This window comes from Stenotrophomonas sp. AR029 (assembly GCF_047520695.2).
Lineage (GTDB): Bacteria > Pseudomonadota > Gammaproteobacteria > Xanthomonadales > Xanthomonadaceae > Stenotrophomonas > Stenotrophomonas sepilia.
Map to the genome: position 1 here is coordinate 9,171 of NZ_JAXBQQ020000007.1, position 113,263 is coordinate 122,433.

The window sequence follows — 113,263 nt, forward strand, 5'->3', positions numbered from 1 at the left end:
GCCGGCCGCTGGCCGGCAACCCCGTGATCTCCGGAAGCACCGTGCAGATGCCGGCCAGCGGCCGGCACTACCAGGCATCGCTTTGACCGGTGCCGACCAACGCCGGCATCCACCGATGGCGGCTTTGCTATCCTTTCACCCCACGCCAGGGAGCCGTCCCGATGCCATCGCTGTCGCCCCGCCGCCCACTGGTGCTGCTGGTCCTGATCGTTGTGATGGCGGCGATCTTCCTGATCGACACCGTCACCGATTACGCGGTTGCCGCCGCCTGCTTCTACGCGGCGGTCATCCTGGCCGCATCGCGCGTGCTGGGCGCACGCGGGTTGATCACGCTTGCCCTGGCCTGCATCGCGCTGACCGGGCTGAGCTTCTTCCTGACCCGCTTCGGCACCTACCGCATCGGCCTGGTCAATTCGGTCATTGGCATGCTGGTGATCGGCATCACCACCTACCTTGCCCTGAACATGGAAGCGGCCAAGGCCGCCGTGCAGGAAGCACAGGGCCGCCTGCTGCGCGTGGCGCGCGCCTCCACCGTGGGCGAGCTCACCACCTCCATCGCGCATGAAGTGAACCAGCCGCTGGCGGCCATCGCCAGCAGCGCCGAAGCCTGCCAGCGTTGGCTCGCGCAGGACCCACCGAACGTGGACAAGGCCCGGCAGACCGTGGCCCGCATCCTGGCCGATGCACATCGTGCCGGTGACGTGATCGCCCGCATCCGCGGCCTGACCCAGGGCGCGGCACCGCAGCGACGCGCCTTCGATCTGAACCAGGCGGTGGAGGAAATGCTGGCGCTGTCGCGCAGCGAGCTGGACCGGCATGGCGTGGCCGTGGCGCTGCTGCTGGACGCCGAACTGCCACCGGTGCAGGCCGACCGCGTGCAGGTGCAGCAGGTGATCGGCAACCTGATCCTCAATGCGGTGGACGCGATGGAGACCGTGCCCACCGCCGACCGGCGCTTGTCCCTGCTGACCCGGCGCGACGGCCAGCGGGTCAGCCTCAGCGTCCGTGATCGCGGTGTCGGCCTGCCCGCCGACCATCCCGAACGCGTCTTCGATGCCTTCTGGACCACCAAGTCGCACGGTCTGGGGCTGGGTCTCAGCCTGAGCCGCTCGATGATCGAAGCCAACGACGGCCAGATCCGTGCCGAACGACCGGCAGGCGGCGGTGCCTGCTTTGTGTTCGACCTGCCCATTGCCACGGACGCCCACCATGCGTAAGCCCACTGCCGCCAACCCCGATCCGGCACCCATCGTCTATGTGGTCGACGACGATCCGTCGGTGCGCGCGGCACTGGAAGACCTGCTGGCCTCGATGGGCCTGCAGGTGCGGGCCTTCGCCTCCACCCAGGCCTTCCTCGAACACGCGCTGGAAGACGCACCGGCATGTCTCGTGCTGGACGTGCGCATGCCCGGCCAGAGCGGTCTTGAATTCCATCGCACGATGGGCAGCCACGGCCTGCAGCTGCCGGTGGTGTTCATCACCGGCCACGGCGACATCGCGATGGGCGTCAACGCGATCAAGGACGGCGCCATCGAATTCCTCACCAAGCCCTTCCGTGATCAGGAACTGCTCGATGCCATCCACAAGGGCATCGAGATCGACCGCCAGCGCCGCCGCGAGGGCGAGGCACTCGGCGCGCTGCAGCTGCGCTGGGACACCCTCAATGCCGGCGAGCGCGAGGTGGTCGATGGCGTGGTGCGCGGCCGCCTCAACAAGCAGATCGCCGGCGACCTGGGCGTCAGCGAGATCACGGTGAAGGTGCGCCGTGCGCAGGTGATGCGCAAGATGGGCGCACGCACCCTGGTTGACCTGGTGCGCATGTACGACCGCCTGCAGGCGGGTACGCCATGAACGTCCACGTCGCGCTGCTGCGCGCGGTCAACGTCGGCGGCACCGGCAAGCTGCCGATGCGCGAACTGGTGGCGATGTGCGAGGACGCAGGCTTCGCCGATGTCCGCACCTACATCGCCAGCGGCAATGTGGTGTTCCGCAGCGGGCTTGATGAATCCACCGTACGGGAGGCCCTCGCCCAACGGCTGCAGGCGTACGCCGGCAAGCCGGTGGGCGTGCTGGTGCGCTCGGCCAACGAGATCGCCGGCGTGGTGGCACGCAACCCGTTTGCGCAGGCCGCCGGCAACCGTGTGGTCGCGCTGTTCCTCGACGGCAGCCTGCCTGCCGATCCGCTGGACGGCGTGACCGGCCGGCGCGATGAACAGCTCGCACTCGGCACGCGCGAGATCTTCATCCACTACGGTGCCGGCATGGCCGACTCGCGCTTGCGGGTGCCCTATGCCCAGCACGGCACCGCCCGCAATATGAACACAATCGGCAAGCTTGCAGTGATGGCCGCAGCGCTTACCTCGCCTGCCAGCAATCCGCGTGCTGGCCGGAGGCGGTAGCGTCGACCTTCAGGCACTGCGCCGCGCTCGCGCTCCGTGAAGGCTGAAGCAGTGGGCGGACCCAACGGATCACGCCCGCTGCAAGCGGCGCTTCAATCGCGTATCCAGCAGCCCCACGCCCAGCAGCACCAGGCTGGTCAGCCATCCGGCGGCCAGCAGATGCACGTGCGGTAGCATCAGCCCCAGCACAAGCAGCGCCACCGCGCCCAGCAGATGCGAGCGCGGCGCGTGCCCATAGACCACGCGTTTGTACAGGGCACTGCCCAGCAGATAGATCAGCGGGCCTGCCACCATCACGGTGGCGTAAACCGGGGTGACGGCCACCCCCGGATGGTCCATGACCAGATCATTGCCCACCGCCGTGGCGATGATGCCGGCGATCAGCAATGCATGCACGTAGTGGAAGTTGGCGCCCATCCGCCCGGGGTCTTCGGCGTGGGTGATGGCCTCTGTGGCATCGCGGCTGGAGATGCCGAAGTACAGCCACCACATGGCAATCGTGCCGGCGAAGGTGGCCAACACCGCTGAAACCACTTCCAGGCTCCAATGCTCGACGTCGCTGAGCACGCCCCCGGTTGCCAGCAACGTCTCGCCCAGTGCGACGATGACGAACAGCTGGCAGCGTTCGGCCAGGTGTCCGCCCTCGATGGTCCAGTCGCGGGTGTGCGAACGGCCCATGCCCGGGAACGCGAAGCCGAACATCGGCGAGATGTATTCGCAGGCCACCGCCACCGCCCACAATGCCAGGCGGAGGTTGCCCTCGGCCGCCGCGCCGGCCAGCCAGAAGCAGGCCGACACGCTGACCCAGGCCAGCATGCGGCGGAAGTTCGGTGCCAACGGATGGCTCCGGCCGACCTCCAGCAGCACGAACGCGGTGCGTCCGACCTGCATCGTGGCGTACGCCCCGGCGAAGATCCACGCACGATCGGCAAACGCCTCGGGAATGGACGAGGACATCAACAACGCCAGCAGCATGGTGGCGAAGAGCAGGCCGCGGATGCGCGGCGCCTCCGGGTCGAACCAGTTGCTGACCCAGCACGCGTACTGCCAGCCGAGCCAGACCGCGAACCACAGCACCAGCGTCTGCAGTACACCGGCCAGGTCCAGGTGGTGCAGCAGATGGTGGCTGAGCTGGGTGACCGCGAATACGTAGACCAGATCGAAGAACAGTTCTTCGTAGGTCACGCGGGCATGGTGGCCGTCGCGGTGGCGCAGCGCGGGCAAGCGCAGTCGGGTACGCATGGAACTCCTTCAGCGCGCCAGGCGCCAGTACAGGAAACCGGCCAGCAACGCCGGCGCGGCAAACACCAGCAACAGGATCGGCAACTCCTCGCGTACCGCGTAACCGGCCTTGCTGACCCCCACCCACATGTTGGCCACGGCCACCAGCAGCCAGGTAGCGATGAAGGCGATCAGCGCCGTGGGCAGCTGCGAGGTGCCCACGCTCCAGAGACGGCCAAACAGCAGGAACACCCCCAGCAGGAGCACGCCGCCGAGCATCACCATGAGCACATGCATGGTCCACCTCCTTGAGCCTGGGAACAGGCTAGCCCCGGCCGATTGTGCGCAACAGCCCGTGGAGATGGATTCATAGTCCAGAGCAAGCGAACAATCCCGGCATCGGATGCGGCGAACCTTATGGCAGCCATGAGTTATTCGCGAAACGGGCCGTCCAGGGTACGTGCTAGCTTCATCCGACCCTATCCAGACCCCTCTCCGCCATGCGCCGTTGCCTGACGACCCTTGCCCTGACTGCCACACTTGCCTTTGATGTCACTGCCGCCGACACACCGCTGCCACAGCTGCAGGCCTACACCGTAGACCCATCCTGGCTGCAGCCGATGGCGCCGCTGCAGATCGCCGACCATACCTGGCAGATCGGCACTGAGGACCTGACCGCGCTACTGGTGCAGACCGCCGACGGCGCGGTGCTGCTCGACGGCGGCATGCCGCAGATGGCCAGCCACCTCATCAGCAACATGAAGGTGCGCGACGTGGCGCCGCAGGACCTGCGCTTGATCCTGCTCAGCCATGCGCATGCCGACCATGCGGGCCCGGTGGCAGAACTGAAGCGCCGTACCGGTGCGATGGTGGTAGCCAACGCCGAATCAGCGGTGCTGCTGGCGCGCGGCGGCAGCAACGACCTGCACTTTGGCGACAGCATCACCTTTCCGCCGGCCAGCACCGACCGCATCATCATGGATGGCGAAGTGGTCACGGTGGGTGGCATCGCGTTCACTGCACACTTCATGCCGGGGCACACCCCGGGCAGCACCGCCTGGACCTGGACCGATACCCGCGATGGCAAGCCGGTGCGCATCGCCTACGCCGACAGCCTGAGTGCGCCGGGCTACCAGCTGCAGGGCAACGCCCGCTATCCCCACCTGGTCGAGGACTACCGGCGCAGCTTCGCTACGGTGCGCGGCCTGCCCTGCGACCTGTTGCTGACCCCGCATCCGGGCGCCAGCAACTGGAACTATGCCGCTGGCAGCAAGGCCAGCGACAAGGCACTGAACTGCAAGGCCTACGCGGATGCGGCCGAGAAGAAGTTCGACGCGCAGTTGGAAGGAAACGGCCGCAGCACGCTGATCCCGTAGAGCCGAGCCCATGCTCGGCTTGCCGGCCAAACACAGCCGAGCGTGGGCTCGGCTCTACACAGGATGCGTCGAAGAGTGCCGGTCAGAACGACCGGCACCCGCCGTCCATCAGCCACCCTGTCCGTGCTGGGCGAACGGCTCGGTGCTGCCGTCGGTGCGCACCAGCTCGACGGTGTACGGCTGCACGTAGCCATCCGGCATTTCCATGCCCGGCGAACCGGCCGGCATGCCGGGCAGCACCAGCCCGCGCGCGGCCGGGCGTTCGGCCAGCAGGCGCTTGATGTCCTCGGCCGGAACGTGGCCCTCGACCACATACCCGCCGATCTCGGCGGTATGGCAGGACGCCTTGCCGACCGGCACGCCCAAGCGAACCTTGATCGGGTTCATGTCGTCGGTGTCATGCACCTCCACCTGGAAGCCGGCAGCCTTCAGGTGGTCGACCCAGATGCCACAGCAGCCGCAGCTGGCGGTCTTGTGCACGATGGCCACCGGCAAGGCCGGATCGACCTTGGACGGGCTGGCCTGGATCGGTGCCACCGGTGCTGCGCTGGCGATCGGTGCGGCGGCGGATTCTTCGGCGGCACGTGCACAGGCGGTCGTGGCCAACACGGTACCCAGCAGCAGGCCGAGGGAGAGAGTACGGTTCATTGCGTGATTCCTTTGCAGAGGCGGGCAACGCGGCCCGTCGCCCGCGCATCGAAGGCACAGGCAGAGTCGAGAAAAGTCGAGCAACTACGGCAGGCGCTTGAGGCCTGCAGGGAATCACGCGATAGGGGGCCGCAACGGGTCCGGCATCGGCGGCGGTGCGCGTTGCCGGGTACTGGCGGCTACCGGCGCCTCGCGCCACGGCGAGGCGGGCATACCGCTCGACATGGCCAGCATGCCAAGGCAGGCCGGCGGGCATTCACACTCACCACTCTGGCAGGCCGCCGGGGCCGCATCATCGCAGCAGCCGGCTGCCGCCATCGCGGCCGAGTGCGGTGCAGCGCAGTGATCCTGGTTGGCCGACCCGCTGTACGAAGATGAGGCAAGCGCGAGCGCCGGTGCATTCAGCACCAGGGCGACAAGCAGCATCCATCGCAGCAGCAGGCCAGGCAGGTTCACCTGCCGATGATAGCCGATGCGCGTGTCACGCAGTCGCCGCCGCCATTGCACTCATCCGCACCGGAATCGACTTGGCAGCGGGCGTGCCGCTGATGCGGTCGTAGTAGTCCAGTGGCAACAACGGGTTCAGTTCCGGGTAGTACCCGGCCAGCGCGCCGCGCGGCATCGGGTAGTCCAGTACGGTCAGGCCCTCGACGCGCCGCTGCACGCCATCGCGGCTGATCGTCTCCAGGCTGACCAGCGCCTCCTTCTCCAGACCGCGCGCCAGCCGGTCCTCGATGTTCATGAACAGCACCATGCGATCGTTGTACACGCCGCGATAGCGATCATTGTAGCTGTAGATGGTGGTGTTGTACTGATCATGCGAGCGCACGGTGGCCAACCGCAACATGTCCGGATCGTGCACCGGATCGTCCACGTCCAGGCCGGGCATCACCAGGATGTTGGCCTTGCCATTGGGCGTGGGCCACACGCGGCGGCGCGGCGGAATGTCCAGATGGAAACCGTGCGGCTGCTGGATGCGCGCGTTGAAGCCGGTGTAGATCTCCGGGTACACGGCAGCGATGAGTTCGCGAATAGGTGCATAGTCGTGCATGCAGCGCGCCCAGTCGACCTTGCTGTGCGGCAGCGCAGCCATCGCCATGCGGCAGACGATCTCGACCTCGGGCAGCACCTCCGTGCTGACCGGTTCGAGCACGCCGCGCGAGGCGGTCACGTTCGACATCGCGTCTTCGATGGTGACGAACTGCTCGCCGGCCGGCGTGACGATGCGCTCCGAGCGCGCCACTACCGGCAGGATCAGCGCATCGCGGCCATGAACCAGATGACCTCGATTGAGCTTGGTGGCGATGCCCACGGTCAGGTCCAGCCCACGCATCGCTTCATACGCGCGAGGCGTATCGGGCACCGCATGGATGAAGTTGCCCCCCAGGCCGATGAACACCTTGGCGCTGCCGTCCAGCATCGCCTCGATGGACTCGACCACATGGTGGCCATGCTCACGCGGCGGATCGAAGCCGAACACCTGCTGCACGCGGTCCAGGTAGGCCGGCTTGGGCTTCTCGTCGATGCCGACGGTGCGGTCGCCCTGCACATTGGAATGACCACGGATCGGCCCTATGCCAGCACCGGGCTTGCCGAAGTTGCCACGCAGCATCAGCAGGTTGGCGACCTGCTGCAGCAGGCGCGAGCCGTACTGATGCTGGGTCAGGCCCATGCCGTAGCAGATCACGGTGGCCTTGGAGCGGATGTAGATCTCCGCACAGCGGTGTATCTGCGCCTGCGAGATGCCGGATACCTGCACGATCTGGTCCCAGTCCTGCGCCAACACATCCTCGCGCAGCGCCTCCAGGCCCACTGTGTGTTCTGACAGGAAATCATGGTCGAGCACGCGCTCGCCCTGCGCCTCGCGCTCGAACATCACCTTCATCATGCCCTTGATCAGGGCCAGGTCGCCGCCGATGCGGATGTGCACGAACTCGCTGGTGATCTCGGTCGAACCGAACGTGGCCATCTGCACCACGTCCTGCGGCTCGGCAAAGCGGATCAGCGCGCGCTCGGGCATCGGATTGACCGCCACAATCGGGATGCCGCGTTTGCGCGCATCGACCAGGTTGCTCATCATCCGCGGTGAATTGGTGCCGGTGTTCTGGCCGATCACGAAGATCGCCTCGGCGTGCTCGAAATCCTGCAGCACGATGGTGCCCTTGCCCACCCCGATGGCCGGCGGCAGCCCGCGGCTGGTCGGCTCGTGGCACATGTTCGAGCAGTCCGGGAAGTTGTTGGTACCAAACTCGCGCACGAAGATCGAATACAGGAACGCCGCTTCGTTGGGCGTGCGCCCGGAGGTGTAGAACTCGGCCTGGTGTGGGCTGTCCAGCGCCTGCAGGTGGCGACCGATCAGTGCAAAGGCATCGTCCCAGCTGCACGGCACGTAGTGGTCGGTGGCTGCGTCGTAGCGCATCGGCTCGGTCAGCCGGCCCTGCATCTCCAACCAGTAGTCGGTCTGCGCCATCAGCTCCGTGACGGTGTGGCGGGCGAACAACTCGCGGCCGGCCCGGAACTCCGTAGCCTCCCAGGCCAGTGCCTTCGCGCCGTTCTCGCAGAACTCCAGCTTCCTGCGTTCGTCGGCATCGGGGAACGCGCAGCTGGGGCACTTGAAGCCACCGGGCTGGTTCATCGCCAGCAGCGCCTTCGACCCCTTGCCGATCACACTCTGCTGCAGCAGCACCTTGGCGGTGGCACCGGCGGCACCCCAGCCGCCGGCAGGCTGGTTGTAGGGCTTGTAACGCGGCGGTTTCTGCTCGGACATGTTCGGGAACCTTACGGAAGGAACGCAGCAACAATCGGCACAACGCGGTCCGGCGGCGCAGTCAATGGCACGACCAGCCGCACAGTCAAGCACGGCCTGCGCGGCTTCGCCAGAGGGTACAGGCGGTTTTCAGCACAACCTGCCATGGCAACGGTTACAGCCGCGTCTGCGCGCGACCACTGCGCTATCCTCGAAACCGCAGGCGGTGGCCCGCCCGCGTTTCTCCCTTGTCCGGACGCGCTGCATGCCTGATTCGATCCCGCCGCACACCCCACCTGCCGGCACCGCCCAACGCCCGCTGCAGCGCTGGCGCAACGAGGGGCAACAGCAGCAGGTCGATGTGGTGGCCGAAGAAGTGCCGGTGGCGCTGCGCTACAACGGCGCCGCCTTTGCGGTGATGATGGCCACACCGTGCGACCTGGAAGACTTCGCGCTCGGCTTCTCGCTCAGCGAAGGCCTGATCGACACCCCCTCGCAGCTGCTGTCGATCGAGATCCGCCCGCAGCTGGAAGGCATCGAGTTACAGATGACCGTGGCTGAGGAGGCACCCGGTGCCGACCTGGACCCGTCCAATGGACGCCTGCTGCCCGGTCGTGGTGGCTGTGGCCTGTGCGGCACGCGCCAGCTGGAAGAAGTGCTGCGCCCACTGCCGCAGATCCGCGAGCGACGCAGCTACTCGCCCGCCGCTCTGCAGCGCGTGCTGGCCACGCTGACGCAGCACCAGCCGATGAATGCGGCAAGCGGCTCCACCCACGCCGCGGCCTGGGCCGATGCCAGTGGACGCATCGGCTGGGTGCGGGAGGATGTCGGACGCCACAATGCACTGGACAAGCTGATCGGTGCGCTGCACCACAACGAACACGCCATCGAAGGCGGCCTGCTGGTGATTTCCAGCCGGGCCAGCTACGAAATGGTCAGCAAGGCGGTGCGCGCCGGTGCCAGCGTACTGGCTGCAGTCTCGGCACCGACCGCGCTGGCGATCGACCTGGCCCGCAGTGCCGGCCTGTGCCTGGTCGGGTTCGCGCGGGAGAGCGGGTTCAATGTGTATACCCATCCGGACCGGTTGCAGGCGGACGACCGGTAATCTCCGCTGCGTAGGGTCGACTATCACTCGTGGCGCGAGGTTTCCGGGCACCTGAAGGACGAGCAGTCGATTAACTGTCGACTCTACCGCAACGGCTTCCGGGCCCCTCGCCCAGCCAAGGCGAAATCGTCGTAGTTCGATAGCCAGCAATCGGCGCGCCACGCACCATCGAGGACACTCATCATGGTCCTTTCTGGAGTTCCCATGTCGGCTGCCCGGCAACCACGTTCACTGCTGTCGGTTTCCCTTGATGTTTCCGTGCACCGTACGTTGGCAGGTGCGCCGGCTTCCGGAAGCCGCGGAACCAAGGTAACGGATGCCCTGCCTCCCCCCACGATCCGTGCAGAAGGTCCGGCGCTCTGGCAGGCAAGGCGTGAAGAGGCCCACCTGTGGATCCTGCCCGTCCCCACCGCGCTACCCGGATCGATGCGATGCGTGACGGGCGAAGCAGGACGCATTGCCGCGGTTGCGCACACCATTCTGGGCCGGCCGAAGGTGGACATCACCGGCAGATGGGAGGGCTCGGGACTGAGCGCGTTGTTCACACTGGCCCGTGCGGTGTCTGAAGCCGAAACCATCCACCACAATCCCGACAACCTGACCCTGAAGGATGTTCTGCCGGCGGACGTCCATGCAGAATGGCAAGCGGCATTGAATGAGTGCGGAATCGATCCAATCGAGCTGGAACGCCTGCGTCCCCACTTCGCGGCCAGAGCGCTGCGCAAGGCCGTCATGGCCAGGCATCAGCTGGAGTCGCCGAAGGCATTCTGCAAGGAGCTGCGCAGGATAGGACGCGCGGGTGGAGCCCGCTACTTCGTGCCGCGCACTGAACTGGCTATCGACATCGCGGCAGCTGACGACTGCGGTAAACCGCATCCTGCACTGGATGACACGACACGGTTTGCGGTGCAGGTCGAGCGACTCCGTCGCCTTCACGATACCGCCCGTGTTCAGTCCAAGGCCTGGGCGCATGGCGATGCCCTTGGCATGGGTGGGCATGACGTGCCTATGGATATGCACGTGACAGCGACTGGCAGCAACGAGCTGGACACGCTTCGACGCGAGGCCTGGCTCAGCGCAGTGGAAGCCGTAACTGCGGGAAGATCAACCACGCTTGCGATGCTCGATATTGCAGATGCGTTCGACGGGAACGGCTACATCAGAGCGCTGCGCGAACGCGGTTTCAGCTTCCAGCCGGCGTAGCCACTGAGCTGCGGGCCTGAGTCCGGGCAGCACTCTGCTGCCCGGAGCAATTGCACTCAGCGCAGCGCGACCTTCGGGAAGTCCACCGGCACGTCGAACGCCACGTTGACGTAGTTGGTGAACAGGTTGAGCGCCACATGCGCGAGGATCTCCACGATCTGCTCATCATCGAAGCCAGCCGCGCGCAGCGCCTGCACGTCGCCGTCGGCGATCTGCGCACGCTGCTCGACCACCTTCAACGCGAAGTCGAGCGCCGCCGCAGTGGCCGGGTCGCTGGACTGGCCGATCTGCGCGGCGGTCATCTGCTCGCTGCTGGCGCCGGCCTCGCGGCCCAATGCCGTGTGCGCGGCCAGGCAGTACTCGCAGGCGTTGCGGTTGGCGATGGCCACGGCGATCTGCTCGCCCAGCAGCGGCGACAGGCGACCGCCGCCCAGCGCGCCGAACGAACCCCACATGCTCTGCAGGGCGGCTGGCGAGTTGGCCACGGCGCGGAACATGGCCGGGGTGGCGCCGAAAGCGGCGTGGACCTGACCCAGCAGGGCCTGGCGGTCGGCGGTGGTGTTGGCGGCATCGATCAGGGGGACACGGGACATGGTGGATCTCCTTGGGAAAGCGCCCGGGATTGGACGACCCGCTCATCCTAGGTAGACTCGCTGGACGCTTCAGGCGCAATCAGCCACACATGTTGTCCATTCATCCATGAGCACGCCCACCGACACCTCCCCACCCGACCGTCTCTCCTCCCTGCTGGAGCGCTTCCGGGTGCAGGCCGCGCTGTTCCACAGTGGTCCGCTGTGCGGGCGCCATGTCTTCGAGCCGCAGCCCGGTCGTGCCTTCCTGCACATCCTGCGCCAGGGTGAAATGGAGGTCCGTCATCCCGACGGCGATATCGCGCTGCCCCGGTTGAAGATCGACACACCCAGCCTGCTGCTGTATCCGCAACCGCTGCACCATGTGTTCTTCAATGCACCGCTGGAAGGCCCGGATTTCACCTGCGCCACGCTGGATTTCGATGGCGGCGCGCGTAATCCGATCGTGCAGTCGCTGCCGCCGGTGATGGTGGTGCCACTGGCCGCGATCGGCGAACTGGATGACACCCTGCAGCTGCTGTTTGCCGAGGCCGATCGCCAGCGCTGTGGTTCACGGCTGCTGACCAATCGCCTGTTCGAGGTGGCGCTGATCCAGATCCTGCGCTGGGTGGTCGACCACCCGGATGCAGCGGGTGTCAGTCATGGACTGATGCGCGGGCTGTCCGACGCGAGGCTGGCACGCACGCTGGTGGCGATGCACCAGGCACCGCAGGACGAATGGACGCTGCCCCGTATGGCCGCGATCGCCGGCATGTCGCGCAGCGCATTCGCGGCAGTGTTCAAGGAGGTGATGCAGGCGACGCCGGCCGCCTATCTGCTGGACTGGCGGCTGAGCCTGGCCTGCGCGCAGCTGCGGGCCGGCGTGGCAGTCAAGCAGGTGGCGGTCGAGGTGGGGTTTGCCGATACCGCGTCGTTGTCGAAGGCGTTCCGCAAGCGGTTGGGGGCGTCGCCCAGGGCCTGGTTGGCCGCGAGCGCCGCCCAGGCTGGGTAAAGGGTGAGGGGGTAGAGTCGGCCGCTGGTCGCCTATCGCGCGACGCGCGGGATGTTCGTTGTCCGACCGAAGGACAGTCGACTAACGATCGACTCTACCGATGTGGCATTTTCGTGATCTGACCGAAGAGCAGCCGACCAGCGGTCGGCTCTACCACGGACGATCGAAGCGGCATTTTCATGGCCTGACCGAAGGGCAGCCGACCAGCGGTCGGCTCTACCACGTGCGATGTCTGCGCGCCGACCGGCCGCTCAACGGGACGTGCCGTCAGACTTCGCCAGCAGCCCGGCGATGCGCTCGGCCACCTGGGCGCGCACGCCTTCATCCAGCTGCCCTTCGTACATCGCCTCGTAGATCCACAGGCCGTCGGCGGCCAGCCGTGCTACGAAATTGTCGAGCGCGGCCGGGTCATTCAGCCCGGCCGACGGCGGCAACGGCGCCCAGCGGCGTACCGCCGGGCCCCACGGGCGCTCATCGGCGTCCGGGTCGGCCGATTCGAGCATGAACATCAGCTCGGCACGGGTAGCGCTCTGCGCCGAGACGCGCACGAAGGTCTGGTAACGCTCCAGCGCCGAGGCTTCGTCCGCACGCTTGCCCAGCAGCGTTTCCATCGACGACTCCCAGGCCTGCACCAGGTGCTCGTCGATGCCGCGCAGCAGTGCCTCGCGCGACGGGAAGTGGTACAGCAGGCCGCCGCGGGTCAGCTTGGCCTCGGCCGCCACCGACTCGAAGGTCACCGCTCGCACGCCATCACGATTGATCACGTTGACGGCGGCGTCGAGGATGCGGTCGCGTTTGCTGGTTCTCATCGTTTCATTTTACGCGATCGGCCGCGCCCTCGCGGCCGCCGATGCGGCCGCGCAGCAGGCGCGCGATGATCGCCGCGCCCACTGCCAATACCGTCGTGATCACCAGCAGCACGATCTGGTAGCCACGGTCATACGCGGCCGCAGCCAGTGCGAACCACTCACCCTGCCCGCTCTCGCGCGCGACATGCAGCGCCTGGGTGAAACCCTCGCGGGCAAGCACCGGCATATCGGCCGAGACCGGCAGGAACGCGCTGTACATCGCCGCGCTCAAGCTGCCGAGCATCGCCACCGCCAGCAGGCCACCGAATTCGTAGGACACCTCTTCGACCGACGAGGCCATGCCTGCGCGGTGTGCCGGCACATTGTTGAGGATGGCGGTGGATGCCACCGAGATGGCCGAGCCCATGCCGAAGCCGGTGATGGCCATACCAGCCACCACCCAGCCAAGGCCGTGCGGGAAGCCGAACGCCACCATGCCGACGCCCAGCGCACCTGCGGCCAGGCCACCACAGATCAGCGGGCGCAGGCCCACCCGGTGCAGGATGCTGCCGCCCAGAAGCGCGCTCGGAAGGCTGCCCATTGCCGCCACCGAGACCAGCAGACCCGCCTGCAGCGGCGTGAAGCCTGCCACCAGCTGGAAGCGCTGGGTGGTGACCAGCTGCAGGCCGGCCATCGCGAACAGGGTGAACACTGCCGACAGCGTGCCGGCCAGGAACGCAGGATTGCGGAAAATCGCAAAGTCCAGCAGCGGGTACGGCAGCTGTTGCTGGCGGCGCGCGAACGCCGCACCGCTGATGACGGCCAACAGCAGCGCGCCTGCGCCCAGCGCGTACGACGGCGGCGTAGCGATCAGCGACTTGATCGCCAGCACCACGCCGGACAGTGCGGCCAATGCCAGCACCGAGGACACAAGGTCCCATGGCCGCGAGGTGTCACGCTGTCCTTCCGGCGCCAGCAGCAGCGTGGCCACGAACGCGACCACCACCACCGGCACGTTGATCAGGAACACCGAGCCCCACCAGAAGTGCTGCAGCAGCCAGCCGCCGATGATCGGCCCGAGCGCCGCACCGACGATGGCCACCGAACCCCAAATGGCGATGGCGATGTTGCGTTCGCGCTCTTCGTGGAAGCTCAGGCCGATCAGCGCCAACGTGGCTGGCATCATCGCTGCGGCACCGACTGCCAGGAGGGCTCGTGCGGCAATCAGCTGAGCTGCGGTGTCGGCGAACGCCGCGGCCAGCGAGGCGACGCCGAACACCACCAGGCCGATCAGGAACATGCGGCGATGACCGATGCGGTCGCCCAGCGTGCCCGCACCCAGCAGCAGGCCGGCCATCACCAGCGGATAGGCGTTGACGATCCACAGCGCCTGGCCGGCACTGGCCGAGAGTTCCTCGGTCAGCGTAGGCAGTGCGGTGTAGAGCACGGAGTTGTCGAGCGTGACCAGCAGCAGGCCGGCGGCGACGGTAAACAACAGCGCCCAGCGACGGGCACGCGACAGGGCCGGAGCACCGGCCAGGGGCTGGGACAAAGCCATGGGGAAACCTGATGGGGAGCGGAAAACGGCCCTAACTATACAGGATGTCCTGTATAGTTATGAAAACAGCGCCGCCGATTCAGATTGGGGCCCGGGCAATGTTCATGTTGTCGTGCCCTCATGCCGGGTCGTGCCCGGTGTCAGGGATCATCACCGACAGTCTTCCGGCAGCGCGGCAACCGCCGATACCACCGCCGCCTGCATGCCCTTCCCCACAGCCATGTCCAGTTCCCCGCTAGTTCCGCCATGCTGGCGCCGCAGTTCGTCCTCGCACAGCCCGCGCACCCGCGCACGGGCCTGTGCGCGCAGGCTGCTGCACCGCCAATCGGTGCCGCCCAAAGGCAACACCGAGTACACCACGCTGTTGCAGGCATTGCCGGCGCGCTGCTGCAACGACAGCCCGCCGAAATCCCGCGGTTCGCTGCTGCGTTGCGGGTCGAAGTAGCTGTCCGGGAACGTGCGCGCGTACTGTTCGATGTCCACGGCCATGCGGCGTCCACCGGCCAACGGCATCTGCAGCGTCTGCCCGCACGGCGTCGCGTCGGCGCGATGCTGGATGTACTGGTAGATCGGCCGGTCCAGCGATGGATCCTGCTGGGTCACCGCGCTGACTGCCGCCAGCACAGGCAGCGATGCACGATTGGCCATGCGCGCCAACACTCCCGCCTGCGCCGGCTGGCAGCGGTCGCGCAATGTTGCCGCGAGCAGGAACAGCACGTCGTTGCGGAATGCGTGGTCGTCACCCAGGCGCTGTTCGATGCGCTGGCTGGCATTGGACGTCGGCGCCGGAAACGCGACCGCAGGCGGCGCGATGGGTGCGCGCTGCCGCTGCCACCACAGCAGCACCCCCGCGCCCAGCAGCACCCCGGCAGCCATGATCCATCGCCTGCGCATCAGTTGCGGATCGCCGTCAGCGTGGCCGCCGCGGCATCGTAGGACGCGCTGGCGATGTCCGCGTCGAAACGCTTCACCTGCAGGCGGCCGGCAAGCCGGTACGGATCCCACAGATCGCCCAGCGCGATCGGCGTGGCCAGGGTCACGTGGATGATCTGGTTCGGTGGCGGCGGCGGCACGTGGATGCACGCGCCGTAGAACGGCACGAACAGCAGTTCATCCACCAATCCTGCATCGTTGGTGCCGAGCGGCACCACGTAGCCATCCAGATCCACCGCGCGACCATCGACAGCATCGACCACCCGCGAAGAGCCGAACTGCTTGGCGCGATCCGGGCTGGAATGGTCGATCTCCTGCCCCGGCGGCGTGCCCGAGCCGGTGTCGTCGATCAGGCCACCCACGCCCTCCATCCCATTGCGTGACAGGCCGATCTGAGGGGGCGGTCGCTGGTAGGTCACTTCGTCGGGCCGCAACGCGTCCCAACGGTCGATGGGGGCTTCGCCCGTGGCCGAGGGTGCCGCTCTGTCCTGCGGCGTGACCACCACGGCGTCGCTGCCCGGCGCCGTACAGCCCGCCAGCCACAGGCATCCCAGCATGAGCAGCAGGTGGCTACGGTTCATAGGGCCTCAGCTGTGCATCACGCATGGTGTAGGCCGAACCGGCCAGATCGTCATCCAACCGTTCGGCACGCAGTGTGCCGGCCAGGAAGAACGGCGAGTACATGTCGGGCATGTCGATCGGGCGTGGCAGCACCACGTGCACGATCTGGTTCGGCGGCGGGGGTGGCACGTGGATGCAGGCGCCGTAGTACGGCACGAACAGGAATTCAGTCAGCCGCCCGTCCTGCGCGTTGGCCAGCGGTACCACGTAACCCGGCAGGCGAACCGGTCGCTGCAGCACCGTATCCACCGTACGGAACGTACCGAACTGCGGCATGCGCCGGTTGCCGTTGTGCTCGACCTCCGGGCCCTCGCCCCGCTCCAGCGCGGCCAGCTCGTCCTTCGGCATCATCTGCAACCAGTCCAGTTCCTGCTCTGCCGCATCCGCAGCGTCAGCGCGGTCGACAACCGGCGAGGGTGGCAAGGCCTGCACACCGGTATCCACCGGCCGCTCGCAGGCGGCCAGGGCCAACACCATCGGCAGCGACAGCATCCAGCGCATGCTCAGCCTCCCGGCGACAGGCCATCGGCCAGCGTGCGCCGGTAGGCCAGCAACGCCGGCACCAGCCCGGCCACAGCGCTGATCGCCAGCACGCCTGCCACCCAGGCCAGCTCGCGGCCGTCCGGCCAGACATGGGTGATCGACAGGCCAAAGTTGGCCAGCGCCCAGCCGCGCCCGGCAATGCTGGCGGCAACCAGAAGCACCAGCGCCAGCGCGCAGGCCACCGCGCTGGTCGCCACCGCCTCCACCACCAGCAGGGCAGCGATGTAACCCGGCCGTGCTCCGGTGGCACGCAGGATCGCCATCTCGCGCCGCCGCTCCTGCAGGGTCGAGACCAGCAGCGCCACCAGCGAGACCATGCCCAGTGCCACCACCATCGCGCTGATCAGCTGCAGCGCCCGTTCGGCCATGCCCAGCGACTGCCACAACTGCTGCAGCGTGACGCCGGGCAGGATCGCCAGCATCGCCTCGTCGGGATACTCGTTGATCCTGCGCTGCACCGAAAACGTGGCAATGCGCGAGTTCAGGCCGAGCATGAAGGCGGTGATGCTGGTCGGGGTCAGATCCAGATGACGCGCCTGCTCGGCGCTGACGCGCTGGCTGCGCAGCTGCACGCCCGATCGCCAGTCGACATGGATCGCTTCGATCGCCGGCAGCGAAACCAGCAGCGACGAATCCACCGGCGTGCCGGTGCGCTGCAGGATGCCGGCAACACGGAATGGCTTGTCGGCATGCGTGGCCAGCGTGACCGCGCCCGTGCCGTGCGCCAGCACGATCTCATCGCCGAGGCCGACCTTCTGCGCGCGTGCCACCTCCGCGCCGATCACCGCGTCGTACAGATCATCGAACGGCCGTCCGTCCGCGAACGCAAGCGCGTGCCCGGCGCCGTAGCGGTAGTGCTCGAAATAGCCATCGCTGGTACCGACCACGCGGTAGCCGCGCCAGGAATCGCCCAGCGAAAGCGGCACCGCCCACTTCACCTGCGGCAAGGCGGACAGCTCCTGGTAGGACTGCCAGGACACGTTGTTGGTCGGGTCGCCGATATGGAACACCGAATACAGCAGCAGGTTCACCGGCCCCGAACGCGCACCGACGATCAGGTCGGTGCCCGATACGGTGCTGGCGAACCCCTCGTGCGCCTGCGTGCGTACACGCTCGACGCCCAACAGCAACACCACGCTGAGGGTGATGACCAGCACGGTCAGTCCCACACTCAACGCACGGCTGCGCAGGCTGGCCCAGGCAAGCTCAAGCATGGCCGGCACCTGCCTGGTTGATCTCGGACAGTGAAATCGTGCGGTCGAACAAGGGCTGCAGGCTGTCGTCATGGCTGACCACCAGCACCGTGGTGCCGGCCGCCTGGCACTGCGCGGACATCAGCTTCAGGAACGCGGTTGCCGCGTCGCGGTCAAGCGCCGAGGTGGGCTCATCGGCCAGCAGCAATGCCGGACGACCGATCAGGGCGCGTGCTGCCGCCACGCGTTGTTGCTGGCCGACACTGAGCGTGCCTGCGCGCCGCTGCATCAGCGCCGGGTCCAGCTGCAGGGCCTGCAGCAGGCGGGCGATCTCGGCATCCAACGGGCCACTGATGCGTGCGCTGCGCAGGCGCGAGAAGCGCAGGCCCAGCGCGATGTTGTCGCGCACGGTGAGGAACGGCAGCAGGTTGAACTGCTGGAAGATCACACCCAGGTGGTCGGCGCGGAAGCGGTCCCGCGCGGCACCACGCATCGCCTGCAGCGCGTGACCGGCGACCTCGATGCTGCCCTTGCAGGGCAGCAGCACGCCCGCGAGCAGGCCCAGCAGCGTGCTCTTGCCGCCGCCACTGATCCCGCGCAGCAGCACGCTGCTGCCCTGCTCGATCCACAGCCGCGGCACGTCCAGCACCAGCTGCCGGCCGTAGCCGAACTGCACGCCATCCAGCGCGATCACCGGTCGCATGCTCACGGAGCCAGCACCACGCGCAGGTTGTCCGGGGTCAGCACGCTGCGGTTCTGGCCATGGGCGGTGGCACTGTTGACGATTACTTCGTGCAGGCCCGGGAACAATGCGGGCAGGCGCACGACAATGGCCCGCAGCTCGGCAGGCTTGGCGCAGTGGTACTGCAGCGTTGCGCTGAACCCCGCGTGCCGATGCTGACCTGATGGCGGTGCGGCAGCCGTCGCATCGAATCCCTCGGCCTTGGCATCGTTGCCTGAAAGGCGGCAGCCCGCGGCGGTAGGCAAGGTGACCCAGCTGCCGCCCTGCAGCAGCGCAGTCGCACGCGCCAGCGCGGACTGCTCGGCCGCATTGGCCGGCGGCCGCTCGAAATCAAGGATGCCGATGCCGGGGGCCTTCAGGGCGAATTCCAGCGTCTGCTGGTCAAGCGCAACATCGACGCTGGCCTGGCCGTGCACGTGCGGTGCGTGCTGGCGGATATCGTGGGCCTGCGCGGCGCTGGCGGCCAGCAGCAGGAAAAGAGCAGCAGAAAGCTTCATGGGGGACACTCCAATTGTTACTATGTAACATTATGGACCACATCCCCACGACGCCCGCAAGGGCCCTGGCCCAGCCGCCAACTTCGGCACGCTGGCACCCCCGCTTCGATCTTGCCGGTGCCTGGCTGTCCCTGGCCTGCGCCGCCCATTGCATCGCCCTGCCCCTGCTGCTGGCCTTCGTGCCGGCAGCGATGATGGCGCTGCGTTCGTTCCAGCACCCCGGCCATGGCGCGATGACCGTGCTGCTGATGATGTCGCGCTGGGAATGGCTGTTCGCGCTGCTGGCCTCGTCGCTGGCCTTGGCGAGCACCTCGGCCGGGCTGCACCGGCACGGGCGCGGGCGGCCTCTGCGGCTGGCGTGCGTCGGCGCGATCCTTCTACTGTCAGCCTCGCTGTACCTGCCGCTGAAGGAATCACTGCTCTGGCATGGCGTCACCACCGCGTGCGGCGGCATGATGCTGGCGGCAGCACACATCGGCAATCGGCGGGCGCTGCACAACCGCTAACACCGGCTGCGGGTCGGTTGGAACACGCCATCCACGCATGGCGTGGATCTACTGAAACATGCAACACAGCCAACGGTAGTGCCGGCCGCTGGCCGGACGGAAAACACCATCCACGCATGGCGTGGATCTACTGATGCACTCCCGGCAGCCGGCCAGCGGCCGGCTCTACCCCTCCTTATTCGTCAAACGGACGCTGCCCCAGCGTCTGCGTCACATGGTCGACGAAGCAGGTGATGCGCGCAGCCAGCGCGGTGTTGCGGTAGTACACCGCGTTGATTGGCTGCCGCACCTCCTGCGTATGCCTGGCCAACAGCTGCACCAGGCGGCCATCACGCCGGTCCTGACGGGTCAGGAAGTCGGACAGGCAGGCGATGCCCAACCCGGCCACCGCCATCTGCCGCAGCGTCTCGCCGCTGGATGAAGCGATCGCCGGCTCGATCACGAAAGGCCCGCCATCGGCATCGTGTAGTGGCCATTCGTTCAACGAACTGGGCTGGGTAAAACCCAGCAGGTCGTGCTCGCGCAACTGCTCCACGCGCGTCGGCGTGCCGTGCCGTCGCAGGTACTCGGGGCTGGCCACCACGCGGATGCGGCTGTGACCGATCGGTCGCGCATGCAGGGTGGAATCGCGCAGCACGCCGATGCGGAACGCCACATCGGTGCGCTTTTCGATCAGGTCGGTGATGCCCTCGTTGGAATTCAACTCCAGCTCCACCTGCGGGTAGCGATCACGGAAGCCCTCCAGCAGCGGCACGATCACGTGCAGCATGAACGGCGTGGCCGCGTCCACGCGCAGGCGCCCGACCGGCTGCAGCCGCCGCGCCGCCATCTGTTCCTCGGCCTCGTCCACCGTGGCCAGGATCGTGCGCGCGTACTCCAGGAACGCCGCGCCCTCCTCGGTCAGTTCCAGCCGCCGCGTGGTCCGCCGCAGCAGGGTGGTCTGCAGCTTGTCTTCCAGCCGCGCCAGGGTGCGGCTGGTGGCCGAGATGGTCAGCTCCAGCGCCTCGGCCGCCGCCGTGATGGAGCCACCATCGACCACCGCCACGAAGGCCTTCAGCTCATCCAAGGTGGTTTTCATTATTTACCTCGCCGCAAAAGCATTTCCCATATACACGGCTTAATCAACAAATGTAAAGCGCCCACACTTCGCCCTGTCCCGAGCCGCCGGCTCGCAACGAAATCCCTGGAGTCCATCATGAGCGTTCCTTCCTTTGGCGTCGGCACCTTCCGCCTGAGCGGCCAGACCGTCATCGACTCGGTACGCAACGCGCTTGACGTCGGCTACCGTGCCGTCGACACGGCGCAGATCTACGGCAACGAAGCCGAGGTCGGCCAGGCCATCGCCGAATCCGGCGTGCCACGCGACCAGCTGTTCCTGACCACCAAGATCTGGGTCGACAACTACGCTGCCGACAAACTGATCCCGAGCCTGCGCGACAGCCTGGCCAAGCTGCGCACCGAGTACGTCGACCTGCTGCTGATCCACTGGCCGGCGCCGGGCAATGGCGTTGAGCTGCGCGAATACATGACCGCACTGGCTGAAGCCAAGACGCTGGGCCTGACCCGCCAGATCGGTGTGTCCAACTTCAACATCGAACTGACACGGCAGGCCATCGAGGTGGTCGGCACCGGCGAGATCGCCACCAACCAGATCGAACTGAGCCCCTACCTGCAGAACCCGGCGCTGACCGCCTTCCTGCAGGAGCAGGGAATCGCGGTCACCTCCTACATGACCCTGGCCTACGGCAAGGTGCTGAAGGACCCGGTGCTGGCCGGCATCGCCGACAAGCACCAGGCCACCGTGGCCCAGGTCGCGCTGGCGTGGGCCCTGCAGCGGGGTTACTCGGTCATTCCGTCCTCGACAAAGCGCGAGAACCTGGCCAGCAATCTGCTCGCCCAGGACCTGCACCTGGATGCCGATGACATGGCCGCGATCGCCGCGCTTGACCGCAACGGCCGCGAAGTCGATCCGCCGGGCCTGGCCCCGGACTGGGACTGAGGCGCCTCGCCATGGGCAGTGCGTTGACGCGTCTGCAGGCCGGTGGCTTCAGCATCGGCATCGAGGCACCGCTGGACAATGACTGGACGCCGCTGGGCGAACAGGCACGACGCGCCGCGCGACGCCTGCCCGGCGAACCGGACCTGCAGCGCCATGCGGAACTGGCACGGCTGGCCGACCGCCTCGGCTTCCGTGCGCTCTGGGTACGCGACGTGCCGGTGTACGACCCGGCCTTCGGTGATGCGGCGCAGGTGTTCGAGGTATTCAGTTACCTCGGCTACCTGGCCGGCATCACCGAGCACATCCTGCTGGGCACCGGTGCGGTGGTGTTGCCGATCCGGGAGCCGTTGCTGACCCTGAAGTCGGCGCGCAGCGTGCAGCGGCTCAGCGGCGACCGCCTGCTGCTGGGCGTAGCCAGTGGCGACCGCCCGGTGGAGTACCCGCTGTTCGGCCGCGACTTCGACAGCCGTGGCCGCCGCTTCCGCGAGCAGATCGCACTGCTGCGCGAAGGCGCCGCTGCGCACCTGCCGCAGGGCTTGGACGTGCTGCCCGCAGGTGGCCCGGCCCTGCCGTTGTTCGTGGCCGGCCTGGCCCAGCAGCAACCGGCATGGATCGGCCAGCACATGGAGGGTTGCCTGGCCTACCCGGGCACGCCACAGGACCATGCGCAGCGCGTGGCGGCCTGGCGCGCCGTGGCCGGCAACAAGCCGTATGCCAGCTTCATCCACCTGGACCTGGTGGCCGATGCTGATGCCCCCTTGCAGCGCTGGCGCTTCGGCCTGCGTGGCGGCCGCAACGCCCTTTTGGCCGAGCTGCACGCCATGCAGGCAGCCGGTGTCGACCACATCGGCCTGCAGTTCCGCCGCAATGAACGGCCGTTGGCCGAAACCTTCCACGAAATCGCCGAGTACGTGCTGCCGCACTTCCCGGCCCATGCCCGCGCCGCCGCGACGGCCTGACAGTTACCGGAGCTTTGCCATGAAGATGAAGACCCTGGCCGCGCTTGCGCTGGCCACCCTGCCGCTGTCCTTCCAGGCCACCGCCGAGGACTGGTATCCCTCCGCCTACGGCGCCGACGACGAGATCGGCGCGGCCAACCTGCTGACCGCGGACGTGGTCAAGCACGCGGTCTCGCTGGTCAGGACCGGCAAGACCTATCCGCTGGCGGTGCCGGTGGACAAGAACCTGCCCGCGTTCCGCCACCGCAGCTTCCGCCTGTACAACGTGCAGGTCGGCCAGCAGGCTGGCAAGTCGCTGGGCCCCAACAGGTTCACCTTCAACGATGAACTGGTGAACGCCTGGACCGGCGTTGGCACCCAGCTCAACGGTATCGGCCATATCGGCATCGACAACGTCTACTACAACGGCAACAAGGCCGCCGACTTCGTCACCGTGGACGGGGTGCGCAAGCTCGGCGTCGAGAAGGTGCCGCCGATGGTCACCCGTGGCGTCGTGCTGGACATGACCGCGTACTACGGCAAGGCGATCGTGCCCGGCGGCACCGAGTTCACCGTGGCCGACATCCAGGCCGTGCTGAAGAAGCAGGGCCTGAGCCTGCGCAAGGGCGACGTGGTGCTGTTCAACACCGGCTGGCTGGAACTGATCGGCAAGGACGACAAACAGTTCCTGGAAGTGGAACCGGGCATCGGCATGGAGGCGGCGAAGTGGCTGGCCGACCAGGGCATCGTCGCCTTCGGTGGCGACACCTGGGCCTCGGAGGTCTACCCGAACCCGGACGGTGCCGAGGAGTTTCCGATCAACCAGTACATGCTGGCCAAGCGCGGCATCTACAACCTGGAGCTGATCGACAGCCGGGCGCTGGTGCGCGACAAGGCCTGGGAATTCCTGTTCGTGCTCGGCCAGCCGCTGTACGTCGGCTCGACCCAGGTGAACATCAACCCGGTGGCGATCCGATGAACACCGCCGCTGACCTTCCCGTGTTCGCCGGCCGCCGCTTCCGCGTCAGCTATGACGGCCTGGCCGCCGACAATGTCTACAGCGCCGATGGCCGCCACGTGCAGTACGCCATCGTCTCCGGCGCCCATGCCGGTGCGCAGGGCGAAGCCGCCTGCGAGTGGCAGCGGATCAGCGACGGGGTCTATGCCATTTCGTGGCAGGAAGCCGATGGCGCTACGGTCGTGCATGTCGACGATTTCGTGGGCGGGCGTTCGCTGGCCTGGTTCACCGCCACCGATGGCAGCTTCCATCGCATGCAGGGGCCGTTGGCAGCGCTGTGATGCCGGCCAGCGGCCGGCACTACCCCCTCCGGTCGGACAGCTTCGCGTACTGTGTCGGTAGAGCCGGCCGCTGGCCGGCATCCTCGAACGAGTCGAACACTCCGGCCACCCAGTCGATGAACACCCGAAACCGGGGCGACGGCGTGCGATTGCGCGGGTAGACCAGGCTCAACGGACTCGGCGTCGGCGGCGCCTCCGGCAGCAGCTCCACCAGCTGCCGGCGCGCGATATACGGGTCCATCCGGTAGCGCGGTGCCTGGATGATGCCCAGGCCCGCCAGCGCAGCGCCAAGGAACGCGTCCGCACCCGACACACGCACCCGCGCCGGCAGCGGCAGGTAGCGCACCTGCCCGCCCTGCTGGAACTCCAGCGGAATCAGCTGGCCGCTGGCGCTGGAGCGGTAGCCGACCATCTGGTGGCCGTCCTGCAGGGCATCGATGCTGCCCGGCACGCCCCTGGCCTGCACGTAGCCAGGCGAGGCGACCGTCACCTCGCGCAGCATCGTCAACCGGCGCGCCGCCAGATCGCTGTCGGCCAGCGTCCCGACCCGCAACGCCGCATCCACGCCTTCGCCCAGCAGGTCAACATAGCGGTCGCCTTCGCTGACCTCCAGTTCGATCTCGGGGTAGCGCTGCAGGAATTGCGGCAGGTGCGGGAACAGCAGGTGCCGGCCCAGCGTGCCATGCACTTCAATGCGCAACGGGCCGCGCGGCGGCGCGTCACGGAACGCGGCCTCCGCATCATCCATGTCGGCGATCAGACGCAGGCAACGGCCATAGAAGGCCTCGCCTTCCAGCGTTGGCACCACCCGCCGCGTGGTCCGGTGCAGCAGGCGCACGCCAAGCCGCTCTTCCAGTGCCTTGATCGCGTCGGTCACCGTGGCCCGTGGCAGGCCGAGGTCTTCGGAGGCCCGGGTGAAGCTGCGGCGCTCGACGATACGGACGAAGGCGCGCATGGCCGTGAAGCGATCCATTGTTCGGTGATCCGGATGATGTTGGCGGATTATGCAGGATTATCCGAACGGGCAATGTCGCGAAGATGGCTCTGCGCCACTCCGGCGTGCCCGACTGGAAGCCACCATGACCCTCTCCCCCGCCCGCCCTGTCGCCCTGGTCACCGGCGGCTCCCGTGGCATCGGCGCCGCCATTTCCCGCCGGCTCGCCGCCGATGGCCACGCTATCGCCATCAACTATGCAGGGCGCCGCGACGACGCCGAAGCGCTGGCGGCCGAACTCAACGCAGCCGGCGCACAGGCCATCGCGCTGCAGGCCGATGTCGCCGATCCGCAGGCGGTGCGGCAGCTGTTCGATGCCATCGAAGACCGCTTCGGCGGCATCGACGTGGTGGTCAACAGCGCGGGCGTACTGCAGCTGGCGCCGCTGGCCGACACCGACGACGCCCTGTTTGATCGGGTGATCGGCATCAACCTCAAGGGCGCCTTCAATGTGCTGCGCGAAAGTGCACGACGGGTGCGCGACGGTGGCCGGTTGATCACCCTGTCCACCAGCGTGGTCGGCATCCGGCTGGAGAACTACAGCGTGTACGCGGCCAGCAAGGCGGCGGTGGAAACGATGGGCGCGATCCTCAGCAAGGAGCTGCGCGGGCGCAACATCACCGTCAACGCGGTGGCGCCGGGCCCGACCGCCACCGACCTGTTCCTGGACGGCAAGTCACCGGAACTGATCGAGCGGTTGGCGAAGATGAATCCTCTGGAGCGGCTGGGTACGCCGGAAGACATCGCCGGCGCGGTGGCGTTCCTGGCCAGTGCCGATGGCGGATGGATCAACGGCCAGGTGCTGCGCGCCAACGGTGGGATGGTCTAGGTCGCGCGGACGGCATCCACGCATGGCGTGGATCTGCTTGGGAAACCGTGGCGGTTGATCGAATCCACGCAGGACGCGAAGCCGGTGTAGAGCCGAGCCCATGCTCGGCTGCTCTTCGCGCGAAGGCCAGATGCAGCCGAGCGCGGGCTCGGCGCTACCGTCAGGTCAGGCGCCATGGGCCTCGCGGCGCTGGTGTACCCAGTAGTACAGCGTGGGCAGTACCAGCAGGGTCAACAGCATCGCCGACAGCAGGCCGCCGATCACCACCACCGCCAGCGGCTTCTGCGTCTCGGCACCAATCGCATGCGAGGTGGCCATCGGCAGCAGGCCGAACATCGCCAGTAGTGCGGTCATCAGCACCGTGCGCAGGCGCTGCAGCGAACCTTGCACCACCGACTGCAGCAGGTCCATGCCCTGCTCGCGCAGCTGGGCGAAGCGACTGAGCATCACCACCCCGTTCAGCACTGCTTGCCCGAACAACGCGATGAAACCGATCGCCGCCGACACCGACAGCGGAATGCCGGTCAGCCACAGGGCCAGGATGCCGCCGATCATCGCCAGTGGCACGTTGGCCAGGATCAGCGCAGCGCTGCTGATGTCCTTGAAGGCATCGAACAGCAGCACGAAGATGATCAGCACCGACAGCGGAATCACCCAGCCCAGCCGCTCCATCGCACGCTGCTGGTTCTCGAACTCGCCAGACCACTCCAGCCGGTAGCCGTCCGGCAGCTGCACGCTGGCGTCCACGCGCTTGCGCATGTCGGCCACCACGCTGCCCATGTCGCGGCCGGCGATGAAGATGCTCACCGCCTTCACCCGCTGTGCGTTCTCACGCGAGATGTTGATCGCGCCACTGGCCATGCGGAACTCGGCCACGTCGGACAGCGTCACGGTGTGGCCATCGCCAATGCCCACCGGCACCGTGCGCAACCGTTGCAGGTCACGGTCGGCGTCGTCCAGGCGCAGCGTGATCGGGAACCTGCGGTCACCTTCCCACAGTTCACCAACCTGGCGCCCGCCCAGTGCGGTCTCGATCACCTCGTCGATGTCGCGCACATTCAGTCCATAGCGTGCCGCACGATCGCGGTCGATCTCGATCTGCAGCTGCGGCAATGAGCCGTCACGATCAATGAAGGCACTCTCTACGCCCTCCACGCCACGCACCTGCCCCAGGATCGCCTGCGCGTGCTGGTTCAGTACATCCAGGTCCGAGCCGCTGACCTTGATCACCACCTGGCCCTTGATCTGCGAGATGCTCTCCAGGATGTTGTCGCGCACCGGCTGCGAGATCGAGAACTCCGGCCCGGGAATCCGCTGCTCCAAGGTGCGCTGCAGATCGCTCACCAGCTGGCGCTTGTCCACGCCCTTCGGCCATTCCTTCTCAGGCTTCAACGCCACCAGCGCCTCGATCTGGTTGGCGCCCTTGGCATCGGATCCGTCTTCCGGGCGCCCCAACTTGGCCACCACGGTCGATACCTGCGGGAAAGTGCCGACCAGCTCACGGATGCGCCGCGACTGCTGCTGCGCCTCGGCCAGGCTGGTGCTCGGGTCGAGCGTGGCGGTCAACCAGATCGAGCCTTCGTCCAGCTCGGGCAGGAACTCCGAACCCAACCGGGTGCCCAATGCCAGCGTGCCGACCAGCAGCGCAACTGCGGTCAGTACCACCGCACGCGGGCGGGCCAATGCACGCTCCAGGATCGGCTTGTACCAGCCGGTCAGGCGGTCCATCAGCGGATTGCCATCGCGCATGCGGTCGCGGCGCAGCCACCAGTAGCAGAACAGTGGCACCACGGTCAGTGCGAGGATCAACGCACCGATCAACGCCGAGGTCACCGAGTACGCCATCGGCGCGAACATTCGGCCCTCCTGGCGCTGCAGGGTGAAGATCGGGATGTGTGCGGCGATGATGATCAGCATCGAGAAGAACGTTGGGCGCCCCACTTCGGAGGCTGCCGAGAGTACGGTAGAGAAGCGCGTCTTCCTGTCAGCGTTCGGCGGCAGCTTCGACAGCCGCGACACGATGTGTTCGGTCACGATCACCGCGCCATCGATGATGATGCCGAAGTCCATCGCACCCAGCGACAACAGGTTGGCCGGTACGCCCCACAGATGCAGGCCAAGGAAGGTCGACAGCAGGGCCAGCGGCATCATCGCCGCCACGATCAGCGCGGCGCGGGCGTTGTACAGGAACAACCACAGCACCAGGAACACCAGCACCGCGCCTTCAAGCAGGTTGCGGAACACGGTCTTCAACGTGGTCGACACCAGCCACGAGCGGTCGTAGAACGGCTCGATGCTGACCCCGGCCGGTAGCTGGTTCGCTTCGATCTCGGCGATGCGCGCGTGCAGGGCGTCGAGCACGTCGGACGGGTTCTCGCCCTTGCGCATCAGCACCATGCCGAACACCGCATCGTCATTGTCATCCTGGCCGACCAGGCCCTGCCGGGGCAGGCCGGTATCGGCGATACCGGCAAGGTCGCGTACCAGGATTGGCGTGCCACCGCGCTGCGCCACCACCACGTTGCCAATGTCGGCCGGCGAACGCATCAGGCCCACACCACGGATCAGGAACTGCTGCTGGCCGCGTTCCACATAGCCGCCGCCCGCGTTCGAACTCCCCTTCTCCAGCGCCTCGGCGAACTCACCGAGGCTGATGCCGCGGTCACGCAGCTTGTCCAAATCCGGTTTGACCTGGAAGGTGCGCGCAAAGCCACCGAAGCTGATCACATCGGCCACTCCAGGAACGGTGCGCAGGCTACGCTCCATCGTCCATTCCTGCACGGTGCGCAGCTGGGTCGGGGTCAGGTGCGGGCCTTTCAGCACATAGCGGTAGATCTCGCCCACCGCCGAGCTCATCGCCTCCAGCTCCGGGGTCACCCCTTCCGGCAGCTCCACGCCCTGCAGGCGCTCCAGCACCTGCTGGCGTGCGAAGTAGTCATCGGCCTTGTCGTCGAAGGTCAGGATGATCATCGACAGGCCGAACTGGGTGTGCGAGAACACCCGCACCGAATGCGGAATGCCAGACAGCGCCACTTCCAGTGGCATCGTCACCTCGCGTTCCACCTCTTCGGCGGCCCGGCCCGGGTGCAGCGATACCACCGTCACCTGGGTGTCGGACACATCCGGGAAGGCTTCCACCGGCAGCACGCGGAACGCGGCGATGCCAGCGCCGATGAACAGCAGCAGCGCCAGCATCACCATCACCGGCTGGCGCAGGCAATAGGCAATCAGGCGATCGATCATGGCGCGGCGCGCCCCGTGCCGGTGCTGGCGGCTGCCGGCGCGTTGTCCACCAGCTGTTGCAGCAGCAGGCCACCCTCGACGACCACTCTGCTGCCCGGCGCCAGGCCTTCACGCACCCACAGGCGGCCGTCACCCAGCTCCTCGGCGTGCACCGCGTGGCGCACGAAGCGGCCCTTGCCTTCCTCCACGAACACCACCTGCTTTCCGTCGATCAGCAACACCGCGGCGTCGGGCAGCGAGACACCGCCCTCGGACGGCAACGCCACCTGGGCGCGCACGTACTGCCCGGCCTTGAAGCCACGTGCGCGGTTGTCCAGCTCGGCACGCGCCTGCACCACCCGGCGTTCGCTGTCGATGAAGTCATCCACGTGCTGCAGCGTCGCCTGCAGCGGCTGTCCATCGGCGCCGGGCACGCTCACCTGCATGCCGGCCTTCAACCGCCCTGCCAGGCTTTCAGGAACATCCAGCAGCAGCCACAGGCGGTCCGGATCGCCGATCACTGCCAATGGCTGCTCGCTGTCGGGACTGACCGACATGCCCGGGTTCATCCGCCGCTCCACCAGCACGCCATCGATGGGGGCGCGCAGCGGCAGGCGCTGGTCCACGCGCTGGCCATTGCCATAGGCCCGGGCGAATGCAGTCGCGCGCGCATGATCGGCCTGGCTGCCGGCAAAGCTCGCTTCGGCTTCATCCAGTTCACGGCCCGACGCCACTCCCGCGGCGTGCAGCTCGCGGGTGCGCTCCAGCTCCTTGCGTGCCTGCTGCAGTTCGGCACGGCCACGCGCGCCCTCGGCCTGGGCCTGGCCGAACTCCGGCGAGGTGATCCAGGCGATCACCTGCCCTGCCTTCACTCTCTGCCCCGGCTGCGCCTCGATGCGCGCCACCTGACCCGGCAACGGCGTGCGCAGTGCACTGGAGCGTGTCTCGTCCCAGGCCACCCGGCCCGGCAGCTGCAGGCTGGCGCTGGCGCCGGCGGTCACCGCCTCGCTGCGCAGCACGTCCAGCTGGCGGCTGCCGGCTGGAAACTGGATCTGGCCGGCACTGACCTGCGGCGCGTCCTCGGTATACGACGCCGGTTCGCGGCCGCAGCCGCCCAGCAGGGCCAGCGCCAGCAGGGCCGGCAGCACGGCATGTCGCGCACGCAGGCGACGGGCGACGGTGGACTTCATCGGGACTCTCCTTCAACAACGGATGTGGCCGCTTCCCAGCGCGCCAGGGCAATGGCATGGTCGGCACGCGCTTCGATCAGCGCGGCCTCGAATTCGCGCCAGCTGCGGCGCGCATCCAGCAGATCGGTCAGGCTGGCGGCGCCGCGCCGGTAGGCCAGTTCGATGCCCTGTACCGCCTTGCGCGCAGCGTCGGACTGCAGTCCTTCGTAGTCGCTGCGGCGCTGCGCGGCGGACTGCGCGCTGGCCTGCAGCAGGTCAAGTTCGGCGCGCGCTTCGCGCTGCAGCACCTGCAGTTCCAGCGCCGAACTATCACGGTCGGCCTCGGCACGCTGCATCGCGCCGCGTGCACGCGATGGGCCACCGAGTGGAATGGTCAACGACACGCCCCAGGTCACACCGCTGATGTCGGTCGGCTCGCGTTCGGCTTCCACACCCAGCTGGACATCGCGATGGCGCTCGCTGCGCGCCAGTGCTACACCGGCATCGGCCGCGGCCAGGCGCGAACGCGCTGCGCGCAGATCGGCACGCTGCTGCGGATCGAACGCGCGCGTTGCGGCAACGCCTGCGAGGTCCGGCCAGGGATCATCGGCGCTGAGGTCACCGCTGTCGTCACGCCCGAGCAGGAGGCCCAGCGCATGCCGTGCATCGCGCAGATCCAGGGCCGCCTCGCGCGCCGCGTCGGCCACCGCCAGGTCGTCCACCGCCAGCCGCGCGCGGTCGACCGGCGCCATCGCCCCGGTGGCAACCTGCTTGTCGGCTGCCGCCATCTGTTCGGCCGAACTCTGGCGGTTGGCCTCGGCAATCTGCACCCGCTCCTGCGCGCGCTTCAGGCCGAAGTAGGCCTCATGCAGCGCCACCTGCTGGCGACGCCGCGCATCGAGCATCTCCAGCCCGGCCACCTCCAGCAGCGCATCGGCCTGGCGGATACGCAACGCGCGCTTGCCACCGCGTTCCCAGGTCCAGCCCAGGCCCACGGTGCTGTCCATCCGCTTGTCCTGCCAGCGGCCCGGGCCGACGCCGTGCCTGGGGCTGAGCTTGCTGGTGCCGATCGACAGCTCGGTCGCTGGACGCAGCGCCGCCGTCTGCGCGTCGCCCTGCACGCCACGCAGCGCCAGTGCCGCCACACGCAGGTCCGGGTTGTGTGCTTCCATGGCGCGCTGCGCCTCCTGCAGGGAAAGTGCCGACGCCGCAGGTGCGCACAGGAGGGCGGCCAACACAGCCGCAAGGCAAGGGAAGAAGTTCATGCGCGTCACGGTAAGGTGACGCACTTGCGCCAAACTTGCCCCAACCTTGCACGAAGCTTGCAATGCGAATCCTGCTGATCGAAGACGACGCCGCCCTGGCCGATGGACTGATCCGTGCCCTGCAGGGCGCGGGTCATCTGTGCGACCACCTCTCGCGCGGGCTGCATGCACCCGCTGCACTGGCCAGCGCGCCATATGACGTGATGGTGCTCGACCTTTCATTGCCCGACGTCGATGGCCTCGACCTGCTCTCGCGCCTGCGCAACGACGGTGTCACCCTGCCGGTGCTGATCCTCACGGCGCGCGATGGCGTGGAGGACCGCATCCTCGGCCTCGACCGGGGTGGCGACGACTATCTCGCCAAGCCATTTGCACTGGGGGAACTGGAAGCCCGCCTGCGTGCGCTGTCGCGTCGCCGCAGCGATGCACCGGCGCAGAAGCGGTTGGGCCGTTTGTGCTTCGACAGCATCCGCAATGAGGCGCAGGTGGACGGCCAGCGCATCGAACTGACCGCCCGCGAGCTGTCGCTGGTCGAAGCACTGATGCAGCATCCCGGCCGCACCGTCACCAAGCAGCGCCTGTTCGACGCTTTGTACAGCTGGGACCACGAGGCCAGCTTGTCGGTGATCGAAGTGCATGTCAGTCGCCTGCGCCGCAAGCTGGAACACGCGCGTGCCGGCGTCGGCATCCGCATGCTGCGTGGCCTGGGTTATCGCCTGGAGGCCAGCGGTGACTGAGCGCGTGCACAGCCTGCGGAGCCTGCTGCTGCGCCGCCTGTGGCTGCCGCTGCTGGTGCTGCTGATGTGCAGCGCGGTGGGTTCCTTCGCGCTGGCGCGCTTCTACGCCGGTCAGGTCTATGACCGCTGGCTGCTGGACTCGGCGATGTCCCTGTCCGAGCTGGTGACGGTACAGGAGGGTCATGCATCAATCGAGATCACGCCCGCGGTGTCACGTATGTTCAGCTGGGACACCGCCGACGAAGTGCATGGCGAAGTGGTCGATGCTGCGGGTGGACGCTTGTATGGCGACTTGGCCGAAGCGCTGCCGCGCCCGGCCACCGCCGCATCAAGCGACGACGCGGTTTATTACGATGCGCGCCTGCGCGGGCAGCCGGTGCGCATGGTCGAAGTCCTCGTCAGTGCCGGACCGGGCCACGATATCCGGCTGCGCGTAGCCGAGACGCTGCGCAAGCGCCACCGGCTGGAGCGCAAGCTGCTGCTGACCAGCATCCCGTTCCAGGCTGCGATCCTCACGCTTGCCGCGTGGCTGGCCTGGTCCGGGACCGGCGCGGCCGCACGCCATGCCAACCAGGTGGCGCGGCGCTTGGCCAGCCCCCGCCCGGACCCACTGGCGCCCCTGGAACCCGCGCAGGAGGCGCCACGCGAGCTGTGGCCGGCGGTGGAGGCCTACAACGCGCTGTTGCAACGACTGGACGCCATGCAGGCCGCGCAACGGCGCTTCGTCAGCAATGCCGCGCACCAGCTGCGCACGCCGCTGGCGGCAATGCAGGTGGAGCTGGAGAGCTCACTCCGCCACCAGGATCCGCAGGCCCAGCAGCTGGCGTTGTCCGGCACGCTGGCCGGGCTGGCACGGCTGCAGCACCTGGTCAACCAGCTGCTGATGCTCAGCCGCTCGGAAGATCCACAGGGCAGCGCACTGCCGCTGCAGCCTCTGGATCTGGCCGCGCTGGCGCGTGGCGTGGTCGAGCGCTACGCTGACCGTGCGTTGGCTGCGGGCGTGGACCTGGGTTACGACGGACCCGACGACGGCGTGCAGCTACAGGGCGATGCGCAGTTGCTGCGCGAGGCGTTGGGCAACCTGCTGGACAACGCGCTGCGCTACGGCGCCACGCCCGGAGTCATCACCCTCGGCGTTCGGCAGGGAACCGACGGCGTGCAGGTATGGGTGGACGATGACGGCGCCGGCATCGCCGAAGCCGAACGCGCGCGCGTCACAGAACGCTTCTACCGGGCCAGCAGCGAGGGCGACGGCTGCGGGCTCGGACTGGCGATTGTGGCCGAGATCGCGCAACGGCATGGCGCGACCTTGATGATTGATACCGCCCCGATCGGCGGTGCGCGGGTGGGGTTGCGGTTCCGATGAGCGCTGTTGAACCGCCCTTGTAGAGCCGAGCCCATGCTCGGCTGCTCCTGGCACGATGCCTGAGCCGAGCATGGGCTCGGCTCCACAGGTTCCTGGTCACCCGTGAAGCGTGCCGACCAAGGTCGGCACCTACCGAGTGCGCGTCACCGGCTCATCGAATAGGGCGCCTGCGCGCCCTGCCCCGGCCAGTCCTTGTTCGGCTCGGCCTGCATGCTGAAGCGCAGTTCGCCACCGGCCAGGATCTCGTCGTGGCGCAGGAAGGTACGCTGCAGCGGCTTGCCGTTCAACGTCACGCTGCCCACATACGTGTGCGCGTCATCCAGCCCCTCGGCCACGATGGTGAACGTCTTGCCGTTCGGCAGACGAATCGCGGTCCTGGGCAGGAACGGACGGCCCAGGATGTACTCGCCCGAGCCCGGTGCCACCGGGTAGAAGCCCAGCGCGGTGAACACATACCACGCCGACATCTGGCCGACGTCATCGTTGCCGGCCAGGCCATCGGGACGGTCGGCATACTGGGTATCCATGATCTGCTTCAGCCGCGCCTGGGTGCGCCACGGCTGGCCGGCGTACGAATACAGGTAGGCCACGTGGTGGCTGGGCTCGTTGCCGTGCGCATACCAGCCGATCAGGCCGGTGATGTCTTCCATGTGCTCGAAGATCGATGGATCCACCTTGGCGTTGAACACCTCGTCCAGGCGCGCGAGCAGCTTGTCGCTGCCCCCGTGCGCGGCGGCCAGGCCAGCGACGTCCTGCGGCACGTACCACGAATACTGCCATGCGTTGCCCTCGGTATAGTCGGTGCCGTAGCCGCTGGCGCTGGGGTCGAAGGGCGTGCGGAAACTGCCATCGCGCTTGCGCGCGCGCATGAAGCCGGTGTCCTTGTCGAAGGCATTGCGCCAGTTGCCTGCGCGCTTGTCGAAGGTCGCCGCGATATCGGCCTTGCCCATGGCCTGCGCCATGCGTGCGATGGTCCAGTCGTCGAAGGCGTACTCCAGCGTCTTGCTGGCCGCTTCACCTTCCTCGTCGATCGGCACATAGCCCAGCTCACGGTACTGCGCGATGCCGTCGTAAGGGCCGTAATTGGCGGTCTCGACCATTGCCTTCAGCGCCTTGTCGGCATCGAAGCCACGAATGCCCTTCACGTAGGCATCGGCGATCACCGGCACGGCGTGGTAGCCGATCATGCACCAGTCCTCCAGGCCGTGGAACGACCACACCGGCAGCATGCCGTAGGGGCTGTGCTCGTGGTGGGCCAGCATGGAGTTGATGAAGTCGCTGTTGCGCTTTCCCGGCTGCACCAAGGTCAGCAGCGGGTGCAACGCGCGGTAGGTGTCCCACAGCGAGAACGTCGAATAGTGCGTGAAGCCATCGGCCTTGTGCACGGCATTGTCCGCGCCGCGGTACTGGCCATCGGCATCCATGAACAGCGTCGGCCCCAGCATCGTGTGGTACAGCGCGGTATAGGCACTGCGCCGCGCATGTTCCGGCGCGTCAATGTCCAGCACGGACAGTGCCTGCGTCCACTCCTGCTTCGCCTGTGCACGCACGCGGTCGAAATCGAAGTCGGCCACTTCCGCGTCGAGGTTGGCGATGGCACCGGCTTCACTGACCGGCGAGATCGCCACCTTCACCACCAGCGGTGCATCGAGCTTGCCGAAAGCGAACGTACCAACCAGCTGACGACCCTCGATCTGGGCGCGCTGTGCCGGGTCCTTTTCGCCCGGCGGCGGAAAGCCCTTGTAGACGATGTCCTGCTCGGTGTTGTGCAGCTCATGCCCGGCCAGCGGGCGTGAGAAGCGCATCGCAAAGTACAGCTGGCGGCCCGGCGCCCAGCCTCGGGTTTCGCGGAAGCCGGTCACCGTGCCATCGGCGCGCACCCGCACCCGCGACCACAGCACCTTGCCCGGGTAGTCGTACATGCTGGTACGCATGTCCAGCAGCACCTTGGCGTCGGTGCCCTTGGGGAAGGCGTAGCGATGCACGCCCACGCGCGCACTGGTGGTCAGCTCGGCACGCACCTTGTAGTCATCCAGGGTGACTGCGTAGTAGCCCGGCTCGGCCTTCTCGTCAGCGTGGCGGAACCGTGAGGCGTAACCGCTGCGCGGCTTCTCCGGATCGCCGCGCTCCAGCCCGGGATTGCCGGTGAACGGCATCAGCAGGACGTCACCCAGGTCCGAATGACCGGTGCCGGAAAAATGCGTATGCGAGAAACCGACGATGCTGCTGTCGTCATAGCGGTAGCCCGCCGCCCAGCCATAGGCCTTTTCACGCGGCTGGATACGCGTGTCCGGGCTGAGCTGGACCATGCCGAACGGCACCGTGGCGCCGGGGTAGGTGTGGCCCTCGCCACCGGTGCCGATGAACGGATCGACCGAGGCGTATGCCTTGTCGGCGGCGGTTCTGGCTGGGGCCGCACTGGCCAGGCCGGAAGCGAACATCGCCGTGGCGGCGACAGCGATCAGGAGACGACGGTCCAGCGTGGGCATCGGCATTTGGATCGATTCAGGTGGTGGTCAGAGAGTAGCACCGGCCCTGCCCTGTCGCATGCTGCAGTGCGGCCGCCGGAACCGGCACGATGATTTGCACATAATTGCATGGCCGGACGACGAATCGCCTCATAGGCTTCCGGCTTCCCGCTTCCAGATCGGTGCCAATACGGCAGTGGATGTCCACACATGCACTTCTGAAAGACCGCGCCTTCGGAGCGGGACAAAGCGAGACGAACCATCAATTGGTGCGCAGCGCCTCGATCTGCCCAGAATGGCGCCGCAGCGGACATCCCGCTGCCGGGATTGGAACCCCCGAAAAGAAGGACAGAGATAGCTCGTCGTAACTGCGGCGGGCGCTGCGTGTGGCCGTCAGGCCCTCCGGTTTTCTCTGTTCCTTCCGGGAGTTCCAAGCACGCATCGCCCGCCACCCTTGCGGTGGCCCTCGCTTCCCAAGGAGTTTCCGCATGAAACACACGCGTCCGCTCAGCCCGGCCATGGAATCGCTGTTCCAGCGTATCGAACATGCCCTCAACAGTGCCGAAGGCATGGCCATCCTCATCGGCGAGCAGTACGGCCCCGAGCCGAAGCCACCCGCACCGATGGGCTACAACGCCAAAGAGATCGCCGACGCGATGGTCATGCTGAGCCAGCATGGTCGGTCGTTGCTGCAGAAGCCGCGTGCGGAAGCGGAAAAGGTGACCTATCACTAGACCGCGACGCAGCCGAACCTGCTCGGCGCCGTGCGCACCGCACGCAGCGATTGCTGCCCTCAGCCCGGCAATGCGCCCTGCAAGGTGGCGAGGTCGGCGCTGTCGATCGGCCTCACCACCCGCGCCACCTCCTGGCCGTCATGCAACAGCACCACGGTGGGCCACAGTTTTACCTTGAAAGCACGCCCCAGCGGCTTTCCCTTGCCATCCTCGATCTTCCAATGCACCGGATCGTGGGCGTCGACAAACGCCTGGAGTGCGGGCTGCGCGGCCTGGCAGTGACCACACCAGGGTGCACCGAACTCGAGCAGCAGCCAGCCCGCCTGCGCGTCCACGTCCGCGCCAGCGGGCTCCGCCGCCAGGTAGTCACGCATGAACGGCATGCCGGTTACGCCGCCAACGCTTTCTGGATATCCGCCAGCGGGGCGTTTGTCAGGTCCTTGGCAATGTCGCCCAGCAGGCGGGCCTGGACCTCCTTGTGCAGCAGCGGGCGGATACGGCCCAGGGTGGTGGGGTCTGCCACCAGCACCAGGTGTGCAAAGCGGTTGTTGAGCGCATCTTCGTTCAACTGCTCCGCCACCTGCTTGGCGAACGTCGCCTCGTTGAGCTGCGAAATGGACATGTCTTTCGGCACCGCACCGGCCGGCCCCTGCCCGGAGACACCCTGCTCGCTGATGTCCTGCAGGCGCAGTTCGCCTTCCTGCTTCAACGCCAGTTGATGTTCGTTGCCGACGTTGGTGAACACGCGGGCCGAACCACCATCGGCGACGATGATCAGCGTACCTTCGGGAATGCGACGGGTCATGCGATGCTCCTTCTCGATTGCGTTCAGCGCTACCGTAGACAGCGTTGCGTGAGCGCTGCGGCCAGAGTTCGTTCAACGCATGTCATTGCACGCTGCGCGGATGAACAGGCGTGATGGAACACAGCGTGCAGATCAGGCCGCTTCTCTGCATGCTCACGCCGATGCCGTTATGATGAACGGATGATCGACATGACCCACTACGTGACGGGCGCACCTGTTACGTGGAAAGCACTGCCGACCGGCGCTTCGCTTGCCACGATGGCTCCCGCCCTGCCCTTCCACCGCCTCGCGCTGGATCCTGGCGGATGACGCCCGCAGGCGCTCTGGCCTGCCCTCCCTACGCTGCTGTGACCTCCGGCCGCTGACTGCGCGACCGCAGTGATCCTGTTGCTGCGTTTCCGCCGTTGCGGCGGTGCGTTGCCGTGCGCGTGGCGTCGTGCCTGCACACATTCCCCGGCCCCCACGCCACTCACCGATGCCCCTGCGCCACCTGCGCCTGCATCGCCGTTTCCGATTTCCGGGACCTAGCCCACCGTCTATTCACCTCTTCCACTTACAAGGGAGCCCCATGCAGGACACCCCCGATGCACACGCCCACTTCGGCTGGTTCAAACGCCGCCGCCACCTGAAGGTCGATGAGATCACCGTCGTCGACAAGCCCATGCTCAAGCGCGCCGTCGGCGCGGCCGCACTTGGCAATGCCATGGAGTGGTTCGACTTCGGTGTCTACGGCTATCTGGCGGTCACCATCGGCCAGGTGTTCTTCCCCTCCAGCAATCCCACCGCGCAGGTGATCGCCGCGTTCGCCACGTTCACCGTAGCGTTCCTGGTACGGCCGCTGGGCGGCCTGGTGTTCGGCCCGCTGGGTGATCGCTACGGCCGCCAGAAAGTGCTGGCGTTCACCATGGTCCTGATGGCGCTGGGCACCTTTTCGATCGGCCTGATTCCCGCCTACGAGCGCATCGGCATCTGGGCACCGGTGCTGTTGCTGCTCGCACGCGTGGTGCAGGGCTTTTCCACCGGCGGTGAATATGGCGGCGCGGCGACCTTCATCGCCGAATACTCCACCGACCGCAACCGCGGCCTGATGGGCAGCTGGCTGGAGTTCGGCACGCTGGGCGGCTATATCGCCGGCGCCGGTACCGTGACCGCGCTGCACATGGTGTTGAGCAGCGAACAGATGCTGGACTGGGGCTGGCGCATTCCGTTCCTGGTGGCCGGCCCGCTGGGCCTGCTCGGCCTGTACATGCGCATGAAGCTGGAGGAAACCCCGGCGTTCCGCGCCTTCGCCGAGGAAGCCGAGAAGCGCGAGCACGACCGGCCCGGGCTGGGCGCGCTGTTCCATGTGCATGGCCGCCAGCTGCTGGTGTGCATGGGCCTGGTACTGGTGTTCAACGTGACCGACTACATGCTGCTGACCTACATGCCCAGCTACCTCAGCGTCACCATGGGCTATGCCGAGAGCAAGGGCCTGCTGCTGATCATCATCGTGATGCTGGTGATGATGCCGCTGAACATCGTCGGCGGATTGTTCAGTGACCGGCTGGGCCGCCGGCCGATGATCATTGGCGCCTGCATCGCGCTGCTGGTGCTGGCGGTGCCCTGCCTGCTGCTGGTGGGCAGCGGCAATGACGGACTGATCTTCCTGGGCCTGATGCTGCTGGGGCTGGCGCTGGTGTGCTTCACCAGCTCGATGCCGTCCACGCTGCCGGCGCTGTTCTACACCCCGGTGCGCTACAGCGCGCTGTCGATCGCCTTCAATGTGTCGGTGTCGCTGTTCGGTGGCACCACGCCGCTGGTGACCGCGTGGCTGGTGGAGCGTACCGGCGACCCGCTGGTGCCGGCCTATTACCTGATGGGCGCGGCGGTGATCGGCCTGGTGACCATGCTGTTCGTGAAGGAAACCGCCGGCCTGCCGCTGCGCGGTTCACCGCCGGCCGTCGGCAGCGACAAGGAAGCGGCCGCGCTGTTGAAGAGCGATGTGCCGGTGACGGTGGACCCGACCTTGCCGCCGCTGCCGGATGTTGCCGAGCCCGAGCAGGTGAAGCCTGCCTGAGGCCGGGTGCAGAATGCGATCCACGCATGGCGTGGATCGATGGGCCAAGTGGCGCCGGGTGGATACGCCCGGCGCTGCATGGCGCTACGTCTTGATGCGGGTCAGCTTCCCCGGCGTCCAACGCAGCGTCCAGGTGTAGTTTCCGTCCGGCGGACAGACGTGGCGGAAATCGCGGGGAATTTCGCAGACCGTTGCGCCTGCGGTAACGGTGAAGGCAACGATGATCCGGTTGCCTTCGATTCGGATCGACTGCACCGCGCCCGGAATCTGGATGCCGGCATCATCGCCATAGCCATACCTGCGGATGGCGGCATAGTCCTCTGCCTCCACCGGCGACAGGCTCTTCGGGTTCTCCTGGCCACGCGGATCGTTCGCTGTCAGCGCCGTCATCACCGCCACCACATTGCTCTGCGCGAAGCTGCCGCCGGTGTAGGTGGACGTGTAGAAATACACGACCTCGGCACGGCCATCGCCATCGAGATCGGCAACAGCGGTCCACACCGGACGGAACTCGGATTCGATGTCATCGCCGGGAATCAGCCGCAGATTGGCTTCGGCGGCCCGATACGCCTGTACCAGGCTGGGCGGCGCCACCACCCGCTTGGACGCGGCCGGCGCGGCCATCGCCGTCAGGCTGGACAGCGCCAGCGCAGCAAGCGCAAGGCAGGTCGAAGTGGAGCGGAACATCGCAGGTCCGTGCATGTCATCCTCCTTGGGTGTGCGGCCAGTCTAACCACAGCCAAGGCATCCCCGCATGGCGTGGATCTAGCGCGGGGTGTTCGATTCCATTGCACGCATCACGATGGGCTTGGCCCAGCCGGGCGTGTGCAGCAGGTCGGCTACGGCAATCGGGTACTGCAGTTCGCCTGCAGCCATGGCCAATACCGGCAGCGGCACCACGCAACCCTGCGCGTCGGCCGGTGCGCTGTTGTCGTAGACGTGCAACTCGGCCAGGTGCGGCAGCAGCTCCAGCAGGTTCGCGCGCGCGGAATCGAAACGCGCGCGGATCTTCTCGACTGGAATGTCATGGCCACCGGCGGCCACCCGCGCAGCAACACGGGCGATATGCAGCTCAACATCGGCCAGCCCACAGAACCAGATCGCCACCTGATGCCGTTCGCAGGCCTCACGCAGCAGGCGCGGAATGGTGTTGCCGCCGAGCGTCGTCTCGAAGGCGAAGTCGGTGCCATCGGCCATGGTCTGGCGCAGGCGGCGGGTGCCTTCCTGCCATGCCTCGGCGTTGGCCTCCGGCAGCGACCAGCCGGCGTCGACCAGGCGACGGGTGAACGCGTCCGGGTTGAACCAGCTCAGCCCTTCGGCGTCCAGCCAGGTGCCCAGCAGCGAACTCTTGCCGGCGCCATTGACACCGGCCAGCGCCAGGATGCGTCCCATCGATCAGAGCGGGCGGCCGAGGGTGACCTTGCGGCCGCGCCGGATCGGCTGGCCCAGCACCTTGCCCAGCCCTTCACCGCGCTGCAGCCCGGCCAGGGTCTGGTCGAACTCGTTGCGCAGGCGCTGCAGTTCCTCGTTGCGCTCACCGGCATCGCCGCCAGCGGCCTTGGCCAGCAGTTCCTGGTAGGTGCGGATGTCCACGATCACCGCTTCCGGGTGATTGTGGTTGGTGATGACCAGCGCCTGCTTTTCGCGCACGGTGCGCATCAGGCTCGGCCAGCCGCGGGTCTTCACCGACGAGGCCGGGGCCTTTTCGAGGCCAGGCAGATCCAGCGGCAGGGTCATGGCACGGCTCCAGGCGGGGCGGATGGGAACCACTATACCCAATTTGGCCAAATTGGAGATAAATGCCCTTTTACCCAGGCAGCCCGGTGTCCGGGGCGTCGGTCTGCAGCAGGCTGTCGCGATCGCGCAGCGGGAAGCGGATCCAGGCATCCAGGCCTTGCGGGGTAAAGCGCAGCTCGCCGCTGCCGGCCAGTTCATAGGGCACCCGCTGCTCGATCAGGACCCGGCCCAGGCCACGCTGGCGTGGCATCTCCCACCCCTCCACCTCGGCATGGCGCTCGCACCAGTGCAGGCCCAGCCACGGCTGCCCGTCCTGCACCTGCAGGTGCCAGCAGACATCAACCCGCCCGTCCTCGTGGGCCAACGCGCCGTGCCGGAGCGCATTGGCGGCCAGCTCATGGATGGCCAGCGACAGTACTTCGGCCGCCTTCGGTGGCAACAGCACATCCTCGCCCTGCAGGTGACAGGCGGCGGCCGCCGGTGCCTGCGCCGCGATCTCCTCCTCGAGCATGCCGCGCAGGCAGACCCCTACATTGGCGCCGCGGGTCAACAGGCTCTGCGTGCGCGCCAGTGACATCAGCCGCGCGCACAGGCGCTCGGCATACTCGTCCACGCTGCCGACCGATACGCGGGTCCGCCAGGCAATGGCATGGATGGTCGACATGATGTTGCGCACCCGATGCTGCAGTTCGGCCAGCAGCACCGACTGGCGCTCGGTGGCACGCTTGAGATCGTCGATGTCCACTGCGATCGCGAACACGCCACTCACCGCGCCATCGGCATCACGCAGCGGTGCGGCGGCGACGCGTGTCCAGCGCGCGCGCCCGTCGTCATGGATGAACTGGAACTCCAGGCCCGGGACCATCGTCTCCCCCCGCAGGGCGCGGGCGATGGCGAAATCGTGGGGTTCGATGCGCGAGCCATCGGGATGCACCCCCTGCCACCGGTAGTGGTTGGGGCGATCCGTGGAGGGCACCTTGCCGGTGGGAAGATAGGTCCGCATCTGGTCGTTGGACAGCTGCAGGTTGCCGTCGGCGTCGACAATGCAGACACCCACCGGCAGCACCTTGAAGGCCAGCGCCAACCGGCGGTCGCTCTCACGGCGCTTCTGTTCCTCGCGTTCGCGGGCCGCCTGCGCGACGTGCGCAGCGGTCGTTTCGAACATGGTCACCAGCACGCCGTTGATGCACCCGTCCTCTCCGCCTATGGGGCTGTAGGTGATGGTGAACCAGACATCCTCCAAGCGCCCACGCCGCGCCAGCGGATAGAGCTTGTCCTCATAGGTGATGGTCTCGCCCTGCCACACACGCTGGTAGATCGGGCCGTTGATGTGCCAGACCTCGGGCCAGCACTCGCGCGTCGGCTGGCCCAGTCCGCCAGGATGCTTGTCAGCCAGGATCTCGGCATAGCCATCGTTGTAGAGCTGCACCAGCTGCTCGCCCCACAGCACGATCATCGGAAAGCCGTGCGCAAGCATCAGGTCGACGGTGGCGCGCAGGTGCGGCGGCCATTGCTCGATCGCACCCAGTGGCGTGCCTGACCAGTCGTGCCGGGCAATACGGGCGGCCATGCCGTCATGGCGCGCATGCGCCTGCAGCGACGGCGGCATGCCCGCCGGGCGCTCAACGGCCCGGAGGCCTTCGGTGTGGCGCGACATGCCGCGCAATCAGGCGATGCCCGCAGGGGCCTGCGGCGTCGCCACCAGTCCCGCCAGCTGCTGGACCAGGGCCTCGATGTGATAGGGCTTGGTGCAGCGTGGCGCATCCGCGAAGCGGCTGGGCAGGTTGTCATCGTAGCCAGAGGTCAGCATGAACGGCGTACCCGCTTCGGCCAACCGGTCGGCCAGCGGATACACCTGTTCACCGCCCAGGTTGATGTCCAGCAGGGCCACATCGATGGGGTTGTCATCCAGCAGCCGGCCGAGTGCCTGCAGGTCCCCGGCCGGCCCCACCACCTGCGCGCCCTTCAGCTCCAGGTAGTCCACCAGGAACATCGCGATGGCGAATTCATCTTCCGCCACCAGTACTCTCAACCCTTTCAGGCCTTCTGGTTTGTTGCCCGCTTCCAGCACGACCGGCGCTCCTCGATACACGCGGCCCACCTCCGCCGCAACGGCCGTAGGATGCGCGAACCGGGCTACAAGGGCGCGTGATGATCGATGAAGATCGCAGCCGCGGCGCATTCACTCCGGCATGGCAGCGGTGCGTTCAGAACGCACGCTCCCATTTCAGGCTGAGCAGGCTGCGGTCATGGCTGTACAGCCAACCGACGTTGCTGTCGATGCAGGCGTAGCGCAGGCTCAGGCTGGGCACCAGCCCGCCCACCGCCAGCCGCTCGCTGCGCACGATGGCGATCAGGTTCTGTTCGTCGTCCTGCCTGCGCGCCTCCAGCAAAGGACTCCAGGCACCATAGTCACGGTGACGCAACGACACGAACACCGTGGCCGTGGTGCCACTCCACTGCCGTGCCGCGCCCAGCCGCAGGCCGTGCTGGCGGTAGCCGTTGGCCGGGTCGGCTGCGCTGCTGTCGGTCAGGTCCACGCCCGCGAACAGGGTCCAGCGCGGGTTGAGCGCGCGGAACCAGGTGGCATACAGCGCGGCCAGTTCGCCATCGTAGTTGTCGGCCAGGCCCGGCTGCCGGTAGCGCTGGCGTTTCCAGTCGGCCTCCAGCTTGAGCAGGCTGCGCGCGTCCAGGGCGTACTGCCATTCGCCGTGCACACCACTGCCGCCCTGCAGGGCGTGGTTGCCCAGCGCCTGGTAGTCATGGCTCGGCGCCAGCTGCAGGGTGTGCCGTGCACTGCGCCAGCTGTAGCCGGCCTGCACGCTGGCGTTGAGCTCGTTGTATGCGCTGTAGCCACGCCAGGCCTGGCCGAACGCCAGCCCACGCACGTACAGGCCATGATGGCCTGCCAACGCCCAGCGCCGTTCCAGGCTGGCGTCGTAGTCCAGGCCGGTGGCGCGCTGCGCTTCGGGCAGCGTGCGTTCGATCAGGCAGGTGTCGCCGACACCGAACAGGCAGGTGCGGCTGGCCGAACTGCGGTTGATGTTGTCGCTCCATGCAGGCCCGGCGGCGACCGCACCCTTCCAGCGCCCGCGTGCCTGCAACGCGTCCAGATAGCTGTCCACGCGTGCGCGCACACCCGCGGTGGCCGGATCGTTGCTGTCGATACCGGCCTTGATTGCACCGAACAATGCCACCGCCTCGCGGTCGCGCTGGTCTTCGGCATAGACACGCGCCAGTTCCAGGCGGGCGGGCAGGAAGTCCGGCTGCGCTGCCAGCAGCGCTTCGTACTCCTGTGCAGCGCGCGAATGGTCGCCGGCCACGCGGGCCAACGCACCCTGCGCATAATGGCGCAGCAGCGGGTCGTGCCCCGGAAGCTCGATATATTCGGCGAGGAACGCCGCGGCGGCTGGCCACTGCTGATGCTGCAATGACAAGTAGAGAGCCTGGCCGAGATCATCGACGGTGCGCTCCACCCGCACGGTCTGGCCATCGATGGTGAGCGTCGGCCGTTGCGATTCGGCCTGTTGCAGGCGCTGCTGGTCCTGCTGCTGGTGGCGCAGTTCGCTGCCCTGTTCGAGCACGCGGCGCAGATCGTCCTGCTGGGCGCGCACGTCGGCGGCAACCAGCAGCAGGAACACAAGGAAAATGGGGGGGCGCATGGGCGATCCGTGGTGGTGCATGCAGCGGGCCGAAGCAGGGACTGGCGGATCGCGGCTTGTCCCTGCCCTGCCCCGTGAGGGGCGTGGCGATCAGTTCTTGCTGCCGCCGAAGGCGGTGTCGTACTGGCTGTTGCCGGCGAACGTAGCGATACCGGCCAGGGTGGCCGCGTTGGCGCCGAAGAACTGGCCCTGGCTGTTGCCGGTGACCGAACCGTTGGCCACAGCGGTGCCGGCGAAGGACGCATCGGCGCTGTTGATGTTGGCGCTGATCGCCAGGGTCTGGCCACCACCGGTCAGGCCGCCGGTCAGCTTGCCGGTACCGAAGTTCGCGGCGAAGGTGCCGCTGAGCAGGTTGCTGCCGTTGAACTTGTTCAGGCCAGCCACCGCGTACGTGGCGGTGCCGCTGGGCAACGTGGTGCCCGCACGGTCGCCAGCGAAGTACACCTGGCGATTGTTGAAGCCGCCTGCGGCGCCATCCTTGGACCATTCACCGAACCAGACATCGCCACTGCCCACCTTGACGAAGTTGAAGTGGCCCATGCCGGCATGGTTGCCCGGGGTGCCGGTGATCGGCATGGCCAGCGTACGTACGGTCACGTTGCCCACGGTGGTGGGGGCCGAGTATGCGGCCAGGCCCTGGAAATCGACCGGCTTGGCGTTGGAGACGGTGCCGACACCGATGCCGGCCTTGCCTGCGCTGTGCGGGCCGCCATTGACTTCGGAGGCACCGACCTTGACGTACAGCTGCGAATCGGTGGCCGGGCTGGCCGCACCGACGATGTCGGCGGCCTGGGCGGCACCGGCCAGGGCGAAGGTGGCGGCCATGGCCAGTACGGAACGGGAGATCATCTTCATGGAACTACTCCTTGGGTTGAGGGAACAACGGGTACAACAACGAGGCAGGTCATCAGAAGCGCGCGGTGACACCGAGCTTCAGCGTGCGCCCTGGCGCCGGCAGCGTGGAGCGCGTGGCCGGGTCGACGTAGTAGCGGTTGCCGAGGTTGGTGCCGACCAGCTCGACGCTGGCATGGTCGTTGATGCGCCAGCGCGCGTAGGCATCGACGGTGGTGATGTTTCCCCAGGTGAACGGCACGTTCTGCCAGATCAGGCCACCACTGCCGGCGTACAGGCGGTCACGGTAGGCCTGCAGGTCCGGGTTCTGGTGGCACTGGTAATGCACGATGCGGCTGCCCAGCTCCAGGCGCTCATCGAACAGCCGGGTGCCCAGCGACGCGTTCACCGACAAGCGGGGAATGGCCTGGGTCAGCAGGTAGCCGCTGACGAAGCCGTCCTGCACGCAGTTGGGCACCTTGCCGGCGAGTGCGTCGAGCTGCACCGCCATGCTTTCATCACAGACCTTGTTTTCCAGCGTGCGGGTGATGCCCAGGTCGGTGAAGAAGCGGCGGTTGTCGAAGCGCGCCTGCAGCTCCACGCCGCGGATGCGCTGCTTGTCCAGGTTGTCGAACAGGAAATTGCCGTCGCGCTCGATCACGTTGCGGGTCTTGTGCACGTAGTAGGCCAGCTTCACGTCGGCATCAGCGGTGTTGCCGAACAGCGCCGACAGGTTGTGCACATAGCCCACTTCGTAGTTGTAGGCGTGCTCGGGCTTGAGCGGGTACAGCGGGTTCAGGCTGCTGGAGAACGCGATGGTGCTCTCGAACATGCTGGGGAAACGCACCGCCTCGCTATAACGGACGTAGGCGCGCGCATTGGGCGAGAAATGCGCGGTAGCGGAGAAGGTCGGCAGCCAGGCATGGTCGCGCCTGCGCTCATTGCGCCCGGACACCGTCTGCGGCCGCCCGCTCTGGATACTGCACAGGATCTGCGACCCCTGCACCGGCAACAGCCCGGGAATGGCCGCCACCTCGCCATTCAGGCAGGGGTTGCTGGCACGGCTGTAATTGCCGTCCGCATCCGGCAGCCACGGAATGGCGTGGTCCACCGCAACCGGCGTCTCATACCTGCCCAGCAGGCCCTTCAGCAGATCATCAACAATGAAGCCCATGCCGATGCTGTCCCAGAACGCGCGCTGCGACTCGATGGCGTCGATCTCGCCCTGCAGGCTGGCCGGGCGTTCGGGCAGTTCGTTGACGCGGTAGCGGGCCTCCTTGGGGAACACCGAGGTGGTCATCAGCTCCGGGTGGTCCTGCAGGAAATCATCGAAGGCCCAATAGCGCGCGTAGCGCACGCCGGCACTCAGGGAGAGGAAATCCACCGGCCGCCAGTCCAGCACCAGGTAGCCCTCGCCTTCCTGGCGGCGCCCCGCGCGCGGATACATGCGCCAGCCATCGCTGACGCCGAAGTACGGGTCCGCCGAGCGCAGTTTCTCGAACTGCCAGTTGCCGCCCACGGTCAGGTCCAGGGTGGAATGCAACGCGAAGCGGTTGCTCAGGGTCAGGCCGGTGCGGTCGTTGCGGGCATTGGCCAGCGCGGTATTGCGCAGGATCGGGCTGCTGCCGGGGTTCCAGTCGGGGTTGCTGGCAAAATTGGGGAAGCCGCCAGCGGTGTACGTATCGCTGGTGGTTTCGGTGCGCCACAGGTTGGCACGCAGGTCCAGCCAGCGGCTGCCGGCAGGCTGCCAGTGGTATTCCAGGTTCCAGGCATCGGCATCGACGCGGCTGAGCGGCCACTGGATGCGACCGTAGTCGGGCGCGGACAGGATACGCGAGGGCATGATCTCGCCGTAGTGCGAGAGCGTGCGCCGCCAGCTCGCGCGCAGCTGCTGGTCGTCGTTGATCTGCCAGGTCGCTTTCAGCAGCCACGATTCCTGCTCGCTGGAGGTATTGGGCACCTCGTCGCCGGGCTTGAAGTAGCGCGCCAGCGTGGTGATGTAGTCCAGGCCCTTGTACTCGAACTGCTCGCGCGGATCCTGGTCGTAGTACGCCGCGCCCCGGGTGCCGGAAAAGTAGTTGCCGCGCTTGCGCCAGGCATAGGCCGCCATCAGGTCCACGTGTTCGCCACGCAGGCCCAGCGCCAGCCGCCAGGCCTGGTCTTCCCCGGCGAACACATGGGTTTCAGAACCGCGCGACTTCACCGGCACCAGCAGCGTGCTGTCGGCATACGGTGCCGAGGGCGAGCCCTGCGGGAACCCGGGCACCGTGCGGTAGTCCTCGCCGGTATGCAGCCGCGGCAGGCGTGGCGCCACCGCATTGCTGCTGCCTTCGATCTTCAGCTCCCCGCCGAAGCGCTCGCCGGCAGCAACAATGTCGTCAACATCGATGGTCTTTATCACCAGCGCGCCACCGATCCCGCTGTGCACATCGCGCACCAGCCCTGGCCCCTTGATGACCTGGATGCCACCGATCAGGTTGGGATCGATGTAGTTGCGCTTGCTGACGCCGTTGTAGCCGCGCCAGACCGTGAGCGCCTGCTCGCCACCGTCGATGCTGACCGGCACCCGCCCCGGCCCCTGGATGCCGCGGATGTTGATGTCCAGCGCGCCGCTGTTGCGCGCATCACCGCTGAACACACCGACCAGATCCTTGACCACGTCGGCCGGGTTGGAGCCGCGATAGCGCTCCACACGGTCGCGCCCCGAGTACGCTGTGGTCAGATCCAGCGCGAACACATCATCGTAGCCGCGCCGATCACGCGCCTCGCCCCCGTCCGACTGCAGGCGACCGGCCACGTCCAGTGTTTCGGTCACCCGTACCCCTTCCCCGTCCCCTTCCCCCGCCTCCGCTGCGGCGCGCAGGCTCCAGGTGCCATCCATGCCGCGCTGGGCACGCACCCCACTGCCGCGCAGCAGCTGCTGCAGGGCCTGCATCTGGCTGTACTCGCCGCTCACCGCGCTGGATCGACGGCCCTCCACCAGGTCACTGCGGAAGACCACCTGCACATCGGCCTGGCGGCCAAAGCTGCGCACGGCATCGGCCAACGGTTGTTCCGGAATGGCGTAAGTGCGCAGCGGTGCGCCCAGTGTGGCTTGCGCCTGCACCACCGGCACCCAGGCCAGCGGCAGCAATGCGGTGGAGATGGCCAGGGCCAGGACGGTAGCGCGACGATGACAGGCGGATGCCGTGGACGGCATGGACAGGAACTCCTCAAGCGGGGCGGGACCACGGGCACGTCCGGTGCCCGGTGGTGTGTCTGGCTTGAGAAGAAACGCGGTTTCGCTCTGGCTATACCTCTATAGACAGCGGGATGCGACGACTGCCCACGGTTTTTTCATGTTTTTTTCATGCGGCCGGTGCATCCAGGCTCCACAGCTGCTTCACCACACCAGCAACGCACCACCGGGCAAGCGTTGCACCCGCAGTCCCGCCTGCGCGGCCACGGCGTCGATGGCGGTTTCCGGCTGCTGCAGATGGAACAGGCCGCTGACCCGTACGCGTGCGCCCTGCCCGCCCACCACCCAGACCGGGGCACGCCGGTAGCGACCGAGATCGGCGATGGCCTGCGCGGCAGGCATACCGTCGATCACCACCTCACCGCGACGCCACGGCGCCATCGCCTCCGGCGCGGCCAGCCTCAGCGGCTGCAACCAGCGCCCGTCACGGAACACGCGCACCTGCCCAACTCGCAGGCGCTGCACGCTGCCATCGCCCGGGTGCACATCGACCACGCCCTCGCTGACTTCGGTGGTGATGGTGGCGCCCTGCATCGATACGCTGAACGCCGTACCGATATCGCGGATCTGACCACCGCCGGCTTCGACCTGGAACGGCCGCTGCTCGTGCGCCACCTGGAACCAGGCCTGCCCGCGCAGCAGGCGCACGCGCCGCTGCTGGCCATCGAACGCGAGTGCCAGAGCGGTGCCGGCATCGAGTACCGCCGTGCTGCCGTCGTCCAACTGCACAACGCGCGGCGCATCGCTGCTGCGCACGTCGCTGCGCGCCAGCAGCAACGCGTACGGTGTGGCCGCGATCATCAGCACCACGGCTGCGGCCGAAGCCAGCAGCCACGGCAGGCGACGGCGCGGTGCGATCGGGCGCAGCCCCTGGCGGTCAGCGGTCAGCTCGGGCAGCGCTGCCAGCACCTCCGGCCCGGCAGCGTCCAACCGCTGCCAGAAGGCCTGCTGCTGGTGCCAGGCCCACGCATGGCGGGGATCGGCCTGCAGCCAGCGCTGCAGGGCTCGTTGCTGCGGTTCCGGCAGCGGGCCTGCACTGCGCAGTATCACCCAGCGCAACGCCTGCCTGGCCTGACGCGGCGAGGGTTCGGACGTGGTCATGGTTGTGGCCTGCCGCACCACGAACGGGTGCGCTTTCCTGTTCTGACAACGGCGGGCGCGATCTGCCCACGGTAATCGCCGCTCATCGACGCATTCCCTGCTGCTGTTGTTGGATCAGCAGCGCTGCGCGCAGCACATGCTTGCCGACCAGGCTCTTGGAGATTCCCAGGCGCGCGGCGATTTCGCGCTCGCTCAGGCCCAGGTAGCGGTTGAGCACGAAGCACTCGCGCACCTGGGCCGGCAGGGCGAGGATGGTCTGGGTGATCTCGCGCAGCTGCGCCTGGTCCAGCGCCTGCGCCTCGCCATCATGCCCTGCATCGCCCATGTCGACGGCGTACTCGGCCATCGCTCGCCGCTCGCGCGCGTCGGCCTGGCTGCGGTTGAGCGCGTGATGGTAGGCCATCCGGTACAGATAGCCGCGCGGCTCCAGGATGGGCGGATCGCCGGGCACGCTGCTGGCCTTCAGGTACAGGTTCTGCAGGGTGTCCTCGGTACTGGCCGGGTCGAGATAGCGTGCGATGAAGCGGGACAACGCGCGGCGCTCGCGGATCAGCAGCTCGACCAGCGCCAGGGCATTGGGAGACATAGGTGCCAAGGCCGGACCGGGGAATGATGGGCGTGATGGCGACGGTCCGGACGTGGATTGTGGGCTGCGCGGCCGTGGGCGGCAAGCCGCGGGCTCGTTCATCCACGCATGGCAGGTGCTCTGCGAACTGCAGCGCGACTGGGCCCGCTCGGCAACGGTCCCGGATTTCATGAACCTCTTCATCGCAACCGGTGGTACCGCGGGCATCCAGTTCTCGTACGATCGTACCGAGTGATGGGGTGGCGGCCCCGGTCCTGGCTGGGGCCGCCCTTTTTGGCGCAGTCGAGCGTGGCTCGACGCCACAGACAGATGGAGAACGTGATGGCCTACGCACGCATTGTTTCGACCGCCGACGACTATCTGCACCACATCAGCAACGGCAGCTTCGATGTGGATGCGGACGAGCCTGCCTCGCTGGGTGGCCAGGGCAAGGGCTTTGCGCCGTTCGACCTGTACCTGGCCTCGCTGGCGGCGTGTACCGCCATCACCCTGCGCATGTATGCGCAGCGCAAGGGCTGGGATATGGGCGAGTTCCATGCCGAGCTGCGCTCGGAACGTGACGAGGATGGACGTTTCCACGTGCACCGCGTGCTGCATGCCAGCGCCGAGCTGAGTGATGCGCAGTGGCAGCGGTTGCTGGAGGTGGTGGAGAAGACCCCGGTGACCCTGGTGATGCGCGAGGGTGCACGCATCACCAGTGAGCACGGGGGTGCTGCGTAACCCCATCCACGCATGGCGTGGATCTACTGTAGAGCCAAACCCATGCCCGGCTCTGCAAAAGGCTCAGCGCCGTGAATGCAGTACGGTGCGCTGGCGCATCGCGTTGAATTCCTGCTCTACCTGCTGGATATCCTCGGCCTGGAACCCGGCCGCGTCCAGCAGTTCGTCGGCGGCGGCGGCGGCCAGCGGATCATCGTCACGCTGGCGCCAGCAGCGCGCTGGCAGGAAATACCCCACTTCGCTGCGCCCGCGCATGATCACCACCGGCCGGCCTGCGTACAGCAGGAACTCCGCCAGGTGCTGGCGCAGCCCCTCCACCGAGACATAGGCCGGGCCGATGCCCAGCGATCGGCTGGACGGTTCGGAACTCTCGAACAGCTTGCGACGGCTCATCCACTCCTCCTTATGTGCAGCGCGTGGTCTCCTTTCCTTAGACGGGCGCATCGCTGCGCCCCCGCCACGCACTACGTGATCCACATCACGCCGTCACTCAGAACCCGGTATTGAACTCCAGCTGGAACACATCGATCGACAGTGGAGCACCGGACACTTCCTTGGCCGCCATCCACTTGCCGCTGATCCAGCTGCGCGCGTCCAGCGCGTAGGCGCCGCCCACGTAGTAGCCGCGGGCATTGGTGCCTCCGAGGTGGAAGTTCGGGTCGTTGTAGGCGTCCGGCAGCGCATCGGCCTCGATGCGCTTGTAGCCCAGCAGCGCCTGCCACTGGCCCTTCTCCTTCAGGTCGGTGGCACCGAAGGTGGCCTGCACCATCCAGGCGGTGTCGCCGCTGCGGAAGGTGTCGATGCTGGCGGTACCACCGGCGCCGTAGTTGTTGACGATGCCGTTGTTGGCGCGGCTGAACATCGCCTGCTTGTCGTAGGCCAGGTTGCGGATGTAGTCGCCGTCCAGGCGCAGGCCGATGCCCTGGGCCAGCTGCGTATCCCAGCGCAGGTTCAGCGTGGCCAGGCGGAATGCCGAGGCCAGGCCGACGTACTGCGGGGTGGGCGCGTTGGCTGGATCCAGCGGGTTGCGTGCGATGTCGCGGATCAGCATCAGGGTGTTGCCCTTCTGCATGAACGCCGGGCGCGACCAGTCGGTATCGCAGCCCACCGCGCCCGCATACAGCGCGCACGGCGAGGACAGGCGGCCGCTGATGTTCTTGAAGTCGTAGTAACCCAGCGCCGCGCGCAGCGCGTTGTCATCGTTGAAACGCCAGTTCACGCCGACCTGTGCACCGGACAGCCACTTGTTCTCGTTCGGGGTCTTGACCCGGCTCTGGCTGGGCGCGCTGTCGGAGGTGTACTCCAGCGGTACCACCGCCAGATTGCCGAACAGGCCAAGGTCACCGCCGTCGAAGTCGTACTGCAGGTTGGCGGCCAGGCCATCGAAGTTCAGGTCGTTGGAGAACAGCGTATCGCTGGTCCAGAACGGATTGCCGAAGCGGCCGCCGCGCACCGTCACCCAGTCGGCCGGGCTATAGGCCAGCCAGGCCTGGTCCAGCCACACGTCCTTCTTGCTCAGGCCACCACCCAGCTGCTCGGTGGTTGACACCGGGCCATTGCTGCTGCCGCTGGCCAGGCGCACGCCAGCCGTGGTGTGCTGGCCGATGGTCGCCTCGATGCCGAGGCGGGCGCGGATGCGCCACAGGTTGCGGCGGTCCTGGCGGGTGTTCAGCAGCGGTGGCAGCTGCAGGTTGGTGTTGGTATTGGTGTCGAAGCCGTTGCCGGAATTGATCGACGACCAGTTGCTGACGATGTCGCTGTTGCGTTCGGAGAAGAAGCGCGACTCGCTCCGCACGCGCATGTCACCGGTGACCTTGATGCGCTTGGTCCACTCAGCCACTTCGTTCGGCGCCGCCCAGCCCTCGGACCTGGCCTGCGTCATCACCTCCTGGCGCACTTCGTCACGAATGCCGTCGCGCACGCTCTGCGGTACGTACGGCACGCGCACGTCACCGGCCTCCAGGGCCACGCCACCACTGGCGGCCGGTGTCCCGGCGGCCGCGGTGTGCTGCAACGCTGCTGCTTCGGCCTGCGCCTGCACCAGCAATGCCTGGCCGTCTTCGGGTTTCAGTGCACCGCTGGCGATCAACCCCTTGATCAGCTTGACCATGGTGGTTTCGGCGGCCATCGCGCCGGCCGGGGCGGCCAGGTTGAGCAGCACGGCGCAGCACAGCAGCGCCCGTCGGGCCGGCCGCGGGCGGCGGGAATCGGTTCGTGCGCGGACGTGGTCGTTCATCACGGTTCTCATCGAATGAAGGGAAATCATGGAGGTCGGGGAATCAGGCCCCGGGCCGGCGGCCCTGGATCAGGACGCGGGCGGGGAAATCAAGCGACGGCGGCGGTGCCTGGTCGACCTTGCCGATGCGACGCAGTGCATCGAGCACGGCCGCGTCGGCCTCCTCGTTGCCACTGCCACGCACCAGCTCGACCTTTTCCAGGCGACCATCGCTGGCCAGCCACACATTCACCTGCAACTGGAACGCCAGGCGCTTGACCTTGTCGTCGCGCGAGATCGCCTGCTGCATCAGGTAGCCGAGGTAGCGCCCATAGGTGGCGTTGCCGGCACCGCCACGACCGACACCGGACGAACCGCCACCACTGCCGGACTGGATGCCGAAGTTGTCGCCACCGGCCTGCGCGTCGGCGTTCATCGTCACCGGATCGCTGTTGTCCGGGGTCGGCGTCGGCTCTTCGGCCGGCGTCGGCTGATCCAGCGGCTCCGGTTCGGGCATCGTCTCTTCCGGCGGCGTTTCCGGTTCCGGCGGTTCTTCCGGTGGCGGCGGGGGTGGCGGAGGCGGTGGCGGCAACGCCAGCATCGGCGGCTGCACCACCGGTCGGCGGGTGCTGGCGGTGTCCTTGAACAACAGCCACCACAGCGCGACGCCGAGCACCAGCAACGCGACCAGCACCAGCGCGACGGTCACCAGCAACGGGCGACCACGCGTGCCGGGCTCCGGCCGGGGGGGTTGATGGGCGGTCATGCCTCAGCCCTGCGCCTTGCCGGTGACCAGGCCCACCTGGGCCAGCTCCAGGCGCCGCAGCAGGTCCAGCACCTCGACCACGCGGGCATACTGCACCTGTGCGTCTCCGCGCACGATCACCGGGAAATCCGGCGTGGTCGCGCGTTCGGTACGCAGGCGATCTTCCAGCTCGGCCATCGTCACCGGGTAGGCATCCAGGAACACCTGGCCGCTGGGGTCGATGGTGATCGCCTTGGTCTTCGGCTTCTCCAGCGCGACGCTGTTGCTCGCCTTCGGCAGGTTGACCTCGATACCGGGGATGGAGGCGTTGCTGGTCAGGATGAAGATCACCAGCACCACCAGCAGCACGTCGACGAAGGGCGTCACGTTGATGCCCTTCTCGCGCTTCTTGATGCCGAACTTCGCCTTCTGGCCCATGGCGCGCTCCTCAGCCCTGGACCGCAGCCGGGCCGCGCCCGTCCTGCTCTTCAGCCAGGCGCGCGGCGAACTCGTCGATGAACACCGCCATGTCCGCGCCGATCGCTTCGGCACGCGCGCCGAGGTAGTTGTAGCCGAACAGTGCAGGGATCGCGACGCCGAGGCCAGCCGCAGTACACAGCAACGCTGCGGCCATGCCGGGTGCCACCGAGTTGATGTCGACCGCGCCAGCCATCGCCGCCACCACGAACACCAGCATGATGCCGATCACGGTGCCGAACAGGCCCACATACGGGGCCCCCTCGATGGTGGTCGACAGCCAGTTCATGCGCCGTGCCATCGCCTCCTGCTCACGCACCATCACCGCATCCATCGAGGCACGGATCGCCGCGATGGTGGCACCACTGAGGTAACCGCTGTTGCCATCGCGCTGGTGGCGCTGCTGCATTTCATCGATGGCCACCTGGTAGATGCGCCACAACGAGCCATCGTGCATCGCGGCCGGCGCCTTGCCCTGGCGGTCCATGTCGGACAGGGTGCGCAGCGGCACGCCGGACAGCTTGCCGAAGCTCTCGGTGAACACCGCATTGGCCTTGCTGGTACGGCCGAAGTGCCGCCCCTTGGCGATCATGATCGCCCACGACAGCAGCATCATCAGGCCGAGGATCGCGACCACCACCCAGGCATCGAACGGCATCGCCTTGAGGATGAAGGCGAAGTGGCTCTGCCCGGCTGACTGCTCGTCCGCGCCGTAGCTGATCAGCCGCGAATCGGCACCCTGTGCGGTGGCATCGGCCAGCAGCAGCGCGGCCGGCCGTGCCACGCGCGAGACGCGCAGTTCATCCAGCGCACCTTCGAAGTTGGCCAGTGGCTGCACCGCCCCCGGCGCATCGGCACCCACCACCGGAGCCGTGCCCAGCGCCGGCAGCGCACCGCTCAGCTGGGCAACGACGCGCCCGTTGAGGTACAGCTGCAACGCGCCCTTCTCTGCCGTCAGTGCAACGTGTGCCCACTGTCCTTCCGGAACCGGCTGCGCGGGCGTGCTGCGCTGGCCATTGAGCTGCACGAACGGCACGCGGTTCTCGATGCCCAGCACCAGCTCGGATGCGCCGTCGCGACGCGCATAGATCGCCTGCGCCGCAGTGTTGCCGCCCGGCTTGATCCAGGCTGAAACGGTGAGCGGCGCGCCCGCTTCCTGAGCCAGCGATGCGCTGGCCGGCAGCGGCAGCGGACCGGCGCCCAGCTGCACGCCACGGCCGATCACCGAGCCTTCCGACGGCGGCACCACCGCACCGGCATTGTTGCCATAGGCGGTGGTGTCGCGTGCCGGCGCATTGGCCTCGGCAAAGTGGTAGACCAGCGTGTAGTCCGGATCGAACACCTGCTGGCCGTTGCCGCTGGCCGGTGCCTTCTCATTGCCGTAGTACATCCAGATCGTCTGCGGCGCGGCAGCGCTGACTGCCGGTACGTCGACCCAGACCAGGGCCAGGCCCATCCTGGGATCGAACTGTTCGATCTGGTGGGCCAGCACGGTACGGCCATCACCCGAGACGAAGCGCAGGTCGTTGCCCGCATCCTGGGTTCCGTCGAAGCCGAAGTTGCCGGTATGCAGGCGCAGCAGCAGCGGCGTGCGGCCCGGGTCACCGGCCAGGCCCGCGCCCTGCGGGCCGGCGTCGATGGTGATCGGCTTGCGGTACTTCCATTCGGCCTGCCACCAATTGGCATCGGCCGCAGCCACCGGCAGCGCAACCAGCGCGGCCAGCAGCAACAACACTCGGGAAAGCAAACGGTCCATGCGAAGGGTCTCCGGAGAACGCATGTTCAAGGGAAGGGTCAGTAACTGGTGCTGATGTTGAAATGCAGGCGCGGGTCGTCCTTGCGCGTGACCGGGCCATCGGCATACGGCCAGGCGTAGTCCAGGCGCAGTTGCAGGTGTTGACCCAGGCGCAGCTGCGCGCCCAGGCCGACCGAGGCCAGGTTGTACTTGTCGCGCTGTTCGGGCAGCGGCTGGCGCAGGCGCAGATAGGCCGCGTCGGCAAAGCTGTAGACGCGCAGGTCGGTGCCGCGCCACAGTGACCACGCAGGCGTGCGCCATTCCAGGCTGGCCAGGCCGCCGTAGTCGCCGATCGCCTCGGCCGACAGGTAGCCGCGCACGGTGTACATTCCACCTGCGGCGAACTGCTCGGCCGACACCAGTGGCGCATCGGTTACCTGCAGCGAGCCGCGCGCATACCATTGCCAGTCGCTGCCGAAGGTATGCGTGTTGGCCACGTCGGCCTTGAACGCCACGAAACTCGGGTCGGCCCAGTAGCGCTTCTGCCCGAACGCGGTGGCGTCACTGCCGTAGCCGAACAAGCGACGCGTACCGGCCACCAGCTGGGTGTTGATGCTCAACTGATCCTGCTCGCCCTGGCGTACACCGACAAACGCCAGAGTGATCGGCGCGTACCTCAGCGGCGTCTTCAGGCTCTCCTTGCCCATCTGCGTGTCTTCCTCGGTGTCCTTGAAATCCACGCCGAGGCTGAGCTGGCGCCACCACTGGCTGCTGCCCGGCAGGCGGTAGTTGAGCTTGAGGCCGATCGAATGGCCGTTGCCGATCACATTGGTGCCGGTGCCGGTACCGACCTGCCCACCTGCATTCAACACGCGGCTGTCGGATCTGTAGCCGGAGGCTTCCAGGCTCCACGGCGTACCTTCGAACGGCATCGTGTACGAGGCCGAGAACACCTTGGCCTGCTTCGTGTCTTCCGGCGCCAGATACACGCCGAGGTTGGCGCTGTGCCCACGCTTCCACAGGTTGTCGTAGGCCAGCGATGCACTCAGGCGCAGCTTCTCGGTGTCGGCGCTATGGTCGTTGTTGAGTGACGCACTGGCACGCCACGGCGACTTCTCCTCGACCTGCAGGTCCACATCCATCGTGCCCGGCACCTGGCCTTCGCGCACCAGTGGCATCACCTGGCGACGTCCGCCTTCGTTCAGTGCGGTCAATTCCTTCTGGGCCTGGTCGAAGTCAGGCACCTTGCCCTCGGCCAGCGCCGGTACACGTTCCCGAATGCGTTCGGGCGACTCGTGGCGGGTGCCGACCACGCGCAGCTGGCCGATCGGCGTCTGCTGCACCTTCAGCAGCACCACGCCCCCACTGACCTGCTGCTCGGGTAGCTCGACGTAGACCGACTGGTAGCCGGCCTGCTGGTAGAGCGCATGGACCGCATCGCGCGCCTTCTCAACATCGGCCAGGGTCTTGCCCGGGCCGAGGAACGGTTCCACCGCACGTTCAATCTGCCGCGGATCGAGCACCGTGTTGCCGCGCACGACGTATTCGTTGATGTTCACGCTGGGCGCGGGTGCTGCCTCCTGCGCGAACAGCGGCAGCGGCATCGCGGCCAGGGCCAGCACCAGCGGATGCAGGCGCAGCGGAAGGCGAACGGCTCGGCACGGAACAGGATTCATCGAAGGCATCGCGTCGTATCGAAGGGAGGGGCCAGGGAGCGGCGCGTGGATCTACCAACAGGACGTGTACATCGCGTCAAAGCCGCCAACAGTTTTGTGACAGCACTGTCATCTTTTGAAAGCGCCGCAACGCACGCAGGCGGACCCTGCCTTGGCCACCCGTCTTCATTTCAGGACATCGATTGCTGCGGGAGATTCGAGATGTGTGAATCGTTGATGCCGGACCTGCGCGCTGCCCTCGCCCTCGCCCTGCTGCTGGCGCTGCCATCGGGTCGCGCCGACGAGGCGAAGAAGCAGGAAGAAGCTGCGCCCTGCATCGAAGTACTGGTCAACGGCGAGCGGATTCCGGCCTGGGACTGTCTGCAACGCAAGCTGGCGCCTGCGACAAGGCCGGCGAAGTCGGCGGCGCTCCCCGAAGCCGAACGCCTGATGCAGCAGCCCGGCAACCAGCTGATGCAGTACAACCTGGAAGGCACGCGGCAGCGCATGGGCGATGCGTTCGGTCGCTCGGTGGTGCCGCAGCGACCTGCGCGCTGAGCCTCCGCAGCTGTGGGGCTGAGCGCGCGCTCGGCTGTCTTTGCATTCATCGGCGATGCCACGGCGCGAAAGCCGCCGAGCGCAGGCTCGGCGCTACTGCGTGCCGCTCTGCCGACCGGCCGGCACGATGCCATCGCTTGGTACCGGCGGCAGCTCGGGAACCGGCAGGCTGCGCAACTGCCCCGCCTGGTTCAGCTCCACCGCGTTGGCGCTGATGCTGGCGAGAACCGTGCAGGGCCCCAACCGCTGACCCGGCGCGTACGCTTCGGCAGGACGCCCATCCACCGAAAGCAGCGCCAGCGGTGCGTGGTCGCCGGCCAACACGCCAAGCACCACCACCTCGGTCTGCACTGCGCCGGGGGACAACAGGCGCACCAGCGGCAGGCTGGCCACTGCATCGAACATCGGCCGCACCGGCGCCTCGGCTTTCGCCTCGCTGGCCACGGCCGCCGGCGCCACCGCAGACAGGGTGACGCTCCAGTAGGCCACCACCGCCAGCAGCAGCGCCGCCGCCAGCAGGGCCAACATGCGATTGCGATCCCAGCGCCTGCCGTCCATGTTCCGCACCATCGCCACGTTCATGTCTGCCCACGCTAGCAGGTGCGGCTGACGCTTTTGTTTCATCATGCGGGCCTACGCTGGCAGGCATCGACCCGGACAGGAGGCAACGTCGATGCAGCGCGTGCCGCGTGGTTTCACCCTGCTGGAACTGATGGTGGTGCTGGTGATCATCGGTATCTGCACGGCGGGTATCGGGCTGGGCCTGGGCAGCCTGCTCGACCCGGGCCGGCAGCTGCGACAGGAAGCCGAACAGTTGGCGCAGCGCCTGCAGGTGGCGCGCGACGAGGCCCGGATCGATGGCCGCCCCCTGCGCTGGCAGGCCGACGCCGCCGGCTACCGCTTCAGCCGCCGCGAAGGCACCGGTTGGGTGGATGTGCAGCGCGACGACCTGCTGCGCCCACAACCATGGCAGCTGGCGGGCATCGCGGTGCAGCCGACCACGCCGATTGAACTGAGCCCCGAATGGATTGGCGTGGCGTGGGAGTTGACGCTGTCGTTGCAGGGCCGCCAGCTGCGTCTTCGTGATGATGGCAGCGGACAGTTGCAGGTCGTGCAGTGAAGCGGAACAGTCACGGGTTCACCCTGATCGAAGTGCTGATCGCATTGGCGATCGTTTCAATCGCACTGGCGGCGGTGATGCGTTCGGTGGCGGTGGCTACCGACGATCAATCGCGCCTGCGCGACCGTCGGCTGGCACTGATGTGCGCGCAGGACCGCTGGCAGGAGCTGCGCCTGACTGGGCAGCCGCCGCAGGATGCACGGCAGCGCTGCGTGCAGGGGCACAGCACGTTCCTGGTGCTGCAACATCTTGGCACCGGCAGCGACAGCCAGCCGCAACTGGAACTGAGCGTGGTGGCCGAAGATGCACCGCAGCAGTCGCTGGCGCGGATGCAGCTGCCATGGACCACCATGCAATGAAGCGGGTCACGCGTGGCTTCACCCTGATCGAAGTGATGATCGCGATCACCATCATGGGTGTGCTGGCGCTGATCTGCTGGCGTGCGCTGGACAGCGTGGCCAGCAGCGACCAGCGCCTGCGCCGGGCCGATGCAGAAACCACGACGGCGCTGCGCATCCTGCAGCAGTTCCAGCGCGATATCGAGATGCGTGCCGACGACGCGCTGATGAATGGTGCAGTGCGTCCGGCCGATCAACCGCAGCGGCTGCTGCCTCCGTCCCTGGTAAGCGAACGGCACCCGGATGGCAGCTTCGCACTGGAGATCACCCGCAGTGTCGGCAGTGATGGACTACGCTGGCAGCGGGTGCGCTGGTGGCGGCAGGGCAATACGCTGTGGCGGGCCAGTGGCGCGGCGACGGATCGATACCCCCTGCCCGCGCCTGAGCCGTCGAAAGGCATTGCGGTGGCCAGGGATGTGCAGCGGTTCGAGATACGCGCCTGGCAGCCGGGCGCGGGGTGGGCGCTGTTGCCGAGCGAAGGCGAGGTGCTGCCGGCCACCGGGCTGGAACTGCGGTTGGGCCTGCGCGATGGGCGTGGGCCGCTGAGCTACCGGCGGGTGCTGGAGCTTTAGGATTCCTCCCAGGCAAAGCATCCACGCATGGCGTGGATCTACTGCCGAGCGGCTTCTACTGCCCGGCCTGCCCTGGTGGGTGCCGACCGTTGGTCGGCACTGATGCTGGCCCAGCCATCCACGCATGGCGTGGATCTACTGCCGAGCCTGCCGCCGGGTGCCATCCTGCGCCCGGCGGCGCCGTGTCGGTGGTCCTCACCGCCGATGGCCGCTCCCTGCCCTCCGTGCCGTCCTGGCTGGGGCCGCCACCATTCCCTGGCGGCTGGCCCGATGCCGTCCGTTCTTCCTGGTCAGTCCCATCCACGCATGGCGTGGATCTACTGCCGGCCGCGATCGTGCCGATCAGGGTCGGCACCTAGCGGCGCTGCGTGCCGTCGTCGCGGCTGGCCTGCGGGAACTGGAATGCGCTGTCGGCGTCGTAGCCGCTGTTGGCGGTAGTGCCACGGGCCGGCGGCGCTACGCTGCTGGTGCCGCTGCCGAAACCCAGAATCTGCACGCTGATCACTGACGGCTGGTTGCGCCGTGCGTCGTCCTGGCTCTTGCGCATCACGTCCTGTGCCGCCTGGCTGGCGCTGTTGGCTGCCGCACTGGCCGCGGCCAGCGCATTGACGTTGACCGATGCCAGCACCGGCAGACCCTTGCTCTCGCCCTGCACCTGGATGTTGGCCGCGTTGAGCACCTGCAGCGCGGCCAGATTGATGTTGCCGGAGACGCGTATACCGGCCTCGCCCGCATCGATGGTGCCCAGCGGTGCGATCAGATCGACGTCGCCCGGCGGCACTTCGGCGATGGGGTTCAAGGTCGCGATGCCAGCACCGCTGGCCGGGGCCTGCGGCGACAGGATCACATTGCCCCAACCGTCATAGACGCGGCGCGGTGGCGTGTACAGCAGGGTCGTGCGCGAACCACGACCGGCATTGATGTCACCCTGCTCCGACCACGCCAGGATGTCGCCGCCGAACGTGGTCATCACCCGCGACAGGCCCAGCAGCACGCTGTCCTGGCCGAACAGCCGGATATCGCCCTGCCCTTGGGTCACCAGTCCGGCACTGGCCGGGGGCACCACGCCCTGCACACCGATCACGATCTGCCCACCCGGCGCCATCAGCTCGATGTTGCCACCCGCTTCGGTGCGCACGCCGGAGCCGCCGTACATCACGATGTCGCCGGTACGGTCGATCGTCGCGCCGGTCGCAGCCTTGTCTGGCATCAGCGTAGCGATGGCCTCTCGCCCACGCAGGTAGGAGCCGAAGCGGGGTCCTTCTGCATCGGTATATTCCCGTCCACCTTCGCGCAGCTCGGCGTAATAGATCTGGCGCAGGAAGATGTGCTGCTGTTCCTGCGGCAGCGCATCGAAGGCAGCCAGCGCCCCGTCGCCGTCAGCAGCCACGCCGAAGCGCTGCTGCAGCCACTGCTTCAGTTCCTGGTCGTAGACCTTGACTGCCTTGCCCGGCTGCGACGCAAGCGATTGCGCGGGATCGGCAAGGTTGACGGGGTCCAGATAGCGGGCACGCAGGGCCGCGAAATCGATCTGCTGGTTGCCGGCCGTCAGCGCGATGCTGGCGCCGGGACGGGTGTCGCCCTGCACGATGCCACCGAGGCTGACGATGCTGCCCGCATCCTCCTGGCGCAGCTGGCGGCCGGCACTGATCTCGGTATTGCCGGGGCCGGCGATGGTCGCGTTCAGATGCACGACGTCGCGGCCCGCCGCTGCCACCGTGATATCGGTGGGCGCGGTGTTCAACGCGGTCATCGACACCCCGAGGATGTCCCGGCCTGCCCGCAGTTGCACGGCGCCGGCGGCCTCGAACCAGTTCAGCTGGGTGCGCTGCCCCACGTTGGGATCCAGCGTGCGCCGGGCGCCGGTGGCCAGACCGATGATGTCGCCCTGCACCGCGTAGAAACGGCTCGGCGCCAGGGCCGCAGACACGGAGGACAGCGGAGTATTCGGACCGAACGCAAACAGCGGAAGCGACGCGTCCGGCGATGCAATGTTGCCGTCGACCGACAGGTTGTGCCGCGAGCGGGTCACATTGCCGCCGGAATCCCCCAGCTGGGCCAGGAATGCGGGGTCGAAGGGTCCCGGCAGGCGCGCATCCGCGCCCGAGCGCGCGATCTGGGTCGCGCCACGTTGGGCGAAGATGCTGCCACCGGCCAGCACGTCCAACCGTCCCGTTGCCGAGGGTGCCAGCAGGATCACATCCTGCGTCCCCGGCGTGGCGCTGATCCGGTCCAGCTTGATGTCGCCCTGCGCAGCAATGGCGCTGAAGCGCGAAGGATAGAGCCAGTAATTCAGCAGATCATCACCACCACGCACATCAAGCTGGACCTGCTCGCGCCACAGATTGCTGCCGGTCACGTTATCCGGCCCGGCGAGGCCTGGCGCGAGGTCACCACCGGCACTGAACAGATCCACGGCCGTGCTGGCGGTCCACAGGGAGAACCACGTGCTGCCTGCAGCGCGCGCGCCATCATCCTGCAGCACCGCGCTGTAGTTGGCCAGCGGAACCCGGCCTGCATCGGCGAACCCGCCAAGCACCACATCGCCCCGTGCCTGTAGCTGCGCGACCGCATCGCCCAGCACCAGCACCGGTCCGCCCATTGCGCGGGCGGCGTCGGGCGCAAACAGGTCTGCCGCGCGCTGCTGACGCAGCGTCGCGTAGTTTTCCAGGGTGACGCCCATTGCACCGATGCGCCCGGCATCGAGCTGCAGGCTGCCACGCAGATTGCTGAAGGTACCGTTGAGGTCGAGATTCTGTCCCGCCCTGGAGGGATTGAGGCTGGAGATCGTCGCCTGCAGATTCGGATTCAGTGCGCCACCGATGCGCAACCGCAGGTCGCCGCCACCGGTCAGGTGCAGCTGGCCATTGCTGACGCGGCCGGTCGATCCCACCGCCGCGATGATCGCGCCCGAGCGTGGTGCGCTCAGCGAGCCCAGCGCGTCGCCCATCGGATCGCGGACGCCGGCATTTCGCCCGGCCTCAAGCGTCAGGTCGCCGCCACCCAAGGTGCCGAAGCCGGTGAAGCCGACCATCCGCGGAGAGGCGCCAGCGGCAGCGGACACGTTGGTGTAGGTACCAAAGTTCACCCACCAGCTGGTCGGCACCGGCTCCACGCCGGTGGTGCTCCCGGTTCCCTGCCGCCACAGCCAATTGCCGACCGCGGCACTGGAGTACAGCGCCCAGTCGCGCTCGCTGGTGCCCGACTCCGCGCGCGCGGTCCAGGCGTCGCCGACGATATCGCGCCCGGCTTCGACCCGCAGGTTGCCACCATGATCGGGATACCAGGCCTGGTAGCCTGCGATCGCTGCGTCATAGCTGCCCGGCACCAGGTTCGGCCCCAGCAGTGCGGTGTTCCAGGGAGCCGCTGCACGGGGCGAATTGAAGGCAGCGTCGTGGCCCCCACCCAGCGCGGTGGGAGTGCCGGCGGTGTAGACACCGAAGCCTGACTTCATCACGACGTCACCGGCAGCGAGCAGTTCCATGTCCCCCTTGCCGGTGCGCAGCACGCTCCACGCCGGCGTGCCCGCGCGCTTGCCGTAGGTGGTCACTTCGGTCTGCGTGCCGCCGCCGGCGCAGTAGGTGGGCGCGGTACTGCAGAACTCGTCTTCGGTCATGCCGAACATCGCGGCGAAGTCCTTCGCAGGGGTGCCCACGTAGGACTCGTCACCCCAGTAATCCAGCGAGCCCTGCGCGGCCACCTGGCGGGGTGCCGGGCCGCAGTAGTCGGCCGACATCGCGCAGAACTCATCTTCGGTGAAGCCGAACATGTCGGCCAGCTCTGCGATCGGGCGGCCCGCATAGGACGTGTCGCCGATCCAGTCCAGCGATGCCCGCTCGGTCAACGCACGATCACCCACCCAGATGATCTCGGTCTTGACCGTACCGATCGAGCCCTGGTGGGTATCGGCCAGCACCACGCTGCCTTCGCTGCCCCAGCGCCGGCTGCGTGGATCGGCCGCCCCGACATCGGCACCGGCAACCACGGTCAAGTCCCAGGAGGTGGTGCCCTCGGCCAGCATCGGCGCCAGCGCCCAGTTGCGCCCCTGGTTGCCGTTGGCATCGGCCGGCCGCAGATTCACTGGCGCGTCGCCGGGCAGTTCCACCTTGGTCAACGAAGGAATGTACGCGCCCACCTTGAGCGCGACTTCCCGTGCCAGGCGCAGCGCAACCGGCAACACCGCGCCGGCGGGCCACTCCTGTGCCGCCACCTGTACCGCACTGCGCAGGCGGAAGCCGGCTCCCAGCCGCGCACCTGCCGCCAGCACCAGCGGCTCCTGCAGCACGGTGCCCGCGGCCAGCGTCTGCCCGGAGTCGGTGGTCACTGCCGCACCCAGTACAGTACCCGCGGGCAGGCGCAGATTCTGCGAGATCACCATCGGCGCGGGCAGCACGGTACCAACCGGAAGCGTTACCGATTCGACCGGCACGTCGTAGTTCAGGCGGGTGCCGGCCTGGAACTCGGTGCCGGGCTGCAGCTTCACTCCGTCCACCGGCACCACCAGGCCGCTGCCGAAGGGGGTGTGCCCCGCGCTGCCATTGCGACCCTCATACAGCTGCCAGCCCCCCTCATCCGGCGTGGACGGCGGCGGTGCGAAGCCATCGTTGATGCTGCCGTAGACGTTGATGTTGCCTTCGGCCCGCAGCACCAGCGAGGCCGATTCGCCGAAGCCACGCCGCGATGGATCGGCGCGGTTGGCGTCGGGCCCGTAGCGGTAGCCGGACAGATCGATGTCGCCGGCAATGGTCAGGTCGCCGTCCGGGTTGGCGTCGCTGCGCCGCGCCACCACCTGCACACCGGGACGAAGGCGGACATCACCCAGCGCGCGCGTGCGCTGCTGCAGGTCCGGGTTGCCCAGCGCACCATCGACCCACGCCACGCTGTGCGGATCGACCACCTGGTCCAGCCACTGCTGGGTAACCAGCTGCGCGCGGTTGCCGCGCACATCAGCGGTGCTGGCCAGGGGCGCATCGTCGTAGCGGCGGACACCATTGAGCTGGATGTCGGCCGCGCCATCGATGCGCAGGCCATTGGCCGCGGCAATCGCCGCGTCGTTGCTGCCCACCCGCGGCACATCGATCTTCAGCGAGCCCCGCGCCATGCCGTCGTTCTGTCCAGCGCCGTCGCCGACGGCCACGCCGCTGCCGGCACGCAGGTCCAGGTGCGCCGCGCTGCCCAGACCCACGGCGCCTTCGGCGCTGCCCAGCGTGATGGTGGCCCGGTTCGGACTGTCGATGATCTTGCCATGGCTGTCCACGCGCAGGCCGGTACCGTGCGCGTCCAGCGTGCCGTCCACCTGCAACTGGTCGCGGGCGTACAGGCGGATGCTGCCGACCTGCTCGCCGCTGGCATCGATGCGGCCGGCCACGGTCAGGCTGCCCGCGTCGACACTGATGTCGACCCGGCGCGCCTTCACTTCGTCGCCGATCCGAAGATCGCCTTCACCGATCTGGAAGCTGCGGCCGCCGACGACACCGCCGGCGGTCAATCGCTGGTTGAGGCCGGCGAAGTCCTGCAGCTGGCGTGCCCGCACCACCAGTTCGCCACCGTCGTAGGGCACCAGCGTGCCGCCGGCATCGTAGCGGCCACTGGCGGCACCCTGCAGAACACCGGCCAGATCGGCTTGGCCGGCCACTGCGGTGACCGTCATGCGCCCGGCGCGGTTGTTGCGGGCAGAAACATCGATGCGGGAGGCAGCATCGGTGCGGATGTCACCCGTGTCGCTGGACAGCAGGACATCACCGCCCCAGCTGAACTTGTCCACGTCGTACAGCGGGACCTTGCGCCCGGCCAGGTCCAGCACCGCCCGGCCGCCAAGCGTGATGCCCTGGCGTGCGCTCGCCGACAGCCGTCCTGACGCCAGCGCGATCGTGCTGTCCAGCGTGATCCGGTTGGCGTCGATGCTCAGCTCACTGCCCAGTGCATCGCCACCCGCCTTGCCGGTGCCCCCCTGCAGGCGGAACTCGCCGCCAGTGCGCACGCGCAGCTGCGCGGCGGGATCGGCGGTCAACAACGGGGTATCGATGCCGAGGCTGCCTCCGCTGTACTGCCAGCCCTTGTCGGCCAGATAGTCGCCGCGCTGCTGGAACACGTCCAGCGTGCCCTGCGCGGAGAACGACAGCTGCTCCGAAGCACTCAGGTTCAGCGCACTGAATCCGAGCACCTGCCGGTTCGCAGGTACTTCAGAGCTGGGACGGCTGAATGGTGCCCGCCCGAGCTGCAGCTGGCGGGTGACGAGGTCCAGCTGCCCGGCGCCGAGCCGGTCCACCATCGGATCGGCCGGCGGCACCGACGCGTCGCTGCCCGGCGCCTGGCTCGCCGCCAATGCGCCGTCCCAGACCAGCGTGTCCACCAGGATGCGCGCACGGTCGGTCGCCGCGCCGTAGCCGCGGATGGCCTGCGCACCCAGCACAAGCGTCTGCAGGCCACTGCGGCCGGTGGCACTGTCGCGCGCGTCCAGGTCGACGCTGCCGAACACGTTGACAGACTCCCGCGCGACCAGGCTCAGCGTGTCCAGCGCCGGCGCGCCGGTGGCATCATTGCCGCGCAGCAGTTGCTGCAGCACGGACTGGTTCATGGTCATGCCACTGGGCAGTGCCCCTGCCGCAGCGGCCTGTGCGATCGCTTCGGCACTGCCGAGGTTCAGCGCCGCCATGCTCAGGCCGAGCTGACGGGTGCCATAGCTGACCGAGTCGCGCATCTGCAGCGTGCCATCGGTCGCTACCGCGATGCTGCCATCGGAAACCAGCCGGGCCTGGCCGTCGCACGCCGCCTGGCACCCCCCGATGTCGATCGCCACCGGACCGGCCTCCACGCCCGTGGTGCCGGTGATCAGGTTCAGGCGCTGGTTGGACACCGCCAGCAGGCCGCCGGAGACCTGGTAAGGCAGCGTCGCGCTGGCACCCGCGTTGGCGGTTGCGAACGGCAGTGTATCGAGGGTCGCACCGGCCTCGACCAGCACGCCGCTGCCACCGGAGGCCGCTGCCACCAGCACTTCCGGTGCGTTCAGGGTGACGCCGGAACGGATCGCCACACTGCGCGCCTGGCCGGTCACCGCCACCTGCGAGGCCTCCTGGCTGAACTGCCCGCCGATGATCATCCGCGCAGGCAGGAAGGCATTGAGCGCGTCGTCGCTGAAGGTGGCGCCGCGATCACGGGCCTGCGATTGCGCGCTACCGTCAACGATCTCCAGTGAACCGACCGCCGGGCTCGCCAACGTGGCTGCCAGCGTGCCGCCGCGCCCATTGTCGGTGGCGGCGCCGAACCGCGCGGTGCCGGCGAAGCGGATGGCAGGCGTGTCTGCACGACCTGCACCTTCGCCCAGCGCTAGGGTCAACCCGAGCGCATCGATGGTCTGCCAGCCACGCGACTCGCCGCGGCGGTCGGCCACCGACTGCGCGAAGCTGTTGTAGGAGGTTTCGTTGTAGCCCGAGTGCCGGCGTACCACTGCGGCGGGCGTCAGCAGGATGTCGGTGAGCAACGGCGAGATTGCCGCGCCCAGCGCCGTGCGCTGCTGCCCGGACACACGCCAGGTGCCGGTGCCGGTCGCAATCGGTTGCACGATGCCAGAGGTGCCGGTAGCGCCCAGCTCCACCCGGAATGCACCGGGCTGCAGCGCATAGCTTGCCGGCATCAGCGTGTAGGTGCCGGCCGCCAGGCCGGGCACGCCAGCCGGCACGGTGATCTGCTGGCCCACCGCCGGAGCTGCGAATCCTTCTTCGCCGCTGGGGGCGAACGCCTCGGCGCGTCCCGGTACGATCGCGTACACCGGGTTGCCCGACGCACTGAACGCGTAGCGCGGATTGGCGTCGGCCAACGCCGTGCGCAGCACGTCGACGGAGCCGCCGCGCCCGGACACGAAGGCGGCACCGGTCAACTCACCACCGCCGGACATGTCCAGCAGTGCCCCCGACGCCACCTCGATCTCGTTGGCCTTCAGGGTCACCCCCATCGAGGAGATGCCGGCCGGCGCCAGCGAGCTCAGGCTGCGCGTGCCTACCCGCCAGTCGACACCATCGACGGTGCCACCATAGGGCAGCGACAGGCCGGCACCGCTGGTGGAGGTAACGCTGCCTGGCAGCAGTTCCACCCGGCTGCCGATGGTTCCGTTCTGGATCAGGCCGCCCAGCTGCAGCGTGCCCATCGGCGCCTGCACGTTGCCGCCCTGCTGCACCGTGGCGGCCACCAGGCGAAGCGTGCCCAGCGCCGATTCCGGCGCCGGCTGCGTGGCCGCACCTGTGCCGTGGATTCGCAGCACGGCAGCTGGATCGGCCCAGTAATCAGCGGTCTGCACGGTCTGCGCCGAAGCGCCGGCCACCAGTGTGCCGACCGCGCCTGCGGTGGGGTACAGGCGCGCAGCGGTGACGTCCATCGAACCGGCCGTCATCAACGCGCTGGTGTTGCCACTGCTGGCAATGCCGTTGGTCAGGCGCACGTCACTGCGGCTTTCCAGCGCCACGTGGTCGAACCCGGGCAGCCAGGTGACGTCGCGGATGTCGATCAGCGCGGCCTGCACCGCCAGCGCGTGATCGTCCGGCCCGGCCGAAGCGACCGCCGCAGTGCCCTGCAGGTTCTCGCCCGCCAGCTGGCCCCAGCGCGCCTGCGCCAGGCGGACGTAGGGCGCACTCAGCCGCAACGCCGACGACGGCCCGGCAGCCACGGCCATGCCCAGGCTCGAAGTGCCCTGGCCATGGATGCGCAGGCTCTGGGCCAGGCGCAGGTCGACATCGCCAACGGCGCGGATGTCACCGAACACGGACAGGTTGTCGAAGCCGCCCGCCTGCAGCTGCTCGACCGACAACGCGGCGTGGCCATACTCCAATGCGGCCGGCAGTGGCTGCACCGGTGCGCTGTGCTGGCTGAGGGTGATCGCACGTGCCCGCAGTACCTCCTCGCTGGCGCCACGTGCATGGATGCTGCCGCCGAAGGCCAGCCCAAGCGTGCCACCGCGTGCGCCGGCACCACCGGCGGCCGCGTCCATTCCGCCCTCCAGATACAGCGCATTGGCCGAGCGCAGCACGATCTGCCCGCCGTCGCTGTCCACGCGTACACGGCCTTGGCCGTCGATATCCAGCTCGGCCGACGCCCCCCGCGCCTGCAGGCGCGCGCCGCGTTCGACCACTACGAACGCTTCCGGTGGTCGGTTGTCGACGAATGCTGCGGTCTCCCAGTCCAGCGCCCCGCCGATCTCGATGCGTCCACCCGCGCGCACCTGCCCACGCAGACGGCCGCTGGGATCGGGCAACGAGATTGCGTCTGCATCGGCATCCAGCAGCGCGCCTTCGGCGAAACGCCAGGTGCGTTCGGTGCGCTGCCCGGCGTACAGCGCATTCTGCGGACGCACATCGTCGATCACGATACGGCCGCCCTTCGCAAGCAGTGTGCCTTCAACATCGATGTTGCCTGCACCCAGCAGCGAGATCGTCTGCCCTGGATCGACCGCCACCAGCGCATCCTTGCCGACGCGCAGGTCACCGCCCACGCTGTTGCGGTCCGAACGCAGGCTGATACTCGCACCGGCGCGCTGGCTGACGCGCCCGTTCGATGGATCGGCGCTGTACAGCGGCACATCCCACGCCGCCAGTGCGGACGCCCGATCGGTTGCCATCTGCGCGTCCTGGGTCAGGCGCAGGCCTGGCAGGGCAGCGACCAGCCGCGCGCCGTCGGCCACCGCCACGCCTTGGTGGCCGTTGATGTCGTACTGTGCGAAGCCACTGCCGAACAGGCCGGGATCCAGTCGCAGCGACGCGCCCGCCGGGTCCGCATCGCCCACTCGAACGCGGCCACCGGTTCCCAGCGAGAAGGCACCACTGCCCTGTCCTCGGCCACTGAACCGGCTCCCCTCGCCCAGTTGCACCCGGCCACTGCCGTCCGTCGTAACCGTGCTGCTGTTGGCCTGCAGGCTGACGCTGCCCCCTTTGCCGATGCGGCCTTTACCGCGCAGGTCCAGCGCGGCGCCGGCCTCGACGTCCACCGTTGCCTCGGCGCCCACGACCACGTCATGACTGTTGCTCAGGCTCAGGCGGCCGCCATCCGTCCAGGCACCGCTGGCGTCGAGCGGCATCGCCAGTGACGCGTTGCTCCATTCACCGGAGAGATCGATCCGCGTGCCGCCGGCAATGGCGGTGCGGGCGCGGCCATCGTGCAGCAGCGCCGTCGGCCGCCCCTGGACATCCAGCAGGTTGCCCGCCGACAGCTGGCCGCCGGCAATGCCGATGTCGCCTGCCAGTTCCACCTCGCTGCCGGTCAGGTTGAGCTGTCCACCTGCCTGAAGCCGAAGGCTGCCGTCGATGCGGATGCGATCGGCGGTCGCCAGGTCGATCCGTCCCCACTGCTGGGCACTCAGCGCTGCGATATCCAACCACACCGTGTCACGCCGCTCCTCGTTGACCGGAGCCAGCAGCGACCACGCCGCCTTCGCCGGAGCCTTGTCATCCAGGCGCACATCCGAGCCGAACACACCACTGCGGCCCTGGCCGTCGTAGCGCCCCAGGTACAGCTGCGCATTGCGCGCCACTGCCGTCTGCGCCTGCGCATAGCCATCCAGCGCGGCCTCCGGCCTGCGGTTCTGCTGCACGCCCTGGAAGGTGGTCGTCTCAACCTTCCCATCCAGCACTGCGGTCGGTGCGGAGACGATCAGCCGACCTGCATCGCGGCCGACGGTGTATCCGTTATCGACACGCTGCGCCGCGAATACGATCGGATCACGGAAGGTCTCAGTGATGCCCCAGCGCTCCTGCTTTACTTCATGGCCGCTGTACAGGCCATCGAACAGCATCTCCGCCGGCGCCTCATCAAGGCGGTAGACCTGGCCGTCGACGCCGCGCACCCAGCTCTGCCGGACCACGCCGCTCTGCACATCCAGGCTGCCGCCGGCAAGGTTGATGCGTGAGCCACCGTTCGTGATCACTTCCCTGCCGCCCAACAGGACGGTGCCTCCCTGCGCAGCCCACTCGCCGATCGAGTGCCCCTGGTTGTCGAGGTAGCCACCCACCTCCAGCAGGCCGCCTGCAGCGTACCAGCGCTCCCCCTCGTAGCCCCCGGTACCGGCCGGAACGTGGACCAGCCTGCGGCGATCGACCCAGACTTCACTGCTGGTCAGCTTGCCGCTGTCGCGGTTGTCCAGGGCATCGCGCAGTTCGTTGCCCTGCACCTTGACCTGGACATTGTTGCTTTCCATCGACACCTGCACGCCCACTGCGCCGGACACGTCCACGCGTGCGGCGTCGTCTACGTAGCTGCGGGCCGCCGCATCGGCGATGATCTGGCCGCCCGTGGCAACCGTCAGCGAATCCCTGCTGAAATGGATGTTGCCACCCGAGACGATCTCCACCCGCGACTGGTCCCGGCGATCATTGTGCTGGGACAGATTGTCGAAGGTTGCCGAGCGCGCGCCAGCGCGGATCGCGTCCTGCTCTGCCGACTCCTTGATGAGGCTGTCGCGCTGCGTATCCAGCACCGTGGCCTTGCCATCGTCCTCGATCAGCACCGCCGTAGTGGCGCCATCGGCCAGCGTGACGCTGCTGCCGGCATCACTGGCCGAGGCCAGAAGATGCACGGTGCCGCGCTGTGCGAGCGTGGTGCTGGCCACGGCCACACCGGCCTGCTCGACGCTGCGCCCGGCCAGAGTCACGTCACCCTCAAGCGCGCGCAGCAGGCCGGTGTTGCGCACGCTGCCAGCCGTGCTGCCGGCGATGAAGCGCGGCGCGATCTCATTGCCCCGGGTGGTGGAGCTGGTGTTGGTGGCCGTACCCACGCCGCGCCGGATCACGAAACTGTCTCCCGCAGCGAGCTGCACCTGGCCCTTGCGCGCCTCGATATGGCCAGCATTCTCCACGCTGTGCCCGGCCAGCAGCACGTAGCCACCGCCGCGCGTCGCACTGGTCGGCTCATGGGTCGCGATGCGGGCACCCTGCTCCACCATCACCTTGCCGAATGCATCGCTGAGCGTGCTGCTGCTGGCGTCGGGGCTGTACAGGCCATTGTCGCGGAACTGTGCATCGCTGATCCGTGCTGCAGCCGCCAGCAGATTGCGTACATTGACCTGGCTGTTGTTGCCGAACACCACGCCGTTGCGGTTGGCGACGAACACCGTGCCATTGGCCTTCAGCTGGCCCAGGATCTGGCTGGGCCGCGCCTGCGGATCGTTGACGCGGTTCAGTACTGCCCAGTCAGGGTGCTGCAGGAAGTTCAGCGTTGTGTTGCCGCCGATGTTGAAGGTCTCCCAGTTCAGGATCGCCTTGTCCGCGGTCTGCTCGACCGTGACCTGCACCCGCCCGTCGCTGCCCTGCGACTGGATCGCCTCGCGCGCATTGAGCCAGCCACGGGTCAGCGGATTCTGGTCGACGCTCAGGCCGTCCTTGCCGAGGCCATCGGCAACGATGAAGCCAGCTTCGCGGCGCGCCTGCCGCGCCTGTTCCTGCAGGCGCTGCTGCAGGGCAATCGCCTGCGCCGCCGTGCCAAGATTGTCGATCGACTGCTGCAGCTTCTGCCGTGCTGCGTCCTGCTGCTGGGCCGGCAACTGGAACTGGATCGGCACGCCGTTGGGCATCCGGCCACTCTGTGCCGCGCTGCCCTGGGCCGCGCCTCGTTCGGCGAACCAGCCCGGACTGAACGCCTGCTGCGCTTGGCTGGCCGGGGCCACCATGCTCCCCAGTGCGACTGCGATGGCCCACGCCATCGGATGATTGCGGCGCATCGACGCGGCCGGACGAACAACGGACGGGAGCGGGTGCGACATCGGAACCTCATCAACCTGGTGGGCCGCGGCTGCGGCGACGATCGGGGAGGCACGCGCAACGCATGCCCTGCCACTGATAGACGGTTCACGTGGCACGAAACCGACAGCGAAACACTGCGGCGGCGGCACCGTCGCGTCAAGCAGGATTCAACCGGTGCTGCGGATTACAGCGGACGACCGATGCCGGCGCAGGTGCTGGGGTTGTTCAGGCCGGCCGTGCTGCTGGCCAGCACGAAGCGGTTGCGGATCGCATCGCGCCACGCCTTGGTCAGCGGGATGAAGCCGTGGTCGGTGATCGACTTCTCATACGCGACGGTGTAGGTCGCCGGATAGTGGCGGGCCAGGAAGCCGCGCAGGCTGGTGGCGACGCTCGAATCCTTGTAGCACTGGCCGATCACCAGGTTGGTGTAGCCGGCGATCGGATAGCCAGCCGACGGGTTGCCGAACACCGGCACCCAGTTGGCGGGGTTCTCAGCATCGGTGCCGGTCGGCGGAGCGACGGTGTCCAGGGTGGCCTGCACGCTCACCTGGTCGGGCGAGAAGCCCTTGACCTTGGCGACCTTGGTCGCATCGGTCAGGCTCGGGATCACGTCCGGGCCAACGTAGCCGATACGGCCTTCAGCAGCGTAGACCGTGTTGTACAGCGAGGTGCCACCGGTGGCCGGGGCGGCCACGAGGAACGCCGGCAGGTTGCCGTTGGCATCGCGCTTGTACAGGTCGGCGAAGGTCGACTTGATGGCGAACTTGCCGCCCACCAGCTTCGAGGTTTCAGCGTTCTCAGCGGCACAAGCCGCGGTCAGGAAGCGGCTGAACATTTCGCTGGTACCGCTGCTTTCCGCGCGGTACACCACCTGGATCGGGCCACTGCGGTTGGCATCTATGGTCGACCAATCGCTGATCGCACCCGAGAACACGCCGCAGATCTGCGCCACGCTCAGGTCCACCGCCGAACCGGCCTTGTTGAACGGAATGGTGACCGAGGTGGCCACCGACGGCACCTGGATCAGCGCGCCGTAGCGGTTGGCGTTGGTCGCCTGGTTGAAGTTGGTGGTGTAGTTGCTCAGCTCGGTGCTGCTCAGCACCGAATCGCTGCCGGCGAAGTGCACGGTGCCGGTGGTCGAGAACAGCGCCGAGTTGTTTTCCAGGAAGGCCTTCTTGCCGGTACCCGAACCGGTCACGGCGTAGGTGAAGTTCGCCGGCAGGATGCTGTCGGCCGAACCCTTGTAGAGGTCGGCCGGCAGCGAGGCACCGCCGCCGGTAACGGTCTGCGCCGAGGCGGCGCCCACGGTAGCGAGCAGCGCGGTGGCAACCAGCGCGGCCAGGGTCTTGTACTTGGTCATGATCTTCTCCTGAAGGGTTTACTGCGAAGGGAAACGCCAAGGGAGGAACGGTCACTACACGCCTGCTGCCGCCGAGGGCCTCCCAGCCCACTCTGCGGCGACGGGTCCATGCTGGTCCGCGCCGATGACAGGCCGCTTAAGAAACCTGTGGAAGATCGGAAAAAGGTGTGGAGGATTGTGTGGAGAAATCCAGGCACCAGTAGATCCACGCCATGCGTGGATGTGCCGCCCATGCGCGCGTCGGTTGATCCATCCACGCATGGCGTGGATCTACTGCACCAGCTGATTCATTTCCATGATCGGCATCAGCACGGCCAGCACGATCGTCAGCACCACGCCACCCATCACCAGGATCATGGTCGGTTCCAGCAGGGCGGTCAGCGCCATCGCGCGACGCTCGATCTCGCGCGAGATGGTCTGCGCGGCGCGATCCAGCAGCGGCGCCAGCGAGCCAGTCTTCTCTCCGCTGGCCACGAGATGCACCAGGATCGGCGGATACACTTTCTGTATTTTCAATGCAGAACCCAACGCAGCGCCTTCGCGTACGCGCGCGGACACATCATCGGCGCAGCGCGCCAGCAACGCGTTGCCCAGGGTCTGCCGCGCCGCCTCCAGTGCACGGAGAAGCGGCACGCCGGCATCGAGCAGGATCGCCAGCGTCGAGGCGAAACGCGCACTGTTCACGCCCAGCACGAAGCGCCCGACCATCGGCAGCCGCAGCAGCATCGCGTCCCAGCGCAGGCGCAGTTCCGGCCGGCGCAACGCCAACCGCCATGCCACCACCAGCGCAGCGATGCCGAGCCCCACCCACATGCCCCAGCTGCGCACGAACGCGCTGGCGGCCAGCATCACCTGGGTCAGCATCGGCAGCGTCTGCCGCGCCTGCACGAATGCGGTCACCACCTGCGGCACCACGTAGCTGAGCAGGAAGATCACGATCGCCACCGATACCAGGCTGATCGCCGCCGGGTAGATGAAGGCGGTCAGTACCTTGGCCTGCAGCGCATTGCGTTCCTCGATGTAGTCGGCCAGACGCTCCATCACCCGCGCCAGATCGCCGGAATCCTCACCTGCACCCACCAGCGCCCGATAGATCGGCGGGAAATCGCGTGGCCGCGCGGCCAGTGCCACGGTCAGGCGCTGGCCGGCGCGCACGTCGGCGCGCACAGCGGTGAGTGCCTGGGCCACGTGCGGGCGCTCGGCCTGTTCGATCACCGCACTCAATGCAGCTTCCAACGGCAGGCTGGCCGCCAGCAGGCTGGCCAGCTGGCGCGTGGCCCAGGCCAGCTCGCTGGCCGACAGGCGGCGAGCGCCCCAGCCAGTGCCTGCACTCCGTGCCGCGCTGACCTGCACGGGTGTCAGACCGCGCCCACGCAGCAGCTGGCGAGCACCGCGCGGGCTGTCGGCGTCCAATTGACCCTTCTCGATGCGGCCCTGCGCGTTGGCAGCCTGGTAGTCGAACAGTGCCATGCAGGCCTCAATCGTCGCCGGTGACGCGCAGGATCTCTTCCGGCGTGGTCACCCCGCTGTCGACCCAGCGCTGGCCGTCCTGCCGAAGGGTCCGCATGCCGGCCCGCCGCGCCGCCTCGCGTAGCGCAGGCTCACCCTGCCCTTCATGGATCAGTGCGCGTACCCGGTCGTCCACCACGAACAGCTCATGGATGCCCGTGCGTCCGCGATAGCCACTGTTGGCACAGGCCGTGCAGCCCACTGCGCGCCATACGGTCCGGCCTTCGCCATCCAGCTCGGCACGCCGGCACTGCGTGCACAGCCGCCGCACCAGCCGCTGCGCCAGCACACCGCGCAGCGACGAGGCCAGCAGGAACGGTTCCACGCCCATGTCGGCCAGGCGGGTCACCGCCGAGACCGCATCGTTGGTGTGCAGCGAAGCCAGCACACCGTGCCCGGTCAGCGACGACTGCACCGCGATCTGTGCGGTCTCCAGGTCACGGATCTCGCCGATCATGATGGTGTCCGGATCCTGGCGCAGGATCGCGCGCAGTGCGGTGCCGAAGCTCATGCCGATGCGCGCATTGACCTGGATCTGGCCGATGCCGGCAAAGTCGTACTCCACCGGATCTTCCACGGTGAGGATGTTGCTGGTGCTGCTGTCGAGCTGGCCCAACGCGGCGTACAGCGACGTGGTCTTGCCGCTGCCGGTCGGCCCGGTCACCAGCACGATCCCATGCGGCTGGCGGATCAATCCGGTGAACGTGGCCAAGGTGTCATCGGCCATGCCCAGGCGCTGCAGCTGCAGGCGGCCGGCATCCTTTTCCAGCAATCGCAGCACGGCGCGCTCGCCATGCCCGGTCGGTACAGTGGAAACACGGATGTCCAGCGGCCGCCCGCCCACGCGGATCGCGATGCGCCCGTCCTGCGGCAACCGCTTCTCGGCGATGTCCAGGTGGGCCATGATCTTGATGCGCGACACCAGCGCCGCGTGCAATGCGCGCCGTGGCTGCACCATGTCGCGCAGGGTGCCGTCCACCCGGTAGCGCACTACTGAATGGGTCTCGAATGGCTCGATATGCAGATCGCTGGCGCCATCGCGCGCGGCCTGTGCCAGCAGCGCATTGATCATGCGGATCACCGGTGCATCGTCCTGCGCATCCAGCAGGTCGGTGACCTCCGGCATGTCCTGCAACAGCCGGTCCAGATCGACTTCGCTTTCGGCGGCACCGACCACGGCAGCGGCATCACCGCCGTCACGGTACTGCTCACCCAACCGCTGCTGCCAAGTCGCGGCATCCAATGCCTGGAACGGAAGCGGGCCATGCCGCCGGCGCAGCTCGGCCACGGCCCACGCTGCGGTATCGTCCGTTCCCAGCAGCACCGGCTCGCCACCGGCTTCGGTCAGCATCACGCCGTGGCTGCGCACCCACGCGTACGGCAGCGGCAAAACGGCGCTCACGGCCCGATCACCAGTTCCGGCGTGTAGCCCAGCCCGCGCAGCTGCTGCAATGCCGGGTCCAACTTCACCGGATCACGCGGCAGCCGCACGCGCAGGCGTTGCCCACTCTCGCCCGGCGTCGCCTCCGCGTAGGCCTGCAGGCCCAGCGCCCGCACCTGCGCCACGCCCTGGCTGGCACGGCTCGGCTCCAGCCCCTGTGCGAACTGCACCAGCTGCGCATCGCCGTCACCGGCCGGATACAACGCTGCCAGGCTGGTGTTCTGCAACGGCTGGCCGTGGCCATCGCGCGCATTGCCCTGGCCGAGTACCGACAGGTCCTGCGGTGGCAGCTGCGGCGCCGACAGCGCGGGCAAGGCCCAGCTCTGTACGGGCTGCGCGCCGGCCTGCGCATTGCGCATGTAGTCGTAGCGGTCGCGGGTCAGGCGCTGTCCTGCGGCCGGGTCGCGTACCACGTGCGGACGCAGGAACACCATCAGGTTGGTCTTGGCGCGCTTGCGCGAGTCGCTGCGGAACAAGGCACCCAGCACCGGGATCTTCCCCAGCCCCGGCACCGCATCACGGCCGTGGCTGACGCTGTCTTCCAGCAGGCCACCGAGCACCATGATCTGGCCATCGTCCAGCAGCACGCTGGTATCGAGTGCGCGCTTGTTGGTGATGATGCCGGCCGTGCTGTTCGCGCTCTGCGCGTCGATGCTGCTGACTTCCTGGTAGATGTCCAGCTTCACCGTACCGCCCTCGGAAATCTGTGGGCGCACCCGCAGCTTCAGGCCCACGTCTTCGCGCACGATGGTCTGGAAGGGGTTGTTGCTGCCGCCGCCACCGTCGGTCACGTAGCGGCCACTGACGAACGGCACGGTCTGGCCGACCATGATGCTGGCTGCCTCATTGTCCAGCGTCATCAGGTTCGGCGTCGACAGGATGTTGGCGCCGCCCTTGCTCTGCAGCGCAGTGGCCAGCGCCTTCATGTTGAGGATCTGGCCGACACCGGGCAGATTGATGGTGCCGTCGATCACGCCGATCTTCAGGCCATCCTTGGGCAGCACGTCCAGCGTGGTACGCGCACCGGTATTGAGCCCGCTACCGCCGGTAGCGCCCCCGAAATGGGTGCCGCCAAACGTACGGCCGTTGCCCAGCATCCACTGCACGCCCAGCTCGGCCGCGTCGGTCTGGTTGACCTCCACGATCAGGCTTTCCACCAGCACCTGCGCACGGCGCTGGTCGAGCTGGTCGATCACCCGCCGAAGGTTGCGGTACACCGGCTCCGGCGCCGAAATCAGCAGGGTGTTGGTGGCCACGTCCGCCTGTACCGAAATGCCGTTCTGGCTGAAGCCGGTGCTTCCTGCATCGATCGGGTCGCCCCGGCTCGGGTCCAGCCGCTGCGATTCCAGCGCATTGCCCCCGGGCTTGGCCTGCTGCGGCTGCGACGTCTGGGTGGGCGTGGGACGGTTGGCGTCACCCGGCAGCGGGGTGATTCCTTGGTTGCTGCCCATTGCCGGTGCATCGCTCTGTCCGGCTACCACGCCACGCAGCACACCGGCCAGCTGGTTGGCCTGGGCGTTGCGCAGGTAGACCACATGCAGGTTGCCGGACTCGTCCTGGGCACGGTCCAGCTTTTCCACCAGCTGCCGCGCCAGGCGGGTGCGGCCCGGGCTGCTGGAACGCAGCAGCACGCTGTTGCTGCGCGGGTCGGCCATCACCACCACCTTCTGGCCCGGCTCGGCACCCTGCGCATCCAGCAGCGGTGCGACCATTGCCGCCACGTCCACCGCAATGCCCTGCTGCAGCTTCACCACATCGGTGTCCATGCCGGCGGGCGTGTCGACGCTGGCGATCACCCGCGCGATGCGATCCAGGTTGTCGGCGTAGTCGGTGATCACCAGGGTGTTGTTGCCTGGATTGGCGGTGATCGGATTGTCCGGGCTGATCATCGGCCGCAGCACAGCCACCAGCGCCGCCGCATTCTCATAGCGCAGCGCAAAGGTGCGCGTGGCGATCTCGCCCCCTGCACCACCGCTGCCCACCCGTCCACCGAGCAACTTGGCATCGGCCTGCGGCACCACCCGGCTGACGCCGCCGTTCTCGACCACGGCGAAGCCACGCATGCGCAATGCGCCCAGCAGCAACTGGTAGGCCTGGGTACGGCTGACCGGGCCATCGGAAACCACCGTCATCTTGCCGGTCACGCGTGGGTCGACCAGGAACTGACGCCCGGTGAAGCGCGCGGCCATGCGCAGCACGCCGCCGATGTCGGTGTCGACCAGGTTCAACTGCACCGGTTCATCGCGGGTGTCCTGCGCCAGCACGGGTGCCGGCGCGTGGCCCATGCACACGATCAGCGCCAATGCGGCACTGCAGGCAAGGCTGCGCATCGCCCTCATGGATGGGCACCCGCAGTTGCCACCATCACGATGTGTCCTGAAATCCGTGCCGCCGGCATGTTCGCATCCCCTGTGCGTGTCAATTGCAGCTGCTGCAACTCGATGGCCGGGTCGGCCAGCAGCGGCAGCAGCCAGTTCCATAGCGCATCGGCGGGTACGGCCCGTACCTGCAGGTGCCAGCGCCCGTCGCGCGCTTCGATATGCAGGCCGTCGGCCAGACCGGCAGCCTTGATCTGGTCACGCAGCCCGGCCAGGGTCGGATGCTGGCCCTGCGCCAGCTGCTGGCGCTCACGCGCGCGCAGCAGCGGCGCCAGTGCGCGGGACTGCGCCTGCAGCCGTGGCAGTTCGGCCTGCCAGTGCATGCGCTGCTTCAGCAGGGGCTCCAGCCATAACGACCACAGGCCCGCTACCAGCAGCGCCACCACCATCACCCACAGCATCAGCCGGTCGCGCGGTGGCAGGCGTTGCCAGCGCTGCTGCAGGCCCACCAGCCCCTGGCCCAGCCGCAGGGTTCGGGTCGTCACTGTCCCGCTCCGCTCACCCGCAGGCGTCCACCGGTATCGCGCGCCAGCTGCAGTCCCTGCGCCTGCATCGCTTGCTGCCAGCGCTCAAGCCGCTGTGGATCGTCGGCCAATGCCTGGGCATCGGCGTCCAGCTCCAGGTACACCTGCCCGGGTTGGTAGTGCAGGCTGTGCACCTGACCCGCCAGCTCCGGAACCGCGTGCAGCGTGCTGGCGATCTGACGTTGCAGCGCCGGCAACGGCGGCGTCGGCGGTGGAACCGCAAGGGCTCGCCTTGCCTGCAACACCGGGTCCACCACATCGGTGACCTCCGGAAAGCGTGCGCTGAACTGCCGTGCCATGCCCTGCTGCAGCGCCGCACCCTCGATCCGCCAACGCGAGACCTGCCACTGCAGGCCAAGTGCAGCCAGCAGCACCGCCGCCAGTGCCAGGCCGATCGCCAGTCGCGGCGCTTGACGGCCTGCGCCGGGCAGCGGCAATGACCAACCCGGCAACGGACCACAGGCCTGCTGCTCATGTGCAACGGCGCTGGCCGGCAGGCTGTCCGGCCACGCCGGCGGTACGCTGTCGATCCATTGCACGGCCCGCACCCCGGCCTGTTGCAGGCGGGTGGCCAACGCCTGCATCACCGCGGACGCGTCACGTCCGCCATACCATTGGACAAGTCCCCGATCGCGCCCGCTGCGCACCAGCAGATGCTCGCCGCTGACCTGCAGCGTGGCGTGGCCGCGCTGCCAGGGCAGCAGCAGTGGCGTCGGATACAACGCCTGCAGCTGCAGCGCACACGAGGCCAGCAGCTGCTGCACCTGCGCGATGGCCTGCTGGCCGAGCCAGGCCACCGGAACCGTACCGTCTGCCGCCTGCGGACCGTGGGCCAGCGCCACGTCCTGCAGGTCATCCAGCAGCATGGCCTCCACCTCACCCTGCAACGCCGCCTGCAGGCGGCGCCCGGACAGCGGTGGCAGCTGCAGTTCCAGCAGGATCAGGTCGTTCGGGTCAAGGCAGGCATGCACTGTGGCCCGCGGATGCCGCAGACCCAGCGCGGCCAGCGTGTCGCGGCCGTGTGCCACTACCTCGTCCTTGTGCAGCTGCGCCCAGTCCACCGCGCTGTCGGCGCGCAGGTGCGCCAACGGCGGCAGGCGCACCCGAAGCTGCACCGTCATGCGCCGATCCTCGTCCACACCCGTTGTACACGTACCCCGTCGTCGCGGTACTCGCGCCAGAGCAGCGCGCGAAAATCAACCGCGCTGCCGTCAGCCTGCACCCGGCCCACGGCCAGGAACCACTCGCTATGGATACCCAGCGGAAGCACGGCCATCTGTTCGTTGCTCAGTTGGAGTCGGTTGGCGATGTCACCGCGGTTGAGCAGCCAGTGGCCGGCGTCGCGCTCAGCGAGCAGCGCCTGCAGCCTTGCCGGTTCCACCGCAGGCGCCACCGCCTGCAGGACGCTCAGGTCGCAGGTGTTGGCGTTGACCAGGGTCTGCGCCGGCAACACCACTGTGCGCCGCACCAACGCCTGCAACGCCACCGGGTCAGCGCCGACCAGCGCCTGTTCGATCAGTGATTCGCGCGGCAGCGGTGCCTGCGCCTGCACATCGCCGTCGCGCAGGCGCGCCTGGATGTGGTCCACCGCGGATGCGCAGGTGCCCTGGCCCAGCCCCTGCCCGGCGCACAACGCGACGAACGCGCCCCGCGCCTCGGGGTCCGGTCTGCCCTGTGCCAGCAGGTTGCGCAGGTTGAACATCGACTGCGCATCGACCAGTTGCAGCTGCACCGGCAATGGCGCCTGCAGTTCCAACGGGCGCGCCCAGCGCCCGCTGCGCACCGTGGTCAGCTGTTCCTTGACATCCTCACGCAGCTGCTGCGCCGCACGCTCCAGCGTCGCATCCACCGCCATGCGTACCTGTGCGCGCAACTGGTCGCCGCGAAGCGCGCGCAGCTGCGCCGACTGCCGGGTCAGCAGCGCAGTGGCAATCACGGCCACCAATGCCACCACCAGCAAGGCGACGATCACCGCCACGCCACGCTGGTGGATGCATGAAATCGAACGCGTCCGGGCTGCCATCAGCACGCCTCACAGCTGCCAGGAGCCGATGTCTGCGTTCCCGGCGTCGCCACCGGGCTTGCTGTCCGCACCCAGCGAGAACACATCGATGTCGCCATGAGTGCCTGGAACCTGGTACTGGTACGGATGGCCCCACGGATCATTCGGCAGGCGATCCAGATACGGCGTCACCGGCAACGCACCGCTGCCCTGCGGCGGCTTCACCAGCGCCTGCAGGCCCTGTTCGGCACTGGGATAGCGCCCATTGTCCAGCTTGAACAACTTCAGCGCCTGCATCAGCGCCGCGATGTCCTGGCGCGCCGCCACCACACGCGCCTGGTCCGGACGGTCCATCAACCGCGGCACGATCAGCGCGGCAAGGATGCCGATGATCACCACCACCACCATGATCTCGATCAGGCTGAAGCCCTGCTGCCGAGCCCTGCGACCACCTGCCTGCCTTGCCATTGTTCCGCCCTCGTCATCCTGGAAGAGACCGCTGCACCATGGTCAGCGGTGCATGTGTCAGTACGATAAACATCCGCCTGCGATTCGCTGCGCGGTTGCCTGTGCGGCCGCTCGTGCAGCCGGCGCGCGTGCCGCCTCGAACAGGTGAGGCGGCACGCTGGCCAGTGTTTCGTCGATGCACCCGCGCAGCAACGGATGCACGCACGCCTGCAACAGGCGCACGCACTGCGTCGGCGACCACGCGGTGCCGTGGTCGAGGCCAATGAACATCCGGTAGGCCTGGTGGTAGCGCAGGTCGTCGTACACACGCTGTGCACTGTTGAGATCACGCACGACCACCAGCAGCGCTGCACGTTGCAGCAGCCGCGCATCGGCTGCGCCAAGCGGCAGCGCGCTCATGGCCGCGTCGGGCCAGGGCCACAGCCGCAGGTCGAGGGCCTTTCGAAGTGCCGCCAGTGGATGCGCACTGCTGTCCAGTGCCGCCCAGCGTGCCGCATCCACCCAGGCGTCACTGGACAGCACCCAGACCCACGAGCGCCCGTAGCGCTGCACGTTCAGTGGCGTGTGCCGTGCCTGTTCCAGTGACTGGCTCAGGTGGCGATCCAGCTCCAGCATGCTGATCCTGCGACTGTCTTCCATCTACGCCGCCCGTGCTCCGCGACGCGTGGTGCGTCGTACTCTGGAGAAGACGTCAGCAAGGCAGGTGAAGCGACACCGCGAATGCAACTCTGTGCACGGGGTGGCGCTTCATCGGCAACGTCATCGCAGCGTCATCCGCCTGCAGGCTTCGCGCTGCAGCCGCGGTGCGTCACCCCCACAACGGCGGGCCAGTACCGCCACGTCGCTGCGGGCAGCGAATGCGACCAGTGCATCGGTCATGTCCACGTCATCGCACCATGACGCCAGCGCGACGCGCAGTGCGGGCAGCTGCCACCCGTCCATCACCCCATGGGCGCCCGCCACGAACCAGTGCCAGAGCCGATGATGCAGCACCTGCTCATGCAGCTGCGTGAGATCGTCGATGCCATGGATGTCCGCCAACAGCAGTGCGCGTGCAAGCGCCGCAGGCGGCAGCGCCCCGGATTCGACCAAGGGCATCTCCTGCTGCTGCAGCCGCAGCAGCATCGCCAATGGGTGTGACTGCGGATTGAAGTCCAGCAGCACCGCCTGCTGCTGCCACTGCGCGTCAGACACCACGCACACCCAGGGCGAACCATAGCGATGCACCATCAAGGGCCTTCGCTGGGTGGTTTCCAGCAATGCAGACAGATTGCGACGCAGATCGAGCACACCGATGGTCTCGTTGCGCATCCTTGGCTTCTCCTCGCTTGCAACAGCCCTGCGCGGCGCGCACGGCCAGCGCCTTCATCTATCCAAGGACGGCGATGCCACCCGGAAAGCGACGCAGATCCAGCGACATCGTCAGTCGCAGCTGCTCCAGCGCCGCGTCCGGATCATCGATGCGGAAGCGGCCACTGACCGGCGCGCGCGCCAATGCCGATTCACCCAGCAGTACCTTGCCCCGCCGGTAACGGTTGATCTCGTCCACCACCTCGCCCAGCGGTGCGCGGCGGAACACAAGCATGCCTTCGGTCCAGGCACTCACTTCCGAAGCTACGGCCTCGGCCACGACGCCACTGAGGCGCTCGTCGAACCGGGTCTGCTGGCCGGCCTGCAGCTGCAGGCGGCCCTGCGGGTGCTCGATACGGGCGCTACCCTGCAGGCAGGTCACCCGTACCTGGCCGTGGGTGTTGCGCACGTCCAGGCGCACCGCACCTTCATCGGTAATCACGCAACCCGGGCCCGCGAACAGCGCCAGGCGCAGGCCAGCGCCGGTTTCGATCGCGGCCTGGCCCTGCACCAGCTCGAAGCCTTCGCCCTGCGCGTGCGCGCGGCGGCGCAGGCTGCTCTGCGTATCCAGTTCGATCTTGAGCTGCGGCAAGGGCGCGATCTGTAGTCGTTCACCTGTGCCGGTGTGGAAATCGGCCGCCATCGCCGTCACCGAGGGCCACAATCCCAGCGGCGGGCGGAGCGCCGCCGCCACCACCAGACTGGCTGGCGCTGCCACCGCAGCGCCCAGGAAGGCGCGCCGGCTCCAGCGCTGGGCCGGCGTCGGCGCGACCGGTTCGCGCGCGCCGGCGGGCAGTCGCTCGCCGGCCAGCCGCACCTGCTCCCACTGCCTGCGCGCACGGCCAAACGCTTCACGATGACGCGGGTCGGACTCGCACCATGCACGGAACCGGCGCCCATCGGCAGCGGTCGCCTCGCCCGAGGTCAGCCGCACCACCCACGCATGAGCCTGACGCTCAACGGCATCCAGCGGGCGTTGCGGGCGGTCGTCAGGATCCATGGGTCTCATGCCGGACCCGCACGCTGCGGGGTTCTGCTCGGCGTCAAAGTGTAGACGGATGCCGTCGCTCAGAACCGCACCTGGCGCCCCTGCCCGCTGCGTTCGGCCAGGTAGTCCTGGGCTGCCTTCAGCTCCCGCTGCACCAACCGCAGCGACACACCGAGGTGGTCGGCCACGTCGCGCTGCTGCAGGCCATCGACGCGGATTGCCAGCAGGATGCGACGACGGCGCTCGGGCATGCGCTGCAGCAGGCCGACCATGTCTTCCAGCGCGAAGTCCAGCTCGGCCGCCTGCGCCGGCCCCGGCCCCGGGTCGGCCATGTCCATCAGCGTATCCACCTCCTCCAGGCTCAGCAGGCGGTGGTCTGCCCGTTGGCGGTCGATCACGGTGTTCATCGCCATCCGCAGCAGGTAGGCCGCAGGGTTCTGCACCGCGTCCAGGCGGTCACGGCGCGCACTCAGGCGCACCCACGTGTCCTGCAGCGCGTCGCCGGCCAGCTCTTCCGATCCGAGCTTGCGCACCAACCGGCGTTTCAGCTCGTCGTAGGCACCCAGGAGGTGGTCCATCAGATCAACCGCCCCAGCCGTACCGTTGCTCATGTTCGAATCCTTGAAGTCATGGAAGGGGCGCGCGCCGGCCGCAGTCGTGGTCGGTGCCGGAAGGACGGATCTGCAGCGTCACCGGCTGTGGCAGCGCGGCGGCCTCGGCCGCCAGCACCAGGCCGTGCAGCGCCTGCAGCAGGCGTGCGTCGCGGCGATCACTGCCACTGCCGGACAGCAGCTCGGGCTCGCTCACCTGGCCCGCGCCGTCGATGCGGAAGCGCAGCGTTGCGGCATAGCGGCCGGGCGCAATCTCCGGGTCGTCACAGAACGCCGCACGCAGCCGCTGCTGCAACCCGCCGTAGCGACGCCGGCGTTCGGCCTCGGGCAGCCCCGCGCCAACATCGGGTTCCGCGGCCGAGGGCTTGCCCCGGCGCAGCACCACACGCTGCTCGCCGATCACCTCGGCCTCGATCCCGGTGTCCTGCAGCAGCGACTCCAGCGCCACAAGCGGCGCCAGGCTCCCGCGCAGCGCATGGCTGCTGCGGCCCGAAGCAAGGTCGCCGGGGTACATCACCGACCACCCACTGATGACACTGAAGCGCTCGACCGCCTGTTCCAGCGGCTGCGCAGGGATGTCGTAGGCGTGAACCGCGTCCTGTGCGGCAGCGGCAAAGGACAGCAGCAGCCATGCGGCGATGGCCACCTTCCAAGTTCTGACCGCATGGTGTCCATTCAGCCCCCTGACGTAGAACACATGACCCTCGGCAGCGACAGCAGCTGCAACGGTCGCGCACCACAACCGGAACCCCGGCCCGCGCGCGACCCGCAAGCGGGCTCAAACCGTACCGAGGGCACATGTCATTGCGATGACCGCCGCCACGGCTGACGCCGGGGCAGGCTCCGTGGGGCCAGTCACGCATCAGGAATCAATGAATCGAACAGACATGATCATCTGCCCCTGGGGTCAGAGCCCGTTGCGCAGCAACGGGATCCGACCCCGACAGGTCGTGGGAAACTGTCGAAGGCGGGGTGGGTCCGGTTGCAGGGGTGTCCGCGGCATGGATGCCGCGGCCAAGCCCCCATGGAAGGGTTTACGGCGTCCCCTGCAACCGGACCCACCCCGCCATCCCACGGAATGCACGCTGTTGCTTCGGCCGTTGCTTCTGAGGTTGCCGGCCAGCGGCCGGCACTACCCGCGGGTGCCGGGTGCAGCCCGGCCGCAAACCCCATCCCTCAAAGCGGCAGCTGGGTCGTCTGCTTGATCCGCTGCATCGGAATCTCGGTCTTGGTGTTCTGCACTCCGGCGATCCGGTTCAGGTGCTGCATCTGGAACTGCCGGTAGGCATCAAGGTCGGCCACCGCCACCCGCAGCAGGAAATCGCAGTCACCGGCCATCAGATGGCATTCCAGCACTTCCGGGAAAGACTTGATGCTGTTGATGAAGTGATTGGTGGTGTCCTCGTCCTGCCCGCGCAGCCACACCCGCACGAACACGGTGAAGCCGCGGCCCACCTTGGCCTCGTTCAACAGCGCCACATAGCGGTCGATGTAGCCGCCCTCCTCCAGCAGACGCACCCGGCGCAGGCAGGCCGACGGCGACAGCCCGACCAGACAGGCCAGCTCCAGGTTCTGCAGGCGGCCGTCGCGCTGCAGGGCGTCGAGGATGCGGCGATCAAGGTTGTCGAGCTGGTACTGCATGAAATTTCGTCCTGGTCGACTCTGGCCGCATGGAATATCAATCATCCAGAATCCAGTGGCATCAACGCAACCCGATTTCGTGATCGGACCGCTAGCATGGGCCACCCCCACCTCGTCGTGCCGTTCCATGGACGCCCGTACCACCCTCCCCCTGCCAGACACCTGCGATACCGCGCCGCGTGCCGAATTGCTGCGCGGCCTGCGCGCCGCCGTACCGGTGATGATCGGCTTCATTCCGTTCGCCCTGGTGCTCGGCGCGCAGGCGGCCCAGAAGGGCCTGAGCGCACTGGAAGTACCGCTGATGACCGGCCTCAACTTCGCTGGCGGTTCGGAGTTCGCCGCCGTCGAACTGTGGACCTCGCCACCGCACATCGCACTGATCGTGGCGATCACCGCGCTGGTCAACAGCCGCCACCTGCTGATGGGCGCCAGCCTGGCCCCGCTGCTGCAGCACCTGCCGCGCCGCCGCGTGCTGCCGGCGCTGTTCTTCATGTGCGACGAAAGCTGGGCAATGGGCGTGGCCGATGCGCGTCGACGCGCGCTGGGCTTCAGCCTGGCCTACTACCTGGGCGTGTCGGCAGGCCTGTACACCGTCTGGGTGGCCTGCACCGCACTCGGTGCGATCGTCGGGCCGATGTTGGGCGACATCCACGCCTATGGCTTCGACATGGCTTTCCCCGCCGTGTTCCTGGTACTGCTGCGCGGCATGTGGCAGGGCATGAAGGCGGCTAGACCGTGGCTGGTCAGCCTGGTCGTCGCCGCCGCCACCTACCTGCTGATCCCGGGCGCGTGGTACGTGGCCAGCGGCGCATTGGCCGGCCTGGCCGCCGCCTGGCTGCTGGCGGAGGACCCGGCATGATCTTCAATGGACTGATCCACTGGACCTCGGTGTTGACCATCGTGCTGATGGCTGCCGCCACCTACCTGACCCGCATCGTCGGCTTCCTCGCGCTGCGCAACCGCACGTTGAGCAAACGCGCCGTGACGGTGATGGAAGCCGCGCCGGGCTGCGTGCTGATCTCGGTGATCGCCCCGGACTTCGTCGCCGACAAGCCGGCCGACCTGGCCGCACTGGCGATCACCCTGCTGGCCGCCACGCGGCTGTCGATGCTGCCGACGGTGCTGATCGGCGTGGTCTCGGCGGGTGTGCTGCGCTATCTGATGGGCTGACGCGCCCGCGACTTCCCCACAGGGTGTGACTGGATGCGCAAGTGTCGCCATTGGCGCGACCTGCGCATGTCTCTGGTGCATCGAATGTGACCCGGAGCCAACTACTGCAGGTGTTTGAAACAATTCCGATTGCCTGATCGAGCCAGAGTCGATACGCATTGAGTACCGAGCCAGCGAGTTGAACTGATCGGTCAATCGACGTCAAACCTGGAGAGTACCAATGAGCAATCTACGAGCTATCGTGGCAGCAATCGGTATCGCCCTCATCTCTGCTGGCGGGCTGACCCCCTGATGCAGCGCCGTCAGCCCAAGCGTACCCAATCGGGCTCCGCCCTCGGGCTCTATGCTGGGCTGGCGGCAATCCTTCTGGCCACAAGTGCGTGCCAATCCATCCAACTGCCTCCCCGGGACCTGGTCAGTCCCGATGGAGGGTATGCCACCCTGCTGCGAGGCCCATCCTCACATCTGAAGATCAGCACAGTGTCGGTGCTACCCGGCCCGGAAAGCTCGGAGTATCCCAATCGGTCCATCGAGTGCGGGTGGTCATCCGTCGCAACTCGACTTCTCTGGGCAGATGGAGCGCTTTCGGCCATGCAAGCATCACAGCTCTGCGAGTCCGCTGCACGATCCGCTGGACTGCCGCTCGAGGCCAATGGGCAGGAACGGACGCCTGTGCATTATCAGCTCACGATCGTAAGTGACGGAGGCGGCATCTGGCGACAACTGCCAGGACCAGAGCGGCCGGGCCAGGTGGTCAGCTTCTGGTTTCCCTCCGGCCCGGACGCTGATTCGCTGCGCAGGCGCGTGATCGCCACCACCGCTCATGAGTTCCAGCATATCGCCACCGCATTGTCAGGGCAGCCTCGGCGCGGCCGGCAACGGGAACCAGTCGCCTATCTGGCTGGCGCATGTGCGCAGTTGCTGATCGAAGGCACCCTTGCGCGCGCGAACCTCCCGGGCGGACACGATCCGCGAGCTGATCCGTTCCTGCCATCTGCAGCCAGACGCTCCGCGCACGCGGGCAGTACGACCGGGGCAGCACTGCTGCGGTTCTTCGGTGACGCAGACACCTTGCACATCAATGAGGGAGGTCGCCACCTCGTGCAGCATTGCCACGAGACGATCGGCTTTCCCCTGCAGCAGTGAACGCTCCCTGCGACACCCGGTCGCAGCCCTTCGCGCCACCCGCTTGACCAATGTCAAACCGCCCGCTGCGGTGCGGGCGTATCTCTATGCAGGACCCGAACACGCCGGCGTTACCGGCATCCACAAGGACCCTGCGATGAGCTACACCCCCGACAACGCCCAGCTGCTGAACGCCATGCAGAACGTCATGGTGATCTCCACCACCGACCTGCAGGGCAACATCACCTATGCCAACGACCTGTTCTGCACCCTCACCGGCTTCGCCCGCGAGGAACTGATCGGCCAGCCGCACAGCATCGTGCGCCACCCGGATGTGCCCAAGGCGGTCTACAAGGACATGTGGGACACCATCAAGGCCGGCAAGACCTGGACCGGCATCGTACCCAACCTCGGCAAGGGCGGCGTGCTCTACGTGGTCGACACCACCGTGCAACCGCTGTTCGACGCCGACGGCAACATCACCTCCTACATCAGCATCCGCCGCGTGGTGAACGACCTGATGCAGAACTACGACCTGGTCGAGTTCAGCAAGGAAAAGTTCGACGACTTCTACGAGGCCGCGTGAACGCCCTCCCGACCAGTACGCCCTTCAGCCGCCTGCTGGTGGGTTTCGCGTCCGAGTCGGGCAATGCCCGCGCCCTGGCCCAGCGCCTGGGCGCGGACCTGCAGCCGCACGCGCCGCAGGTGCTCCCTTTCAACGACATCGAGGTGGCCAGTCTCGGTCACGGCGACGTGCTGCTGGCGATTTCCAGCTCGTTCGGCGATGGCGAACCGCCGGCCAATGGCGAACAGTTCTTCGAAACACTGCGCCAGACCCCGACGCTGGCTGGGCTGCGCTATGCAGTGTTCGGCCTCGGTGACACCGGCTACCCGAGCTTCTGCGGCTTCACCAAGGCGCTGGATGCTGCACTGAGCGAGCGCCAGGCGCAGCCGCTGCTGCATCGGGTGGACGCCGACCTGGGCTACGAGCAGTTCTTCCAGCAATGGCGGCCGGTGCTCGGCCAGGTGCTGGAGGGCGACCTCAACGCTGGCCAGGGCCTGCGCCTGCAGGTCACCGCCTATGGCGAAGACAATGCGTTTGCCGCCCCCATTCTCGAACGTCGCCGCCTGAACAGCAGCGACCCCGCTGCCTGGCACCTGCAGCTGGACATTGCCGGCAGTGGCATGGCCTACCGCGCAGGTGACACCCTGCACGTGGTACCCGAGAACGATCCCGCCCTGCTGCAGGCATTGGCTGCCTGGTATGGCGACACCGCCGCCGTGGCCGCCCTGCACGACCGCGAGCTGCGCCTGCTGAGCAAGGGCGTACTGCGCGAACTGGCCAGGCTCGGCGGTAGCGAGGTACTGAAGGGTCTGTTGAAGGTCAGCCAGAAGCGCGAGCTGGACGCCTACCTGCACGGCCTGGACCTGCTGGACGTGCTGCAGGACCACGCCACCCCGCACAGCGTTGCTCTGGCCCGGCTGCGCGGGCTGCTGTCACCGCGGCTGCCTCGCGCTTATTCCATCGCCTCTCACCCTTGCGACGACCAGCTGAGCCTGTGCGTGCGCGAAGTGCGCTACACCCTGCGCGACCGCGAGCGCTTCGGCACCGCCACCGGCAGCCTGCTGCACGGCGGCGACCACGCCCGGGTGTACTGCCGTTCCAACCCCGGCTTCCACCTGCCCGATACCGGCCAGGCACCGCTGCTGCTGGTCGGCACCGGCACCGGCATCGCACCGTTGATGGGCCTGATGCAGGAACTGCAGGCCAACGCCTGCGAACGTGAAGTGCACCTGGTGTTCGGCGAGAAGCACCGCCAGCACGACTACCTGTACCGCGACCAGCTGCAGGACTGGCACACGCGAGGCGTGCTGGCCGGCCTGCATACCGCGTTCTCGCGCGATGGCGCCGAAAAGGTCTATGTGCAGCATGTGCTGCAGCAGCGTGCCGCCGAAGTGCGCGATGTCCTGGCCCGCGGTGGGCACCTGTACCTGTGCGGCAACAAGAGCCACCTGGAAGGCGCGGTGCGCGAGGCCATCGATGCCATCGGTGGTGAAGGATACTGGGACACACTGCGGGGCGAAGGCCGCACCCACTGCGAGTTGTACTGATCCATGACCACCGGACCGCACGGACCTTGAACCGGTAGAGCCGGCCGCTGGCCGGCTGCTCAGGATTCCGTGGTTGCCGGCCAGCGGCCGGCACTACCATCAGATGTGACCAACCATCGCCGGTGCGTCCATCACGGGTCAATTGCCGACAATGCGGCCGTTCACCACGCGCGCCACCTGCTGGCCGAACATGGCCACGTCCTGCGGGTCGTGGCTGATCAACAACAACGGGATCCCGGTCTTGTCCAGCACCGCCTCCAACTCCTGGCGCAGATGCTGCCGAAGGTCATGATCCAGTGCGGAGAACGGTTCATCCAACAGCAGCGCCTGCGGTTGCGTCACCAGCGCCCGCGCCAGTGCGGTGCGCTGGCGCTGCCCGCCGGAAATCTGCGAGGGCAGCAGATCACCCACGGTGTCGATGCGGAAGGCGTGCAACCACTGCTCCACCGCACCGAAGCGCTGGCGGTTCCGTGGATTCAACCACCCCTTCTCCAGCCCGAACGCCACGTTCTGGCGCACGCTCAGATGCGGGAACAACGCGTAATCCTGGAACACATAGCCCAGCCGGCGGCGCTGCGGCGGCAGATCCACGCCGGTGGCCGCATCGAACAGGGTCTGCCCCTGCACGCGCACATGCCCCTGGCCCGGCCGCAGCAGCCCGGCCACCGCCTTCAAGGTCAGGCTCTTGCCCGCGCCCGAGGGCCCGAACAACACCACCTGCCGCTGCGTGCACTGCAGCGATACGTCCAACACGAACTCCTGGCCGGCCGCCTGCAGGCGACGCTGCACCTGCAGGTCAAGCCACATCGCGCAGCTCCCGGCGACGCCCGCCCACCAGCCGCGCGGCCAGCAACAGGATCACGATGCAGACCACCGAGGTGAGAATCACCAGCGCATTGGCCTTGCCGTCCTGGCCGGCCTGTACCGCCTCGTAGATGGCGATCGACAACGTCTGCGTCCGGCCCGGAATGCTGCCGGCCACCATCAGCGTCGCGCCGAACTCGCCCATTGCGCGCGCAAACGCCAGCAGCAGGCCGGCGAGGATGCCGCGCCACGCCAGTGGCAGCGTGATGCGGAAAAACACCGCCACTTCGGACACACCCAGCGTGCGTGCGGCCTGCTCCAGCTGCCCGTCCACTTCCTCGAACGCCGCGCGTGCCGGCTTGAACACCAGCGGCAGCGAGGCCACCGCCGCAGCAATCACGGCCGCCTGCCAGGTGAACACCAGGTTGATGCCGAACCACGACTGCAGCCACGCACCGATCGGACCATTGCGACCGATCAACACCAGCAGGTAGTACCCCAGCACCGTCGGTGGCAGCACCATCGGCAGGGTCAGCAGCGAATCCAGCAGCTCGCGCCCGGGGAAGCGACGGCGGGCCAGCAACGCGCCCAGCGCCACGCCCAGCACCAGATTGATCGCGGTGGCCCAGCCGGCCACCTTCAGCGACAACCCCAGCGCGGTCCAGTCCAGATCCATGCCTCAGGGCTTGCCGAACCCATGCTTGGCCAGAATCGCCTGGCCCTGTGCCGAACGCACGAAGGTAGCGAAGCGCCGTGCCTCTGCCGGCTGCGTACTGGCCCTGGTCACCGCCAGCGGATACGCAATGCGCCCGGACACCGGCACCGCGAACGCACGGCGCACCCGGTCGGGCATCGCCTGCGCATCGGTGGCATAGACGAAGCCGGCATCCACTTCACCGCGCGCCACGTAATCCAGGGACTGACGCACGTTCTGCGTGGTGATGGTCTTGCCCTGCACCGACGACCACAGGCCCGCCACTTCCAGCGCACCCTTGGCATAGCGGCCGACCGGCACGCTGTCCGGGTTGCCCAGTGCGATGCGCTGCACACCGGCACCGGCCAGGTCCTTCAAGGTACGCGGCGCCGCCTTGGCCTGCGGCGGCACCACCACCCACAGCGCGTTCACTGCAAACACCTCGCGGGTGCCGGCCGCCAGCAGATCCTGCTGCTGGGCCTGGTCCATCGTGGTTTCGTCGGCCGACGCGAACACATCCACCGGCGCACCGCGGCTGATCTGTTGCAGCAACACGCCGGACGCGGCGAAGTTGAAATCAACCTTGGTGCCCGGGTGTGCCTTCTCATAGGCATTGCCCAGTTCGCGGAAGCTCTCGGTCAGGCTCGATGCGGCCGAAACGGTCAGCGTGGCCGCCCAGGCCGGCACCGTGGCCAGCAGGCCCAGCAACAACAGTCCAGCTCGCTTCATCGTCGGCTCCCGGCCAGGTTCAGTTCGGATCGGATTCGTCGGCCACCGCCAGCGCGGCCAGGCGCTCGGGCTGCAGCAGCAGGATCTCACGCTGCTTCACCGCGATGATCCCATCATCGCTCAGGCGGCGCAGCACGCGGCTGGCGGTTTCCGGCGCCATCCGCAGGTAGTTGGCGATCTCGGTACGCGCCATCGTCAGGTTGAAGCGCGTGGCAGAAAAACCGCGCCGCGCGTAGCGCTCGGACATGTCCAGCAGGAATGCGGCCATGCGCTCTTCGGTACGGTGGTTGGCGGCCAGCGTGGCGACCTTGCCGATCTCCGCACTGAGCAGGCTGAACAGCTTGGCCTGCAGCCCGGGCATGCGCGTGGCCAGCGAGCTCAGCTTTGGGAACGAGATGCGGCACAGATGCACCGTATCCAGCGCCACCGCATTGCAGGGGAAGCGCGAACCGTGGATCGCATTCAGGCCGATCACTTCGCCCGGCAGGCTGAAGCCCAGCACCTGCTCGTTGCCCTGGCTGTCGTCGACGAAGGTCTTGACCATGCCGGCGCGCACCGCAGCAATCGAATCAAACGACTCGCCAGCGCGGAAGATGTAGTCACCCGCATGGAACGGACCGACGTGGTCGACCAGCACGTGCAGATCGCCCAGTGCGGTCTTGTCGTAGCCCTGCGACATGCAGGCGTCGGAAAACGCGCAGGTGCTGCAGAAGTGCAGCGCGTCGCCGTCATCGGCGGCGGCGGGGTTCGGGGTGGCCTGTCCAAGGCGGCCGTGCGAAGGCGGATTCGAAGACATCTGGGCAAGACTCAAGCGATGGCGGCCGCCGGCCGGAAGCATGCGGCCATCATACGCCACAGCAGGCGCCCTTCTTCGGCCAGCCGCAGCACGCGCGCATCCCAGTGCGCCCAGCCGCGCGCCAGCAACGGTGCCAATGCTGGCAGCTGCCCGGCGAAGCATTCTTCGAATGGTTCATCGTTGCGCCATTCGAAGGCAGCCGCATCGAGCGCGTGATCGCAGGCGATACTCTGCGCCACCTCGGCCGCCAGTCGCTCGTCTTCGGACAGGATCAATCCGGCAGACACGCCCATATGCCCGGCCTGCAGCCGCGCACTCCATTCGCCCAGTTCGTCCTCCAGGCGGTAGAACACCTCGCCGATCTGGCTGCAGGCGGACAGGCCAAGCCCGATGAAGTCGCTGCGGTCGCGGCGTGGCACGCCGGCCAGGTCACAATGACGCTGGCCATCGCCCGGGCCATGCGGGATCGGCAGGTCGCCGCGCTGGTAGTGGTCACCACCGATCGGTTCGTAGCCTGCCGCGCGCAGCAGGCGCCAACTCTGCAGCCATCGTGCCGCCGAGGGATGCTCTGGCAGCGCGCAAGGCGCCGGCAGCAGGATGCGCTCGGGCGCTTCGGCCAGCACCTCATGCAGTCGTTCGATGAAGCCGGTATCCGCGCTGCCGGGCACCCGCAACTGGTAGTAGCGCGCGGTAAAGCCCACCTGTCGCGCATGCGCCAGCAGCGTCGGCCCGGGTGCATCGGCGCGATCGATCACGTTCAGGCGGGTGCAGCCCACCGCACGCAGTTGTGCCGGCGCCAGCGTGCTGCCCGCGTCCAGCCGCACCTCCACCTGTGGCCGCGCCACGGTGCGCAAGTACTGCGGCACGGCATCCAGCAGCTGGCCCAGCTGCGGTGGCGGCAGCGTCTCGGCCAGCCCCAACTGCAGCACCATTGCCACCACCTCGCGATCTTCAGCCAGCGCGCCGGCCTGCAGGCGCAGCGCCAGCAGCAGGGTGTCCAGATACGCCTGCGGTGGCACGTCGCGCCCGCCACGACCCGCCTGGAAGCCGAGCGTCAAACCACGCGGGATCAGGTGCTCGTTGCTGGCGCGCACGGCGGCGCGCCACCCGCTTTCGCCAAAGCCGGTACTGAACTGGTCAGCCGGCGGAAACAGCACGTGCCGTGGCTGCCGCAGCAATGCCGCCTGCAGCGCAGTGTCCTCGCTCTCGTCAACGTGGAAGCTCATGGCAGACATCTTCGGGCGTTCCTCTTCGCGTGGCCCTGATTGAAATCAAGCGTGGCGCATCTGATGGTTCCTGCCGGCCAGCGGCCGATACTACCCTTTCACCCACCACTCGGTCGTGCCGGCCGCTGGTCGGCATCACCCCTTCACCCGCCGCGTATCGTCCTGGTAGTGCCGGCCGCTGGCCGGCAGCACCCTTCACCCGCCGCGCACCCGCTCGGCGGCGGCCGCGTCGATGGCTTCGGGCAGGTCGGTTTCGCGGTCGATCTGCGGGAAGTGGCGACGTTCCATGCGGCGGATCGCGAAATGCATCCACGCCAGTGCAGCCGCCACCAGCACGAACAGCAGCATGAAGCAGCTGCTCCAGATGCCCACCGCATCGTTCAACGCGCCAAACACGATCGGCAGGACGAAGCCACCCAGGCCGCCGATCATGCCGACCACGCCGCCCACCGCGCCCACATGCCTGGGGTAATACACCGGAATGTGCTTGTAGACCGCGGCCTTGCCCAGCGACATGAAGAAGCCCAGCACGAACACCAGCACGGTGAACATCACCACGCCGATGGCCAGATGGAAATGGAGCGGCCCGTGGATACCCTTCACCACATACTCGGTATCCGGGTAGGCCAGCAGGAAGGTGCAGATGGCCGACACGCCGAAGGTCCAGTACATCACCCGGCGCGCGCCCATCCGGTCCGACATCCAGCCACCGACCACGCGGAACAGGCTGGCCGGGATCGAATAGCACGCCGCCAGCATGCCGGCGTGGCCCACGTCCATGCCATAGGCGCCAACCAGGTAGTGCGGCAGCCACAACGCCAGCGCCACGAAGCCGCCGAAGACGAAGAAGTAGTACAGCGAGAACCGCCATACCTGCAGGTTCTTCAGTGGTGCCATCTGCTCGGCGAACGGCACCGGCTTCACGCCTTCGCGGCGGCGCTGTTCCAGAGACGGGTCTTCCTTGCTGAAGAGGAAGAACAGCACCGCAGTGACCGCCAGCGCGACGGCCCAGACCTTGGCAACCATGGTCCAGCCGGCCGCCACCATCACCAGCGGCGCCAGCAGCTTGGTCACCGCCGAACCGATGTTGCCGGCACCGAAGATGCCCAGCGCAGTGCCCTGCTTGCTGGCCGGGAACCACTTCGAGACGTAGGCCACGCCCACCGAGAAGTTGCCGCCGGCGATACCCACGCACAGCGCGGCAACCAGGAACTGGCTGTAGGTCTGTGCGTAGGTCAGCATCCAGGTAGCGACTGCACCACACAGCATCACCAGCACCATCACCTTGCGGCCACCGAACTGGTCGGACCAGATGCCGAGGAAGACGCGGCTGACCGAGCCGGTCAGCACCGGCGTGGCGATCAACAGACCGAACTGGGTGTCATTCAAGCCGAGCTGTTGACTGATCTGGATACCAATGATCGAGAAGATCATCCACACCGCAAAGCACACGGTGAAGGCGAACGTGCTCAGCCACAGCGCACGTTGCTGCTGCCCGGCACTGGCGGGGGCAAGGGCCTGGTTCATGAATTTTCCTCGTTCAAAGGGGTTCAGCCGATATCCGCTTCGGCTTCGATCTCATCCAGCCCGCGCACCGGGTAGCGTTCCTGCAACTGCAGCAGGTAGGCCTGCACCTCGCGCTGCCGCACCTGCAACTCCAGGTAGTCACGCAGCTGCGGCAGCACGGCCTCGAACGGCTGCGGCTGGCCTTCCTCGCGGGCATCGACGCAGACCACGTGGTAGCCCCAGCGCGATTCCACCGGGAAACCGGCCAGGCCTTCGCGCAGGCGGAACACCTGTCGGTCGAACTCCGGCGTGGTCTGCCCACGCTGCAGCCAGCCCAGGTCACCGCCTTCGCTGCTGGACGGGCAGCGTGAATGACGCAGGGCGAAATCGGCGAACAGGTGCGGCGACTCCTTCAGCAGTCCGACCAGCCGCTCGCCCTCGGTGCGTGCAGCGAAGCGCCCGGCCACGTCGTCGGCCGGTGCGGCCAGCAGGATATGGCGCAGGCGCACACGGTCGGGGGAGCGGAAGCGCTCCGGGTTCTGCTCGAAGTAGCGCCGGCAGTCTTCATCGGTCGGCACGCGGTCTTCGATCGCGTCTTCCAGCAGCTGCTGGATCAGCACTTCCTCGTCACTTACCCGGTTACCCTCCGGCGCCTGCAGGCCCAGCCGCTGCGCTTCCAGGCGCAGCAGTTCGCGCACCACCAGTGCGCGTGCCGCTTCGGCACGTGACTGTTGCGGGCGCATCGCCCGGTGGTGCTGCATCTCGCGGGCGATGTCGGCCTCGCTGATCGCGGTCTCGTCCACGAACAGCCGGCACGGTGCCGGCTGCCCGAGCGAACGCGGCCCCTGCGCCGCCGCGTCATGGTGGTGCGAATGCGCCTCGGCGGGAACCGGTGCGGCGGAGTCGATCACGGTAATCGGCAGGAATTTCGGCAGGCTGCGCATGGTTTACTCCCGAGGCCCATAGCGCAGCGTGGCCTGACGGCGGCGCACCACCTGGTAGGGCCGCCACAGGTAACTGATCGGAATGCTCCATACGTGCACCAGGCGGGTGAACGGCGCGATCAGGAACAGGGTCAGGCCCAGGAAGATATGCATCTTGTAGACCCAGCTGACGCCCTCGATGTAATCAGCGGCACCGGCACGGAAGGTCACGATGTGCTGCGCCCACTCGGCCAGCTGCACCATCACCCCGCCGTCCAGGTGACCGGACGAGACGCGGATGCTGTACAGGCCCAGGCACAGCTGCGCGAACAGCAGCACCAGCACCAGGGTGTCACCGAAGCTGCCGGTAGCCCGAACACGCGCATTGAACAGGCGGCGTACCAGCAGGATGCTGATGCCGATGAAGCACAGTGCGCCGAACACACCACCGACCACCATCGCCAGCATCTGCTTCTGCGAGGAGGTGATGAAGTGCTCGTACACCGCGTGCGGCGTCAGCAGCCCGACCAGGTGGCCGCCGAGGATGGCCAGGATACCGATGTGGAAGCAGTTGCTGCCGAGCCGCATGCCCTTGTCCGACAGCATCTGACTGGAGCCGGTGCGCCAGGTGTACATGGCCTTGTCATAGCGGGCCCAGCTGCCGATCAGCAGCACTGCCACGGCGATGTACGGGTAGTACTGGAAGGCGAATTGATGCAGGGAGTAACTCATGGCTGGACCTCACGATGCGAAGGACGGGCCGGCGAACGCACGGGCGGCTTGCAGTCTTCGGCAGGGGCTTCGGCGCCGAAGCGCACCGCCTCCTCCTCCCACAAGCGGTCCATGGCCTCGGCGGTATCGTCGCGGACTTCCTCGCTGGCACGCTGGCGCAGCGCCTGCAGATCGGCCTTGCCGTCACCGGCTTCGACCAGGATCTCGAACAGCACCCGGTGCGGCAGCTCACGCTCGGCGGCACGCGCGGCCAGCATGCCGGCGATATGGCCGATGTGGTGCAGCCACTCGCGGGCCTCGCTACCGGGGCGGTGGGCCAGGAACTCCAGCAGCAACGGCAGGTAATCCGGCAGCTCGCGGGCATCCAGTTCGAAGCCGTTGCGGCGGTAGGTTTCGACCAGATCGACCATGGCCTGGCCGCGGTCGCGCGACTCGCCATGGATGTGTTCGAAAAGCAACAGGCTCATCGAACGGCCGCGGTCGAAACTGGCCAGCCACGCCGCCTGTGCATCCAGCGCATCGGTGGCCAGCAGCTGCTGCACGAAGCTGCGCAGCTGCTGGCGGCGGGCGGGGTTCAGCGCCGGGTCGTCACAGGCGGCGAGCAGCTCCTCGCCGTGCTCCCACAGTTCCTCGCGGGGGTAGTCCAGCAACACCCCGACCAGCTTGAGCACGCTCATCACACCACCTCCTTGCGGCGCTGGTTCGGGCCTTTGTCCACCACGAAGGTGGTGGTCTTGCGCTGCCCGAACAGGTCCGCCGGGCTGTCACCATTGCAGCCGTTTCCGAAGCTGAAGCCGCAGCCGCCGCGCTCACCGAAGGCGTCGTTGGCGTACTCGCGGTGGCCGGTCGGAATCACGAAACGGTCCTCGTAGTTGGCAATGGCCAGATAGCGGTACATCTCTTCCACCTGGGCGATGCTCAGCCCGGTCTGTTCCAGCACGGCGGTGTCTTCCACGCCGTCCACGTTCTTGGCCCGGCGCCAGGCACGCATCGCCATCAGCCGCTCCAGCGCGCGTACCACCGGCGCCTCGTCACCGGCCGTCAGCAGGTTGGCCAAATAGCGCATCGGGATGCGCAGCGACTCCACGTCCGGCAGCTCGCCGCTCATGCCCACGCGGCCACGCTCGGCGGCGGACTGGATCGGCGACAGCGGCGGCACATACCAGACCATCGGCAGCGTGCGGTATTCCGGGTGCAGCGGCAGCGCCAGCTTCCAGTCGATCGCCAGCTTGTACACCGGCGACTGCTTGGCCGCATCCAGCCAGCTGTCCGGGATGCCTTCCTTGCGCGCGGCGGCGATCACTGCCGGATCGTTCGGGTCCAGGAAGATGTCCAGGTGGGCCTGGTACAGGTCCTTCTCGGCGGCTACCGAAGCGGCCTCGGCGATGCGGTCGGCGTCGTACAGCATCACGCCCAGGTAGCGGATGCGGCCCACGCAGGTTTCCGAGCACACGGTTGGCTCACCCATCTCGATGCGCGGGTAGCAGAAGATGCACTTCTCCGACTTGCCGCTCTTCCAGTTGTAGTAGATCTTCTTGTACGGGCACGCCGACACGCACATGCGCCAGCCGCGGCACTTGTCCTGGTCGATCAGCACGATGCCGTCTTCCTCGCGCTTGTAGATCGCGCCCGAGGGGCACGCCGAGACGCACGCCGGGTTCAGGCAGTGCTCGCACAGGCGCGGCAGGTACATCATGAAGGTCTTTTCGAAGGCGCCGTAGATCTCCTTCTGCACCTGGTCGAAGTTGTAGTCGCGTGAGCGCTTGCTGAACTCCGAACCGAGGATCTCCTCCCAGTTCGGGCCCCACTCGATCTTCTGCATGCGCTCGCCACTGATCAGCGAACGCGGGCGTGCGGTGGGCTGGTGCTGGCTGTCCTTGGCGGTGTGCAGGTTCTGGTAGTCGAAATCGAACGGCTCGTAGTAGTCGTCGATCTGCGGCAGGTCCGGGTTGGCGAAGATCTTGGCCAGCATGCGCCAGCGGCCACCTGCGCGTGGCACCAGCTTGCCGGCGCGGCTGCGCACCCAGCCGCCGTTCCACTTGTCCTGGTTCTCCCATTCCTTCGGGTAGCCGATGCCCGGCTTGGTTTCCACGTTGTTGAACCAGGCGTACTCGACGCCCTCGCGCGAGGTCCAGACGTTCTTGCAGGTGATCGAGCAGGTATGGCAGCCGATGCACTTGTCCAGGTTCAGCACCATCGCGATCTGTGCACGGACCTTCATCACACCACCTCCTTTACAGCTGCAGGTACTGCCTCATCGTCCAGCCAATCGATCTTGTCCATCTTTCGCACGATCACGAACTCGTCGCGGTTGGTTCCGCAGGTGCCGTAGTAGTTGAAGCCATAGGCCAGCTGCGCGTAGCCGCCGATCATGTGGGTCGGCTTGAGCACGATGCGGGTCACCGAGTTGTGGATGCCGCCGCGGGTGCCGGAAATCTCCGAGCCCGGCACGTTGATGATGCGTTCCTGCGCGTGGTACATCATCGCCATGCCCGGCATCACGCGCTGGCTGACCACCGCACGCGCGGCGATCGCACCGTTGACGTTGAACAGCTCGATCCAGTCGTTGTCGACGATGCCGGCACTGCGCGCGTCGTCCTCGCTGATCCACACGATCGGACCACCGCGCGACAGCGTCTGCATGATCAGGTTGTCGCTGTAGGTGCTGTGGATGCCCCACTTCTGGTGCGGGGTGATCCAGTTCAGCACGATCTCCTTGTTGCCGTTCGGGCGCTGGTTCAGCAGCGGCTCCACCGTGCGCGTGTTGACGGGCGGGCGATAGCTCATGAAGGCCTCGCCGAAGTCGATCATCCATTCGTGGTCCTGGTAGAACTGCTGGCGACCGGTCACCGTGCGCCACGGAATCAGCTCGTGCACGTTGGTATAGCCGGCGTTGTAGCTGACGTTGTCGTCTTCCAGTCCCGACCAGATCGGCGAAGAGATGATCTTGCGCGGCTGCGCCTGGATGTCACGGAAGCGGATCGCCTCGTGCTCCTTGCCCACCGCCAGATGCGTATGCTCGCGACCGGTGAAGGCGCCCAGCGATTCCCAGGCCTTCACCGCCACGTGGCCGTTGGTTTCCGGCGCCAGGTGCAGGATTACTTCGGCCGCGTCGATCGCGGTCGAGATGGCCGGGCGCCCCTGGCTTATGCCTTCTTCGTGCACGGTGTGGTTCAACTTGCCGAGGAACTCGACCTCGTGCTTCGTGTCCCAGCTCATGCCCTTGCCGCCGTTGCCCTGCGTGTCCAGCAGTGGGCCGAGCGAGGTGAACTTGCGGTACAGGTTCGGGTAGTCACGCTCCACCACCGTCATCGACGGCATGGTCTGGCCCGGAATGGCCTCGCACTCGCCCTTCTTCCAGTCGGCTACGCCGAACGGCATGCCCAGCTCGTTGGGGGTGTCGTGCAGGGTCGGCACCAGCACCAGGTCCTTCTCCACGCCCAGCACGCCCGGCGCCATCTCGCTCACGGTGCGGGCCACCTCCTTGAAGATGTCCCAGTCGCTGCGCGATTCCCACGCAGGGTCCACCGCCTTGGACAGCGGGTGGATGAACGGGTGCATGTCCGAGGTGTTGAGGTCGTCCTTCTCGTACCAGGTTGCCGTCGGCAGCACGATGTCCGAGTACAGCGCGGTGGTGCACATGCGGAAGTCGAGCGTGACCAGCAGGTCCAGCTTGCCTTCCGGCGCCTCGTCGCGCCACTTCACCTCCTGCGGCTTCACTGCGCCCATTTCGCCCAGGTCCTTGCCCTGCAGCCCGTGGCGCGTACCCAGCAGGTGCCGCAGCATGTACTCGTGGCCCTTGCCCGAGGAACCGAGCAGGTTCGAGCGCCAGATGAACATCATGCGCGGGTGGTTCTGACTGGCGTCCGGGTCGGCGAAGGCGAAGTCCAGCGAGCCATCCTTGAACTTGCCCAGCGCGTAGTCCGCCGGGGCCACGCCGGCCGCTTCGGCCTCGCGCACCAGCTGCAGCGGGTTGCGGTCCAGCTGCGGGGTGCTCGGCAGCCAGCCCATGCGCACCGCGCGCAGGTTCAGGTCAGCCAGGCTGCCGCTGTACTTGCGGGCATCGGCCAGCGGCGACAGCAGCTCGTCCACCTGCAGCTTCTCGTAACGCCACTGCCCGGTGTTGAAATAGAAGAACGAGGTGCCGTTCATGTGGCGCGGCGGCTTGCTCCAGTCCAGGCCGAACGCGAGCGGCTGCCAGCCGGTCTGCGGGCGCAGCTTCTCCTGGCCCACGTAATGCGCCCAGCCGCCGCCGGTCTGGCCCACGCAACCACACATGATCAGCATGTTGATCAGGCCGCGGTAGTTCATGTCGTTGTGGAACCAGTGGTTCATGCCCGCGCCGACGATGATCATCGAGCGGCCGTGGGTCTTGTCGGCGGTACGCGCGAACTCGCGGGCGATCTCGATCACCTCGGCGCGCGACACGCCGGTGATGCGCTCCTGCCACGCCGGCGTGCCCGGCACCCTGTCATCGAAGCTCGATGCCACGTTGCCGCCGCCAAAGCCACGGTCCACGCCGTACTGGGCCAGCAGCAGATCGTAGACCGTGGCCACCAGCGTCTCGCCGCCGTCGACCGTGGCCAGGCGGCGCACCGGAATGTTGCGGTCCAGTACGTCTTCGGCCGGTGCGGCGGTCCAGCCGTCGCTTTCAATGCCACCGAAGTACGGGAAGCTCACCGCCTCGATGCCGTCATTGGCGTCGGACAAGCTCAGGCGCAGGCGCGTGTCGGCGCCATTGCTGGCCTTCTCTTCGATGTTCCAGCGGCCCTTTTCACCCCAGCGGAAACCGATCGAGCCATTGGGTACCACGATCTGGCCGCTGTTCTCGTCGTAGGCCAGGGTCTTCCAGTCCGGGTTGTTGGCTTCACCCAGCCCGCCCAGCTCACTGGCGCGCAGGAAGCGGCCCGCCACCAGGCGGCCATCGTCGCGGCGCTCCAGGCGCACCAGCATCGGCATGTCCGAGTACTGGCGGCAGTAGTCCTGGAAATACTGCGAGGGCGAATCGACATGGAACTCACGCAGGATCACATGGCCGAACGCAAACGCCAGCGCCGCGTCGGTGCCCTGCTTGGGGTGCAGCCAGTGGTCGGTCAGCTTGGCCAGCTCGGAATAGTCCGGGCAGATCGCCACCGTCTTGGTGCCGTTGTAGCGCGCCTCGGTGAAGAAGTGCGCATCGGGCGTACGCGTCTGCGGCACGTTCGAGCCCCAGGCGATGATGTAGCGGCTGTTGTACCAGTCGGCCGATTCGGGCACGTCGGTCTGCTCGCCCCAGATCTGCGGCGAGGCCGGCGGCAGATCGCAGTACCAGTCGTAGAACGACAGGCAGGCGCCGCCCAGCAGCGACAGGTAACGCGCGCCGGCGGCGTAGGACACCATCGACATCGCCGGAATCGGCGAGAAGCCGACCACGCGGTCCGGGCCGTACTGCTTCACCGTGTACAGATTGGAAGCGGCGATGATCTCGTTGGCCTCTTCCCACTGCAGCCGCACGAAGCCGCCCATGCCGCGGCGGGTCTTGTACGAACGCGCCTTCTCCTTGTCTTCAACAATGCTGGCCCAGGCATCGACCGGGGCCTTGCTCCTGCGCGCTTCGCGCCACAGGCGCAGCAGCGTGCCGCGGATCAGCGGGTACTTCAGCCGGTTGGCACTGTACAGGTACCAGGAGTAGCTGGCGCCACGCGGGCAGCCACGCGGTTCATGGTTGGGCAGGTCCGGACGCGTGCGCGGGTAATCGGTCTGCTGGGTTTCCCAGGTGACCAGGCCGTTCTTGACGTAGATCTTCCAGCTGCAGGAGCCGGTGCAGTTCACCCCATGGGTGGACCGCACGATCTTGTCGTACTGCCAGCGGGCGCGGTAACTGTTTTCCCAGTCGCGGCCCTCGCTCTTGGCAAATCCATGGCCATCGGCAAAGGTCTGGGGGTCACGCTTGAAGAACTGCAAGCGATCGAGGAAATAACTCATCGGGGATCTCCCTTTGCGGACATCGGCATCGTGGCTGTGTGTGTCATCTGGCTGCGGTGCGTTTTCATGTCGTCAGCAGGGTGTCTCGGCACCGCGCCGGTAGTACCACCACCAGGTCACGGCCAGGCAGGTGACATAGAAAACAACGAATCCGTACAGCGCCATGTCGGGGCTGCCGGTCAACGTAATGGACGAGCCGTAGCTCTTGGGAATGAAGAAACCGCCGTAGGCGCCGATCGCACCGGAAAAGCCGACCACCGCAGCCGACTCGATGCTGGCCTGGTGCGCGGCGGTAGCCTTGCCCTCGGCGTTGTCGTTGGCCGACCAGCGCTCATGCAGCGTGCGGAAGATCACCGGGATCATGCGGAAGGTCGTGCCGTTGCCGATGCCACTGAGCACGAACAGCGCCATGAAGCTGAGCAGGAAGCCATGGAAGTTGCCGCCCTGGCCATCGCTGGGCAGGAAGTGCAACACACCGAACACCGCGGCGATCATCAGCGCGAACACCCAGAAGGTCAGGCGTGCGCCACCCCAGCGGTCGGCCATGCTGCCACCCACCGAGCGCATCAGTGCGCCCAGCAGCGGGCCGATGAAGGCGTAGGCCAGCGGGTTCACGTCCGGGAACTGGCTCTTCACCAGCATCGGGAAGCCGGCCGAGAAACCGATGTAGGAACCGAAGGTACCGATGTACAACCAGCACATCAGCCAGTTGTGCTTGCGGCGGAAGATCACCGCCTGCTCGGAGAACGACGAGCGGGCGCTGGTCAGGTCGTTCATGCCGAACCAGGCCGCGATGGCGCACAGCGCGATGGCCGGCACCCAGATGAAGCCGGCGTTCTGCAGGAACAGCGGTGCCCCACCCTCCACCGTGGGCTGCGGTGCACCACCCAGCGCACCGAACACGCCTACGGTGATGACCAGCGGGATCACCGCCTGCGCCACCGACACGCCCACATTGCCCAGGCCAGCGTTCAGGCCCAGCGCCAGGCCCTGCTTCTGCTTGGGATAGAAGAAGGAGATGTTGGACATCGACGATGAGAAGTTCGCGCCACCGAAGCCGCACAGGATCGCGATGGCCACGAACACCCAGTACGGCGTGGCCGGGTCCTGCACCGCAAAGCCGAGCCAGAGCGTCGGCGCCAGCAGCGAGGCGGTCGACAGCGCGGTCCAGCGGCGGCCGCCGAAGATCGGGATCACGAACGAATAGAAGATGCGCAGGGTCGCGCCGGACAGGCTGGGCAGCGCCACCAGCCAGAACAGCTGGTCGGTGCTGAAGTTGAAGCCGATCTTCGGCAGGCTGATCGACACCGCCGAGAACAGCACCCAGACCGAGAAGGCCAGCAGCAGCGAGGGGATGGAGATGACCAGGTTGCGGGTGGCAACCCGCTTGCCGGTGCGCTCCCAATAGCCGGGGTCCTCCGGCGTCCAGTCGCTGATGACGCGACCCGGACGGGCAGTGCTGCGGACAACAGGATCGCTACCGACGGTCATACATGGCTCCAAGGCTGTGGAATGACGTGGGTATTGCTTTCAAGTTGTGACCCGTCGTCGTGCAGCCATTAGGCCGTGCGGCAACTACGACGGGGTTGATCTGGATCAATCAGGGGCCGGTTTTCACCCTGCCCCTGACAAATGTCAAACCGATGAAGCGGTATTGCGGCGCGTGACTCCGCGCTGGCGCACGCTGTCGCGCACGTCCACATCGAACTGCAGCTGAAGCCGGCTGCCATCTTCCAGGGCAATGTCGAATGGCAGGCCATCCCGGCACGGCAGCCGCGCCGCCAAGGCCTCAACCGCCGGGCGCGGCAGCACCAGGCGGCAGAAGGTGCCACCATCGAGCAGCACCGGCCGCTCGCCGCCATGCAGCGACACCGCCATGCCCCAGCCCTCGATACCGCCGAAGCGGGTCATGTTCTCGACCGATTCACCGGCCAGCAGGCGCGCCAGTTCGGCCTCGTCCAGGCGAAGCCGTACCGATTGGTCCTGCAACTGCACTTTCATGACGCAACATCCTCCCATTGTTCGGGGGTATTGCAGTTGACCAGCCCGGCCTCGTCAACCGGCGCCAGGGCCACGGAATTCACGCCAAGACGGCGCTGCAGGGCCTGCAGCGAGCGCGGGCCGTCCGGGTCATCCAGCATCGATCCAAGTACGTTGCGGCAAGCATCGTCTATATCCACCAGCATGGGCAGGGGGTGGCCCGCAAAGATCGTGCATGGACCGCGATGGCCGTCACGCAATTGCTGTAGCAATCGCGGCGGCAGCAGCGGTGTATCCACCGGCACCACCCAGGCCGGGCCATCGGGCATGCGCATCGCCACGCTGTAGAGCCCGCCCAGCGGCCCGCAACGTGCCAGGCGGTCCGGTATGCCGCCGAACGCCGGGTAATTTCCGCTGACCCAGACCTCGCGTGCGCCAGCCTGCATCAACAGGCCCCGCATGTGTTCCAGCAGCGTGCGCCCCTGCCACGGCAGCAGCGCCTTGTCGCGGCCCATCCGGGTGGACAGGCCACCGGCCAGCACGATGCCGGTGATGCTCATCGCAGTAGAGCCACGCCATGCGTGGCTGCGCCGGCATCAATGTTGATGATCGTGCGCATGGTCGTGGGCATGTGCAGGTTCACTGTCCGCGTGGCAGAGGCTGCAGCCCTCGCTCCACGCGCTGTCGCCGTCTTCGTAATGTTCCTGCTTCCAGATCGGGCACTGATGCTTGACCACCTCGATCAATTGCCGGCAGGCGCGGAACGCCTCGTCACGGTGCGGGCTGCCGGCGGCCACCACCACCGCCACATCGCCGATGCCGAGCCGGCCCTTGGCATGGGCCACATACAGCTTCAGCTTCGGGCCAAACGTCGCCTCGACCTCGGCGGCCAACCGCTTGAACTCGTTCAACACCAGCGGCTCGAACAGGTCGTAGGTGATCCCGGTCACCGGCCGGCCGATGTTGACGTCGCGCACCTTGCCGATGAACACATCGATGCCGCCGAAGCCCGGATCGGAGACCGCCGCGATGCCTTCGGCCGGATCGATCGCCGCCTGCGCGCGGTCCACCACCTTGGCAATGATCGTCTCGCTCATCGCTCAGCCCCCGCTCACCGGCGGCAGGATCGCCACCCGGCCATCGTCGGGCAGCGCCTCGTCGTCGCGCAGCACGCGTTGCTGATCGGCGAATGCCGAGTAATCCAGCAGGCCGGCACGGAAACCCGGCCAACGCAGTGGCAGCAGCTCGCGCAGCGCCTGGCGCAGATCGGCCACGGTGCCACCGGCCACCTCCACCGCGATTTCACGGCTGGCATCCAGATCGGAAAACGCACCGAACAACTGCAGATTCACCTGTTTCATCATGACTCCTGGCTCACCAGCTGCACCGGTTCGTGGTGACCCCAGCCCTGCACCCGCACATAGGTGCCCGCGCTGGCCAGGTCTCCCTCGGACTCCAACACCACCCAGGCGTTGGCCTGCAGCATGGACATCAAACGGAATGATTCCTGCCCGGACAGCACGCGCGCACTCAGGCGCCCCTGCGCGTCCACTTCCACCCGCGCCCGCGCATGGAAACGCAGGCCCGGCGGCGTGCGCACGTCGGCCTGCAGCGGCAGCGTCAGCACCGGCTCCGGCGCCAGCCCCAGCAGGCGGCGCAGCACCGGCTCGACGAAGAAACGCTGGCCCACGGCCGCCGAGACCGGGTTGCCCGGCAGACCGAGATACAGCGCGCCATTGGGCAGCACCGCAAACAGCAACGGCTTGCCGGGGCGGATCGCCACCTTGTGGAACACGATGCGCGCACCCCGTCCGCGCAGCGCGTCGGGAACGAAATCGTACCGGCCGGCCGACACCGCGCCGGTGCTGATCAACAGCTGCGCACCCGCAGCCAGCGCTTCATCCAGCACCGCATTGAAGGCGGCCACGTCGTCGCCCACCGTGCCCTGCCACACCACCTCGGCACCGGCGGCCTGCAGGCGGCCGACCAGGTATGGCCGGTTGCTGTCACGGATCTGGCCGGATTCCAGCGTCTGCGCCGCCTCGGTCACCAACTCCTTGCCGGTAGCGATCACTGCCGCCTTCGGCCGCGCCACCACCGCCACCTCGCCCACGCCGATCGCATGCAGCAGGGTGCGCGCGTTGATATCCAGCACCTGCCCGGCCTGCAGCACGCGCTCGCCGTCGCTTACATCCTCGCCACGCAGGCGCACGTTCTGGCCCGGCTTCACCAATGCCTTCAGGGCAATGCGGGTCGGGCGGCCGTCCTCGCTGGCGAGGATCTCCACATTCTCGACCGGCACCACCGTGTCCAGCCCAACCGGCATGCGTGCCCCGGTCATGATTTCCCAGGCACCCTCGCCGCCTTCGGCGCCAGCATCGCCGGCCGCCTGCCAGCCCTGCACCGCGAACTCGGTACCGGCCTCGAACGTCGCGCCGTCGGCGCGCAGCGCGAAGCCGTCCATCGCCGAATTGTCGAACGGCGGCAGCGACTGCGCGCTGTGGATGTCACGGGCCAGAGTGCGGCCGCCGGCCTCATGCAGCGGCAGATGTTCAGCCGGCAGCGGCATGGCCGCGTCCAGCAGGTGCTGCAAGGCTTCGCTATAGGCAATCATCAGTGGCCACCACCCTCGACCATTGCCAGTGCGTGGCCCAGTACCGGCGCCAGGATGTCCAGGCACTGCGCCGCCGCCTTCGGGCTGCCCGGCAATGCAAACACCAGCATGTTGCCCAGCTGCACCACCTCGGCGCGGCTCAGCCAGGCCATCGGCGTGTGCTGTGCACTCAGTGCACGCACCATCTGCGCCAGGCCATGCACCGGCCGCGCGTTCAAGGAACGCAACGCCTCCGGGGTCAGGTCTCGCGGGCCCAGCCCGGTCCCGCCGGTACACAGGCACAGGCGCACGCCCTCGGCGGCCAAGGCCTGCAGGCGGCCCGCCAACGGCTCGATGCCATCGGGCAGTACCTCGGCGGCTACCACCTCGCCCCCCAGTTTTTCCACGCCAGACACCAGGGTCGGGCCGGACACATCTTCATAGGTGCCGTCGCTGGCGCGATCGCTCAGCGTGATCACCGCGCAGGCCGCGCCCTCCAGGCCCTTCGGCGCACGCGGTTTGAAACGCTCACGCTCGGCCTCGTCCATGCCGTCCGGGTGCAGCCAGACACCACGCTTGCCGCCTTCCTTGAACAGCAGGCGGATGCCTTCGATGCGCAGCGCCGGTTCCACCGGCTTGCTCAGGTCGTACAGGGTCAGCAGCGCCGCGTTGACGCCGGCCAGTGCCTCCATCTCCACGCCGGTGCGGGCCTCGCTGGCGCACTCGCACCACACGCGGATCGCCTGCCGCTCCGGCACCGGCGCGCAGAACACCTGCACCAGTTCCAGCGGCAGCGGATGGCATAACGGCATCAGCATCGACGCCATCTTGGCGCCCTGCAGGCCGGCAATCTCGGCCATCACCAGCGCATCGCCTTTGGGCAGGCGGCGCTCGACGATCAGCGGATACGCCACTGGACCGGCATGCAACTCGCCCACCGCCACCGCACGGCGGCGGGTGATGCGCTTGTCACGGACATCGGCCATATGGAAGGCCGCATTCAATTCCCCACTCATCGTGTTGCTCATCCTCCGATGGAGGCCAGGTGCGGGGTCAGCCCGGTCTGGCCCTGGTGCAGTCCATGCCCGGCCGCTTTCAGGCCAAGCTGGGTGGTGATGCGTGCCAGCAGCGCGTCGCGGTCCTCGTCGCGCTGCAGCAGCGGGCGCAGCGGAACGCCGAACTCGCCAAACAGGCACAGCCGCAGGTCGCCCCTGGCGGTCACCCGCAGGCGGTTGCAGCCCTTGCAGAAGTCACGCGAATACGGCGCGATGATGCCGATGCTGCCGCGATGGTCGGGGTGGCCGAACTCGCGCGCCGGGCCGGCATCGGCCGCGCGCGGGCGCTCGTGCCAGCCCGCGGCCAGCAGCTGCTCGATCACCACGTCGGCGCGCAGGTGGTGGCGCTGGAAATAAGCTTCGTTGTCGCCGGTGCGCATCAGCTCGATGAAGCGCACGCTGAAGGGGCGGTCGCGCAGGTAGTCCATCCACTGCGGCAGCTCGTCGTCGTTCAGGCCGCGCAGCAGCACCGCGTTGAGCTTGATCGCCGGTAGGCCCAACGCCTGCGCCAGCGCCAGGCCCTGCTGGATCTCCGGCAGGCGGTCATGGCCGGTGATGGTCTTGAAGCGTTCGCGCTGCAGGCTGTCCATGCTCACGTTCAGCGCAGTCAGGCCCGCCCGGTGCCAGCCCGGCAGGCGCCGCGGCAGCAGCGTGCCGTTGGTAGTGATGGCCACCTTGCGGATGCCCGGCACCGCCGCCACGGTGGCGATGATCTCGTCCAGGTCCTTGCGCAGGCTGGGCTCACCGCCGGTCAGGCGGATCTTGCTCATGCCCAGCGCGGCAAACGCACGCACCAGCCTTGCGATTTCATCCACCTGCAGGAAGCGCGGGCGGCCATCGGCCTGGTAACCGTCGGGCAGGCAGTAGCTGCAACGGAAGTTGCAGGCTTCGGTCAACGACAGGCGCAGGTACGGAAAGCTGCGTCCGAAACCGTCGGTGAGTTGGCTCATGGCTGGTCCACCTTGTTGCTCCACCGTCTTGCCTGTGCCCGGAACGGCCCGGATACCCTCGCCTGCTGGAACGATTGCCAGAGTACGCGGCCTTCAGTTCCATCGGCATGACTTAAATCAATCGCGTTCGGCCCCGCGCGGAAGGCGTTGTGGCAGCATGCGGCTTTCCGTGCAGCGGGCGTGTGACAACCCTCATGATGATGAACGATTTCCAGCAACTGCTGCACGCCGCCGGCGAGCAGGCTGAACCGCAACGCCTGCTGTTCGTATTCGTGCGCGCCGAGCTGCCCGAATCGCCCACCAGCGACCAGCGCGACCGGCATGACCGCCGCGAGGGCGGCACCCTGTCGCCGGTGCTGTGCGTGGACAAGCTGCCGGCCGAGGTGCCCAGCTTCCAGGCGCTGGCGGCCGAATCGACCACCACCGGCATCGACTGGGACCTGGTGTTCGTAGCGGCGCTGGATGGCCGTGGCGGTTTCGCGCCGAACAGCGACGAAGCCGCGCGCCCGTTGCAGCTGATGGTCAACGCCATCCATGACGGTCAGATCGGCCGCTTCGCCGCCTTCGACCGTGGCGGCGAGCCCGTTCAGTTCTATTGAGCCACCAGCTGCAGGGTCAGGAAGAAGATCACCAGCACGGTGTTCAGCCCCCAGGCCACGGTCAGCCCGCGCGCCGCCACGCCCAGGTTGGGGTTGTGCGCGGTGGGCGCCGCCCGCCAGACCGCCGGGATGATCCAGCCGGTATAGAGCAGCAGCACGGCAAATACCCCCAGCAGCAGCGGGGTGCGCTGGTTGGCCAGCGCCCAGAGGGCCACCGCCCACAGAATGTTGCTGGGAATGACGCCCTGCAGCCAGAACACACTCCACAGGCGGGAACGGCCTTGGGTGTCGGGGGTGGGGTGCAGCGAAGCGGTGGCGGTCATAAGTCTCCTTCTGTTTAGGAAACGTGCTGAACAAGCCTGCGCTTGGTGGCTGGGAACGTCAACCCGAGTCGCACGTCACGCTTTGGCGCCTGTAGACGCG

At 67.5% G+C, this 113,263-nt stretch carries 100 protein-coding genes and 1 pseudogene; 28 read left to right on the forward strand and 73 right to left on the reverse strand.

The features are described 5' to 3' along the window. Positions 1–161: 161 nt before the first annotated feature. The 3 genes from ACM0PB_RS17600 to ACM0PB_RS17610 are packed head-to-tail and all read left to right on the forward strand — an operon-like array spanning position 162 to position 2,399. Positions 162–1,217 (forward strand): sensor histidine kinase, encoded by a 1,056-nt coding sequence (locus tag ACM0PB_RS17600; RefSeq protein ID WP_164092826.1) that lies wholly within the window; start codon positions 162–164, stop codon positions 1,215–1,217. Continuing rightward, positions 1,210–1,851, forward strand: coding sequence for a response regulator transcription factor (locus ACM0PB_RS17605; RefSeq protein WP_065186490.1), 642 nt, complete (start codon positions 1,210–1,212; stop codon positions 1,849–1,851). The genes ACM0PB_RS17600 and ACM0PB_RS17605 overlap by 8 nt, the downstream gene beginning before the upstream one ends. Next, positions 1,848–2,399 carry a DUF1697 domain-containing protein gene (locus tag ACM0PB_RS17610; RefSeq protein ID WP_065186491.1) on the forward strand — a complete coding sequence of 184 codons (552 nt, stop codon included), beginning with the start codon at positions 1,848–1,850 and terminating at the stop codon, positions 2,397–2,399. The genes ACM0PB_RS17605 and ACM0PB_RS17610 overlap by 4 nt, the downstream gene beginning before the upstream one ends. A 69-nt stretch (positions 2,400–2,468) precedes the next feature. On the opposite strand, the gene ACM0PB_RS17615 is transcribed toward ACM0PB_RS17610, so the two are convergent. Together ACM0PB_RS17615 and ACM0PB_RS17620 are read right to left on the reverse strand one after the other, a co-directional pair. Beyond that, positions 2,469–3,641 carry a low temperature requirement protein A gene (locus ACM0PB_RS17615; protein WP_065186492.1) on the reverse strand — a complete coding sequence of 391 codons (1,173 nt, stop codon included), beginning with the start codon at positions 3,639–3,641 and terminating at the stop codon, positions 2,469–2,471. A gap of 9 nt (positions 3,642–3,650) precedes the next feature. Further along, the gene (locus ACM0PB_RS17620; RefSeq protein WP_005416705.1) at positions 3,651–3,917 is read right to left on the reverse strand and encodes a hypothetical protein; all 267 of its coding nucleotides are present in this window, start codon (positions 3,915–3,917) and stop codon (positions 3,651–3,653) included. 203 nt (positions 3,918–4,120) lie between these two features. Between ACM0PB_RS17620 and blaL1 the strand changes: the two are divergent. Beyond that, positions 4,121–4,988 (forward strand): annotated as a pseudogene (blaL1, locus tag ACM0PB_RS17625) (L1 family subclass B3 metallo-beta-lactamase). 116 nt (positions 4,989–5,104) lie between these two features. On the opposite strand, the gene ACM0PB_RS17630 reads toward blaL1, so the two are convergent. Both ACM0PB_RS17630 and ACM0PB_RS17635 read right to left on the reverse strand, forming a co-directional pair. After that, positions 5,105–5,644 (reverse strand): DUF411 domain-containing protein, encoded by a 540-nt coding sequence (locus ACM0PB_RS17630; RefSeq protein WP_414604704.1) that lies wholly within the window; start codon positions 5,642–5,644, stop codon positions 5,105–5,107. Positions 5,645–6,125: 481 nt separating this feature from the next. After that, positions 6,126–8,411, reverse strand: coding sequence for an FdhF/YdeP family oxidoreductase (locus ACM0PB_RS17635; RefSeq protein ID WP_065186494.1), 2,286 nt, complete (start codon positions 8,409–8,411; stop codon positions 6,126–6,128). Positions 8,412–8,655: 244 nt separating this feature from the next. On the opposite strand from ACM0PB_RS17635, the gene fdhD reads away from it, so the two are divergent. Together fdhD and ACM0PB_RS17645 are read left to right on the forward strand one after the other, a co-directional pair. Next, positions 8,656–9,495 (forward strand): formate dehydrogenase accessory sulfurtransferase FdhD, encoded by an 840-nt coding sequence (gene fdhD, locus ACM0PB_RS17640; RefSeq protein WP_414604705.1) that lies wholly within the window; start codon positions 8,656–8,658, stop codon positions 9,493–9,495. A 204-nt stretch (positions 9,496–9,699) separates the two neighbouring features. Next, the gene (locus tag ACM0PB_RS17645; RefSeq protein WP_164229117.1) at positions 9,700–10,698 is read left to right on the forward strand and encodes a TraB/GumN family protein; all 999 of its coding nucleotides are present in this window, start codon (positions 9,700–9,702) and stop codon (positions 10,696–10,698) included. A gap of 56 nt (positions 10,699–10,754) precedes the next feature. Here ACM0PB_RS17645 and ACM0PB_RS17650 read toward each other — a convergent pair whose 3' ends face one another. Further along, positions 10,755–11,291 carry a carboxymuconolactone decarboxylase family protein gene (locus tag ACM0PB_RS17650; protein WP_065186495.1) on the reverse strand — a complete coding sequence of 179 codons (537 nt, stop codon included), beginning with the start codon at positions 11,289–11,291 and terminating at the stop codon, positions 10,755–10,757. Positions 11,292–11,397: 106 nt separating this feature from the next. On the opposite strand from ACM0PB_RS17650, the gene ACM0PB_RS17655 reads away from it, so the two are divergent. Then, positions 11,398–12,279: an AraC family transcriptional regulator gene (locus ACM0PB_RS17655; RefSeq protein WP_065186496.1), complete on the forward strand. Its 882-nt coding sequence runs from the start codon at positions 11,398–11,400 to the stop codon at positions 12,277–12,279. Positions 12,280–12,530: 251 nt separating this feature from the next. Here the strand turns inward: ACM0PB_RS17655 and ACM0PB_RS17660 are convergent, their stop codons facing one another. The 8 genes from ACM0PB_RS17660 to ACM0PB_RS17695 all read right to left on the reverse strand — a co-directional run bounded on the left by ACM0PB_RS17660 (position 12,531) and on the right by ACM0PB_RS17695 (position 19,154). Further along, entirely contained in the window at positions 12,531–13,088 is a 558-nt protein-coding gene (locus tag ACM0PB_RS17660) for a TetR/AcrR family transcriptional regulator (protein WP_065177713.1), read from the reverse strand. Between the two features lie 4 nt (positions 13,089–13,092). Continuing rightward, the gene (locus tag ACM0PB_RS17665; protein WP_065186497.1) at positions 13,093–14,625 is read right to left on the reverse strand and encodes an MFS transporter; all 1,533 of its coding nucleotides are present in this window, start codon (positions 14,623–14,625) and stop codon (positions 13,093–13,095) included. Positions 14,626–14,775: 150 nt separating this feature from the next. After that, a complete protein-coding gene (locus tag ACM0PB_RS17670; RefSeq protein ID WP_065186498.1) occupies positions 14,776–15,519 on the reverse strand; it encodes a hypothetical protein in 744 nt (247 codons plus the stop codon). Beyond that, a complete protein-coding gene (locus ACM0PB_RS17675) occupies positions 15,519–16,139 on the reverse strand; it encodes a DUF3299 domain-containing protein (protein WP_065177710.1) in 621 nt (206 codons plus the stop codon). Before ACM0PB_RS17675 ends, ACM0PB_RS17670 begins: the two co-directional genes overlap by 1 nt. Beyond that, entirely contained in the window at positions 16,129–16,680 is a 552-nt protein-coding gene (locus tag ACM0PB_RS17680) for a DUF3299 domain-containing protein (RefSeq protein ID WP_065177709.1), read from the reverse strand. Before ACM0PB_RS17680 ends, ACM0PB_RS17675 begins: the two co-directional genes overlap by 11 nt. A gap of 2 nt (positions 16,681–16,682) precedes the next feature. After that, positions 16,683–17,936, reverse strand: coding sequence for an ABC transporter permease (locus tag ACM0PB_RS17685; protein WP_065177708.1), 1,254 nt, complete (start codon positions 17,934–17,936; stop codon positions 16,683–16,685). Beyond that, positions 17,929–18,624 carry an ATP-binding cassette domain-containing protein gene (locus tag ACM0PB_RS17690; RefSeq protein WP_065177707.1) on the reverse strand — a complete coding sequence of 232 codons (696 nt, stop codon included), beginning with the start codon at positions 18,622–18,624 and terminating at the stop codon, positions 17,929–17,931. The genes ACM0PB_RS17685 and ACM0PB_RS17690 overlap by 8 nt, the downstream gene beginning before the upstream one ends. After that, on the reverse strand, positions 18,621–19,154 hold the full coding sequence (locus tag ACM0PB_RS17695; RefSeq protein WP_065177706.1) for a ZrgA family zinc uptake protein: 534 nt from the start codon (positions 19,152–19,154) through the stop codon (positions 18,621–18,623). The genes ACM0PB_RS17690 and ACM0PB_RS17695 overlap by 4 nt, the downstream gene beginning before the upstream one ends. Positions 19,155–19,186: 32 nt before the next feature. Here ACM0PB_RS17695 and ACM0PB_RS17700 point away from each other — a divergent pair, with 32 nt between their 5' ends. Next, positions 19,187–19,660, forward strand: coding sequence for a MerC domain-containing protein (locus ACM0PB_RS17700; RefSeq protein ID WP_005416722.1), 474 nt, complete (start codon positions 19,187–19,189; stop codon positions 19,658–19,660). Positions 19,661–19,835: 175 nt separating this feature from the next. On the opposite strand, the gene ACM0PB_RS17705 is transcribed toward ACM0PB_RS17700, so the two are convergent. Continuing rightward, on the reverse strand, positions 19,836–20,738 hold the full coding sequence (locus ACM0PB_RS17705; protein ID WP_065186499.1) for a LysR family transcriptional regulator: 903 nt from the start codon (positions 20,736–20,738) through the stop codon (positions 19,836–19,838). Between the two features lie 117 nt (positions 20,739–20,855). Between ACM0PB_RS17705 and dkgB the strand changes: the two genes are divergently transcribed. The 4 genes from dkgB to ACM0PB_RS17725 are packed head-to-tail and all read left to right on the forward strand — an operon-like array spanning position 20,856 to position 23,896. Then, a complete protein-coding gene (gene dkgB, locus ACM0PB_RS17710; RefSeq protein WP_065177705.1) occupies positions 20,856–21,659 on the forward strand; it encodes a 2,5-didehydrogluconate reductase DkgB in 804 nt (267 codons plus the stop codon). Positions 21,660–21,670: 11 nt separating this feature from the next. Further along, positions 21,671–22,618, forward strand: a complete 948-nt coding sequence (locus tag ACM0PB_RS17715) for a TIGR03571 family LLM class oxidoreductase (RefSeq protein ID WP_065186500.1) — start codon at positions 21,671–21,673, stop codon at positions 22,616–22,618. Between the two features lie 19 nt (positions 22,619–22,637). Next, positions 22,638–23,576 (forward strand): cyclase family protein, encoded by a 939-nt coding sequence (locus ACM0PB_RS17720; protein WP_111176457.1) that lies wholly within the window; start codon positions 22,638–22,640, stop codon positions 23,574–23,576. Then, positions 23,573–23,896: a MoaF-related domain-containing protein gene (locus ACM0PB_RS17725; RefSeq protein WP_065177703.1), complete on the forward strand. Its 324-nt coding sequence runs from the start codon at positions 23,573–23,575 to the stop codon at positions 23,894–23,896. The genes ACM0PB_RS17720 and ACM0PB_RS17725 overlap by 4 nt, the downstream gene beginning before the upstream one ends. Positions 23,897–23,915: 19 nt before the next feature. On the opposite strand, the gene ACM0PB_RS17730 is transcribed toward ACM0PB_RS17725, so the two are convergent. Further along, positions 23,916–24,869: a LysR family transcriptional regulator gene (locus ACM0PB_RS17730; protein ID WP_065186501.1), complete on the reverse strand. Its 954-nt coding sequence runs from the start codon at positions 24,867–24,869 to the stop codon at positions 23,916–23,918. A 106-nt stretch (positions 24,870–24,975) separates the two neighbouring features. Here ACM0PB_RS17730 and ACM0PB_RS17735 point away from each other — a divergent pair, with 106 nt between their 5' ends. Further along, complete coding sequence (locus ACM0PB_RS17735; protein ID WP_065177701.1) at positions 24,976–25,719, forward strand: SDR family oxidoreductase; 744 nt, start codon at positions 24,976–24,978, stop codon at positions 25,717–25,719. A gap of 165 nt (positions 25,720–25,884) precedes the next feature. On the opposite strand, the gene ACM0PB_RS17740 is transcribed toward ACM0PB_RS17735, so the two are convergent. From ACM0PB_RS17740 to ACM0PB_RS17750, 3 genes are read right to left on the reverse strand one after another with little or no spacing between them, the layout of a single operon-like run. Next, a complete protein-coding gene (locus ACM0PB_RS17740; RefSeq protein ID WP_414604706.1) occupies positions 25,885–28,962 on the reverse strand; it encodes an efflux RND transporter permease subunit in 3,078 nt (1,025 codons plus the stop codon). Further along, on the reverse strand, positions 28,959–30,131 hold the full coding sequence (locus ACM0PB_RS17745; RefSeq protein WP_065186503.1) for an efflux RND transporter periplasmic adaptor subunit: 1,173 nt from the start codon (positions 30,129–30,131) through the stop codon (positions 28,959–28,961). Before ACM0PB_RS17745 ends, ACM0PB_RS17740 begins: the two co-directional genes overlap by 4 nt. Then, a complete protein-coding gene (locus ACM0PB_RS17750; RefSeq protein ID WP_414604707.1) occupies positions 30,128–31,375 on the reverse strand; it encodes a TolC family protein in 1,248 nt (415 codons plus the stop codon). The genes ACM0PB_RS17745 and ACM0PB_RS17750 overlap by 4 nt, the downstream gene beginning before the upstream one ends. A gap of 62 nt (positions 31,376–31,437) precedes the next feature. Between ACM0PB_RS17750 and ACM0PB_RS17755 the strand changes: the two genes are divergently transcribed. After that, positions 31,438–32,112 (forward strand): response regulator, encoded by a 675-nt coding sequence (locus ACM0PB_RS17755; protein WP_065177697.1) that lies wholly within the window; start codon positions 31,438–31,440, stop codon positions 32,110–32,112. Further along, a complete protein-coding gene (locus tag ACM0PB_RS17760) occupies positions 32,105–33,478 on the forward strand; it encodes a sensor histidine kinase (protein ID WP_065177696.1) in 1,374 nt (457 codons plus the stop codon). The genes ACM0PB_RS17755 and ACM0PB_RS17760 overlap by 8 nt, the downstream gene beginning before the upstream one ends. A gap of 143 nt (positions 33,479–33,621) precedes the next feature. Here the strand turns inward: ACM0PB_RS17760 and ACM0PB_RS17765 are convergent, their stop codons facing one another. Beyond that, the gene (locus ACM0PB_RS17765; protein ID WP_065186505.1) at positions 33,622–35,973 is read right to left on the reverse strand and encodes a GH92 family glycosyl hydrolase; all 2,352 of its coding nucleotides are present in this window, start codon (positions 35,971–35,973) and stop codon (positions 33,622–33,624) included. A gap of 461 nt (positions 35,974–36,434) precedes the next feature. Between ACM0PB_RS17765 and ACM0PB_RS17770 the strand changes: the two genes are divergently transcribed. Continuing rightward, the gene (locus tag ACM0PB_RS17770; RefSeq protein WP_065177694.1) at positions 36,435–36,680 is read left to right on the forward strand and encodes a hypothetical protein; all 246 of its coding nucleotides are present in this window, start codon (positions 36,435–36,437) and stop codon (positions 36,678–36,680) included. A gap of 59 nt (positions 36,681–36,739) precedes the next feature. Here ACM0PB_RS17770 and ACM0PB_RS17775 read toward each other — a convergent pair whose 3' ends face one another. Then, the gene (locus ACM0PB_RS17775) at positions 36,740–37,063 is read right to left on the reverse strand and encodes a thioredoxin family protein (protein WP_065186506.1); all 324 of its coding nucleotides are present in this window, start codon (positions 37,061–37,063) and stop codon (positions 36,740–36,742) included. 5 nt (positions 37,064–37,068) lie between these two features. After that, a complete protein-coding gene (locus ACM0PB_RS17780) occupies positions 37,069–37,485 on the reverse strand; it encodes a host attachment family protein (RefSeq protein WP_065177692.1) in 417 nt (138 codons plus the stop codon). Between the two features lie 568 nt (positions 37,486–38,053). Between ACM0PB_RS17780 and proP the strand changes: the two genes are divergently transcribed. Next, positions 38,054–39,541 carry a glycine betaine/L-proline transporter ProP gene (gene proP, locus ACM0PB_RS17785; protein WP_164092808.1) on the forward strand — a complete coding sequence of 496 codons (1,488 nt, stop codon included), beginning with the start codon at positions 38,054–38,056 and terminating at the stop codon, positions 39,539–39,541. 84 nt (positions 39,542–39,625) lie between these two features. Here the strand turns inward: proP and ACM0PB_RS17790 are convergent, their stop codons facing one another. From ACM0PB_RS17790 to ACM0PB_RS17835, 10 genes are all read right to left on the reverse strand, one after another. Further along, entirely contained in the window at positions 39,626–40,243 is a 618-nt protein-coding gene (locus tag ACM0PB_RS17790; RefSeq protein WP_069138412.1) for a hypothetical protein, read from the reverse strand. Positions 40,244–40,306: 63 nt separating this feature from the next. Beyond that, positions 40,307–40,933 carry an ATPase gene (locus ACM0PB_RS17795; protein ID WP_065177689.1) on the reverse strand — a complete coding sequence of 209 codons (627 nt, stop codon included), beginning with the start codon at positions 40,931–40,933 and terminating at the stop codon, positions 40,307–40,309. Between the two features lie 3 nt (positions 40,934–40,936). Further along, a complete protein-coding gene (locus ACM0PB_RS17800) occupies positions 40,937–41,278 on the reverse strand; it encodes a type II toxin-antitoxin system prevent-host-death family antitoxin (protein WP_065177688.1) in 342 nt (113 codons plus the stop codon). Between the two features lie 70 nt (positions 41,279–41,348). Then, positions 41,349–42,935: a sensor histidine kinase gene (locus ACM0PB_RS17805; RefSeq protein ID WP_414604708.1), complete on the reverse strand. Its 1,587-nt coding sequence runs from the start codon at positions 42,933–42,935 to the stop codon at positions 41,349–41,351. A 9-nt stretch (positions 42,936–42,944) separates the two neighbouring features. Next, a complete protein-coding gene (locus tag ACM0PB_RS17810) occupies positions 42,945–43,349 on the reverse strand; it encodes a response regulator (RefSeq protein ID WP_005416747.1) in 405 nt (134 codons plus the stop codon). A 136-nt stretch (positions 43,350–43,485) separates the two neighbouring features. Then, entirely contained in the window at positions 43,486–44,940 is a 1,455-nt protein-coding gene (locus ACM0PB_RS17815; protein ID WP_329888945.1) for a surface lipoprotein assembly modifier, read from the reverse strand. A 90-nt stretch (positions 44,941–45,030) separates the two neighbouring features. Then, on the reverse strand, positions 45,031–45,795 hold the full coding sequence (locus ACM0PB_RS17820) for a Slam-dependent surface lipoprotein (protein WP_065186511.1): 765 nt from the start codon (positions 45,793–45,795) through the stop codon (positions 45,031–45,033). 52 nt (positions 45,796–45,847) lie between these two features. After that, entirely contained in the window at positions 45,848–48,970 is a 3,123-nt protein-coding gene (locus ACM0PB_RS17825) for a TonB-dependent receptor (protein WP_414604709.1), read from the reverse strand. A gap of 183 nt (positions 48,971–49,153) precedes the next feature. Further along, positions 49,154–50,110: a FecR family protein gene (locus tag ACM0PB_RS17830; protein WP_414604710.1), complete on the reverse strand. Its 957-nt coding sequence runs from the start codon at positions 50,108–50,110 to the stop codon at positions 49,154–49,156. Positions 50,111–50,192: 82 nt separating this feature from the next. Continuing rightward, positions 50,193–50,696, reverse strand: coding sequence for an RNA polymerase sigma factor (locus tag ACM0PB_RS17835; protein ID WP_065177682.1), 504 nt, complete (start codon positions 50,694–50,696; stop codon positions 50,193–50,195). A gap of 321 nt (positions 50,697–51,017) precedes the next feature. Here ACM0PB_RS17835 and ACM0PB_RS17840 point away from each other — a divergent pair, with 321 nt between their 5' ends. Then, positions 51,018–51,416 (forward strand): OsmC family protein, encoded by a 399-nt coding sequence (locus tag ACM0PB_RS17840; RefSeq protein ID WP_414604711.1) that lies wholly within the window; start codon positions 51,018–51,020, stop codon positions 51,414–51,416. 63 nt (positions 51,417–51,479) lie between these two features. On the opposite strand, the gene ACM0PB_RS17845 is transcribed toward ACM0PB_RS17840, so the two are convergent. From ACM0PB_RS17845 to ACM0PB_RS17870, 6 genes are all read right to left on the reverse strand, one after another. Further along, complete coding sequence (locus ACM0PB_RS17845) at positions 51,480–51,809, reverse strand: hypothetical protein (RefSeq protein ID WP_053500994.1); 330 nt, start codon at positions 51,807–51,809, stop codon at positions 51,480–51,482. Between the two features lie 97 nt (positions 51,810–51,906). Beyond that, a complete protein-coding gene (locus tag ACM0PB_RS17850; protein ID WP_414604712.1) occupies positions 51,907–53,652 on the reverse strand; it encodes a putative porin in 1,746 nt (581 codons plus the stop codon). Positions 53,653–53,695: 43 nt separating this feature from the next. After that, positions 53,696–54,397, reverse strand: coding sequence for a cell envelope integrity protein TolA (tolA, locus tag ACM0PB_RS17855; protein WP_414604713.1), 702 nt, complete (start codon positions 54,395–54,397; stop codon positions 53,696–53,698). A 3-nt stretch (positions 54,398–54,400) separates the two neighbouring features. Continuing rightward, entirely contained in the window at positions 54,401–54,814 is a 414-nt protein-coding gene (locus tag ACM0PB_RS17860; RefSeq protein WP_005409874.1) for an ExbD/TolR family protein, read from the reverse strand. Positions 54,815–54,824: 10 nt separating this feature from the next. Next, a complete protein-coding gene (locus ACM0PB_RS17865) occupies positions 54,825–56,609 on the reverse strand; it encodes a DUF2341 domain-containing protein (RefSeq protein ID WP_065196395.1) in 1,785 nt (594 codons plus the stop codon). Positions 56,610–56,647: 38 nt separating this feature from the next. After that, positions 56,648–58,264, reverse strand: a complete 1,617-nt coding sequence (locus tag ACM0PB_RS17870) for a ShlB/FhaC/HecB family hemolysin secretion/activation protein (RefSeq protein WP_164229612.1) — start codon at positions 58,262–58,264, stop codon at positions 56,648–56,650. A gap of 201 nt (positions 58,265–58,465) precedes the next feature. Here ACM0PB_RS17870 and ACM0PB_RS17875 point away from each other — a divergent pair, with 201 nt between their 5' ends. Further along, complete coding sequence (locus ACM0PB_RS17875; protein WP_053500982.1) at positions 58,466–58,801, forward strand: hypothetical protein; 336 nt, start codon at positions 58,466–58,468, stop codon at positions 58,799–58,801. A 93-nt stretch (positions 58,802–58,894) separates the two neighbouring features. On the opposite strand, the gene ACM0PB_RS17880 is transcribed toward ACM0PB_RS17875, so the two are convergent. Beyond that, positions 58,895–59,371, reverse strand: coding sequence for a general secretion pathway protein (locus ACM0PB_RS17880; RefSeq protein WP_176556922.1), 477 nt, complete (start codon positions 59,369–59,371; stop codon positions 58,895–58,897). A 103-nt stretch (positions 59,372–59,474) separates the two neighbouring features. Between ACM0PB_RS17880 and gspH the strand changes: the two genes are divergently transcribed. Genes gspH through ACM0PB_RS17895 form a run of 3 tightly spaced genes read left to right on the forward strand, consistent with a single transcriptional unit; the run spans position 59,475 to position 60,891 of the window. After that, complete coding sequence (gene gspH / locus ACM0PB_RS17885; RefSeq protein WP_065177675.1) at positions 59,475–59,921, forward strand: type II secretion system minor pseudopilin GspH; 447 nt, start codon at positions 59,475–59,477, stop codon at positions 59,919–59,921. After that, positions 59,918–60,280, forward strand: coding sequence for a type II secretion system minor pseudopilin GspI (gspI, locus tag ACM0PB_RS17890; protein ID WP_065177674.1), 363 nt, complete (start codon positions 59,918–59,920; stop codon positions 60,278–60,280). The genes gspH and gspI overlap by 4 nt, the downstream gene beginning before the upstream one ends. After that, positions 60,277–60,891, forward strand: a complete 615-nt coding sequence (locus tag ACM0PB_RS17895; RefSeq protein ID WP_065177673.1) for a prepilin-type N-terminal cleavage/methylation domain-containing protein — start codon at positions 60,277–60,279, stop codon at positions 60,889–60,891. The genes gspI and ACM0PB_RS17895 overlap by 4 nt, the downstream gene beginning before the upstream one ends. Before the next feature lie 355 nt (positions 60,892–61,246). Here ACM0PB_RS17895 and ACM0PB_RS17900 read toward each other — a convergent pair whose 3' ends face one another. The 15 genes from ACM0PB_RS17900 to ACM0PB_RS17970 all read right to left on the reverse strand — a co-directional run bounded on the left by ACM0PB_RS17900 (position 61,247) and on the right by ACM0PB_RS17970 (position 87,882). After that, positions 61,247–73,630, reverse strand: a complete 12,384-nt coding sequence (locus tag ACM0PB_RS17900; protein ID WP_414604860.1) for a putative filamentous hemagglutinin family protein — start codon at positions 73,628–73,630, stop codon at positions 61,247–61,249. Between the two features lie 164 nt (positions 73,631–73,794). Further along, complete coding sequence (locus tag ACM0PB_RS17905; protein ID WP_065196400.1) at positions 73,795–74,970, reverse strand: substrate-binding domain-containing protein; 1,176 nt, start codon at positions 74,968–74,970, stop codon at positions 73,795–73,797. A gap of 270 nt (positions 74,971–75,240) precedes the next feature. Continuing rightward, positions 75,241–76,440 carry a type II secretion system inner membrane protein GspF gene (gene gspF, locus ACM0PB_RS17910; protein WP_065177670.1) on the reverse strand — a complete coding sequence of 400 codons (1,200 nt, stop codon included), beginning with the start codon at positions 76,438–76,440 and terminating at the stop codon, positions 75,241–75,243. Between the two features lie 7 nt (positions 76,441–76,447). After that, positions 76,448–77,881, reverse strand: a complete 1,434-nt coding sequence (gene gspE / locus ACM0PB_RS17915) for a type II secretion system ATPase GspE (protein WP_414604036.1) — start codon at positions 77,879–77,881, stop codon at positions 76,448–76,450. After that, on the reverse strand, positions 77,878–80,259 hold the full coding sequence (gspD, locus tag ACM0PB_RS17920; RefSeq protein ID WP_065185679.1) for a type II secretion system secretin GspD: 2,382 nt from the start codon (positions 80,257–80,259) through the stop codon (positions 77,878–77,880). The genes gspE and gspD overlap by 4 nt, the downstream gene beginning before the upstream one ends. Further along, complete coding sequence (locus ACM0PB_RS17925) at positions 80,256–80,783, reverse strand: type II secretion system protein M (RefSeq protein ID WP_171956491.1); 528 nt, start codon at positions 80,781–80,783, stop codon at positions 80,256–80,258. The genes gspD and ACM0PB_RS17925 overlap by 4 nt, the downstream gene beginning before the upstream one ends. Then, positions 80,780–81,943 carry a type II secretion system protein GspL gene (gene gspL, locus ACM0PB_RS17930; RefSeq protein WP_171956492.1) on the reverse strand — a complete coding sequence of 388 codons (1,164 nt, stop codon included), beginning with the start codon at positions 81,941–81,943 and terminating at the stop codon, positions 80,780–80,782. The genes ACM0PB_RS17925 and gspL overlap by 4 nt, the downstream gene beginning before the upstream one ends. Beyond that, the gene (gene gspK / locus ACM0PB_RS17935; protein WP_032954238.1) at positions 81,940–82,845 is read right to left on the reverse strand and encodes a type II secretion system minor pseudopilin GspK; all 906 of its coding nucleotides are present in this window, start codon (positions 82,843–82,845) and stop codon (positions 81,940–81,942) included. The genes gspL and gspK overlap by 4 nt, the downstream gene beginning before the upstream one ends. Before the next feature lie 9 nt (positions 82,846–82,854). After that, positions 82,855–83,292, reverse strand: a complete 438-nt coding sequence (gspG, locus tag ACM0PB_RS17940; RefSeq protein WP_005416799.1) for a type II secretion system major pseudopilin GspG — start codon at positions 83,290–83,292, stop codon at positions 82,855–82,857. Positions 83,293–83,349: 57 nt separating this feature from the next. Further along, positions 83,350–83,907, reverse strand: a complete 558-nt coding sequence (locus tag ACM0PB_RS17945; RefSeq protein ID WP_240431614.1) for a hypothetical protein — start codon at positions 83,905–83,907, stop codon at positions 83,350–83,352. Positions 83,908–84,051: 144 nt separating this feature from the next. After that, complete coding sequence (locus ACM0PB_RS17950; protein ID WP_005416804.1) at positions 84,052–84,603, reverse strand: hypothetical protein; 552 nt, start codon at positions 84,601–84,603, stop codon at positions 84,052–84,054. A 58-nt stretch (positions 84,604–84,661) separates the two neighbouring features. Further along, on the reverse strand, positions 84,662–85,642 hold the full coding sequence (locus tag ACM0PB_RS17955) for a FecR family protein (protein ID WP_414604861.1): 981 nt from the start codon (positions 85,640–85,642) through the stop codon (positions 84,662–84,664). Positions 85,643–85,710: 68 nt separating this feature from the next. Beyond that, positions 85,711–86,241, reverse strand: a complete 531-nt coding sequence (locus ACM0PB_RS17960) for an RNA polymerase sigma factor (RefSeq protein ID WP_065177664.1) — start codon at positions 86,239–86,241, stop codon at positions 85,711–85,713. Between the two features lie 16 nt (positions 86,242–86,257). Next, a complete protein-coding gene (locus tag ACM0PB_RS17965) occupies positions 86,258–86,938 on the reverse strand; it encodes an STN domain-containing protein (RefSeq protein ID WP_065196405.1) in 681 nt (226 codons plus the stop codon). A gap of 479 nt (positions 86,939–87,417) precedes the next feature. Beyond that, positions 87,418–87,882, reverse strand: a complete 465-nt coding sequence (locus tag ACM0PB_RS17970) for an Lrp/AsnC family transcriptional regulator (protein WP_414604565.1) — start codon at positions 87,880–87,882, stop codon at positions 87,418–87,420. A 127-nt stretch (positions 87,883–88,009) separates the two neighbouring features. Between ACM0PB_RS17970 and ACM0PB_RS17975 the strand changes: the two genes are divergently transcribed. The 5 genes from ACM0PB_RS17975 (at position 88,010) to ACM0PB_RS17995 (ending at position 92,289) form a co-directional block, all read left to right on the forward strand. Further along, a complete protein-coding gene (locus ACM0PB_RS17975; RefSeq protein WP_414604564.1) occupies positions 88,010–88,741 on the forward strand; it encodes an AzlC family ABC transporter permease in 732 nt (243 codons plus the stop codon). Further along, complete coding sequence (locus tag ACM0PB_RS17980) at positions 88,738–89,052, forward strand: AzlD family protein (protein WP_005409898.1); 315 nt, start codon at positions 88,738–88,740, stop codon at positions 89,050–89,052. The genes ACM0PB_RS17975 and ACM0PB_RS17980 overlap by 4 nt, the downstream gene beginning before the upstream one ends. Before the next feature lie 591 nt (positions 89,053–89,643). Continuing rightward, entirely contained in the window at positions 89,644–90,198 is a 555-nt protein-coding gene (locus tag ACM0PB_RS17985; RefSeq protein ID WP_139727192.1) for a ubiquitin family protein, read from the forward strand. Between the two features lie 136 nt (positions 90,199–90,334). Further along, on the forward strand, positions 90,335–90,763 hold the full coding sequence (locus tag ACM0PB_RS17990; RefSeq protein WP_005409905.1) for a PAS domain-containing protein: 429 nt from the start codon (positions 90,335–90,337) through the stop codon (positions 90,761–90,763). Then, positions 90,760–92,289 carry a diflavin oxidoreductase gene (locus ACM0PB_RS17995; protein ID WP_111128605.1) on the forward strand — a complete coding sequence of 510 codons (1,530 nt, stop codon included), beginning with the start codon at positions 90,760–90,762 and terminating at the stop codon, positions 92,287–92,289. Before ACM0PB_RS17990 ends, ACM0PB_RS17995 begins: the two co-directional genes overlap by 4 nt. Positions 92,290–92,427: 138 nt before the next feature. Here ACM0PB_RS17995 and ACM0PB_RS18000 read toward each other — a convergent pair whose 3' ends face one another. The 19 genes from ACM0PB_RS18000 to moaA form a co-directional block, all read right to left on the reverse strand. Beyond that, positions 92,428–93,096 (reverse strand): sulfate/molybdate ABC transporter ATP-binding protein, encoded by a 669-nt coding sequence (locus ACM0PB_RS18000; protein ID WP_111128607.1) that lies wholly within the window; start codon positions 93,094–93,096, stop codon positions 92,428–92,430. After that, positions 93,086–93,769, reverse strand: coding sequence for a molybdate ABC transporter permease subunit (gene modB, locus ACM0PB_RS18005; protein ID WP_065177657.1), 684 nt, complete (start codon positions 93,767–93,769; stop codon positions 93,086–93,088). The genes ACM0PB_RS18000 and modB overlap by 11 nt, the downstream gene beginning before the upstream one ends. Before the next feature lie 3 nt (positions 93,770–93,772). After that, the gene (gene modA, locus ACM0PB_RS18010) at positions 93,773–94,516 is read right to left on the reverse strand and encodes a molybdate ABC transporter substrate-binding protein (RefSeq protein ID WP_111128609.1); all 744 of its coding nucleotides are present in this window, start codon (positions 94,514–94,516) and stop codon (positions 93,773–93,775) included. Positions 94,517–94,535: 19 nt separating this feature from the next. Then, on the reverse strand, positions 94,536–95,312 hold the full coding sequence (locus tag ACM0PB_RS18015; protein WP_005416832.1) for a helix-turn-helix domain-containing protein: 777 nt from the start codon (positions 95,310–95,312) through the stop codon (positions 94,536–94,538). Positions 95,313–95,323: 11 nt separating this feature from the next. Continuing rightward, positions 95,324–96,538, reverse strand: coding sequence for an oxygen-independent coproporphyrinogen III oxidase (locus tag ACM0PB_RS18020; protein ID WP_065177654.1), 1,215 nt, complete (start codon positions 96,536–96,538; stop codon positions 95,324–95,326). A 195-nt stretch (positions 96,539–96,733) separates the two neighbouring features. Further along, entirely contained in the window at positions 96,734–98,065 is a 1,332-nt protein-coding gene (locus ACM0PB_RS18025; protein ID WP_005416836.1) for an MFS transporter, read from the reverse strand. Between the two features lie 23 nt (positions 98,066–98,088). Then, positions 98,089–98,988 carry a peptidylprolyl isomerase gene (locus ACM0PB_RS18030; RefSeq protein ID WP_065177653.1) on the reverse strand — a complete coding sequence of 300 codons (900 nt, stop codon included), beginning with the start codon at positions 98,986–98,988 and terminating at the stop codon, positions 98,089–98,091. 3 nt (positions 98,989–98,991) lie between these two features. Further along, positions 98,992–99,699: a respiratory nitrate reductase subunit gamma gene (gene narI, locus ACM0PB_RS18035; protein WP_005416840.1), complete on the reverse strand. Its 708-nt coding sequence runs from the start codon at positions 99,697–99,699 to the stop codon at positions 98,992–98,994. Then, complete coding sequence (gene narJ, locus ACM0PB_RS18040; RefSeq protein WP_005416842.1) at positions 99,696–100,376, reverse strand: nitrate reductase molybdenum cofactor assembly chaperone; 681 nt, start codon at positions 100,374–100,376, stop codon at positions 99,696–99,698. Before narJ ends, narI begins: the two co-directional genes overlap by 4 nt. Then, positions 100,376–101,920, reverse strand: a complete 1,545-nt coding sequence (gene narH / locus ACM0PB_RS18045; RefSeq protein WP_414604563.1) for a nitrate reductase subunit beta — start codon at positions 101,918–101,920, stop codon at positions 100,376–100,378. Before narH ends, narJ begins: the two co-directional genes overlap by 1 nt. Beyond that, positions 101,920–105,663 carry a nitrate reductase subunit alpha gene (locus tag ACM0PB_RS18050; protein WP_065177651.1) on the reverse strand — a complete coding sequence of 1,248 codons (3,744 nt, stop codon included), beginning with the start codon at positions 105,661–105,663 and terminating at the stop codon, positions 101,920–101,922. Before ACM0PB_RS18050 ends, narH begins: the two co-directional genes overlap by 1 nt. 72 nt (positions 105,664–105,735) lie before the next feature. After that, entirely contained in the window at positions 105,736–107,154 is a 1,419-nt protein-coding gene (locus tag ACM0PB_RS18055; protein WP_053499738.1) for a NarK family nitrate/nitrite MFS transporter, read from the reverse strand. A gap of 144 nt (positions 107,155–107,298) precedes the next feature. Then, complete coding sequence (locus ACM0PB_RS18060) at positions 107,299–107,664, reverse strand: hypothetical protein (protein WP_053499740.1); 366 nt, start codon at positions 107,662–107,664, stop codon at positions 107,299–107,301. Continuing rightward, entirely contained in the window at positions 107,661–108,203 is a 543-nt protein-coding gene (gene mobA / locus ACM0PB_RS18065) for a molybdenum cofactor guanylyltransferase (RefSeq protein ID WP_065177648.1), read from the reverse strand. Before mobA ends, ACM0PB_RS18060 begins: the two co-directional genes overlap by 4 nt. A 36-nt stretch (positions 108,204–108,239) precedes the next feature. Next, positions 108,240–108,740, reverse strand: coding sequence for a molybdenum cofactor biosynthesis protein MoaE (locus ACM0PB_RS18070; RefSeq protein ID WP_005416853.1), 501 nt, complete (start codon positions 108,738–108,740; stop codon positions 108,240–108,242). A 3-nt stretch (positions 108,741–108,743) separates the two neighbouring features. Next, positions 108,744–109,004 carry a MoaD/ThiS family protein gene (locus tag ACM0PB_RS18075; RefSeq protein ID WP_111128615.1) on the reverse strand — a complete coding sequence of 87 codons (261 nt, stop codon included), beginning with the start codon at positions 109,002–109,004 and terminating at the stop codon, positions 108,744–108,746. Beyond that, on the reverse strand, positions 109,004–110,257 hold the full coding sequence (locus ACM0PB_RS18080; RefSeq protein WP_164229625.1) for a molybdopterin molybdotransferase MoeA: 1,254 nt from the start codon (positions 110,255–110,257) through the stop codon (positions 109,004–109,006). The genes ACM0PB_RS18075 and ACM0PB_RS18080 overlap by 1 nt, the downstream gene beginning before the upstream one ends. Next, positions 110,257–111,252, reverse strand: a complete 996-nt coding sequence (gene moaCB, locus ACM0PB_RS18085; protein ID WP_065185689.1) for a bifunctional molybdenum cofactor biosynthesis protein MoaC/MoaB — start codon at positions 111,250–111,252, stop codon at positions 110,257–110,259. The genes ACM0PB_RS18080 and moaCB overlap by 1 nt, the downstream gene beginning before the upstream one ends. 8 nt (positions 111,253–111,260) lie before the next feature. Next, entirely contained in the window at positions 111,261–112,241 is a 981-nt protein-coding gene (gene moaA / locus ACM0PB_RS18090) for a GTP 3',8-cyclase MoaA (protein WP_065185690.1), read from the reverse strand. 194 nt (positions 112,242–112,435) lie between these two features. Here moaA and ACM0PB_RS18095 point away from each other — a divergent pair, with 194 nt between their 5' ends. Next, complete coding sequence (locus ACM0PB_RS18095; protein WP_065185691.1) at positions 112,436–112,840, forward strand: ribonucleotide reductase subunit alpha; 405 nt, start codon at positions 112,436–112,438, stop codon at positions 112,838–112,840. Here the strand turns inward: ACM0PB_RS18095 and ACM0PB_RS18100 are convergent. Then, on the reverse strand, positions 112,834–113,163 hold the full coding sequence (locus tag ACM0PB_RS18100; RefSeq protein WP_019659894.1) for a hypothetical protein: 330 nt from the start codon (positions 113,161–113,163) through the stop codon (positions 112,834–112,836). The two genes, ACM0PB_RS18095 and ACM0PB_RS18100, sit on opposite strands and share 7 nt — an antisense overlap. Positions 113,164–113,263: the final 100 nt, after the last annotated feature.

Excerpts from the sequence above, each read along its gene's own strand:
- ACM0PB_RS17600 (WP_164092826.1), top strand. The coding sequence starts at position 162 with ATGCCATCGCTGTCGCCCCGCCGCCCACTGGTGCTGCTGGTCCTGATC.
- ACM0PB_RS17605 (WP_065186490.1), top strand. The coding sequence starts at position 1,210 with ATGCGTAAGCCCACTGCCGCCAACCCCGATCCGGCACCCATCGTCTAT.
- ACM0PB_RS17610 (WP_065186491.1), top strand. The coding sequence starts at position 1,848 with ATGAACGTCCACGTCGCGCTGCTGCGCGCGGTCAACGTCGGCGGCACC.
- ACM0PB_RS17615 (WP_065186492.1), bottom strand. The coding sequence starts at position 3,641 with ATGCGTACCCGACTGCGCTTGCCCGCGCTGCGCCACCGCGACGGCCAC.
- ACM0PB_RS17620 (WP_005416705.1), bottom strand. The coding sequence starts at position 3,917 with ATGCATGTGCTCATGGTGATGCTCGGCGGCGTGCTCCTGCTGGGGGTG.
- ACM0PB_RS17630 (WP_414604704.1), bottom strand. The coding sequence starts at position 5,644 with ATGAACCGTACTCTCTCCCTCGGCCTGCTGCTGGGTACCGTGTTGGCC.
- ACM0PB_RS17635 (WP_065186494.1), bottom strand. The coding sequence starts at position 8,411 with ATGTCCGAGCAGAAACCGCCGCGTTACAAGCCCTACAACCAGCCTGCC.
- fdhD (WP_414604705.1), top strand. The coding sequence starts at position 8,656 with ATGCCTGATTCGATCCCGCCGCACACCCCACCTGCCGGCACCGCCCAA.
- ACM0PB_RS17645 (WP_164229117.1), top strand. The coding sequence starts at position 9,700 with ATGTCGGCTGCCCGGCAACCACGTTCACTGCTGTCGGTTTCCCTTGAT.
- ACM0PB_RS17650 (WP_065186495.1), bottom strand. The coding sequence starts at position 11,291 with ATGTCCCGTGTCCCCCTGATCGATGCCGCCAACACCACCGCCGACCGC.
- ACM0PB_RS17655 (WP_065186496.1), top strand. The coding sequence starts at position 11,398 with ATGAGCACGCCCACCGACACCTCCCCACCCGACCGTCTCTCCTCCCTG.
- ACM0PB_RS17660 (WP_065177713.1), bottom strand. The coding sequence starts at position 13,088 with ATGAGAACCAGCAAACGCGACCGCATCCTCGACGCCGCCGTCAACGTG.
- ACM0PB_RS17665 (WP_065186497.1), bottom strand. The coding sequence starts at position 14,625 with ATGGCTTTGTCCCAGCCCCTGGCCGGTGCTCCGGCCCTGTCGCGTGCC.
- ACM0PB_RS17670 (WP_065186498.1), bottom strand. The coding sequence starts at position 15,519 with ATGCGCAGGCGATGGATCATGGCTGCCGGGGTGCTGCTGGGCGCGGGG.
- ACM0PB_RS17675 (WP_065177710.1), bottom strand. The coding sequence starts at position 16,139 with ATGAACCGTAGCCACCTGCTGCTCATGCTGGGATGCCTGTGGCTGGCG.
- ACM0PB_RS17680 (WP_065177709.1), bottom strand. The coding sequence starts at position 16,680 with ATGCGCTGGATGCTGTCGCTGCCGATGGTGTTGGCCCTGGCCGCCTGC.
- ACM0PB_RS17685 (WP_065177708.1), bottom strand. The coding sequence starts at position 17,936 with ATGCTTGAGCTTGCCTGGGCCAGCCTGCGCAGCCGTGCGTTGAGTGTG.
- ACM0PB_RS17695 (WP_065177706.1), bottom strand. The coding sequence starts at position 19,154 with ATGAAGCTTTCTGCTGCTCTTTTCCTGCTGCTGGCCGCCAGCGCCGCG.
- ACM0PB_RS17700 (WP_005416722.1), top strand. The coding sequence starts at position 19,187 with ATGGACCACATCCCCACGACGCCCGCAAGGGCCCTGGCCCAGCCGCCA.
- ACM0PB_RS17705 (WP_065186499.1), bottom strand. The coding sequence starts at position 20,738 with ATGAAAACCACCTTGGATGAGCTGAAGGCCTTCGTGGCGGTGGTCGAT.
- dkgB (WP_065177705.1), top strand. The coding sequence starts at position 20,856 with ATGAGCGTTCCTTCCTTTGGCGTCGGCACCTTCCGCCTGAGCGGCCAG.
- ACM0PB_RS17715 (WP_065186500.1), top strand. The coding sequence starts at position 21,671 with ATGGGCAGTGCGTTGACGCGTCTGCAGGCCGGTGGCTTCAGCATCGGC.
- ACM0PB_RS17720 (WP_111176457.1), top strand. The coding sequence starts at position 22,638 with ATGAAGATGAAGACCCTGGCCGCGCTTGCGCTGGCCACCCTGCCGCTG.
- ACM0PB_RS17725 (WP_065177703.1), top strand. The coding sequence starts at position 23,573 with ATGAACACCGCCGCTGACCTTCCCGTGTTCGCCGGCCGCCGCTTCCGC.
- ACM0PB_RS17730 (WP_065186501.1), bottom strand. The coding sequence starts at position 24,869 with ATGGATCGCTTCACGGCCATGCGCGCCTTCGTCCGTATCGTCGAGCGC.
- ACM0PB_RS17735 (WP_065177701.1), top strand. The coding sequence starts at position 24,976 with ATGACCCTCTCCCCCGCCCGCCCTGTCGCCCTGGTCACCGGCGGCTCC.
- ACM0PB_RS17740 (WP_414604706.1), bottom strand. The coding sequence starts at position 28,962 with ATGATCGATCGCCTGATTGCCTATTGCCTGCGCCAGCCGGTGATGGTG.
- ACM0PB_RS17745 (WP_065186503.1), bottom strand. The coding sequence starts at position 30,131 with ATGAAGTCCACCGTCGCCCGTCGCCTGCGTGCGCGACATGCCGTGCTG.
- ACM0PB_RS17750 (WP_414604707.1), bottom strand. The coding sequence starts at position 31,375 with ATGAACTTCTTCCCTTGCCTTGCGGCTGTGTTGGCCGCCCTCCTGTGC.
- ACM0PB_RS17755 (WP_065177697.1), top strand. The coding sequence starts at position 31,438 with ATGCGAATCCTGCTGATCGAAGACGACGCCGCCCTGGCCGATGGACTG.
- ACM0PB_RS17765 (WP_065186505.1), bottom strand. The coding sequence starts at position 35,973 with ATGCCGATGCCCACGCTGGACCGTCGTCTCCTGATCGCTGTCGCCGCC.
- ACM0PB_RS17770 (WP_065177694.1), top strand. The coding sequence starts at position 36,435 with ATGAAACACACGCGTCCGCTCAGCCCGGCCATGGAATCGCTGTTCCAG.
- ACM0PB_RS17775 (WP_065186506.1), bottom strand. The coding sequence starts at position 37,063 with ATGCCGTTCATGCGTGACTACCTGGCGGCGGAGCCCGCTGGCGCGGAC.
- ACM0PB_RS17780 (WP_065177692.1), bottom strand. The coding sequence starts at position 37,485 with ATGACCCGTCGCATTCCCGAAGGTACGCTGATCATCGTCGCCGATGGT.
- proP (WP_164092808.1), top strand. The coding sequence starts at position 38,054 with ATGCAGGACACCCCCGATGCACACGCCCACTTCGGCTGGTTCAAACGC.
- ACM0PB_RS17790 (WP_069138412.1), bottom strand. The coding sequence starts at position 40,243 with ATGCACGGACCTGCGATGTTCCGCTCCACTTCGACCTGCCTTGCGCTT.
- ACM0PB_RS17795 (WP_065177689.1), bottom strand. The coding sequence starts at position 40,933 with ATGGGACGCATCCTGGCGCTGGCCGGTGTCAATGGCGCCGGCAAGAGT.
- ACM0PB_RS17800 (WP_065177688.1), bottom strand. The coding sequence starts at position 41,278 with ATGACCCTGCCGCTGGATCTGCCTGGCCTCGAAAAGGCCCCGGCCTCG.
- ACM0PB_RS17805 (WP_414604708.1), bottom strand. The coding sequence starts at position 42,935 with ATGTCGCGCCACACCGAAGGCCTCCGGGCCGTTGAGCGCCCGGCGGGC.
- ACM0PB_RS17815 (WP_329888945.1), bottom strand. The coding sequence starts at position 44,940 with ATGCGCCCCCCCATTTTCCTTGTGTTCCTGCTGCTGGTTGCCGCCGAC.
- ACM0PB_RS17820 (WP_065186511.1), bottom strand. The coding sequence starts at position 45,795 with ATGAAGATGATCTCCCGTTCCGTACTGGCCATGGCCGCCACCTTCGCC.
- ACM0PB_RS17825 (WP_414604709.1), bottom strand. The coding sequence starts at position 48,970 with ATGCCGTCCACGGCATCCGCCTGTCATCGTCGCGCTACCGTCCTGGCC.
- ACM0PB_RS17830 (WP_414604710.1), bottom strand. The coding sequence starts at position 50,110 with ATGACCACGTCCGAACCCTCGCCGCGTCAGGCCAGGCAGGCGTTGCGC.
- ACM0PB_RS17835 (WP_065177682.1), bottom strand. The coding sequence starts at position 50,696 with ATGTCTCCCAATGCCCTGGCGCTGGTCGAGCTGCTGATCCGCGAGCGC.
- ACM0PB_RS17840 (WP_414604711.1), top strand. The coding sequence starts at position 51,018 with ATGGCCTACGCACGCATTGTTTCGACCGCCGACGACTATCTGCACCAC.
- ACM0PB_RS17845 (WP_053500994.1), bottom strand. The coding sequence starts at position 51,809 with ATGAGCCGTCGCAAGCTGTTCGAGAGTTCCGAACCGTCCAGCCGATCG.
- ACM0PB_RS17850 (WP_414604712.1), bottom strand. The coding sequence starts at position 53,652 with ATGAACGACCACGTCCGCGCACGAACCGATTCCCGCCGCCCGCGGCCG.
- tolA (WP_414604713.1), bottom strand. The coding sequence starts at position 54,397 with ATGACCGCCCATCAACCCCCCCGGCCGGAGCCCGGCACGCGTGGTCGC.
- ACM0PB_RS17860 (WP_005409874.1), bottom strand. The coding sequence starts at position 54,814 with ATGGGCCAGAAGGCGAAGTTCGGCATCAAGAAGCGCGAGAAGGGCATC.
- ACM0PB_RS17865 (WP_065196395.1), bottom strand. The coding sequence starts at position 56,609 with ATGGACCGTTTGCTTTCCCGAGTGTTGTTGCTGCTGGCCGCGCTGGTT.
- ACM0PB_RS17870 (WP_164229612.1), bottom strand. The coding sequence starts at position 58,264 with ATGAATCCTGTTCCGTGCCGAGCCGTTCGCCTTCCGCTGCGCCTGCAT.
- ACM0PB_RS17875 (WP_053500982.1), top strand. The coding sequence starts at position 58,466 with ATGTGTGAATCGTTGATGCCGGACCTGCGCGCTGCCCTCGCCCTCGCC.
- ACM0PB_RS17880 (WP_176556922.1), bottom strand. The coding sequence starts at position 59,371 with ATGGTGCGGAACATGGACGGCAGGCGCTGGGATCGCAATCGCATGTTG.
- gspH (WP_065177675.1), top strand. The coding sequence starts at position 59,475 with ATGCAGCGCGTGCCGCGTGGTTTCACCCTGCTGGAACTGATGGTGGTG.
- ACM0PB_RS17895 (WP_065177673.1), top strand. The coding sequence starts at position 60,277 with ATGAAGCGGGTCACGCGTGGCTTCACCCTGATCGAAGTGATGATCGCG.
- ACM0PB_RS17900 (WP_414604860.1), bottom strand. The coding sequence starts at position 73,630 with ATGTCGCACCCGCTCCCGTCCGTTGTTCGTCCGGCCGCGTCGATGCGC.
- ACM0PB_RS17905 (WP_065196400.1), bottom strand. The coding sequence starts at position 74,970 with ATGACCAAGTACAAGACCCTGGCCGCGCTGGTTGCCACCGCGCTGCTC.
- gspF (WP_065177670.1), bottom strand. The coding sequence starts at position 76,440 with ATGGCACTGTTCGACTACCAGGCTGCCAACGCGCAGGGCCGCATCGAG.
- gspD (WP_065185679.1), bottom strand. The coding sequence starts at position 80,259 with ATGAGGGCGATGCGCAGCCTTGCCTGCAGTGCCGCATTGGCGCTGATC.
- gspL (WP_171956492.1), bottom strand. The coding sequence starts at position 81,943 with ATGACGGTGCAGCTTCGGGTGCGCCTGCCGCCGTTGGCGCACCTGCGC.
- gspK (WP_032954238.1), bottom strand. The coding sequence starts at position 82,845 with ATGGCAGCCCGGACGCGTTCGATTTCATGCATCCACCAGCGTGGCGTG.
- gspG (WP_005416799.1), bottom strand. The coding sequence starts at position 83,292 with ATGGCAAGGCAGGCAGGTGGTCGCAGGGCTCGGCAGCAGGGCTTCAGC.
- ACM0PB_RS17945 (WP_240431614.1), bottom strand. The coding sequence starts at position 83,907 with ATGCTGGAGCTGGATCGCCACCTGAGCCAGTCACTGGAACAGGCACGG.
- ACM0PB_RS17950 (WP_005416804.1), bottom strand. The coding sequence starts at position 84,603 with ATGCGCAACGAGACCATCGGTGTGCTCGATCTGCGTCGCAATCTGTCT.
- ACM0PB_RS17955 (WP_414604861.1), bottom strand. The coding sequence starts at position 85,642 with ATGGATCCTGACGACCGCCCGCAACGCCCGCTGGATGCCGTTGAGCGT.
- ACM0PB_RS17960 (WP_065177664.1), bottom strand. The coding sequence starts at position 86,241 with ATGAGCAACGGTACGGCTGGGGCGGTTGATCTGATGGACCACCTCCTG.
- ACM0PB_RS17970 (WP_414604565.1), bottom strand. The coding sequence starts at position 87,882 with ATGCAGTACCAGCTCGACAACCTTGATCGCCGCATCCTCGACGCCCTG.
- ACM0PB_RS17975 (WP_414604564.1), top strand. The coding sequence starts at position 88,010 with ATGGACGCCCGTACCACCCTCCCCCTGCCAGACACCTGCGATACCGCG.
- ACM0PB_RS17980 (WP_005409898.1), top strand. The coding sequence starts at position 88,738 with ATGATCTTCAATGGACTGATCCACTGGACCTCGGTGTTGACCATCGTG.
- ACM0PB_RS17985 (WP_139727192.1), top strand. The coding sequence starts at position 89,644 with ATGCAAGCATCACAGCTCTGCGAGTCCGCTGCACGATCCGCTGGACTG.
- ACM0PB_RS17990 (WP_005409905.1), top strand. The coding sequence starts at position 90,335 with ATGAGCTACACCCCCGACAACGCCCAGCTGCTGAACGCCATGCAGAAC.
- ACM0PB_RS18000 (WP_111128607.1), bottom strand. The coding sequence starts at position 93,096 with ATGTGGCTTGACCTGCAGGTGCAGCGTCGCCTGCAGGCGGCCGGCCAG.
- modB (WP_065177657.1), bottom strand. The coding sequence starts at position 93,769 with ATGGATCTGGACTGGACCGCGCTGGGGTTGTCGCTGAAGGTGGCCGGC.
- modA (WP_111128609.1), bottom strand. The coding sequence starts at position 94,516 with ATGAAGCGAGCTGGACTGTTGTTGCTGGGCCTGCTGGCCACGGTGCCG.
- ACM0PB_RS18015 (WP_005416832.1), bottom strand. The coding sequence starts at position 95,312 with ATGTCTTCGAATCCGCCTTCGCACGGCCGCCTTGGACAGGCCACCCCG.
- ACM0PB_RS18020 (WP_065177654.1), bottom strand. The coding sequence starts at position 96,538 with ATGAGCTTCCACGTTGACGAGAGCGAGGACACTGCGCTGCAGGCGGCA.
- ACM0PB_RS18025 (WP_005416836.1), bottom strand. The coding sequence starts at position 98,065 with ATGAACCAGGCCCTTGCCCCCGCCAGTGCCGGGCAGCAGCAACGTGCG.
- ACM0PB_RS18030 (WP_065177653.1), bottom strand. The coding sequence starts at position 98,988 with ATGCGCAGCCTGCCGAAATTCCTGCCGATTACCGTGATCGACTCCGCC.
- narI (WP_005416840.1), bottom strand. The coding sequence starts at position 99,699 with ATGAGTTACTCCCTGCATCAATTCGCCTTCCAGTACTACCCGTACATC.
- narJ (WP_005416842.1), bottom strand. The coding sequence starts at position 100,376 with ATGAGCGTGCTCAAGCTGGTCGGGGTGTTGCTGGACTACCCCCGCGAG.
- narH (WP_414604563.1), bottom strand. The coding sequence starts at position 101,920 with ATGAAGGTCCGTGCACAGATCGCGATGGTGCTGAACCTGGACAAGTGC.
- ACM0PB_RS18050 (WP_065177651.1), bottom strand. The coding sequence starts at position 105,663 with ATGAGTTATTTCCTCGATCGCTTGCAGTTCTTCAAGCGTGACCCCCAG.
- ACM0PB_RS18055 (WP_053499738.1), bottom strand. The coding sequence starts at position 107,154 with ATGACCGTCGGTAGCGATCCTGTTGTCCGCAGCACTGCCCGTCCGGGT.
- ACM0PB_RS18060 (WP_053499740.1), bottom strand. The coding sequence starts at position 107,664 with ATGAAAGTGCAGTTGCAGGACCAATCGGTACGGCTTCGCCTGGACGAG.
- mobA (WP_065177648.1), bottom strand. The coding sequence starts at position 108,203 with ATGAGCATCACCGGCATCGTGCTGGCCGGTGGCCTGTCCACCCGGATG.
- ACM0PB_RS18070 (WP_005416853.1), bottom strand. The coding sequence starts at position 108,740 with ATGAGCGAGACGATCATTGCCAAGGTGGTGGACCGCGCGCAGGCGGCG.
- ACM0PB_RS18075 (WP_111128615.1), bottom strand. The coding sequence starts at position 109,004 with ATGAAACAGGTGAATCTGCAGTTGTTCGGTGCGTTTTCCGATCTGGAT.
- ACM0PB_RS18080 (WP_164229625.1), bottom strand. The coding sequence starts at position 110,257 with ATGATTGCCTATAGCGAAGCCTTGCAGCACCTGCTGGACGCGGCCATG.
- moaCB (WP_065185689.1), bottom strand. The coding sequence starts at position 111,252 with ATGAGTGGGGAATTGAATGCGGCCTTCCATATGGCCGATGTCCGTGAC.
- moaA (WP_065185690.1), bottom strand. The coding sequence starts at position 112,241 with ATGAGCCAACTCACCGACGGTTTCGGACGCAGCTTTCCGTACCTGCGC.
- ACM0PB_RS18095 (WP_065185691.1), top strand. The coding sequence starts at position 112,436 with ATGATGATGAACGATTTCCAGCAACTGCTGCACGCCGCCGGCGAGCAG.
- ACM0PB_RS18100 (WP_019659894.1), bottom strand. The coding sequence starts at position 113,163 with ATGACCGCCACCGCTTCGCTGCACCCCACCCCCGACACCCAAGGCCGT.